Consider the following 108,736-nt stretch of genomic DNA (forward strand, 5'->3'; position numbering starts at 1 on the left):
GTGTTTGGTACCAAGCGCTCTGTAGCCGCCAATGCCTGTCAGGTATTCCTGAACTACTTGTTGCTTGAATCTCTCGTCATATCTCGCCATGAAAAACACCCCAAAGGTTGGACTGGTGTCCAGCTTTTGGGGTGCAGTTCATTCGGCGGGCTTTTTTGTGGGTGCCGCAAAAGGCTTGTTTTGAGGGGGTGGTCAGCAGGGACGGGGCTTGTAGCAGTTTTTATGACACATAAATTCAAAGTTTTGCCGTTTTTTTGTATCACGCGCTCAAACAATTGGTAATTGGGGTCAGATTCCAATGGTAATTGGGGTCAGATTCCAATTGTTTTGGCGAAATGGGGGTCAGATTCCAAGAAATGGAAATGGGGGTCAGATTCCAATTAATTTCTTCCCTGAAAGTCACGCTTGAGCCGCCCGCCATGGGGACTCATTTTTCTGGTCTTTCGCTCAAAAAATGGTCCCCAGGCCGTGCGGCTCTGAATTAATTGGAATCTGACCCCAATTTGCCAGATTGATCAGACAGGGCACAATGGCGGGATGTCAGAACGCGTTATTTCCCTTTTCGACCTGCGCAACCGCCCCGCCGTCGTTCCCACCACGCCCATCCCCGCCACCGGCCTGCTGGGCGACAAACGCGGCCGCCCGCTGCGCGACCTGCGCATCAGCGTGACCGACCGCTGCAACTTCCGCTGCAACTACTGCATGCCCAAGGAAGTCTTCAACGCTGATTACAAATACCTGCCGCAAACCGCGCTGTTGAGCTTTGAGGAAATCACCCGCATCGCCCGCCTGTTCGTGTCGCACGGCGTGCAAAAGCTGCGCCTGACCGGCGGCGAGCCGCTGCTGCGCAAAAACCTGGAAGTACTGATCGAGCAACTGGCCGCGCTGCGCACCCCCGAGGGCCTGCCGCTGGACCTGACACTCACCACCAATGGCTCCTTGCTGCGCCGCAAAGCCGCCGGTTTGAAAGCCGCGGGTTTGCAACGCGTGACGGTCAGTTTGGACGGCTTGAACGACCCCATCTTTCGCGCCATGAACGACGTTGATTTCCCGGTGGCCGATGTGCTGGATGGCATCGAAGCCGCCAAAGAAGTGGGTCTGGGGCGTGACGCCAAGGGCGGTTTCAGCGGCCTGAAGATCAACATGGTGGTGAAGAAAAGCACCAACCTGAGCGAAATCATCCCGATGGCGCGGCATTTCCGGGGCAGCGGCCTCACCTTGCGCTTCATCGAGTACATGGATGTCGGCGAAACCAACGGCTGGCAAATGGACGAGGTGCTGCCTTCAGCAGAACTCATCAAGCTGCTGCAAACCGAGTTCCCCTTGGTGCCGCTGGAAGCCAGCGCACCGGGCGAGACCGCGCAGCGCTGGGGCTACGCCAACGCGCAAGGCGTGTTCGACCCGCGCTTGGGCGAGGTGGGCGTCATCAGCAGCGTGACGCAAGCGTTTTGCAGTGACTGCAATCGCGCCCGCTTGTCTACTGAAGGCCAGCTGTATTTGTGTTTGTTCGCCGCACAAGGGTTTGACTTGCGCACCTTGTTGCGCAACAGCAGTTCGGACGCGGACATCGCCTCAGCGATTGGCCTGATTTGGAACGAGCGCGAGGACCGCTACTCGGAGTTGCGCGGCCAAAACCTGCAACCGCCGCCAGTGCCCGGCCAAAAACGCGTCGAGATGAGTTACATCGGCGGCTAGGCTGGCGATGGCGTCGTGTCCTCAAAAGCTGCGGTGTTGGGGCCGGGCGTGGCTTGGCGGGCAAACAAGGTGTACATGGTGGGCACCACGAAGATGGTGAGCAAGGTGCCCAAGCTCATGCCACCCACAATCACCCAACCAATTTGCTGACGGCTTTCTGAGCCTGCGCCGGTGGCCAGCGCCAGCGGAATCGCGCCCAGCACCATGGCGCCGGTGGTCATCAAGATGGGGCGCAGCCGCAAAGTGGCGGCGCGGTGCACCGCTTCGACGGCGCTCAGGCCGGTGGCCCGCAACTGGTTGGCAAATTCGACAATCAAAATGCCGTGCTTGGTGATCAAGCCCACCAACGTAATGAGCCCAATTTGGCTGTACACGTTCAAGGTGCTGCCGGTCCATTTCAGCGCCAACAAAGCGCCCACCATGGACAGCGGCACCGACAACAAGATGACAAACGGGTCGACAAAGCTTTCAAACTGCGCGGCCAACACCAAGAAGATGAACACCAAGGCCAGCACAAACACGCCGGTGAGCGAGCCCGAGGACTGCACAAACTCGCGTGAACTGCCGTTCACATCGGTGCTGTAGCCCGGCTTCAAGACTTTGGCGCTGACGACCTTCATGAAGTCCAGCGCTTGGCCCAAGGAATAGGTGGGGGCCAGGTTGGCGGTGAAGCTGACGCTGCGGCGTTGCGAGAAATGGTTCAGCTCGCGCGGCACCACGACCTCTTTCAAGATCACCAAAGACGACAGCGGCACCATGGCGTCGCCCTTGCCGCGCACGAAAATTTTCTCGATGTCCAAGGGCGAATTGCGGTCCTTGGCGTCGGTTTGCACCACCACGTCGTACTGCTCGCCATCGCGCTTGAACTTGGTCACCATGCGCCCGCCCATGGCGGTTTCCACGGCCCGCGCAATCGCGTCCACCGGCACGCCCACATCGGCGGCACGCTCGCGGTCCACTTCCATGCTGATCTCGGGTTTGTTCAAACGCAGGTCCACGTCCACGCTCAAGATGCCCGGGTTCTTGGCCATTTCATCTTGCATGGTTTTGGTGACCTGGGCCAGGTTTTCGTAACTGTCGTTGGTCAGCACCACGAAATTCAAAGGACGCTCGCGAAACGCTTGGCCGAGGGACGGCGGCGTGATGGGAAAGGCCATGACGCCTGGCAAACCGGCCACGCTGGGCATCATTTCACGCGCCATGTCGAGGGTGGTTTTTTTGCGCTGGTCCCAAGGCAAAGCGCCCAAGAACACCGCGCCCTGCGCCACCGTGGGGTTGCCCACCACGGCAAAGAACTTGTCGAACTCGCTGTATTTGCGGCCGATTTTTTCCAGCATGTTCACGTACTTCGAGGTGTACTCCAGGGTGGCACCGTCAGGGCCGTTGATGACGATCAAAATCACGCCCCGGTCTTCCATTGGCGAAAGCTCACTCTTGGCCGCTTTGAGCAATTGCCACGATCCACCAGCCGCGGCCAACATGATGACCACCACCAACCAACGCCTGGAAAACTGCACCCGGCCGAACTGCCACGCGGTCAAGGTCCAAAGCAGGAAACGGCTGTAACCATTGGTCATGGCATCCAAACCTTTGCCGATGAAACGGTCGAACCAACTGGGCTTGTGGTTGTGCTTGAGCAGCAGCGAGGACATCATGGGCGTGAGCGACAAAGCGACGACGCCCGAGATGAGCACGGCACCGGCCAAGGCCAGCGCGAACTCGGCGAACAAGCGCCCGGTGCGCCCCGGCGTGAAGGCCAAGGGCGCAAACACCGCCACCAAAGTGAGCGTCATCGCCACCACCGCAAAACCAATTTCGCGCGAGCCTTTGATGGCCGCCGCAAACGGTGTCATGCCCTCTTCGATGTAGCGGTAAATGTTCTCCAGCACCACGATCGAGTCATCCACCACCAGCCCAATGGCCAGCACCAGCGCCAGCAGCGTGAGCGAGTTGATGGAAAAACCAAACAAGGCCATCAAGGCAAAGCTGCCCACCAGCGCCACCGGAATGGTGACCAAGGGAATGATGGAAGCTCGCAAGGTGCGCAAGAAAATAAAGATGACCAAAGACACCAGCGCAGCGGCTTCCAAAATGGTTTGGAACACGGCTTCGATGGATTTCTCAATGAACACCGAGGAGTCGTTGGCCACCTCGATGCGCACACCCGGGGGCAGGTTTTCTTTGATGCGCGGCAGCATGGCGGTGATGGCCTTGCTGAGCTCCAAAGGATTGGCCGTGGCGTTACGCAGCACGCCCAGTGCAATCGATTCGTTGCTGTTGTAGCGCACCGAGAAACGTTCGGCCAAGGGGCCTTGCTCAATCCGCGCCACATCGCCAATGCGAACCGGCATGCCGTTGACGGTGCGCACCACGATGTCCTCGAACTCGGTGGTGGTGCGCAAATCGGTGGCGGTGGTGACGTTGAATTCACGCGCTTGGCTTTCCACCCGGCCCGCAGGCACTTCCACATTGGCGCGGCGCAGTGCGTCTTCCACGTCTTGCGGCGTCAGCTTGTAAGAAGCCAAACGGTCGGTGTCGAGCCAAATCCGCATGGCGTATTTGCGCTCACCGAACACCCGCACATCGGCCACGCCGGGCGCGGTTTGCATCATCGGCTTGGCCAAGCGGTTGGCCAAGTCGCTCAGTTGCAAGGTGTTGAGCGTGTCCGAATTGAACGAAATCCAAATGACCGGAAAAGCATCGGCCTCCACTTTGGAAATAACCGGTTCATCAATGCCGGTGGGCAGGCGTTGCCGCACCCGCGAGACTTTGTCGCGCACATCAGCGGCTGCGGCATCCGGGTCGCGGGAGAGTAAAAACTTGACCGTGATTTGGCTTTGCTCTTGGCGGCTGATGGACGAGATGACATCCAAACCTTCGACACCTGAGAGCGAGTCTTCCAACACCTTGGTGACCTGTGACTCCATGACCGCGCTGGACGCACCGACATAACGGGTTTCAACCGTGACCGTGGGGTTGTCGATCTTCGGGTACTCGCGAATCACGAGTCGGTTGAAGGAGACCACGCCCACCAAAACGATGAGCAAGGACAAAACGGTCGCAAAGACCGGACGGCGGATGGACAGCTCGGGCAGTTGCATCTCAGTTCCTGGTCTCGACCACGCGCAGGGCGGTGCCGTCTTTTTGCAGACGGTGCTGACCAGCCACCACCACGGTGTCGGTGGCGCTCAGGCCCGACAAAATTTCCACCTTGCCGGGGCGACGCGCCCCCAGCTTGACTTCCGTGCGCAGCGACACGAGTTTGGTGTCTGGCGGCAGCGGTCCCGCATTGGGCACGGCCTCGGGCGGCACGGCTTTGATGACGAATTGCTTGCCGCCCATGGGCACGATGGCTTCCTCGGGCACCGACAAAGCAGCTTGTTTCAACGCAAACAAAGCATTCACACGGGCGAACATGCCGGGGCGCAGCGGGCCCGGGGCCACCGGTTTGTCAGCCGACATGGTGGGTCCTGCGGGACACACGGCTTCGGCCGAGCCAGCAGCAGCGTTGGCTTTGCTGGCGGAATTCACCACGGCTGGTTTGGCGGCACCACCGCCATTGGGCAACACGGCGCGAACGCTGATGGCGCGGCCATTGGCATCAATCAAGGGATCGATGGCTTCGATGCGGGCAAAGAAGGTGCGACCGGGCAAGGCATCAATCACCACTTCCACGGTTTGCTTCAAGCCCACCTTGCCTTGGTAGCGCTCGGGCAAGCGGAAGTCGACGTACAAGGCGCCCAGGTCTTCCAAGTTCACCAAGTCGGCGCCGTCTTTCACATAGTCGCCCACGTTCACCGTGCGAATGCCCACCGTGCCTGCATAAGGGGCGACGATGCGCATGCGCTGCCAGCGGGCGCAGGTGAGAGACAACTGGGCTTGCGCCACGGCCAAACTGGCTTGGCTTTCGTCCAAGGCGCGTTGCGCAATGAAGCCTTGCGCCACCAAGTCTTGGTTGCGTTTGTGGTTGGACTGGGCGATGCCCACTTGCGCTTGCGCTTGCTGAACTTCAGCGCGTTGCAAGCTGTCGTCCAGTTGCACCAAGGTTTGACCGGCTCGCACCTGGCTGCCATCACTGAAACCCAATGCCGTGACCCGACCGGCCACTTCGGGGCGCACCATGGTGTTTTGTTTCGATTTCAAGGTGCCCACGGTTTGGGCATCGTCACGCAGGGGGGCACTTTCAACCAAGGCCACTTCCACACCCATGGCACGCGGTGGTCCCGCAGGGGGACCCCCAGGCGCAGCACCCGGTGCACCCGGTTTGGCAGCAGGGCCACCCGCCGCAGGCGTTCCAGCCGATGCAGGCGCACCCGAAGCGGGGCCACCAGCCATGGCAGGCGCACCGGCTGGGCTGGTTGTTTGCACCGGTTTGTTTTGGATGTACCAACCGCCAACAGCGGCGGCAGCAAGGGCTAAAAGGGCGATGGCAGTTCTGGTGTTCTTAGAGGACATGAGGGTGTGTATGAGGGTGAGCCGGATCAATTCATTATCAACTTGTTTGCACCATGCGCACACCTTCGTTGGCCAGCGCATCAGCGCGTTCATTGCCAGGGTCACCCGAATGGCCCTTGACCCAATGCCAAGCGATGCTGTGTCCGCTTTGTGACAGCAACTCATCCATGACACGCCACAAGTCTTCGTTTTTCACCGGCTGCTTGGCGGCCGTGCGCCAGCCGCGTGCTTTCCAACCACTCATCCATTCGGTGATGCCTTTGCGCACGTACTCGCTGTCCATGTAGAAGTCCACTTGGCAAGGGCGTGTCAAGGCCCGCAAGGCTTCAATCACAGCCGTGAGTTCCATGCGGTTGTTGGTGGTTTGGGCTTCGCCGCCGTACAAATCTTTTTCCACCGTGCCGTAGCGCAAAAACACGCCCCAGCCGCCAGGCCCAGGGTTGCCCTTGCAAGCCCCATCGGTGTAGATGATGACGCGGCTCATGCTTGCGGCTCTTGAGGTGTTTTGTTGACCGTGGGCACAGCATGGTTGGCACTGGCCTTGGCACGGTTCCACACCGGCCCCATCAAGCGCATGCCGCGCACCCGTTTGATGCCCACCAAAAAATACGCTGCGCCAAAGATCGGCCACCAACGCGCACCGGCCTTCTCCATCCAAGCAAAGCGCTTGAGCCATTGGGGCGATTGCACCGAGGGTCGGTAACAACCAAAGCGCCCGGCTTCCACCTCAAAGCTGAGCAAGCGCAGCCAATCGCGCAGCCGCCAATAGCCGATGAAGTCCACGTCATCAGGCAAGAAATGGGTTTGCACCCCCAAGCGGGCGACAAAACGGGCACGTTGCTGGCGTTGGCCCCACAGGCTCATGGGGTTGAAACCGCTGATGATCACCCTGCCCTCGGGCACCAAGACACGCTCGACCTCGCGCAAGCTGGCATGCGGGTCGTGGCTCAACTCCAAGGTGTGGGGCAAGACCACCAAGTCCAGGCTCTGGTCGGGGAAAGGCAAGGCCACCGGGTCGGTGAATAAAGAAGCTTGGGTGTGGGCCTGCAGCTGGTTGTCGCCAACCCAGCAATGGCGTATGCGGCTGTTGCGCAAGCTTGGCAGGTCTGGCTGACCGAGTTGCAATCCGTGGTAGCCAAACACATCGGCCACGGCTTGGTCAAACTGCGCGGTTTCCCATTCGGCCAAGTACAGCCCAGCAGGCGTTTGCAGCCAATCGGCCCATGAAACGGAGCTTCCTATAATTTGTGGGTTCATCAGAATGTCCTTGCGGCATTCTATTCACCCGCTTTCACCTGCCAATGACCCAACACACTTGCAAGAAACTGACCTGGGCGCTTGCCCTGGTCATCTGTAGTCCCTTGGCCGCACTGGCGCAAACCGACACCATCGCCACCACGGCTGAGATGGACAGTTTGTCGCCGATAGAGACCCTGCCGCTGAACACTGCCCCGGTTGCCGAGGTGGATGTTCCAGCGGATTTGTGGGAGCGGATCCGCCGTGGTTTTGCCATGCCCGATTTGGCGGTTGATCAAGTGCAAGACCGCGAGCGCTGGTATGCCGATCGGCCCGATTACATCCAGCGCATGACGGCAAGGTCTAGCAAATACCTCTACCACATCGTTGAAGAACTTGAGCAGCGCAACATGCCGACCGAACTGGCTTTGCTGCCGTTCATTGAAAGTGCTTTCAACCCGCAAGCCGTGTCTTCTGCAAGGGCCAGCGGCATGTGGCAATTCATGCCGCGCACCGGCAAGCACTTTGACTTGAAACAAAACGCGTTCCGGGATGACCGGCGCGATGTGTTGGCCTCCACCCGCGCCGCGCTGGATTATTTGCAACGCCTGCACGGCATGTTTGGCGACTGGCACCTGGCCCTGGCCGCTTACAACTGGGGCGAAGGCAATGTGGGCAAAGCCTTGGCCCGCAACAAACGCTTGGGCGAGCCGCTGAATTACACCGAGTTGCGCATGCCTGCCGAAACCCGCATGTACGTGCCCAAGTTGCAAGCCATGGAAAACCTGGTGGCCAACCCCGATGCCTTGGGCGTGACCTTGCCAACCATCCCCAACCACCCTTACTTTCAAACGGTGCCGCTGCCGCGCGACGCCGATGTGGCGGTGATTGCCAAGTTGGCTGAAGTGTCCATGGATGACTTCAAAGCCTTGAACCCGTCCGCCCATCGCCCTGTCATGTTGGCCAGTGGCACGCCGCACATCCTGCTGCCCTGGGACAACGCCGAAATCTTCCAACGCAACTTGGAAAGCCACGACGGTCAACTGGCCAGCTGGACCGCCTGGGTGGCACCGAAAAACATGAAGGTGGCCGATGCCGCCAAGCGTGTCGGCATGAGCGAAGAAGAATTGCGCACGGTCAACAAAATCCCGCCGCGCATGCTCATCAAAGCGGGCTCTGCCCTGTTGGTTCCGCGCAGCATCAGTCACCAAAAAGATGTGTCTGAAAAGTTGGCTGACAACGGGCAACTGAACTTGGCACCCGAACAAGTGCTGCGCAAACAAGTGGTGAAAGCACGCAAGGGCGACACCATGGCCTCAGTGGCCAAACGCTACAAAGTCAGTGTGGATCAATTGGCAGACTGGAACAAACTGGCACTCAACAGCAGCTTGAAGCCCGGGCAGAAAGTCATGCTGATGTTGCCCGGCAAGGCCAAAAAATCCAAGGCCGCCGCTGGCAAGAAGCGGCGACAAACCGCCAACAAGCCGGGCTAAACCTTGAAGCGCTTCCGCGCTTGCATGGCAAATTCGTTGGTGTAGGTCAACCCCAATTCGCGGCGCAAATTCTTGGCTTGGGGTTCGAGCACATTGCGCAAGCGCAGTGCTGTTTGAGCGGCCTCATTGGTCATCACGCCATCAAGCGAATAGCTTTCGCGCATGTTGTCAATGGCATTCAAATAAATCGCACGGTCCAACAAAATAGGGTTGTCCAGCATGTTGCTCAGCAAATCTGAAGGCCCTGCCGTGCGCAACCATTTCAGCGCCCGCACCACCCCAAACACCAAGGCCTGACAAGCCTGGGGATGCTTGCGCACCATGTCCTGTGTGGTCATCAAGCTGTGCCCCGGCATGGGACCCGCAAACAAGCGCTGGCTTTCTCTGGCCGAGCGAAAGTTGCGCACAATGTCCAGATCACCCTTTCTTTCCAGCAAGGTCATGACCGGATCGGGCATGCACAAAGCATCCACCTGACCGTTGCGCAATGCCAAGATGGCTTGGCTGGCATGGCCCACCGCCACGTGATTCAGTTCATTGGGGCTGTCGCCAGACAACACCATGGCGTAGTCGACACAGCGTCTGGCTTGCGAGTCCAGGGCGGACACCCCCATTCGGCGACCATGCAAGTCTTGCAGGCGTTTGAAATGGGACATGGTTTTGCGTGACACGCCCAGCGCCAACTGTGGTGTGCGACCGGTTTGCATGATGGCAACCCAAGGCTCTTTGCGGGGCACATGCAACAACTGATCGTAGGGGGCAGACCAAACAAACAACCCCTCGCCTTGCATGGTTTCCATGCTCATCGCGGTGCTGGCTTGCTCCAAGACTTCAACCACCAAGCCCTCGGCCTTGAAATAACCCAATTGTTCGGCCAGCAACACGGGCAAATGGGTCATGGACGAGGTGTCATCCAACAACAAGGTGAGTTTGATGGGTGCGTCCTTGGCCCAGGCGCCTGACAGTTGGCTCATGCCAATGGCCCCGGCCAACAAGCATTGGCCCCATTGCCGCCGGTTCAAAGCGCTGGTCATCGTAGAAACTTCCCTCATGATGGCTGTCAGCTTATCAAGTTGAAAAGCCTAGCGCATCGGTAGCTTCCCGCTTGGTAAAACCCCCTGCTGTCAGGTGCTGCGCCGGTCCACCAAAGCGTGGGCGATGGTGCCCAAGTCCACATACTCGAGTTCACTGCCCACCGGCACCCCACGCGCCAAACGGGTCACGGCCAAGCCTTTGCGCTTGAACACGTCGCTCAGCACATGGGCCGTGGCCTCGCCCTCGGCAGTGAAGTTGGTGGCCAAGATAATTTCTTGCACCACGCCATCGCTGGCCCGCTCGATGAGCTTTTGCATGCCAATGTCTTTGGGCCCAATGCCTTCAATGGGGTTGAGCTTGCCCATCAACACAAAGTACAAGCCCTTGTAGGCTTGGGTGCGCTCCATGGCCGATTGGTCTGAGGGCGTTTCCACCACACACAAACGCGTCATGTCCCGAGTGCTATCTTGGCAGGTGCCGCAAACATCAAACTCGGTCAGGGTGTGGCAGCGTTGGCAGTGCTTGACCGCCGCCACCGCTTGGGTCAGGGCTTGCGACAACAGCTGCGCACCTTGACGGTCGTGCTGCAACAGGTGGTAGGCCATGCGCGAGGCCGAACGTTCACCCACGCCCGGCAAGCGCTTCAAGGCTTGCACCAGGGCTTGCAGCGCGGTGTGGTCTTGCATCAGAAAGGCAGCTTCATGCCGCCGGGCAAGCCGGGCATGCCGCCGGTCAGCTTGCCCATCTTGGCTTCGCTGGTTTCTTCGGCTTTGCGGGCCGCGTCGTTGAAGGCCGCGGCAATCAGGTCTTCCAACATGTCTTTGTCGTCACTCAGCAAGCTGGGGTCGATGGTGACGCGTTTGACCTGGTGTTTGCAGGTCATGAGGATTTGCACCATGCCCGAGCCTGATTCGCCCGTGACCTCGATGTGGCCGAGTTCCTCTTGCGCTTTCTTCAGGTTGTCTTGCATGGCTTGGGCTTGTTTCATCAAGCCGGCGAGTTGTCCTTTGTTGAACATGGTGGTCTTTCAATGAGCTAAGGGTTTGATGGAACCGGGGACGATTGTCGCGTCGAAGTCCCGGATGAGTTGTTGCACCAAGGGGTCGTTCATGATCTCGGCCTCGGCGGCTTGTTGGCGTTCGTGTTGCTGGGTGGTGATGCGCTTGGCGGGGGTGTCTTGCACCGGCCCAAGTTGCACGCTGATGCTGACCGCGTGGCCCAGGGCTTGCAAGGCCAGTTGCAAACGTTCGCGGTTGCTGGGCGAGTTCAATGATTCGCGCTCGACTTGCAAGACCCAAGCGGTGGCGTCTTGTTGCACCAGTTGCGATTGCATGGCGAGCTCACGCGTCATGGCTTGAATCAATTGCGCTTTCACCAGTTGTTGCACCACCTCGAACCAGTCGTTGCCCAAGGTTGTTGGTTGAAGTGTGGCGGTAGAAGTAGCGGATGGGTTGGCAGGTGCTGGAAGCTTGGCGGGTGGCTCCGCAGCGACTGCGGGTTTGGAGATGGGCGCTGTCGCTTTGGCAGCTTCTATTTCACGGGCTTGAGGCGCTGCGGGCTTGGAGATGGGCGCTGCCGCTCTGGCAGCAGGTGCAGCAAAGGACTGCGCCTCAGCTGTTTTCAGTGTTTTTTTTTCAGCCGCGCCCTCTGGCTTGAAGGCCAGCAAACGCAGCAACACCATGCATAAGGCGGCATATTCATCGGGCGCCAAACCCAGCTCGGTGCGGCCATGCAAACAGATGCTGTAGAGCAACTGGGTTTCATCGGCGGGCATGAGTTCAGCCAAGGCCAAGATGCGCTGTGCATCTGGGTCGGGGTCGGAGGCAGCTTCTGCGGCGTTCGTCACCGACTGGTAGACCGCCATGCGTTGCAACACCATGCTCATGTCTTCCAGCAAGGAACTGGCTGACAACCCCAATTGGCGCAAGGCCTCGCAAGTGTTGACGATGGTCAAACCATCGCCATGGGCCAAAGCTTCAATGAAGGTGAACACATGGCTGCGGTCCACGCTGCCCAGCATGTCGCGCACCGTGGGCTCTTGCAGTTCGCCATTGCCAAACGCGATGGCTTGATCGGTCAGGGACAGCGCGTCGCGCATCGAGCCACGCGCGGCGCGGGCAATCAGGCGCAGGGCTTGCACATCGGCGCTGATGTGTTCGTCGCCCAACACCTGACCCAAGTGCTCTACGATGGTTTCGGGCGGCATGGGGCGCAAATTGAATTGCAAACAGCGCGACAACACGGTGACCGGCACCTTGTGCGGGTCGGTGGTGGCCAAGACAAATTTCAAATACTCGGGCGGTTCTTCCAAGGTTTTGAGCATGGCGTTGAACGCCGTGTTGCTCAGCATGTGCACCTCGTCGATCATGAAGACCTTGAAGCGGCCTTGCACCGGTTTGTAAACCGCTTGCTCCAGCAGCTGCTGCACCTCATCCACGCCCCGATTGGAGGCGGCGTCCAGCTCGGTGTAGTCCACAAACCGGCCAGCATCGATCTCGGTGCAGGCCGAACACACACCACAAGGTTCGGCGGTGATACCGGTTTCGCAATTCAGGGATTTGGCCAAGATGCGCGACACCGTGGTCTTGCCCACACCACGCGTACCGGTGAACAAATAGGCATGGTGCAGGCGTTGCGAGCGCAGCGCATTGGTGAGCGCCTGCACGACGTGCGATTGCCCCACCAACTGTTCGAAAGTTTTGGGACGGTATTTGCGGGCCAGTACCAGATAGGACATCCGGTCATTCTACGGGGCGTACAATTTCGCTCGACGGGCCTTCCCGCATGGTGAAGCGGCCAACCGGGTCAGGTGGGGAACCAAGCAGCCCTAACTGTGGAGCCAGTGCCGGGGTCAAGGCTCGTCAACTTCCCCTTTATCTCTGTTCAACGGTATCTTTTAAAGCCGAGCAAATAACGTATTCGCGCTACTGATCGTGTCATACCACCACAGCTTCAATTCCTTTTTTCTCAATGATTTGAAGCAACTTCGCAGCCGCACCGCCAGGATGTTTGCCTGAAGCAGGCGATTCCCATTTTTGGATGGTGGATGGTTTGACATTCAAAAAACCAGCAAACACCGCCTGACTCATTTTGGCCTTTTTCATGCGAATGGCCGCCACACGCTCAGCGGTGTAGGTGGGTGGCGCAGTGCCGAGCGCTTTGATTTGTGACAAATGCTTCATGGACACCAAGCCTTTTTGGGAAAGCAAGGTTGCCATTTCAATCATTTCATCAGCAACGCGGTCTTTTGGTTTTTTAGTTGTCATGGTAAATCTCCTCAATGTATCCATCGTTGATGGCCTCTTCAATTTGCTGCAGAGAGGCTTTTTGTAGATCTTCGGCAATCAGCAGCGCCTGGGCCACCGACACGGCTGAAAAATCTGTTCCGGGTTCATTTTTTGAACGTCCTGCCATGAAAAAAATCCCGAGCGGACTTTGTTTGGCCACAAGGGTTCGCGTTGAACCTCTCTTGCCTTGTCCGGCCATGGCGATGCGTTTTTTGCATACACCACCACCAAGATCTGCTTCATATTGTCCAAGCCCAATTTCTTTTGCTGCCGCGAGCAACTGCGCGTCGGTCAAGATCTTCTTGGCCCAGCGAGAAAAGGTTTTTAGCTTGAACACGCGCTTGTCTTTCATGGATTAAACCATAGCACTTTATGCAATAGCCTGCAAGCTGACACTCCAAGGGTTGAGTTGCTATAGTTTTGCTTCAACTCTTTCAGGCACCCCATGCTGCGTTTCGCTGCCAACCTCTCCATGCTTTACCCCGAACACGGTTTCCTTGACCGGTTTGCGGCGGCCGCGCAAGACGGCTTCAGGGCGGTGGAGTTCATGTTTGGCTATGACTTCCCCGCCCAAGACATTGCCCGCGCCGCCCAAGACGCGGGTGTGGAAGTGGTGTTGCTGAACGCCCCGCCCGGCGGGCAAGACAGCAACAGCATTTCAAACGCTTGGACAAACGGTTCACGCGGCACGGCTTGTTTGCCGGGGCGCGAGGCCGAGTTTCAAAACGGCGTGCTGCTGGCGCTTGAATACGCGCAAGCCTTGAACTGCCCGCACATCCATGTGCTGGCCGGTGTGGTGCCGCCAGAGCACCAAGCAGGCTCTGCCCTGCCCCTGGCTTTGCAAACCAGCCATGCTTATGCCAGCACGCAAAGCGCCCTGCGCGACAAGTTGTTAAGCAACCTGCGCTGGGCCGCAGCACAAGCCGCGCAAGCTGACAAAACCATCCTCATCGAGCCAATCAATGGCCGCGATATTCCGCACTACTTCTTGAACCGCCAAGCCGATGCCCATGCCATCGTGCAAGCCATCGGCGTGGACAACTTGAAAGTGCAATTCGACCTCTACCACTGCCAAATTGTGGAAGGCGATGTGCTGAACAAACTGCGCCACTACCTGCCCAGCGGCAAGGTGGGGCACATTCAAATAGCGGGTGCGCCGCAGCGCCACGAACCCGACCAGAGCGAGCTGCACTACCCCACGGTGTTCGACAGCTTGCGCGAACTGCAATGGCCCGGCTGGATTGGCTGCGAGTACCGCCCGGTGCGCGGCAGCGAGCCCGGCGGCACCACTGCTGGTTTGGCTTGGATGCCTTCATGAGCAGCTTGCCGGTGCTGAATATTTCAGCGTATTTGTTCACACCGCTCAACGACCTGCCCGACCTGCAACAAGCGTGTTTGGCGCAAGCGCAAGCGCGGCAACTCTTGGGCACCATCTTGCTGGCCGAAGAAGGCATCAACTTGTTTTTGGCCGGGCCACCAGAGGATGTGCGCACATGGGTGCGCTGGCTCCAACAAGACGCTCGGTTTGCGGGGCTGGCGCCCAAAGACAGTTGGTCGGCCAAGCAGCCTTTCAAGAAGCTGCTGGTGAAGGTGAAAAATGAAATCATCCGCATGAACCACCCCACGATTCAGCCGCAGCATGGCCGCGCACCTGCTGTGCCACCGGCCACGCTGAAACGCTGGCTGGACCAGGGCCATGATGACCGCGGCCGTCCGGTGGTCACGCTGGATACGCGCAATGATTTCGAGGTGGACGCTGGGGCTTTCCAAGCTGCCCTTGATTGGCGGCTGACCAAATTCAGTGAATTTCCAGAGGCGGCCAAAGCTCACCTGGACGCAATGAAAGACAAAACCATCGTCAGCTATTGCACCGGCGGCATCCGCTGCGAAAAAGCCGCCATCTATTTGCGCGAACTGGGCGTGGAAGATGTGTATCAACTCGATGGCGGCATCTTGAAATATTTTGAAGAAGTGGGCAGCGACCATTTCACAGGGGACTGCTTTGTGTTTGACGAGCGGCGGGGGGTGCACCCGGATTTATCGGCGCTGAAAGACGAAGCCTGACGAGGCACTCGCCGTGAAAGCGCCGTGCTTGGGCAGTAGGCCTAGTTGCCGTCGTTCAGCACTTCCAGCACATCCGAGCGGAATTCGCGGTTGTACAAAATGCCCACGATCAACACCGTGGTCAGCACAAAAGCCATGGGCGAGAAAAACCAGCCCATCACGGCAAACGCAAAATAGTAGGCACGCAAGCCGTCGTTGAAGGTTTCAGCAGCCAAGCCGGTCATGGCGGCCACCCGCTCGGCATAGTCCATTTGCTCTTGCGGGTGCGCGATGAAATGCTCGTGGGATGGCAACGCGCCAATCATCAAAGACACAAAGGTGTATTGCCGCATCGACCATGAAAAGCGGAAAAACGCATACACAAAAATCGAGATCAGCACCAAGATTTTGAACTCGAACACCAAGATGGGCGTGGCCTGCGAGAACGGGATTTCGCGCACAAACTCGGCCGCCTTGTCGGTGGTGCCCATGAGGGCGAGCAAACCACCCATGATCAGGATGGTGGTGCTGGAGAAAAACGCGGGGGTGTTGGACAGGGTCTGGGTGATGATGCCGTCGAGCACACGCGGGTCACGGGTGAGGGACACCTGGATCCAGCGCAAGCGGAACCGGTTGGTGGCTGCCAAGATGGACGGGCGCTTGAGCGACCAGCGGGTGGCGAACTGGGCGTAGCCAATCCAAGCCGCCATGAAAAACAGCAGCACCAGCCAATCGGACCAGGGCAAGAGGCTTAGGATTTTCATGGAGGCATGCTAACGCACGGACTTTTAAAAAAATCGCTTGGCACTTATCGCACCAAGCGGTTCTGGGTTTGGCTGTGAAGTCAGACTTCTACAGAACGTTCAAGCATGTAACTTCGCCGCCATCTTGGCCACGCGCTCGCCATAGGCTTTGCCGGTGTCCAAATCGCCTTGGGGAATGTCGGCGGCGGGGCTGGTGGGGCCCACCTGCGCCATCACGCCCGAGGACGAGCCCAGGCGGTTGACGCTGCCGTCGTTGGGCTGGGCTTGGCCGACCCAAACCATGCCCAATTGCATGGACAAAGTAATGAAGTACTGCAAGGTGGACAGCTTGTCGCCGCTCAGGTTCGAGGAAATGGTGAAGCCGCCAGCCACTTTGTCTTTCCATGCGCCGCTCATCCAGTATTTGGAGGTGGCGTCGGCAAACTTTTTGAACTGCCAAGACGCCATGCCCATGTAGGTGGGCGAGCCAAAGATGATGGCGTCGGCGGCGTTGATGGCGGCCCAGTCGGCCTCGCTCACGTTGCCTTCGGCGTCAATCGCCACCAGCGTGGCTTTGGCGCCTTCGGCCACAGACTGGGCCAGGCGTTGGGTGTGGCCGTAGCCAGAGTGGTAAACAACAACGGTTTTGCTCATGATTTCTCCTTGGATAAGCAATAAAAAATTCAGGGGGCCAGGTCAAACACCAACACTTCGGCGTCTTGGCCTTGACTCAAATTCAATTCAGATTCATCGGCCACCAGCAAGGCGTCACCGGCTTGCAGGCTCTGGCCATTCACGTTCAATCCACCGCGCACCAGAAACACATAGGCACGGCGTTTCGGGTTCAAAGCCAATTGCGCTTGCTCGGCGCCATCGAACAAACCTGCATACAAGGCGGCATCCGCATGGATCTTCACGGCATCCGTTGTGGGCGTGTGGCTGGCAATCAAGGCCAAAGCGCCGCGTTTGCTGGCAGGTGGCACGGTTTTTTGTTCATAGCTGGGTGGGATGCCGCGCACATTCGGTTGAATCCAAATTTGCAAGAAATGCGTTTCCTCGCCTTGCGCATGGTTGAACTCGCTGTGCTTGACGCCGCTGCCCGCGCTCATGCGCTGCACGTCGCCGGGCGGGATGCCTTTGACATTGCCCATGCTGTCTTGGTGCGCCAGGTTGCCCGACAGCACATAGCTGATGATTTCCATGTCCTGGTGGCCATGCGTGCCAAAACCGGTTTCGGGGGCGATGCGGTCTTCGTTGATGACGCGCAAATTGCCCCAGCCCATGTGGGCCGGGTCGTGGTAGCCGGCAAATGAAAAGCTGTGAAAGGATTTGAGCCAGCCGTGGTCGGCATAGCCTCGATGTTTGGCGGGTCTGAGGGTCAGCATGGTGTGTTCTTCCTTGGCCTGAATTCTCAGTCCACCGTGCAGCTCAGAAGGTGCATCGGTTTGATGGCATCATTCAAATCGTTTGAACGATAAACCCCTGACCATGTCTTCTGCCCGCGATGTCCTGACCCCTGACGCCCTGACCATGCTGCAAACCATTGCCCGCCATGGCAGCTTTGCCGCCGCTGCCCGCGACATGGGCGTGGTGCCCAGCGCCCTAAGTTACCGGGTGCGGCAAATGGAAGAGGCGCTGGATGTGCTGCTGTTCAACCGGGCGTCGCGCCAAGCCAAACTCACCGCCGCAGGCCATGAGCTGTTGAGCGAAGGCATGCGTTTGTTGAGCGACATGGACAACATTGCGCACCGGGTCAAGCGTGTGGCCACCGGCTGGGAGAGCCAATTCACCTTGGTGTTTGACACCATCATCGATCAAAGCGTGGTGATGGATTTGTGCCAAGCCTTCTACGCGGCCAACCCGCCCACGCGGCTGCGACTGCGCCACGAAACCCTGAGCGGCACCTTGTACAGCCTCACCTCCGGCCAAGCGGATTTGGCCATCGGTGTGCCGATGACCAGCACCACCACGCCGGGCTTGCGCTTTGCCGAAATGGGCACCGTGGTGGGCTTTGTGTTCGCCGTGGCCCCGCAGCATCCCTTGGCCAGACACCCGCAACCCTTGAGCGACGAGGTGTTGCAAGCACACCGGGCAGTGGCGGTGGCCGACTCCATCCCCCAGGGCACGGGCATGACCATCGGTTTGTTGGCCGGGCAAGATGTGTTCACCGTGCCCACCATGGTGGCCAAACTGGACGCCCAGTTGCGTGGCCTGGGCGCGGGGTTTTTGCCGGAACCGATGGCGCGGCCGTTCATTGCCTCGGGGGCGCTGGTGGCCTTGCAAGTCAAGCGACAACAACGCAGCGGCCAACTGGGCTATGCCTGGCGCGAGAACACCCAGACCAAGGGCCAACCTGCGGGCGACCGCGCTTTGCAGTGGTGGCTAGAGCAACTGAGCAAGCCGCACACCCGCTTGGCCTTGTTGGGGCAATCCAGCAAGCCCAAGGGTCGCGCATCGGTGTAGAGTGCAGCCATGAAAAACACTGCTGTCATCGGGGCCGGTATGGCCGGTATCACCGCCGCACGCACCTTGCTCAAGGCTGGGCATCGCGTCACCGTCTTCGAGAAAAGCCACGGCGCTGGCGGGCGCATGTCCAGCCGCAACACTCCCTACGGCAGCTTTGACCACGGCACCCAGTACTTCACGGTGCGCAATCCCGACTTCTTGCAAGCCCTGACCGAGGTGCCCGGCACCCAAGCCGTGTGCCGCGCATGGAGCGCCAACGCCGTGCGGGTGCTCGACCCACTGGGCCGCGTCATCGAAGCCGCCTTGCCCACGCGCGAACCACACTTTGTGGCCAGCCCCGGCATGAACGCCTTGGTGCGGCATTGGGCACTGCCCTTGGAAGACGCCAAATGCGTGCACTACCAAACGCAGGTGCAGTTTTTGAAACGCAATCGCCAAGGGTGGGAGCTGGTGTGCGCCGATGGCACCACGCATGGCGGTTTTGACAACCTGGTGTTGGCCATACCGCATGTGCAGGCCGATTTTTTATTGCGCCAATCGGGCGCACCTGCTGCCAGTTTCAAAGGCCTCAAAGCCCTGTCTGAAGTGCAAGTGGCCCCTTGCTGGACCTTGATGCTGGCCTACCCCTTGGTGAACCAATCGGGCCTGAGCCATTTGGGGCCACAGTGGAACGCGGCCCGCAGCGTGCACCACCGCATCGCCTGGTTGTGTCGGGAGTCATCCAAACCGGGTCGTGCCTCGGTGGAACGCTGGACGGTGCAAGCCAGCGCCGATTGGTCGCAAGAACATTTGGAAGACGATGAAGAACGGGTGCAGGCCAAGCTGTTGAAAGCTTTTGCCGAACTCACCGGCATCCGCGCCGAACCCGGCTACGCGCAGGTGCACCGTTGGCGCTATGCCAAGACCTTGCAACCGCTGGGCCAAAACCACCTGTGGGACGCCTCGCTGAAGCTGGGCTTGTGCGGCGATTGGCTGCTAGGCCACCGAGTGGAAGACGCGTTTGTCAGTGGCTTGGGGCTGTCCTTGGCCATGCTCGACTGAAGCTCGCGGGCTGGGTCTTGAGCACAACGCCAGTCCCATACCGGGGTCGTTTCGCCCCCTCCCCCACGGGTTTGTTGCATGCGGGCTCGCTGGTGGCCGCACTGGCCAGTTGGCTGGATGCGCGGGCCCACGGCGGCGCATGGTTGGTGCGCATGGAAGACGTGGACACACCGCGCTGTGTGCCAGGTGCCGACCAAGCTTTGTTGGCGCAATTGGCCGCTTGCGGCTTGGTGTCCGATGAACCCGTGCTCTGGCAATCCACGCGGCATGACGCTTACCAAACGGCTTTGGACCGCTTGGTATCCAAAGGCTGGGCCTACCCCTGCGGCTGTTCGCGCAAAGAGATTGAAGACGCGCAACAACAGCAACGCACCCGCCACACGGCTGCGGTGTATCCGGGCACGTGTCGAAACGGTTTGCAGGGCAAACCTGCGCGGGCTTGGCGCTTGAATCTGCAAAGCGTCATCAACGACTTGCAGTTGAGCCATCCAACCCATTGGCATGACCGACGCTTGGGTGCGCAACAACAAGACGTGCTGCAAGAAGTGGGCGACTTTGTGCTGCGCCGCGCCGACGGTTGGTGGGCCTATCAACTGGCGGTGGTGGTGGATGATGCGGCGCAAGGCATCACGCATGTGGTGCGTGGCCAAGACCTGGCCGACAACACCGCGCGGCAAATCCTGTTGCAACAGGCTTTGGGTTTGCCCACACCGCGCTACCTGCACACGCCCTTGGTGCTGGGCGCCGATGGTGAAAAACTCAGCAAGCAAAACGGCGCACAGGCTTTGAACTTGAACAATCCTTTGGCGGCGTTGAATGCGGCGGCGCAGGTGTTGGGGCTTGAAGCCAGTGCAAGTTCAGTTCACCAAGCCTTGCTTGCTTGGACAACCGCTGTTGCCAACGAAGCTGTTGCGCAGAGCCGCTTGGCCTGGCCGCGATAATCGCCAGCTCTTTCTGCAAGCGCACCCCATGACCGCCACCGACACAAGCCAAGCCCCCAGCACAGACGCCCCCTTCATGCGCGTCATCAAAACCTATGTGCTGCGAGCAGGCCGCATGGGATCGGGCCAGGTGCGAGCCTTTGAGCAATTTGGTCCGCAGTTTTTGTTGAACTACACGCCCGACAAACTGGATGTCACCCAAGCCTTTGGCAGAGCCGCGCCTTTGATTTTGGAAATTGGGTTTGGCATGGGCGACGCCACCGCCAAGATCGCGCACACCCGACCCGAGGACAATTTTTTGTGCTGCGAAGTGCACATGCCCGGCGTGGGTGCACTGCTCAAGCGTTGCGGCGAAGAAGGCATTGGCAACATCCGCATCCTGCAACACGACGCCATCGAGGTGATGGACCACATGTTGGGCCACAACAGCCTAGACGGTGTGCACATTTTCTTTCCCGACCCGTGGCACAAAAGCCGCCACCACAAACGCCGCCTGATTCAAAGCCCGTTTGTGCAGCGCTTGGCGCAACACATCAAGCCCGGCGGCTACCTGCACCTGGCCACCGACTGGCAGCCTTACGCCGAGCAAATGTTGCAGGTGCTGTCCGCCGAACCGCTGTTGCACAACACCGCCACCGATGCCAGTGGTTATGCCGAGAAGCCCAGCTACCGCCCGCTCACCAAGTTTGAAAACCGCGGCTTGAAACTCGGTCATGGGGTGTGGGACTTGGTGTTTCACAAACGCTGAACCTGTTCGTCTGCGATGGGCCGCGCCAGCCAACTCCCCAAGCTGCCCATGCACGACGGCGTGAGCCCCAGCCGGGTGGGCGTGCCCTTGGGGCACTGGCCCAACGTGATGGCGTTTTTGTGTGAACGCTTTGACAACATCAGCGCCGAAGAATGGGCACGACGGTTTTCACAAGGCTTGGTGTTGAACGCAGAGGGTCATGCGCTGTCTGCGCACGACCCTTGCCCCTTGGGTGGCCATGTGTTTTATTACCGGCAGTTGCCCCTTGAAGCTGAACTGCCAGAGCCAGCCTGCATCTTGTTTGAAGACGAGTTGCTGGTGGTGGCCGACAAACCGCACTTCATGCCTGTGACACCTTCAGGCCCTTATGTGCACAACAGTTTGTTGGTGCAAATGAAGCAACAAACCCAGTGTGAAACATTAACGCCCTTGCACCGCATCGACCGCGAAACCGCGGGCTTGGTGGTGTTTTGCAAACGGCCGCCAGACCGCGACGCCTACCACGCGTTGTTTCGCCAACAGCAAGTGAACAAGCTGTATGAAGCCGTGGCCCCGCATCTTGAAACGCTTGAATTACCAAGCAGCTTGCGTTGTCGCTTGGCGAAAGACGAGCGGTTTTTCTTGTCGAAAGTTGTGAATGGTGAACCTAACAGCGAAACCCGCATCAGCCTGCGCCAACATCGCAATGGCTTGGGGATGTACGACTTGGAACCTTTGACAGGCCAACGCCATCAACTCCGTTTGCACATGTGGCATTTGGGGGTGCCGATCTTGGGCGATCAGTTTTACCCCGAGGTGCTGCGCGGCCCGCAAGAGCCGGATGACTTCAGCCAAGCCTTGCAACTGTTGGCTCGGCAGATCGCGTTCACCGACCCGGTGAACGGCGAACAACGACGCTGGGTCAGCCAGCGACGTCTGCAAATGGCGTGGTGAGATTTACAAGCGTTCTGTCACCCAAGCCTGCACACTGGCCAAGGCTTGGTCCAGGCCCGCAGGGTTGGTCCCGCCCGCCATCGCCATGTCGGGCTTGCCGCCGCCTTTGCCACCCACTTGCTGAGCCACAAAATTCACCAACTCACCGGCCTTGACCTTGGCCAAGCTGTCGGCCGTGACACCAGCTGCGATTTGCACCTTGTCGCCCTCCACGCTGGCCAACACCACCACCGCGGTTTTGAGTTTGTTTTTCAATTGGTCCAGGGTGTCACGCAAAGCTTTGGCATCGGCCCCGGGCAACTTGGCGGCGAGCAATTTCACACCCTTGATGTCGATGGCCTGCGCCAGCAAATCGTCGCCTTGTGAGGCGGCCAATTTGCCCTTGAGCGCAGTCATTTCTTTTTCCAACCCGCGCATCTGTTCTAACAGCTGGTTCAAGCGGGTGTTGAGCTCTTGCGGCGTGGCTTTCAAGGCACCAGCCGCTTGCGCCACGGTGTGTTCCAGGTCTTGCAAATAGGCCAAGGCGTGGGTGCCGGTCACGGCTTCGATGCGGCGCACACCAGCAGCGACACCGCCTTCAGACACCACCTTGAACAAACCAATGTCGCCCGTGGCCTGCACATGCGTGCCACCACAGAGTTCGCGGCTGGCCCCGATGTCCAGCACCCGCACGGTGTCGCCGTACTTCTCGCCAAACAACATCATGGCGCCGGTTTTTTGCGCGGCTTCCAAATCCATGACCCGGGCTTGGGTGGCGGCGTTGGCCAAAATCTCGGCGTTCACACGGGTTTCAATCTCGCGGATTTCAGCGTCGGTGACGGGTGCGTTGTGGGCGAAGTCGAAGCGGGTGCGCTCGTCGTTCACCAAGGAGCCTTTTTGCAGCACATGCGCCCCCAGCACATCGCGCAAGGCCTTGTGCATCAGGTGCGTGGCACTGTGGTTGCGCACCGTGGCGGCACGCAAGTCGGCGTCAACGCGAGCGGTGAGCACGTCGCCCACTTTCAGGCTGCCTTGCGCCATGTGGCCATGGTGGCCAAACACATCGGCCTTGATTTTCAAGGTGTCTTCCACCACAAACTTGGCGGCCTTGGAAGATTCACCAGCCAGCAACCAACCTTGGTCGCCCACTTGACCGCCGCTCTCGGCGTAAAAAGGTGTGGTGTCCAGCACCACCACACCCACTTGCTCTGAGCGAAGTTCCGTCACGGCCACGCCATCCACATACAGCGCGGTCACGGTGGACTGCGCTTGCAAGTGCTCGTAACCCACGAATGCATTGCCCACACCGGTGTATTCCAAAGCGCGGTCCATCTTGAATTTGCCGGCTGCACGGGCCTGTGCTTTTTGCTTGTCCATGGCGGCGGCAAAACCGGTTTCGTCCACCGACAAACCACGTTCACGGCAGACATCGCCCGACAAATCGAGTGGGAAACCATAGGTGTCGTGCAGCTTGAAGGCCACTTCGCCGGGCAACACTTTCACACCACCAGCCAAGGCGGCATCCAAAATCTCCATGCCGTTTTCCAGCGTTTCGTAAAAGCGTTCTTCTTCGGTTTTCAGCACCGCCATGATGCGATCCGCTTGCTGCGCCAAGCTGGGGTAGGCCTCGCCCATCAGGGCCACGAGGTCGGGCACCAGTTTGTGGAAAAACGGTGTTTTTTGACCCAGCTTGTAACCGTGGCGAATGGCGCGGCGGATGATGCGCCGTTGCACATAGCCGCGGCCTTCATTCGAAGGAATGACGCCGTCGCTGACCAAAAACGCGGTGGCGCGGATGTGGTCGGCAATCACCCGCAATGAGCTGTTGTGCACATCGGTGCAGCCGGTTTCACGCGCAGCCGCCTTGATGAGCGTGTCGAACAAATCAATTTCGTAATTGCTGTGCACGTGCTGCAAGATGGCCGCCAGGCGTTCCAAGCCCATGCCGGTGTCCACGCAGGGTGCGGGCAGTTTTTTCAGGGAACCATCGGGCTGCATGTCGAACTGCATGAACACGTGGTTCCAAATTTCAATGTAGCGGTCCCCGTCTTCGTCGGGGCTGCCGGGGGGGCCGCCCGCCACTTCGGGGCCGTGGTCGTAAAAAATTTCCGAGCACGGACCGCAAGGGCCGGTATCGGCCATCATCCAAAAATTGTCCGAGGCGTACTTGGCACCTTTGTTGTCGCCGATGCGCACGATGCGCTCGGCGGGAATGCCAATCTCTTTGTGCCAAATGTCGTAGGCCTCGTCGTCGTCGATGTAGACCGTGACCCAAAGTTTCTCGGCGGGCAGTTTGTAAATTTGCGTCAGCAGCTCCCAACCCCATGTCAGGCTGTCGCGCTTGAAGTAGTCGCCAAACGACCAGTTGCCCAGCATTTCGAAAAAGGTGTGGTGGCGGGCGGTGTAGCCCACATTTTCCAAGTCGTTGTGCTTGCCGCCAGCACGCAAACAGGCTTGCACCGAAGCGGCCCGCACGTACGAGCGTTTGTCTTCGCCCAAGAACACGTCTTTGAACTGGACCATGCCCGAGTTGGTGAACATCAGCGTGGGGTCGTTGCCGGGCACCAGGGGGCTGGAGGCCACCACGGTGTGGGCGCGGGCGGCGTAAAAGTCGAGGAAGGTTTGACGGATGTCGGCAACGGAAAAGCGGGGCGTGGTCATGAGCGGGGCTGCAATCGAGGTGGGCGGCACAGGAGCGAATGCCCTGCGAACTGCGTGCGAAATTATAGGTTTGCCCCTTTGGCGTATTTGGGGCGACCAAGGCTGCTGGTTTTTGATTTGTGCCATCATCGCCGCTGCCCGTTTCGGCACCCCCCTCAAAGCACCCTAGACACCATGACAAACGCCACCACCACCCCCTCGCCCCTGTTGCAATTGAAAGACCCCAGCCTGCTGAAAACCGATGCCTTGGTCAACGGCCAATGGATCAAAGGCGCATCCCGCTTTGCGGTGCATGACCCGAGCAACGGCCAGTGGCTGGCCGATGTGGCCAACCTCGGCGCGGCTGAGGCGGCCCTGGCCATTGACGCCGCCAACGCCGCTTGGGGCCCTTGGAAAACCAAGACCGCCAAAGAACGCAGCATCATCTTGCGCCAATGGTTTGAATTGCTGATGGCGAATGTGGACGACTTGGCCCGCATCCTCACCGCCGAGCAGGGCAAGCCCTACGCCGAAGCCAAAGGCGAAATCGCCTATGGCGCGAGTTTTGTCGAGTGGTACGCCGAAGAGGCCAAGCGGGTGAACGGCGAAACCCTGCCCCAGTTTGACAACAACCGCCGTTTGATGGTGCTGCAACAGCCCATCGGCGTGTGCGCTGCCATCACACCATGGAATTTCCCGCTGGCCATGATCACCCGCAAGGTGGCCCCAGCCTTGGCCGCCGGTTGCCCGGTGCTGATCAAACCCGCCGAGCTGACGCCGCTCACCGCCTTGGCCGCCGCTGAACTGGCCGTACGCGCCGGTTTGCCCGCCGGTGTGTTGAACGTGCTGAGCGCTGACGGCGACAACAGCATCGCCATTGGCAAGGTGATTTGCGACAGCGATGTGGTGCGCCACCTGAGCTTCACCGGCTCCACTGAAGTGGGCCGCATCCTGATGGCGCAGTCGGCGCCCACCGTGAAAAAACTCTCCTTGGAATTGGGCGGCAACGCGCCCTTCATCGTGTTTGACGATGCCGACATCGACTCGGCGGTAGACGGCGCGATGGCCAGCAAATTCCGCAATGCCGGCCAAACCTGCGTGTGCGCCAACCGCATCTATGTGCAAGAAGGCGTTTATGAAGCCTTCGTGACCAAGTTCGCCGCCAAAGTGAAGGCGCTGAAAGTGGGCAATGGCTTTGAAGAGGGTGTGACGCAAGGCCCCCTGATTGAGCCCGCCGCTTTGGACAAAGTGAGCCACCACGTGGCCGATGCGCTGAGCAAAGGCGGTCGCGCCCTGACCGGCGGCAAGGCCTTGCAAGGACAGTTTTTTGAACCCACGGTCATGGCCGACGCCAGCGCCGACATGCTCTGCGCCAAGGAAGAAACCTTTGGTCCGTTTGCACCGGTGTTCAAGTTCAAAACCGAACAAGAGGCCATTCACGCCGCCAACAACACCGAATTTGGCCTGGCCAGCTACTTCTACAGCCGCGACATTGGCCGCATTTACCGGGTCAGCGAGGCGCTGGAATACGGCATGGTCGGCATCAATGTGGGCATCATCGCCACCGAACACGTGCCTTTTGGCGGCGTCAAGCAGTCCGGGCTGGGCCGCGAGGGTTCACGCCACGGCATGGCCGAATACTTGGAAATGAAGTACCTGTGCATCGGTGACATAATGTCGAATGGTAATTAACAAATTTGACAATAAAGACCAAACTATCATGCAAAATCAAAGTATTTACCTGCGTTTTCTCAGTTTGCTGCATGCCATCGAAGGCAAGGGCGAATTGCCCAACCTGGACCTGGACGCCAAGCGTTTGTTGGAAGTGATTGCGGTGCAACACAGCCAAGGCAAGCCCCTGACCGTGAGCGACGCCATGGCCATGACCCACATCGCCTCACCCGCCACCATCCACCGCAAGCTTGATGTGTTGCGCGAGATTGGCATGATCGACACCTACTTCGAAGGCAAAAACCGCCGCACCAAGTACCTGTGCCCCACCCCCCAGGCTGAAAAATACTTCAGCCAAGTGGGCGCAGTGATGCAACAAGCAGGCCTGAAAACAGCCTGAAGCACCGCTTCTGACGGGCGCTTGAAGCCCCATGAAAAAAGCACCCCGAGGGGTGCTTTTTTTTGCTTCAAATGCCTTGGAAGGCCTGAATTGATGGGGCTTACAGCCCCCGCTTAAAGCAAGTTGACGCCGGTTTTGCTTTGCAAAAACTCACGCGTCACGCCGGGTGCAAGCTCCACCACTTTCAAGCCTTCAGGCACCACGTCCATGATGGCCAGGTCGGTGATGATGCGGTCCACCACGCCCAAGCCCGTCAAGGGCAAAGTGCATGTTTTCAAGATCTTCAGGTCTTCGGTGCCGTCTTTCTTCTTGGCCACGTGCTCCATCAGGATGATGACGCGCTTGACACCTGCCACCAAGTCCATGGCCCCGCCCATGCCTTTGATCATCTTGCCGGGGATCATCCAGTTGGCCAGATCGCCCTTTTCGCTCACTTGCATGGCACCCAAAATGGACAGGTTGATCTTGCCGCCACGGATCATGGCGAAGGATTGATCGCTGCCAAAAATGGCCGTGCCCTTGATGGTGGTGACGGTTTGTTTGCCCGCATTGATCAGGTCGGCGTTCACTTCTGATTCCTCGGGAAACGGGCCAATGCCCATCATGCCGTTTTCGCTTTGCAGCCAGACCTCCAAATGGTCGGGCACATGGTTGGCCACCAGCGTGGGCAGGCCAATGCCCAGGTTCACATAAAAGCCGTCTTGCAGTTCCTTGGCCGCGCAGGCGGCCATTTCGTCGTGGGTCCAAGCCATATTTGCCTTTCAACGGGATGGGGCGCGATGCCCAGCCCTGGGTTCATTAAATGATGCTGCCGCGGGTGGTGCGTTTTTCGATGCGTTTTTCGGGCGTGGGGTTGTGCACGATGCGGTGCACATAAATGCCTGGCAAGTGGATGTCGTCTGGGGCCAGTTCGCCGTTGACCACAATGCGCTCCACTTCCACCACGCAAATTCGACCGGCGGTCGCGGCTGCGGGGTTGAAATTGCGGGCGGTGAGGTTGAAGCGCAGATTGCCCGCATGGTCGGCCACATCTGCTTTGATGAGCGAAATATGAGGCACCAAGGCACGCTCCATCACATAGGTTTCGCCATCAAACTCGCGCAGTTCTTTGCCCTCGGCCACCTGGGTGCCGACACCGGTTTTGGTGAAGAAGGCCGGGATGCCTGCGCCACCGGCACGCAGCTTCTCGGCCAAGGTGCCTTGCGGCGTGAAGTCCAGTTCCAATTCGCCCGCCAAGAATTGGCGCTCAAACTCTTTGTTCTCGCCCACATAGCTGGAAATCATTTTTTTGATTTGCCGCGTTTCCAGCAGCTTGCCCAGGCCAAAGCCATCGACCCCGGCGTTGTTGGAAATGACGGTGAGGTCTTTCACGCCGCTGTCGCGCAAGGCGTCAATCAGCGCTTCGGGAATGCCGCACAGGCCAAACCCGCCAACGGCCATCAACTGGCCGTCAGCCACGATGTCTTGGAGGGCTTCTTTCGCAGATGGGAAAACTTTGTTCAATCGAATCTCCTGATTAGCTTGAATTCATTCTACGGGGGGTGTCTTGCATAAGACTGAATACCGCTGGGCATAATCAGCGCAAACAGGAGACAACATGTCACGCTACCCCGCCCCCGAATTGAAAGACCTGCCCGAAGACATCCGCGCCAAGGTGCTGGAAGTGCAAGAAAAATCTGGCTTTGTGCCCAATGTGTTTTTGGCCTTGGCCCGGCGTCCGGCCGAATGGCGGGCGTTCTTCGCCTACCACGATGCCTTGATGGTGCCCGAGTCGGTGGGGCGCACCAGCCACCTGAGCAAAGGCGACCGCGAGATGATCGTCACCACCACCAGCGCCGCAAACCACTGCTTGTACTGCGTGGTGGCGCACGGCGCCATCTTGCGCATCTACGAGAAAAAACCGCTGGTGGCCGACCAAGTGGCGGTGAACCACCGCAAAGCCGACATCACGCCGCGCCAACGCGCCATGCTGGATTTCGCCATGAAGGTGTGCAAAAACAGCCACGAGGTGGAAGACGCCGACTTTGAAGCCCTGCATGCCCATGGCTTTGACGACGAGGATATTTGGGACATTGCGGCCATCACCGCCTTCTTTGGCCTGAGCAACCGGGTGGCCAACATTTCCAGCATGATGCCCAACCCCGAGTTTTATTTGATGGGCCGGGTGCCGAAAAGCAAGGCTTGAGGGGTTTGCGGCTGGGAAGCCGAAAAGCAAGGCTTGAGGGTTTGCTGCAAGGGTACCGAAAACCCCGTTTTCAAGTCTGTTTGCCCATCCCATGTGGCGGATGTCAGACAGTAAGCCTATCAGGACTGACTTTGACTGCATGCCTCAGCCAATGATAAAGTAGGTACGTTTCCATATATACATTTCAGGGAGGCTTCCATGCTCGCTACCGCCAAAGTTTTTACCAACGGCAACAGCCAAGCCATTCGCTTGCCCAAGGCATTTCGCGTGGATGTCGATGAAATGTGGATTGCTCGCAACGAGGTGACGGGCGAGATCACGCTCAAGCCCAAAGACACTGAAACATTGCGCAAGCGCAGGCTCGATGCGCTGATGGCCGCGATTGCGGAAAACCCATTGCCCGACAACTTTTTGTCGGATGCCAATCGGCTGAATGATCCTCCGAAAAATCCGTTTGCAGACTGGGAAACGCCAACAGCCCCCAAAGCCGCTGCAAAAGCAAGCGCCAAAACCAAGGGTCGCAAGTGATCAAGTTTTTGGTGGATACCAACATCTTGGGCTACTTTGCACGCAACAGCTCTGCCGCGCTGCAAAAGCGCATGTTGGCGGCGCTCAAAAAGCAGGAGGTCGCCATCTCCGCCATCACCCGCGCCGAAGCACGGTTTGGGCTGGCACTGCTGCAACCAGATGACAAACGCCGCCGAACCATTGATTTGCTGCTCAATGAGTTTCCAGTTTTCCCATGGACGCTGGAGGCAGCAGACCAGTCCGGAGAAATTGCTGCACACCTGCAGCAAACCGGACAGCCCATTGGCAACATGGACACCCAAATCGCCGCGCATGCATTGGCGCTGGGCCTGCCCTTGGTGACCCACAACACTCGGCACTTCAAGCGGGTGCCGGGTTTGAAGTTGGAAGACTGGATGTGAGTGGACCCTGATCTTGTCCGGCTTATGCCGCCGTCAAAGGCTCCATGCGCACCACGGCACGCGCTCCCACGGCACTGGCAAAACGTTGGACCGTGCGCATTGATGGCGAACCCCTGCCACTTTCGATCCGTGCCACCACGCTTTGGGTTGTGCCCATGCGTGCGGCCACATCGCCTTGCGTCAGGCCCGCTCTCATACGTGCTGCAATCAGTTCACGGGCCAGCTCAAACTCGGGCGCTTGTGCGTCATAGGCTTGGCGAACGGCGGGGTTGGCCAGCAGTTGGGCTTTTACGTCTTTCAGGCTTTTCACGTCGATTCCTCCAGGCGTTTCAATGCGGTTTCAATCGCGCTTCGTGGTGTGGTCTGCGTCTTTTTCACAAACACGTGCAGCACCAGCAAAGTGCGCCCCTGAACGGCGGCGTAAATGGCACGGGCAATACCATCGCGGCCCGTCATGCGCATTTCCCACAGCTTGCTTTCCAGCGGCCGTATGTGCGGCAAGCCCACACGCTGAGGTCCTAGCTCTTCCAGCATTTCACCGATGTGCAAAAACCGAGCTTGCATATCGGCGGGGATGGTCTTCAATTCACGCTCCGCCAGTGGATACAGGGTCACAGTCCACTGGTTTTCAAGTATAGCCTTTTTGCTATCTTTTGGGTTTTTCATGCGACTCCCCTAGGTTGAGTGCGCATCGACGGCGGCCCAACGAACCGGGCGCGGCCAAACCTCAGTGCGTCTCAGGCATCAAGCGCATTTGACCGAGCACCATTTCAACCAAATCGTCTTCAAAAGCATTGGAATCGATTTGGTTGAAGCGCTCTAGGGAGGCGCTGCGCAAACAACCCATGAGTGCGCGACTCAGCACGAACCAGCGGGTTTCATTCAATTCAGTCATTTGGGGATGTTCGACATAGCGCAAACAGGCAACGAGGCGTTGGACCATCCTTTGCACCGCCTCTGCTGTTTCGTCGGGTTGCTCGAGCAGCCAGCACAACCGGTTCATGGCTTTGCGATAACTTAAACCGAGTGAGAACCCATTGATGCAAATGCGCACGTACTGGCGCACAAACTGTTCGGGTTCAATATCGGCGGGGTCTTGCGAGCATTCGATGGAAAACAAATAGCTTTCAAGTTCACGCAAGGCCAATGAACGGGCATGCTGCGACATGGCACGAAAGATCGCTTCTTTGCTTGAAAAATACTGGTAGAGCGTCCCGACAGAAAAACCCGCTTTGGCTGCAATTTTGTTGGTGGTCAAACCACCCACGCCTTCACGGTCAACGATTTGGGAGGTGGCCTCAAAAATGGCATCAATGGTCAGCTGGGCTCTTTTTTGTACAGGTTGCTTTCGCATGATTTTGGCGGACAACTCATCGGGAAGTGTCACAGGCAATGTCTCCAGGAAGCCAACAAAAGTTGGAAACCCTGATATTACCTATTAATCATTAGTAATTAGCAATAAGTCTTTCATTTAAAACATAAATGAAGATTTTTACAAATGATAGTGAGCCCTTTAGACAACAGACATCAGGACACCAAATCCAGCAACCAGTCGGGCAGGGGTTTGGATTTTTGTGCGGGGAAATCGACCCACACCGTGGTGGCACCACCTTCGGCATGCACCACGCCGGGCATGTCCACGCGCTCTAACGTGGCCCAAGATTCAAAGGTGCTTCGCTTGGGATCGCTGACGTACATCTTCACCAGCACATCGCCGGGGTATTCGATTTGTTTGTAGAAGTTGCAAAACGCATTGACGATGACCGGGCCTTCACCGGTGGGCTCGGGTTGGCAACCAATGCTGGTCATCCAATCGATGCGCACGGTTTCAAGGTAACGAAAGTAACTGCCGTTGTTCAAATGCCCCATCGCATCCATGTCACCCCAACGGATAGCGATGACTTTTTCAAACACCAGTTTTTTGTGTTCAGGAACCAGAATCCTCATACGCCAAATCCATCGTCAGCCGCAATGATGGCGCCGTTGATGAAATCACTTTGCGGGCTGGCCAACATCACCAACACGGCATCCAGGTTGTCAATTTTGCCCAAGCGTTTGCGGGGCAGCATCTGAACCAATTTTTGGCCCTGCGGTGTTTCCCAATGGTGCTGGTTGATTTCTGTTTCGATGTAGCCTGGGCAAATGGCGTTGACATTGATGCCATGCTTGCCCCACTCTGCCGCCATGGCCTTGGTCATGTGCACCACCGCCGCTTTGCTCATGCAGTACACGCCAATTTGCGGCAACACCCGCAAGCCCGCCATGGAGGCAATGTTGATGATGCGCCCGGCGTCAAAACCCTCGATACCCGCTTCTTGCGCATCTTTGGCGCGAGCCAACATGCGCTTACCCACAGCCTGCGCCACGAAAAAGGCGCCACGCGTGTTGGTGTTGAAAATGAAATCAAAATCTTCTTCGCGCACATCTTGCAAGCGCTGGGTGTTGCTGACACCGGAGTTGTTGATCAAGATATCGATGGGCCCCACTTCGCGCTCGGCAAAATTCAACGCCGCCTCGATGCTGATCACATTCGTCACATCCAAGGCCACCACATGCGCGTCACCCCCTTCGGCTTCAATTTCAGCCCGCAAGGCTTTGAGCATCTCCACGCGGCGACTGGCCAACACCACGGCCGCACCCGCAGCCGCCAAGGTTTTTGCAAATTGCGCACCCAAGCCACTGGAAGCGCCCGTGATGAAGGCGACGCGGCCTGATAAGTCGAGTGTGTATGCCATGTTGAACTCCTGTTGGTGCTTGCATTATGACCAGCCCTTGCGAGTGGCCAGCGCATAGAATCTCACCCTCTGTCAACATCCTCGACCAGCCCTATGACCGCCCCACACTTGCTTGAACAATTCGGCCCACGCGAAGCCATGGAGTACGACGTGGTCGTGGTCGGCGGCGGTCCCGGTGGTCTGGCCACGGCCATCCGCATCAAGCAACTGGCCGCGCAAAAAGGCCAAGACGTGTCGGTGGTGGTGCTTGAAAAAGGCTCAGAGCCCGGCGCACACATTTTGTCGGGCGCGGTGATGGACCCCAAGGCCTTCACCGAACTCATCCCCAACTGGCAAGCACTGGGTGCACCCCTGAACCAAGCGGTGACCGGCGACGACTTGCTCACCCTCACCGAAACTGGCGTCAGCAAAGTACCTGGCTGGCTCATGCCGCGCAACTTCCACAACGATGGTTGCTATGTGGTGTCGCTCAGCAATGTGGTGAAGTGGATGGCCGCTCACGCTGAATCGATAGGCGTTGAAATCTTCCCCGGCTTCACCGCGGCTGAAGTGCTTTACAACGACGACGGCAGCGTCAAAGGCGTGGCCACTGGCAATTTGGGCCTGGGCAAAGACGGCGAGCCCACCGACCACTTCCAACTCGGCATGGAACTGCACGCCAAGTACACCATCTTTGCCGAAGGCGCCCGCGGCCATTTGGGCAAGCAACTGATGGCCAAGTACAAATTGAACGAGGGACGTGATCCACAAACCTATGCCATTGGCATCAAAGAACTGTGGGAAGTAGAGCCCTCCAAAGCCAAGCCTGGCCTGGTGGTGCACACCTCCGGTTGGCCCATGACGGGCAGCACCTTTGGCGGTGGTTTTTTGTACCACCTGGAAGACAACAAAGTCACCTTGGGCTTCGTGTTGGGCCTCGACTACAAAAACCCTTGGCTCAGCCCGTTTGAAGAAATGCAGCGCTGGAAAACCCATCCTGCCATTCGCGCCCACCTGGAGGGCGGCAAACGCATTGGCTATGGTGCCCGCGCCATCAACAATGGCACACCGCAAGCGCTCCCCAAAACAGTGTTCCCTGGCGGCGCCCTCATCGGCTGCGATGCAGGCTTCTTGAATGCGGCCCGCATCAAGGGCAGCCATGCCGCCATCAAGAGTGGCATGTTGGCAGCGGATGCGGCCTACGCCGCCGTCACGTCGGGCCGCGCCCACGACGAGCTGAGCGCTTACCCATCCACCTATGCCAACAGCTGGTTGGCCAAAGAACTCGACCAATACCGCAACTTCAAGCTGTGGTTCAAAAAAGGCATGCTGGTGGGCACCGTGATGACCGGCATCGAGCAATGGTTGTTGCCCAAGCTCGGCATTCAAACACCGCCTTGGACACTGCACGGCCACCAGCCCGATCACGTGGGCCTTGAGCCTGCTGCGCAACACGCGCCCATCCTTTACCCCAAGCCTGACGGTGAAATCACTTTCGATCGCTTGAGCAGCGTCTTCATCAGCAACACCAACCACGAAGAAAACCAGCCTGCGCACCTCACCTTGAAGGATACGTCGGTGCCGGTCAACATCAACTTGGCCACCTATGCAGGCCCTGAAAGCCGCTACTGCCCCGCCGGTGTTTACGAGTACGTGAAGAACGACGACAACTCAGACCGCTTGCAAATCAATGCGCAAAACTGTGTGCATTGCAAAACCTGCGACATCAAAGACCCCACGCAAAACATCGTCTGGGTCACGCCCGAAGGCGGCGGTGGCCCCAACTACAGCGGAATGTAAACATGAACCAATACCATGCAGAACACACCTGGGTGCGGGTGGATGCCGACGCCACTTTTGTGGGCATCACCAAACATGCGCAAGACACTTTGGGTGACATCGTGTTTGTGGAGTTGGCCGAGATTGGCAAGACCTTTGCACAAGGCAGCGTGGCCGGTGTGGTCGAGTCGGTGAAAGCAGCTGCCGATGTGCACATGCCTGCCGCCGCCACCGTGCTGGAAGTGAATGAAGCCTTGCGGGCCGACCCCTCTTTGGCCAACAGCGACCCCGAAGGCGCGGGTTGGTTTTACAAGGTGTCTCTCAGCAACCCCACCGAGCTTGAAAACTTGATGAACGCAGCCGCTTATCAGGCGTTCACGGGCTAAACCTTCTTTTTCGCGGGCACAGCGCTATGGTTTTTACAAAGACTGACCCAAGCGCGAAATGCCTTCTTTGATTTTGTCCACATCCGCCGTGGCAAAACTCAAGCGAATCGCCGTGATGTCAGGGTTGTTGGCATAAAACGGAGCACCCGGCACAAAAGCCACGCCCTTCTCAATAGCCCGCTTGGCCAAGGCACTGCCATCGGTTTCTTGGCCGTTGGCGCCTGTGAGGTTGGCCCAAAAAAACAAACCGCCCAAAGGTTGCGTGAAACGCAAGGCACTGCCCAGCTCTTTGCTCAAGGCTTCGCCCATGGTGCGGGCACGTTCTGCATAAACACGGCGCACCGTGTTCAAGGTGTCGGGCATCCGACCCGCTTTCAAATACTGCGCGGCTGTGGCTTGTGCAAAAGTGGAGGTGTGCGCATCGCTGAACTGCTTGCACATGGTGGCGCGGGCCAACAGCGCAGGCGGTGCAATCATCCAGCCCACGCGCAAACCAGGTGACAAGACCTTGCTGAGTGAGCCGCAATACACCAGCCAATCGCGGCTGCCTGGCACTTGATCAGTCAAGGCCAACAAGGAAGGCGGTGGCGCATCGCCGAAATACAAGTCGCCATAGGGGTCGTCTTCCACCACCACGGTTTGGTATTTGACTGCGAGCTTGAGCACTTGCAAGCGCCGCTCCAAGCTCAACATGGCACCACTGGGGTTGCCAAAGGTGGGCACCAAATACACCAGCTTGGGGCGGTGCTGCACCATCATGGCTTCGAGTTGATCAACTTGCACACCGTGTTCATCAATCGGTACGCCAAGTACTTGCGGGCCATACAAACGAAAACATTGGATGGTGGCCAAAAATGTAGGCGCTTCCACCAAGGCCACATCACCGGGATTGAGCAAGGTTTTGGCCACCAAGTCGAGGGCTTGTTGGCTGCCGGTGGTGACGATCAAACCCTCGGGGTTCAAGCCCTTGACGCCTTTGCTGGCCATGAAAGCGGCCAGTTGTTCACGCAAGGGGTTGTAGCCTTCGGTGGCACCGTATTGAAGGGCTGCACCAGGCTCTTCGCTGAGGGCACGGGCACTGGCCTCGCGGATGCCTTCCACGTCAAACATGGCGCTGTCAGGAAAGCCGCCCGCAAAACTGATGATGCCGGGCTTGCCCAGCAGTTTGAAGAGTTCGCGGATGGCAGAGGTTTCGACGTTGTTCAGGCGATCGGCAAATTGCATAAGCTGATAATTGGGGTCAGACCCCGATTTTTAGAAGATGAAAAAAGAGCACATTGAGCCATTTTTTGCGACGCTGAAAGCAGCCAATCCGCAGCCCAATACCGAGCTGGAATATACCAGCGTGTTCGAGTTGTTGGCCGCTGTTTTGCTGAGTGCACAAGCCACCGATGTGGGCGTGAACAAAGCCACGCGCCGCTTGTTTGTGGTGGCCAACACGCCGCAGCAAATTCTGGGTTTGGGTTTGGACGGCTTGGAACAACACATCAAAACCATTGGCTTGTTTCGCAGCAAAGCACGGCACCTCATGCAAACCTGTCAGATGCTGGTGGATTTGCATGGCGGTGAAGTGCCGCGCACCCGAGAAGCTTTGGAGGCCCTGCCCGGTGTGGGCCGCAAAACAGCGAATGTGGTGTTGAACGTGGCCTTTGGCGAGCCCACCATGGCGGTGGACACGCATATCTTCAGGGTGGGCAACCGCACCGGCTTGGCCCCTGGCAAAACACCTTTGGATGTGGAGATGGGCTTGCTCAAGCGCATCCCACCCGAGTATTTGGTGGATGCCCACCATTGGCTGATCTTGCATGGCCGTTATGTGTGCCAGGCCCGCAAACCTTTGTGCTGGCAATGCGCGGTGTCAGCCCACTGCGACTTCAAACCGAAAACCAAACAAACGCTTTAAGTTCATTCCACATGCTCACGCGCTAAGTGGATGGCTTCTTTCAGCACGTCCAAGTCGCCCACATGGTTGGCCAACACCAAGATGAGTCGGGCATTGAGCAAATGGCTTTGTGATTCGGTCAAACCCGTGTGTGCGTCCATCAAGGCTTCATAGAAAGCGTCGCCTGGTTCGAAGTCGCCACGTACTTTGGAACCGCTGTCATGGAAGTTGGCTTGGGTTTGAAGTTTGGACATAAAACACCTCGGTCTGCGAATGAGCACAAGCTTAACAAAGCCAGTTCAGACCAACAGCGCCACCCAATGCTGCTGCACTTGGTGAAAACTCAAACGGTGGTCAAACACTTGTTGCAAGCACGCATGCAAGGCGGGGTCGCTGGGGGCAGCTTGCAACACCACCCTGCCCGCTTGCATCACCAGCACTTGGTCGGCTCGCAAGGCCAGGTTCAGGTCGTGCAAGACACTGACCACGGTGGTGCCGGTTTGGGTGAGTTGTTGCACCGTGGCCAACCAATCGGCTTGGTGCGGCGCATCCACGTTGGCAATCGGTTCGTCCATCAACAACACCGGGGCTTGCACCGCCAAGGCGCGGGCCAACAAGACCCGTTGACGCTCGCCACCTGACAAAGTACCCAGACTGCGATGTCGCCATTCGGTCAGTTGCATCGACGCCAACAAATTTTCCACAACAGCGCGGTCTTCGTCAGTGGCACCGGTCCACCATGTTTGGTGCGGCAAGCGACCCAACATGACCACATCGAACACACTCAAATCGTCACTGCCACTGGCTTGTTGACCCAACCATGCCAACTGCGTGGCGCGTTGTTTGCTGGACAAGGATTGCAGTTTCTGGCCGTGCAGCAGCACCTCGCCTTGGGCAGGCATCAAGCCCGCCAAGACTTTGAGCAAACTGGTTTTGCCCGCGCCATTGGGGCCGACGATGCAGGTCCATTGGCCTTGTGCAAAGTCTGCATGGGCATCCAACAACACAGGCACCTTGTCCCAGGCCGCATGAATGCCAATGGCTTGCAAGATGGTGCTCATGCGGCCTCCGCTTGCTTGGTGGGCGACTGCAAACGCCACAACAAATAACCACCACCCAAGACACCGGTGAGCACACCCACAGGCAGTTCTTGCGGAGCCAACAGCAAGCGGGCCAAGATGTCTGCGCCACACAGCAACACACCACCCATGAGGGCGGCCAACATGGAACTTTTGGCAAACGTGGTGCGCACACGGGCCCGCACCAAGTGCGGTGCCACCAAACCGACGAAGGCAATCAGGCCGGTTTGCGCCACTGCTGTGGCGGTGGCCAAGGCCATCACGCCCAGCAAAACAAAGCGCAAGGGCGCGACGCGCAAGCCCAAACTTTGTGCCGTTGATTCACCCAAGCTCAGACCATCCAACAAAGGGCTGAGTCGCCACGCCAACAGCCAACACAGCAACAAGGACACGGCCATCAGGCTGCAAGAAGCGCCGCTCAACATCGCGGTGGACCCCAATGTGAACGATTGCATGGCCGGGTAAATTTGCGGACGCAACACCAACATCAGGGATGTGATGGCCCCCAGCACCACACCCACCACCACACCCGCCAACAGCAAGCGCAGCGTGTGCTGCACACCTTTGGCCAACAACAGCGTCAGCAACACGGCCAACCACGCACCCACAAACGCACAGCCCGTGAGGCCCAAACGCCAAGCCCATTGCACAGCCATGGAAGCCTCTGCGGGCAATTGCAAACCACCCCACAAACCCAGCATCAAGGCCACCGTGACGCCCAAAGTAGCCCCCGATGCACTGCCGAGCAAATACGGATCAGCCAAGGGATTGCGAAACAGTCCTTGCGCCAAGGCGCCTGCCAAGCCAAGTAAGGCACCCGCCAACCAAGCACCCAAGGTGCGCGGCAATCGGATGTCTTGCACGATGCTGTCCTGCCATTGAATAGGCCACTCCAAGCCTTGGCTGCCCGCGAACAAGCCAACGGAGATCAACAGCAGGCTGAGCAAACTCAAACCCATGGCCATGCGAGTGGTTGGCTGTGAAGGTTTGTTCATGGATAGTGCCGCTTCAAACATTGGGCGATGATGTCTGCAGCCTCCCCCAAGCGTGGGCCCGGGCGCACCAACACATCGCCTTGAGCAGGCGTGAACGCACAAATGCGTTTGTGCTTCACGGCTTGCATGGCAGACCAACCAGGCCGCTTGTGCAAATCAATCGCCATGGGCTCGGCCAACAAAATCAAGTCTGGATTGGCCCGCACCACAAACTCGGGGTTGAGTTGGGGAAAGGCCCCCATCGAGGAAGGCACCACATTGTGCAAACCCATGTGCAGCATCACCTCGCCAATGAACGAGGCTTCGCCAGCCGCATAGCCGCCGGTGCTGGCTTCGAAGTAGACGCTGGTGCCTTTGGCTTTGGCAGGCATGCTGCGCTTGGCTTGCGCCATGCCATCCAGGGCTTGATGCCACACAAGGTCGGCGGCGCTATCGGCTTGGTTGATCTGGAGCGCTTGCGCCACGATAAGCAAGACGCGCTTCACGTCGGCTTGGTTTTGTGGCTCCAAGGCCAAGACCTTGAGACCCAAGGATTCCAAGCGGTTGATGAGCCGGGTGGAACGCGCCGCCAACACCAAGTCGGGCTTCAAGCGCACCAAGGCTTCCAAGGAGGTGTCATCCAATCCGCCCAGCTTGGGCAGCTTCTTCACCTCATCGGGCCAGTTGGCAAAGTTGTCGGTGCCCACCAAACGATTGCAAGCCCCCAAGACGCAAACCGTTTCAGCCAATGAAGGCAGCAAGGTGATGATGCGTTGCGGTGCCTGTGTGAATGTGACTTGCACGCCGCGGTCGTCGGTGAGTGTGACCGCTGATGCAGGGGTCAACATCACGCAGATCAACAAGGCGATGAACTTAAGCACGCTGCTGCACCCACTGCTGAATGATGCGGTGCATTTGATCCACGCCATCCGTCAAGGCGGCTGGGCCGGGTTGCAAGATGTCGGCGGATTTGATCTCGAACACTTGATGGTTCAACACAGCAGGCACGTCTTGCCAACCGGGGCGCTGGGCCACTTTTTCAGGACGGAATTTTTTGCCGCACCACGAGCCCAAGATGATGTCGGGTTGTTTGGCTGCAATGCTCAAGGGGTCGGCGATGATGCGGTCCTTGCCCATGGCTTGCAGGGCCAAATCGGGAAAGCAATCATCCCCTCCGGCGATTTGAATCAACTCGGAGACCCAACGAATGGCGCTGATGGGCGGCTCGTCCCATTCTTCAAAGTACACCTTGGGCCTGCGGGTAAAAGCCTTGGCGTTGTTTTGAATATCCTGCAAATGGGCTTGCATGGCCTGAATGCGTTGCAAACCTTGCTCGGCCTCACCCACCATCGCCGCCACTTGGTAGAGCATGGCAAAGATGTCTTGCACACTTCGTTGGTTGAACACGGTGACTTGCACCCCATGGCGAATCAAGGCTGCTGCAATGTCGGCTTGCAGGTCTGAAAACCCAAACACACAGTCGGGCTTCAAGGCCAAGATCTTGTCGATCTTGGCGCTGGTGAAGGCGCTCACACGCGGCTTTTCAGCACGTGCAATTTTGGGCCGAACCGTGAACCCCGAGATGCCCACAATCCGCGCAGACTGCCCCAAGAGGTAGAGCCACTCGGTGGTTTCCTCGGTGAGGCAGATGATGCGTTGGGGGAGGTGGATCATGGGTTTATTTAGGCTGCCATTGAATGGCGGTGAAGAAGGTCACGCTAGGCATAGCGTAGTTGCAAGTGTTGACACCGCCGCTGGTGCATCCTAATTGCTGGTATTTTTCACCCAAAAGATTGTCGATCCTGTTGAGCCATGACCACTCCGGTGTTAATCTGGATTTAGTCCAAACATGAACCAGGTTGTGTGCAGGAAACTCCACTGAATTGGCCGCATCATCAAACCTTTTACCAATGTATTGATACTCGATGCCAACGCGTGAGTCTGAAATCGATGTGTCTGCGGTTAATTTGAAGTTTTCTTTGCTGCGCAAGCTGAGTTGTTTTCCCGTGGCCACATCAACAGGGTCGAGCCAATCCAGACTCGACTGCAAATTTATTTGCTTCAATGTGGTTTGTCCAGACAAGCTAATGCCTTGGATGTTGGCCATGCCGACGTTGTAATAACAGAAACGACATGCGACAAAGCCAAATGGTCTGCTACTGATCAAATTTTGAATGCTGTTTTCAAAAATTGTCATCCTTACTTTTGATGTGGCACTTCCATATTGAATTGCAAGTTCCGTAGATGCATTTGTTTCTGGTAATAAATTTTCACTGCCATACTGGCCATACATTTGTTCCAAGCTGGGCGCTTTGAAACCCGTAGATTTAATGGCGCTGACAACCCAATCATCAACCAGCTCAAAACCGTAGCCTAAGGAATAGGTGTTATGCCTTAAAAAATGACTGTAATCGTCGCTGCGAATGGATGCATTGACCCGGTGTCGGTCTAGCTTCAAAGAATAGGCCGCACCAACGGCTAGTTGCGCTCGACTGCCTTCGATGATGGCGTTGTATGCATTCTTGTCTGCGTGAAAAAAATCGCTTTTCTTCTCCAGCAATCCCGTTAAAACACCTTTGGAAGTGATGTATTCGTGATCAATTGACAAGGTTGTTGTCGTGGTTTTGAACTTAGAAGCGAGATCATCTGCGTTGGGCGCATCCGATTCAGCAGCAACCTCCGAAGAGTTCAGTTTGATTCGACTCAGGTGATCCTCATTCCAAATGCGTTGCCACTGCATGCCGTTGGCTGTCAACTTGTTCAGATGGTTGATATTTAAACTTCCACCACTGTAATTTGAAGGTGCAGATTGATAGGACTGACTTGAATCTAGGTATACCCACTCCAGTCTGTTCGATCTATTCAAGTCAATGCCCAGCTTGACCATTCCGGCGTCTTTACTGCTTCGCTCACGAGATGGTGTGTGTAACAAATCTGGTCTGGTGTCATACCCATCGCTGTTGCTGGTACTCAAGCTCAACGCATAGTCAAAGTCCTGCTTTTTGCCAGACAACTTTCCAGCTGTTTGTTTCAATCCAAAGCTGCCGAAGGATTGAGTCAATGCGGGTCGATCATCGGGTGAGACTTTTTTCCCAAACAACTGAACAACCCCACCCATGGCGTCTGAGCCATACATGGCACTCACTGGTCCCTTGACCACTTCTAAACGATCCACCATTTCCAAGGGCAACATCTCCCACGGTGCACCACCTCCCAACTGCAATCCGTCGTGGGATTCAATCCGAATTCCTTCAACATAAACCGCAGTCATGCGTGATTCACTACCGCGCAAATAAACGGCGTTTCGTCCATAACTGATGCCTTGAAAACCAGGCAATTTGCTTAACGCTTGCGTCAGATTGGCATTGCCCATATTTTCCAAATCGGTTTTTTTCAAAACATCGACCTCACTCAGTACCGAATCAAGCTCTTGCCCCATCCGGTTTGCTGTGACAAATATTTCAGGCAACGCCTCGGTTTGCGCATGCGCATTTGCAAAAGAAACAAGAACAGCCACGCAAGCCATGCGCAGACATGATCCAAAAGATCGAGAAATTTTCATGATGATGACCAGCCAAAGTGCTCTCACCGCCTTCCCCGACAGTGCTTGAGCGTTCAGAAGCCGCGACGTGCGCGACTCCACCTTGTTGGCCGGTATCCGGGCTGGCGAAAACAACCTTGTCCGCCTTCCCAAATGCTTGTTCAAGGCACTCAGTGGCTGGGTTGGACAGGGCGGAAATGCGTGGGCATTTCGTTCGCTTGACCGTTGCGGGGGCAGCGCAGGCTGGTCATCAACTCGGGCCATGTACAAAAAAGAAGTACTTGGTAGAGCGAAAACTTCTGCTTCCCGTTGAACTGCGGCATGTGAACCACACCGCGAGCACCAACCGACACATTCTAGCCACAAGCGCGACATCGCCCCCTAAAATGCACACCATGTCCGAAAACACCCCCCTCGATCCTGTGCTCGAACGCGTTGAGCGTTTGATTGTTCGTTACGAAGAACTCAAACGCACCAACGACTTGTTGACCTCACAAGTAGAAGCCTTGACGCAAGAGCGTGATTCGCTCAAATCCCGTTTACAAGCTGCCCGCAGTCGCATTGATGGCCTGCTCGATCGGCTGCCCGTGGAAGTCAAGGATGGCGCATGAGCCAGGTTGAAGTACAAATCATGGGGCAAAGCTACATCCTGGGCTGCCCCGAAGGTGCTGAAGATCGGTTTCAAACAGCGGTTCGCAAAGTCGATGAAGCCATGTGCAAAATCCGTGACGCGGGCAAAATCAAAGCGCGTGACCGCATCGCTGTGTTGGCCGCCCTGAACCTGGCTTTCGAGCTCAGCGATTTTTCTGCCGCTCCCAACGAGCCCAGCACCTCTCACCACAACCTGCACAATTTGCTGCACCGCTTAGACAACGCCCTCGGTCATGATGGCCATTTGATTTAGGCTCCTACAATGCAAGCGTCTGCAAGACCGCTGGGTTTTATATTTCTTGAACCAATGCTCTCTGGAGCCCCGGGCTTGGAACATCGTTTGGTGAGCGTGATCATCTCGCGTTAGATGAACCCAACACCTTACTGACCTCGCCCACCTGAACCTTTCGTTCAGGATGACGACTCGGTGGACCCTTGCAGACACCCTCCCCCTCAGATTGGACGCATTTTGATTTGGATATTGTTGGACCTGGCCATCCTCGGCATCTTCACGGGTTTCTTGGCGGGTTTGTTGGGTGTGGGCGGTGGCTTGGTGCTGATCCCCATCCTCACCTACATGTTCCACAACGCACTGGGTCTTGAAACCCCTTTGGCGGTCAAGATGGCGATTGCCACCGGCATGTCCACCATCGTCGTCACCTCCTTGGCCAGCACCCGCATGCACCACCAAATCGGTGCAGTGCGCTGGGACCTGGTCAAAGGCCTGACCCCTGGTTTGATTGTGGGTAGTTTGATTTCCAGCTTGTGGCTGTTCGCGTTCATCAATGGCGCTGTGCTGGCCTTGGTGTTTGCGGGCTTTGCAGCTTTTTCAGCCACGCAAATGCTGCTCGACCGCAAACCCAAACCCTCGCGTGACATGCCCGGCCCGGTGGGTCAAACCGCTGCTGGCGGCTTGATTGGTGTGGTGTCGGGCTTGGTGGGCGCAGGCGGCGCTTTCATGAGCGTGCCCTTCATGGTCTGGTGCAACGTGCCCATGCGCCAAGTGGTGGCCACCAGTGCCGCACTGGGTTTTCCTATCGCTTTGTTCAATGCCGTGGGCTATGTGGTCAGCGGCTGGCATGTCACGGGTACACCTGTTTATTCATTTGGCTATGTGTGGCTGCCCGCCTTGTTGATGGTGTGCCTGAGCACCGTGTTCACCGCACCCATCGGCGCCCGCATGGCGCACCGATGGCCGGTGAAACAACTCAAACGTGCCTTTGCGGTGTTGCTTTATGCCTTGGCCACATCCATGTTCTACCGCGGCTTCACGGCTTGAGACAACGCGACAACGCTGCCCCAGCCAAGCGCCTCAGCGCAACACCAGCACAGGGATGTTGGCATGCGTCAGCACACCCGTGGTCTCACTGCCCAGCAACAAGCGTTTGATGCCTTTGCGGCCATGCGAGGCCATCACGATCAACTCTGAATTGAGTTGCTTGGCGGTATCGATCAAGCCTTGCGCAATATCGTCAGACTTGACGACGCGGGTGTGAATATGCAAACCCTTGGCCAGTGCCAAGGCTTGCACCTCATCCAAGGTTTTCTGGGCAGCTGTTTCCCACTGTGATTCGATGTTTTTCACATCCACATCGTTGATGGCAAACGAGCCTTCGAAATAGGTTTGAATGTAGTGCGGCACCACTTTCACCACCACCAAATCAGCGCTGAAAATTTGCGTCAATTCCATGGCCGTTTGCACAGCTTTGTCAGACAATTTAGAGCCATCGGTGGCCAACAAAATACGTTTGTACATGATGCTTCTCCTTCAAAATCGCTGAACATCGCAAATGCATTCAGCGTGAAGAACAGCTTAGGTCAGTGCCACCAAAAAGTATTGACCAACATCAAGAAAACCAAGGGTGCTGGCACGGGTTGGGGGCTGCACACACCAAGGTGCTTGCTCGTGCACCAGACCCATCAACAAGCCCCATGCAGCGGTGCCACTCAGCGTCAAACCAGCCAAGCGGGTACCCCATGCAGACCAGCGAGAAGGCACGGGCCGAGTGGCTTGCAACCTGTCCCACAGCAGCGGCAGCACCGTCAGCATGACGCCCCCACCCAAGGCGAACATCAGCATCACCAAGGCTCCTTGCCCTGGGCCACCGCTGAACAAGGCCACCATCAAGGCTGAATACAGCAAACCACAAGGCAAAAAAGCCCAGGCCATGCCCAACAAGAGCGGCCCATAGGCGCGTTGTTGCATGGCTTCACGTTTTGCTGGACTGGCGACACGCTGCCAAAGTTGTTGTGCGCTTCGCGTGAGCCACACGGGTTGCTCACCACGCCACAGCAACAACAGACCAAACAACACCGCCGCCACATGCACCATGCTCCAGATGGGGCGAAAGCCTGCGCTTTGCAGCGTCAGCCAACCGAGGGCGTCCATGGAGATGGCAGCCACCGCACCCAAGCTGGCGTAGCCAAGGACACGCCCGAATTGAAACAACAGCAGGTTGTGCAAGGCACTGCGGGCAGGCCAACGTGAAATGCCCAAGCAAGCCGCGCCGCACATGGCCAAGCAATGGGGGCCGCCCACCAACCCCATCAAGCCAGCCGTGATCAGCAAGGATGACAACATCAAAGGATTCTAGAAAAGTGGGATCGTTGTTGGTCCGATTGCACATAACGATCGAACACCATGGCAATGGCTCGCACAAAGTACCAACCCAATTCCGTCACTTCAATCGCTTGATCGGTGAGTCGCACCAAGCCTTGCTCGGTCATGGGCTGCAACTGCGCCAATTCCTTGGCAAAGCTTTCTTTGAAATTCAACAAGTGCGCCGATTCAATCGATTCGAAATCCACCTGCCCTTGGCACATCAAGGCCATGATGATGCTGCGCCGGGTCAAGTCGTCCCGCGACAAAGCGATACCGCGCACCACCGGCAATCGACCTTGGTTGAGCAGGTCTTCGTACTCATCCAGGTTCTTGGCGTTTTGCACATAGTTGGCCCCAATGCTGCCAATGGCGGAAACGCCCAAGGACACCAGGTCGCAATCGGGTTGCGTGCTGTAGCCCTGAAAATTGCAGTGCAAGCGTCCTTGTCGTTTGGCGATGCTCAATGCGTCCTGGGGCAAGGCAAAGTGGTCCATGCCAATGTAGACATAGCCTGCAGCTTGCATGGCATCCAAGGCCATGGCGAGCATCGCCGTTTTTTGAGTGGCGTTGGGCAAGGTGCTGGCGTCAATGTGGCGCTGCGGTTTGAAACGCGCAGGCAAATGCGCATAACCATACAAAGCCACACGGTCGGGCTTCAAGTCCACCACCGTGGCCAAGGTACGGGCCCAGGATGTTTCGGTTTGCAACGGCAAACCGTAAATCAAATCCAAATTGATCGACTCAAAACCCAGCCACCGGGCTTCGTGCATCAAGGCTTTCACCTGTTCAACCGATTGCTCGCGGTGCACAGCCTTTTGCACGTGGGGGTCAAAGTCTTGCACACCCAAACTCAGGCGGTTGAAGCCCACATCAAACAAGGTTTGCAACCGAGCAGCGTTCACCGTGCGCGGATCGACTTCGATGGCGTACTCGCCGCCTGGTTGAAACTGAAAGGCGCTTTTCAGCGTCTGCATCAAGTCGATGATGTCGGTGTCTTTGAAATAGGTGGGCGTGCCGCCACCCAAGTGCAGCTGTGACACGCTTTGCCCTTGGCCCAGGTGCGGCAGCAGCAAACTGATTTCTTGCTTGAGATGGTGCAGATAAGACACAGCCTTGCCGTAGTTGCCGGTGATGACTTTGTTGCAAGCACAGTAATAGCACAAAGATGCACAAAAGGGGATGTGCACGTAGATTGAAAGCGGTACGGCGTGGGCCCGTGCACCCAATCGGCGTTGGTCCAAGGCTTGGATGTATTGGGCCTCGCCGTAAGCATCGACAAAACGATCTGCTGTGGGGTACGAGGTGTACCTGGGTCCCGGAACATCAAAGCGTTGTAAGAGTTCTGTAGAGATATGCATGATTGTCAGTGTTAGAGTGCATACTGTGCTCTTTTGACAAGCATTCGTGTTTGAGCTAAATCAAACTTTTGTTGTTCCTCCAAGTCAAACAAGGTCAGCAGACCGCCATGAATCCAGAAAGTTTCAAAGTCGCTTGCTCCAACTGCAATTTGCGCGAATTGTGCATGCCGGTCGATTTGAGCGCCGCCGACCTGGACCGCATTGATGACCTGGTGGGCACACGGCGCAAAGTCAAACGCGGCGATTCCCTCTACCACCACGGTGCCGGTTTCACCTCGCTGTATGCAATTCGCTCCGGCTTTTTCAAAACCAGCGTCACCTTGGAAGACGGCCGCGAACAGGTCACGGGCTTTCAAATGGCGGGTGAAATCATGGGTTTGGATGGCATCGTCAGCGACTTGCACACCTGCGACGCCGTGGCCTTGGAAAACGCCGAGGTCTGTGTCATGCCGTTTGACAAGATTGAAGAGTTGTCCCGCGAGGTGAGTGCCTTGCAACACCATGTGCACAAAATCATGAGCCGCGAAATCGTGCGCGAGCACAGCGTGATGATGATGCTGGGCAGCATGCGGGCTGAAGAACGCTTGGCGGCTTTTCTGCTGAACCTCACGCACCGCTTGCATGCACGGGGCTTTTCACGCTCCGAGTTGGTGTTGCGCATGACCCGCGAAGAAATCGGCAGCTACTTGGGTTTGAAAATCGAAACCGTCAGCCGTACCTTCTCCAAGTTTGTGGATGACGGCGTGCTGGAAGTGAAGCAAAAAAACCTGCGTATTTTGCGCCCCGACACCTTGCAACAATTGGTGAACGCCCCCGTCAACTGCTGAGCGCCTCGGTTCAGGGTTTGCTGGGCACCACAGGCGTGGCCGCGTGGTTGCGGGCTTGCATGGCGGGTGCCATGCCTCTGTCTTTGTTCAATTGCATGTTGTGGGCTGCGCGAATGGCCGCAGGGTCGTCTTGCAAGGCGGTGTCATTGCCCTGAAACGCCACAAACGCTGAAATGAAACTGGCTACCACCACCATGAGGGGGCCGGAAATCACCAGCCATACATGGCCAAAAGACCACCATGCTGGCTGAGCTTGGGTGGGTTGAGTGTTCATATTGTGTCCTTTGTTCATCATTTCGGCACCAAAAACACCGAGGGCTCAGTGATCTTGAAAGGCTTGTCTGCATCGTTGCTGATGTCAAACCAAATTTTGTGAGAGCCAGGCTTCAAGGCATCATGGGGGATTTCCACCCGCAACGGCACCCAGCGTGACTGAGCGGGTTCGACCAGGATATCGTCATCCACTTCAATTTCCAAACCGTCCATGCCATGCACATGAATCGTCAAGCGTTGCTGTGTTTCGGTGGCGTTCATGAGTTGCAAACGGTAGACGTTTTCAATTTCACCTTTGCCACTGATGCGCGGCAAGTTTCTGTCACGCACCACATCCACCCTGAAGGGTGTGCGTGAATACAGACTGACGCCCAGCAGAATAATCAGTGTCCACAAAATGCCGGTGTAGACCAACACCCGAGGGCGAAAAATACGCCGCACCATTTCTGAGGTGGTCCAGCCTTGCTTCAATGCGTTTTGGGTGGCATAGCGCACCAAGCCCTTGGGGTATCCCATTTTGTCCATCACGCCATCGCAGACATCGGCGCAGGCACCGCAGCCAATGCATTCGTATTGCAAGCCGTGGCGAATATCAATGCCTGTCGGACACACCTGAACACACAGGTTGCAGTCGATGCAAGCACCCAAGCCTGATTCGGACAAGCTGGCGCTGTGCGGCCGATGACCCCGTGGCTCGCCGCGCTGTTCGTCATAGGTGACGATCAAGGTGTCGCGATCAAACATGGCACTTTGAAAACGTGCGTAGGGGCACATGTATTTGCACACTTGCTCGCGCATGAATCCGGCATTGCCATAGGTGGCCAAGCCATAGAAAAACACCCAAAACACTTCCCAAGAACCCATGCGGGTTTGAAAAAATGCCATGCCCAACTCGTGGATGGGCGTGAAGTAGCCCACAAACGTGAAGCCGGTCGAAATGGAAAAACCCAGCCAAACGATGTGCTTGTAGGTTTTCTTGACGCCTTTTTCCAAACTGTAGCCTGCGGCATCGAGCTTCATGCGAGCGCTGCGGTCGCCTTCAATTTTGCGCTCGATGTACATGAAGATTTCGCTGTACACGGTTTGCGGACAGGCGTAACCGCACCACAAACGACCAGCCACCGCCGTGAACAAAAACAAAGACAAGGCACTGACCACCAACAAGCCGGTCAGGTAAATGAAGTCTTGCGGGTAAAGCACCAAACCAAACACATAAAAACGCCGTGCACCCAGGTCAAACAACACCGCCTGGCGTTGCCCCCACTCTAGCCAAGGCAGGCCGTAAAACACCAGTTGGGTGATGAACACCCCCAACCAACGCCATTGGGCAAACACACCTTGAACCGTGCGCGGGTAAATCTTGGGTGTCGCCGCATACAAAAAAGCCGACGAGGCGGCCTCGTCTGCAGGCAGGATGGGGATGACCTTTTTGTCGTTGGAATGAGAACTCAAGGTTTCGCTGCGTCAGTGTTGTTGGAAAAGGACCAGACATAGCTGGTGAGCACATGAATTTGCGAAGCGCTCAGACGGTCTTGCTGCGGCGGCATGATGTTTTGCTTGCCTTTGTTGACCATGGCCACAATGCCTGCTTCGCCCCAACCGTGCAACCAGACTTTGTCGGTCAGATTAGGCGCACCCACAGCATGCATGCCTTTGCCATCCACACCATGGCAAGCAGCGCAAGCACTGAACTTGGGTTTGCCAAAGCCCGCTTTCAAAGAATCGTGCGGGCTGCCGGACAAACTCATGACGTACTGGGCCACGTTGCGAATATCGTCGGGCGTGCCCACGGCCGAAGCCATGGGCGGCATGTTGCCCACCCGACCCAAGCTGATACTTTCCTTGATCTTCTCTGGGGAACCACCATGCAACCAATCACTGTCGGTCAGGTTGGGATAGCCCTTGGAACCTTGGGCATCCGAGCCATGGCACTGGGCGCAGTTGTTCATGAACAAGCGCTCGCCGATGGCATGGGCTTGGGGGTCTTTGGCCACGTCTTGCACCGTCATGGCGTCAAAGCGGGCATACAAGGGTTGCAATGCGACGTTGGCCTCCCGCATTTCGGTGTCGTACTCGGCTTGGGACGACCAGGCTTTGCTGCCGGTGTAAGCGCCCAAACCAGGGTACAAAAACAAATAGGACAAACCAAAGATGATGGTGATGACGAACAAACCCACCCACCACAAAGGCAAGGGATTGTTCATCTCACGCAAATCTTCATCCCACACATGGCCGGTGGTGTTGTCGGCATGGCCCCCCGATTTTTTGCGGGCTGTGACCCACAACAAAACCAAGCAAGCCAAGATACCGGCGAGGGAAATGATGGCCACATAGCTGGACCAAAACGAACCAGTGAAGTCACTCATGGCAATCCTTACTCATCCAAAAAGGGCAATTGGGACGCTTCTTCAAAGCGGCGATCTTTTTTACGATCCAAGACCCACACCAAGATGCCCATGAAACACAAGAAGCTCAAAACAGTGGCGGCGGCCCGCAACGTGGTGATGTCGTCCATGACTTCTCCTTATTTGAGCGCGAGGCCCATGCCTTGCAAATAGGCAATCAAAGCTGCCAACTCGGACTTGCCGCGCACCGCATCAGACGATTGCGCAATGTCTTCATCGGTGTAGGGCACACCGGTCACGCGCAAAGCTTTCATGTGCGCTGGCAAGGCGTTCGCATCCACCAGGTCTTTTTCCAACCAAGGGTAGGCTGGCATGTTGGACTCGGGGACCAGGTCACGCGGATTGATCAAATGCACAAGGTGCCATTCATCGCTGTACTTGCCGCCGACGCGGTGCAAATCGGGACCTGTGCGCTTGCTGCCCCACTGAAAGGGGTGGTCGTATACAAACTCGCCCGCTACCGAGTAGTGGCCGTAGCGCAATGTTTCCGAGCGGAAGGGGCGAATCATTTGCGAATGGCAGTTGTAGCAACCCTCGCGCAAATACACATCGCGTCCCGCCAATTGCAAGGCGGTGTAGGGTTTCACGCCCTCAATCGGCTGGGTGGTGGATTTTTGAAAGAACAAAGGCACGATTTCAATCAAGCCGCCGATGGCGATGACCAGAACGATCAGGACCACCATCAGCAAACTGTTGGTTTCGATTTTTTCGTGGCTGAAACCTTGAGTGGATTTGTTGTCAGACATGGTTGCTCTCCTCAAGCGTAGGCCGCCAAAACGGCTGGGATCGGCACCGGTTCCACCCGACCTTTGAGCGCGGTCATGATGACGTTCCACAACATGACCAACATGCCAAACAAGTAGAGGGCACCGCCGACCACACGGACCACGTAATAGGGGTAAGTGGCTTTCACACTTTCGACAAAGGTGTAGGTAAGCGTGCCGTCTTCATTGATCGAGCGCCACATCAAGCCCTGCATGACCCCGGCAATCCACATGGCGGCGATGTAGAGCACGATGCCAATGGTGGCGGTCCAGAAATGCAATTCGATGGCAGGCACGCTGTGCATTTTTTTCTGGCCATACAAACGGGGAATCAGGAAGTAAATGGTGCCCATTGAGATGAGGCCCACCCAACCCAAAGCGCCCGAGTGCACATGGCCCACGGTCCAATCGGTGTAGTGGCTCAAGGCATTGACCGTCTTGATGGACATCATGGGACCTTCGAAGGTGCTCATGCCATAAAAGGACAAGGACACGATCATGAAGCGCAACACCGGGTCGTCGCGCAATTTGTGCCATGCGCCCGACAAGGTCATGACGCCATTGATCATGCCGCCCCAACTGGGTGCCAACAAAATGAGCGAGAACACCATGCCCAAAGACTGGGTCCAATCGGGCAAAGCGGTGTAGTGCAAATGGTGCGGGCCCGCCCACATGTAGGTGAAGATGAGCGCCCAGAAGTGAACGATGGACAAGCGGTAGGAGTACACCGGGCGCTCGGCTTGCTTGGGCACGAAGTAATACATCATGCCGAGGAAACCAGCGGTGAGGAAAAAGCCCACCGCATTGTGGCCGTACCACCATTGCACCATGGCGTCTTGCACCCCGGCATAGACCGAGTAAGACTTCATCCAACCGGCGGGAATTTCAGCGCTGTTGACCAAGTGCAGCACCGCCACCGTGAGGATGAAGGCACCGAAGAACCAGTTGGCCACATAGATGTGTTTCACCTTGCGTTTGGCGATGGTGCCGAAAAACACAATGGCAAACGACACCCAAACCAAGGTGATCAGGATGTCGATCGGCCACTCGAGTTCGGCATACTCTTTGCCGGTGGTGTAGCCCATGGGCAAGCTGATGGCAGCAGCCAAGATGACCAAGGTCCAACCCCAAAACGTGAAGGCCGCCAAGCCGGGTGCAAACAAACGTGTTTGACCGGTGCGCTGAACCACGTAATAGGTGGAGGCAAACAAGGCCGAGCCACCAAACGCAAATATCACCGCATTGGTGTGCAAAGGACGCAAGCGACCGTAGCTCAGCCAAGAGATGCCAAAGTTCAACTCGGGCCAAGCGAGTTGCGCGGCGATGATCAATCCGACCAACATGCCCACCACGCCCCAGACCACGGTCATGATGGCGAATTGCCGCACCACCGTGTCGCTGTAATTGTTTTGCAATGAAGAACTCATGAGCTGCCTTTCACGTATCTATCCTCAGTATCAAATGGGGTCTTGTTGTTTGGTTTGACCTAAGTCAATCGTTGCGAAGAATTCGTTCGCCTTCGGCTTCAATCGCCTCGAATTGCCCTTGGTGAATCGCCCACCACAGACCGATCAACACAAACAAGACCAAGACCACCGACAAAGGAATGAGCAAATACAAAATGTCCATGTCAGGCCTCTTGTGGGTCAAAAGGGTTGGTTCGAGGTGGCACAGCCAGTTGCAGGGAATACAAAACGACGATGAGTGAGCTGAGCGCCATGCCCAAGCCCGCCAACCAAGGTGGCAAGTAGCCCATGAAGGCCAAAGGCACGCACAAGGCGTTGTAAGTCGCCGCCCAAATGAGGTTGTGGCGCACCACGGTTTGGGTGCGTTGGGCCAAGGCCAATGTGTTGGCAATCAACATCAGGTGTTGACCTTGCACCACCACATCCGAGCGGGCCTGCGCCAAGGGCACGGCCTGACCAAAGGCGAAGGACACATGGGCACCGGCCAACACGGGCATGTCGTTGAAACCATCCCCCACCATGGCCACTTGCAGACCCTGGGCTTGCAGGTTCTGGACAAACTGCAGCTTGGCTTCGGGTGAACAACGGGCTTGCACCTGGGCTTGGGGCAGTTGCAAACGCTTTGCAATCCGATCCACCGCCGCCGATGTATCGCCCGACAAAATAAACAGTTTCAGGCCTTGCTGTTGCAAGGCTTGCAGGCTTGGCACCGCGTCGTCGCGCAATTGCTCTTGGAATTCAAAGGAAGCCAGCCAACCGTTTTCATCGCACAAATGCACTTGCGCGGTCAGCGCTTTCGGCGGCATGCCACAGTTGCCACGCCAGCTTTGACAAAACGAAGCAGACCCCAAACGCAGTTCGCGCACCACTTGGCCTTGGTCGCTCAGGATGCGACCCGACACGCCATGCCCCACTTCTTCTTGCACCGCTTGCATCGGCCAATCATCTTGACGATGCGGCCACAACTGCGCCACAGCGCGTGAAAAAGGATGGGCCGAATGACGCGCCACACTCGCGGCCAAGCGCAAAACCGCTGACGGCAAGGATTGATCTTCATCGTTCAGATGCCAATCACCCTGTGGCGTGAACAAGCTTTGCAAACCCATGCGGTCTTCGGTGAGCGTGCCGGTTTTGTCAAACACCACCGCGTCCACTTGCGCCAAACTTTCCAAGGACTGGACATTGCGCAACAACACGCCTTGTCGCGCCAATTGCCCGGCAGCCGCCAACATGGCGGCCGGTGTGGCCAAAGACAAAGCACACGGACAGGTGACGATGAGCACCGACACCGCCACCATCAGCGCATGGCCTGGTGAAGTGGACCATACCAAGGCCGCACTCAAAGCGGCGGCCAACAACACTGCCCACAAAAAAGGTTTGGCCACGCTGTCGGCCAAAGCGGCCAAGCGGGGCTTGTGCAGCGAGGCACTTTGCATCAGGCTCACAATTTCTGCATAGCGTGTGTGTTCACCCAAACGCAGCACTTTCATTTGGATGGTTTCGCGCAGATTGTGTGAACCGGCCATCAAGCTGTCGCCTGCTTGGCGCTCCAGCGGTTCAGACTCTCCAGTGAGCAAGGCTTCTTCCACCCAAGTGTGGCCTTGCAACAGCAAGCCATCGGCGGCAAACACCTCGCCAGGATGCACCTGCAAGACATCGCCCACACGCAGTTGATGCAGGGCCACGGTTTCTAATCCACCCGACTGGGTTTGACGTTGCACGCTTTGCGGCAAGCGGTTGATCAGCGCCTCCAAGGCACCCGCTGTGCGTTCACGCAAACGGGTTTCCAACCAGCGACCCGTGAGCAAGAAAAACACAAACATGGTGAGCGAGTCGAAATACACCTCGCTGCCCAACAGGCCTTCGGGGTCGAACACCGCCGCCGAACTGACGATGAAAGTGACCCATATGCCCAAGGCCACCGGCAAGTCCATGCTGATGCGACCGTGTTTCAAATCGCGCCAAGCGGCCATGGTGAAAACGTCGGTGGCGAAAAACATCACCGGCAAGGTAAGCACCCACGAGGCCCATTTCAAGAGCGACAACATGTTGGGCGCGATGTCGCCAGGTGCTGCCACATACACCGGCCACGCGTACATCATGACTTGCATCATGCACAGACCCGCCACCAACCAACGCCAGAGTTGTTGCCGCACTTGGGCTTGTCCGGCTTGGCGTGACACGAAATCGTTGGCGGGCACGGCTTGGTAGCCCGCCCGCGATAAAGCATCAAGCCATTGCGAAGGACGCACTTCTTGCGCCGACCAGGTGATTTGGGCGCGGTGCGTGGCACCGTTGACCGTGGCTTGTTTGACGCCCGGCACCGAACACAAGGCGGCTTCCACATTCAAGGCACAGGCGGCGCAATGCATGCCTTGCACCACCACTTGCGATTCCCAGGTGGCCGAGGAAACCGCGTCTGGGCTGGGCAGGCTGTTGAAGGGTTTGCTGAAAGCCGCCCAGCTCTTGGGATCGTCGAGCAAGGCATAGGCGGCATTCATACCCGCCAGCTTAGGGAAATGCGCAGAAACGAAGTTTGATCTAGATCAAGTCATGCTGGATGGTTTGCAGAATGCAGCGTTTTGGCTTAAGGCCCAATCGATGTGTTCACGCACGATGGGGTTGTCATGGCTTTGCCAAGCTTGCAAGGCCTGCAACAAAGGGATCACCCAAGCTTCTTTGTCAGCGTGGCGCAAGGCATTGCCCGCGGCCACCGCCAAATTGCGCAACCAACGCACATGGCCAATGCGGCGAATCGCACTGCCCTCGGTGAAATGCAAAAAATCTTGCGCAGTCCATGCCAACAGCGAAACCAAAGAAGCCGCTCCCAAGCCATGGCGCTCCTCGAAATCGGGCAGCACGCTGCGCTTTGCAAATTTGTTCCAAGGACAGACCAACTGGCAATCGTCACAGCCGTAAATGCGGTTGCCTATCAGGGCGCGCAATTCAAGTGGGATGCTGCCTGCGTGTTCAATCGTGAGGTAAGAAATGCACCGACGGGCATCGAGTTGATAAGGCGCGACGATGGCTTGGGTTGGGCAGGCGGTGATGCAAGAGGTGCAACTGCCGCAATGCTCACTCACGGGAGGTGTAGGTTCAAGTGCGATATCGACAAAGATTTCGCCCAAGAAGAAAAACGAGCCAGCATCGCGTTGCAACACCAAGGTGTGTTTGCCGCGCCAGCCTTGGCCGCTGCGCACCGCCAACTCGGCTTCCAACACCGGCGCGGAATCGGTGAAGACACGGTGACCCACGGGTCCCAGTTTGCTTTGCAATTTGTCGGCGAGTTGTTGCAAGCGTTGACGCATCACCTTGTGATAGTCCCGCCCTCGTGCATACACCGACACCACCGCTTGCGCGGGTGCTTGCAAGCGCTGGAGTTCATGGTCCAACCATTCAGGTGAGGCTTGCGGCAGGTAGTCCATGCGGGCGGTGATGACGCTCAGGGTGCCGGGTTGCAACTCGGCGGGCCGGGCGCGGGTGAGGCCATGCCGCGCCATGTAGGCCATGTCACCGTGAAAGTTTTGCGCCAACCAAGCCAGCAAACCGGGCTCGGCCTCGTGCAGGTCCACCGGGGCCACGCCAATTTGGGAGAATCCCAATTGCTGGCCCCAAGTTTGCAAATCCGCCAACAAACTTTGCTGATCGATGGACACGTTTTCCTTTGAATGAAATGCCGATTGTAAAAACACTGCACTGGACCGATGAAGCGGCTTGCCAAGCCTTTGCGCAAGCCTTGGTGCAGCGCCCCCATTGGGGCGAGGCCTTGGTGTGTTTGCACGGCGAGTTGGGTGCGGGCAAAACCACCTTGGTGCGGTTTTTATTGCAAGCCATGGGCGTCACCGGGCGCATCAAAAGCCCCACGTATGCGGTGGTGGAACCCTATGAGCTTTCCATGGCCAAGGGTGTGCAAGCCATTTTGCATTTCGATTTCTACCGCTTCTCGGACCCGCGTGAATGGGAAGACGCAGGCTTCAGAGACATTTTTGCGAGCCCGGGTTTGAAGCTGTGTGAATGGCCCGAAAAGGCCAGCGCCTTTTTGCCCACACCCGATATGGACATCTTCATCGATGTGGTGAATGAGCATGAACGCGATGTGCGTTTGCAAGCCCACACGGCCTTGGGCGAAGGCTTGCTGGCATGAAGACTGCACTCAACAGACGCGACTTGCTCAAGGCCAGCAGCCTGGTGTTGTTGCTGGGTCAAGCCGAGTTGGCACGAGGCGCCAGCATCTTGGCGGTGCGTGTTTGGCCCGCCGCCGACTACACGCGGGTGACCATCGAATCCGACACCGCCTTGCGCACCCAACAAACCTTTGTCGAGCAACCACCCCGTTTGGCGGTGGACATTGAAGGCATTGAATTGAACGCGGCGCTGCGCGAGTTGGTGGGTAAGGTGCGCAGTGACGACCCCTACATCGTCGGGGTGCGCGTGGGCCAGTTTAATGCCACCACGGTGCGCTTGGTGCTCGATCTGCGCCAAGCGGTCAAACCGCAAGTGTTCAATTTGGCCCCGGTGCTCAGCGGTCAATCGCAGTTTCAACACCGCTTGGTCTTGGACTTGTACCCAGTGGCGCAAATCGATCCCTTGGAAGCCTTGATTGCCGAGCATGTGCAAAGCGACAAGAAAAGCAAAGATGCGTTGGAAGAGTTGATTGCCCGTCAGCAACAAAAAACCACCACGCCCGCAAGTACCGCTGCCACGCCTTCACCCCCACCGGCTGGAATCACAGCCCCTTCAAGCGCTCCACCCACCGACCCGGTGTTGGCCACTGCGCCTGCCACCACATCCAGCAGCAAGCCCATCACGCCATTGGTCAAACCAAGCACGCCCGAGCCCAACTATGACCGCTTTGTGGTGGTCGCCCTTGATCCAGGCCATGGCGGTGAAGACCCCGGTGCCATTGGCCCCAAAGGTACGAAAGAAAAAGACGTGGTGTTGCAAATGGCGCACCGTTTGAAAGAGCGGATCAACAACACGGTTTTGAAAACCAAGAACGGCCAGTTGCCGTTGCGGGCTTTCCTCACCCGGGATGCCGATTTCTTTTTGCCGCTGCATGTGCGGGTGCAAAAAGCGCAAAAAGTCAAAGCCGATTTGTTCATCAGCTTGCATGCGGATGCGTTTTTCACGCCGCAAGCCCGGGGTGCCAGCGTGTTTGCACTGAGTCAAGGCGCGGCTTCGAGTGCCGCCGCCCGTTGGATGGCCAACAAAGAAAACGGCGCAGATGCGATTGGCGGCTTGAACCTCAAAGTGCAAGACAAAACCGTGCAACGCGCTTTGTTGGACATGAGCACCACCGCCCAAATCAACGACAGCATGAAACTGGGCAACGAGATGCTGGGTCAAATTCGGCGCATCGGCAAATTGCACAAGCCACAGGTGGAGCAAGCGGGGTTTGCAGTCTTGAAAGCCCCAGACATTCCCAGTCTGTTGGTAGAAACCGCCTTCATCAGCAACCCGGAAGAAGAAGCGCTGCTGATCAGCGAGGCTTATCAAATCAAGCTGACCGAGGCCTTGATGCGCGGCATTGAAAATTATTTCTTGCGCAACCCGCCCTTGGCACGCAACCGATCAACCTGATGTTTTGGCTCGCCAAATGCCCAATAAAGCGATCAGGCCAGGCACCAAGATCAAGGCCCAAATGACCTTCTCAAAATTGGCCTGAACCCATTCGTTGTTGCCGAACCAGTAACCAGCCATGCCAATGCCCACCACCCACAGCACCGCGCCCACCACGTTGTAAACGCTGAAGCGACGACGGTCCATGTGGCTGACACCCGCCACAAAGGGCGCGAAGGTGCGCACAAAGGGCATGAAGCGGGCGATGATGATGGTGATGCCGCCATAGCGCTCGTAAAAGGCATGGGATCGGTCGTAGGCGTCGCGGTTGAACCAACGCGAATGACTTTGCAACAAGCGTGTCCCAAAGTGGCGACCAATCAGGTAGTTGCATTGGTCGCCCAAGATCGCGGCAATCAACATCAAGGTCAACACCAAGGGCAGGTTCAAAAAACCCGCACCGGCCATCGCGCCCACCACAAACAGCAGCGAGTCGCCTGGCAAAAATGGCATGAAGACCACCCCAGTTTCGACAAAAATGATGAGGAACAAAAGAACATAGATCCAAACGCCATAAGCTTGTACAAAGGCTTCAAGGTAGCGGTCAATGTTGAGAATGAAATCAATGAGGAATGCAACGGTGTCCATGGCTGCATTATCAACGACCCCTATGACAGCAACGGCTCTTGTGCTGCGGGCACTCCCCTAGAATGACACGCGTGAATCTCTCTCCCTTGGCACGACGCCCCATCCGTGAACTCCCCGACGAACTGATCAGCCAAATCGCTGCTGGCGAAGTGGTTGAACGCCCCGCATCGGTGGTGCGCGAACTGGTGGACAACGCCTTGGACGCAGGCGCCACCCAAGTGGTGGTGCGTTTGCAAGAAGGCGGTGTGCGGCTCATCAGCGTGGAAGACGATGGCGCGGGTTTGGAAGCCGCCGACATGCCCCTCGCGCTGCGACGCCACGCCACCAGCAAGATCAGCAACCTGCACGACCTTGAATCGGTGGCCACCATGGGCTTTCGTGGTGAGGCCTTGGCCGCCATTGCCGCTGTGTCTGAACTCAGCATGTTGTCGCGCACCGCGCAACAAGACCACGCCATGCAACTCGATGCCCGCAGTGGCGAGTTGCGCCCCGTGGCGCGGACGGTGGGCACCACGGTGGAAGTCAAAGAACTGTTTTTCAGCACACCAGCGCGGCGCAAATTTTTGAAGTCCACCGCCACCGAGTTGGCGCATTGCCTGGAGTCTTTGCGGCGTCATGCACTCGCCCGTCCCGATGTGGGCTTTGCCTTGTGGCATGACGGCAAGCTCAGCGCCCAGTGGCGTGCCCACAGCCATGCCGAAGGTTTGAACCTGCGCTTGGCCGATGTGTTGGGCGAAGACTTTGTGCAAACCTCGATCGCCATCGACCACCAGCACGGCGGTGTGCGTGTCGTGGGTCGCGCGGGTTTACCGGATGCAGCGCGGGCGCGGGCTGATCATCAATTTGCCTATGTGAATGGCCGCTATGTGCGCGACCGGGTTGTCAGCCACGCGGCCCGCAGTGCTTATGAAGATGTGTTGCACGGTCAACGCCAACCGGTGTATGCCCTGTACATCAGCATGGACCCGACCCGTGTGGATGTGAACGTGCATCCCACCAAAATCGAACTGCGTTTTCGCGACAGCCGCGAAGTGCACCAAGCCGTGCAACACGCGTTGTCGCAAGCTTTGTCGGTGTCTCGCGCAGGCCTGAGCCATGCGGCAACCAACCCCAGCCCTTTTCAAGAGCGCCAACAAGCCATTGCATCCTTGCAATCATTTGGGCAGGCTTCAGCGTTTCAAACTGGCTTGCCTTGGAGCGGCGCAGGTCATGTGGTGAATGATTTGAGCGCACTTTGGCCTTCCAGCAAACCAACGCCAAGCCAAGATGCTGCATCCACCCAGAACACCGAAGCACAACCCCTGCCTGCTGGCGAATGGCCTTTGGGCAAGGCCTTGGCGCAGTTGCAAGGCGTTTACATCTTGGCTGAAAACAAGCAGGGCTTGGTGGTGGTGGACATGCATGCTGCGCACGAACGCATCGTCTATGAACGCCTGAAAACACAACTCACGCAACACAACTTGCAAAGCCAAGCGCTGTTGATTCCCGCGTCTTTTGCCGCCACGCCCGAAGAGATGGCCACAGCTGAAAGCCATGCAAACGTGCTGTCCGAGTTGGGCTTGGAGTTGGCCGCCTTGTCGGCGCAGTCTTTGGTGGTGCGGCGCGTACCCGCCTCGTTGGCGCAAGGCGACGCGGTGGCTTTGACCCGCAGCGTCTTGGCCGAGTTGGCGCAGCACGAAGCGCACACCGTGTTGCAACGCGCACGGGACGATGTGCTGGCCGCGATGGCTTGTCATGGCGCGGTGCGGGCCAACCGTCAACTCAGCTTGGAAGAGATGAACGCCTTGCTGCGACAAATGGAAGTCACCGAGCGTGCCGACCAATGCAATCACGGTCGCCCCACCTGGCGACAACTGGGTATGCGCGATTTAGACAGCTTGTTTTTGCGGGGCCGTTGATGCAAGCTGGCTTGTTGATTTTGTTGCTGTCCTTGTCCATTGGCTTGCAACCCGTGTCCACCGATTTGTACCTGCCCGCCCTGCCCGGCTTGGCACTGGATTTGAACGCCAGTGTGGGCATGGTGCAGTTCACGCTCAGTGGTTTGTTGCTGGCCTTTGGCATTTCGCAATTGCTGTGGGGGCCGTTTTCTGACAAGGTGGGGCGGCGTCCCATCATGTTGTTTGGTTTGGGTTTGTACCTGGTGGCCGCCATCGGTTGCGTGCTCAGCAGCTCGATTGGCGTGCTGATTTTTTGGCGGGTGTTGCAAGGCATTGGCATGGGCGCGGTCATCACCAGTGCTCGGGCTGTGGTGCGTGATTTGTACCAGCCGCTGGAAGGCGCTCGCGTCATGTCGAAAACCATGACGGGCTTGGGTGTGTTGGCCTGCACCAGCCCACCCTTGGGTGGTTTCTTGAGCCAACACTGGGGCTGGCAAGTGGCCTTGATGTCGGTGGCCCTGTATGGCGCGGTCACGCTGTGCATGGTGGCTTGGTTTTTCCAAGAAAGCATTGAAACCCGCAATCCGCAAGCCCTGCATCTGCCCACCATGGTGAAGATTTGGTGGCAGGTGTTGCAACACCCCACCTTCCGCGCGTTTGCCTTGTTGTCGTTGGCGGCTTATGGCGCATTGTTCACCTACTTGGCCACGTCGTCCTTTGTGTTCATCGAGGTGCTGCACCTGAGCGGCTTGCAACTGGGTTGGATTTTGTCGTCCATGTCTTTGGTTTACATCGCTGGCACGCTGGTGTGCCGTTACCTGCTGCGCCACGTGGGCATGCGCCACACCATCGCTTTGGCCGGCGCCTCCAGCGCCTTGAGCGGCCTGAGTTTGTGCGTCTTGGTTTACAACGACTGGGCCAGCGCCACCGGCTTGGTGTTGGCCATGTACCCGATGATCTTGGCGCACGGCATCCACCAGCCGATTGGTCAAAGCGGTGCGGTGGGGCCGTTTCCCTTGTCGGCCGGTGCGGCCTCGGCCTTGAATGGTTTTTTGATGATGTTGGCCGCGTTCATCACCAGCGGTTGGCTCAGCCACAGCATCGACGGCACGCTGTTTCCTTTGGCGCACGGCGTGGCGTTTTGGGCTGCCATTCTGGCGCTGACCGCTTGGACTTTGGTGCAATGGCATGGCGAACCCCGCACCTCCGATTGACTTGAACCCCGTGTGGCAAGGGCTGGCCATCGCTGGCCCGACCGCCAGCGGCAAAACCGCGTTGGCCCTCTCCTTGGCGCAACGCTTCGCGGTGGAAATCATCAGCGTCGATTCCGCGCTGGTTTACAAAGGCATGGACATTGGCACGGCCAAACCCAGCGCTGCTGAATTGGCGCAGGTGCCGCACCATTTGATCGACATCCGCGAGCCCGCTGACAGCTACAGCGCCGCCGAATTTGCGCGGGACGCCACCCGCCTGATGGGCGAGATTCGCGCACGCGGCAAGCTGCCTTTGTTGGTTGGCGGCACCATGCTGTATTTCAAAGCGCTGATGGACGGCTTGGACGATTTGCCGCTGGCCCAACCAGAAGTGCGTGCTGAGATCGAAGCGCAAGCCGCGCAACACGGCTGGCCCGCGCTGCATGCCGAGTTGGCGACAGTCGATCCGGTCACGGCCAATCGTTTGCCGCCCAACGATGCGCAACGCATTTCACGCGCTTTGGAAGTGTGGCGCGTCAGCGGTCAAGCCCTGTCCTCGTTTTTTGGCGCCAGCAAAGTGGCAGGCCCAAGCATCGCCATGCTGTCCTTGGAACCCACCGACCGCAAGTGGTTGCACGAGCGCATCGCCCTGCGGTTTGACCAGATGCTGCAAGCCGGTTTGGTGGCCGAGGTGCAGGCGCTGCGACAGCGCCCCGGGCTGCACCCCAACCTGCCGTCGATGCGCTGTGTCGGTTATCGGCAGACCTGGGAGGCGTTGGATGAAGCGCAAGGGCTGAATGACAAAGCCATCACGCAATTGCGCGAGAAAGGCGTGGCCGCCAGCCGCCAACTCGCCAAGCGCCAGCTCACTTGGCTGCGCAGCATGCCGGAGAGGCACGTCATCGCCTGCGAACAAGATGATGTGCTGGCCGCCGCGTTGGACATCATCCGGCAACTGCGGGGCTGAGTGGTGGAACTTTTGACCGTCCACCGCCAATCGTGAACATGGACGTGCTCTACAACGACCATGACCTGCTGGTGGTGAACAAGCCCAGCGGCCTGCTGAGCGTGCCCGGCAAAGGGCCGGACAAACAAGACTGCCTGTGGACGCGTTTGCAGGCCCAACACCCCGGCGTTTTGGTGGTGCACCGTCTCGACCAAGCCACCTCGGGGTTGATGGTGTTCGCCCTGAACCCGGCCACCCAACGCGCCCTCAGCATGGCGTTCGAGGTGCGGCAGGTGGACAAGCAGTACCTCGCTTGGGTGGAAGGCGTGTTGCCGGTGTCTGGCGACTGGCAAACCATTGATTTGCCGATTTTGTTGGATTGGCCAAATCGACCGGTGCACATCATTGATGCCAGCGGCAAGCCCAGTGTCACGCGGTGGCGCTGTGTGCAGCAGCACGCCACCCTGCCCGGCTCCTTGCTGGAACTGCAGCCGCAGACTGGCCGCACGCACCAACTGCGGGTTCACCTGAAGGCGATCGGCCACCCCATTTGGGGCGATGCCCTGTATGCGCCGCCCGAGGTGCTGGCCCGTGCACCGCGTTTGCTGCTGCACGCCCAAAGTTTGGCTTTGCAGCACCCGTTGACCCACCAGGCCCTGCGTTGGACTTGTGCCCCGGATTGGTAATTGGGGTCAGATTCCAATTATTGGAATCTGACCCCAATGTGCCAGGGCCAAAACACATCCACTATGATGCCCGCACCACGAGCCAACCCGAGTTCAACATGACCGACGCCACCACCTTGGACCTGCAACCCACCCTCACCTGGTCGGACGACCTGGTGTTGAACATGGACAAAATGGACCAAACCCACCGCGAGTTTGTCGACATGCTGGCCGCCACTGAAACCGCCCCTGATGACAAGCTGATCGACAGCTTCATTGCTCTGATCGCCCACACCGAAGAACACTTCAGCGGCGAAAACCAGTGGATGGAAGACGTGGACTTTGGCCCCGGTGGCTGCCATGCTGACGAACACGAGATGATCTTGAAGGTGATGCGCGAAGCCCTGCGCCGTGGCCAGGTGGACGGCAATTTGCCATTGGTACGCCAACTCACCGGTGAAATTGGCGTCTGGTTTGACGGCCACGCCAAGAGCATGGACGCGGTGCTGGCCATGTACTTGAAAGAAGTGCAGTACGACCCGATCACCCGCATCGTGCACAAGCCCCAAGAGCGACCCGAGGGTGCCGCGCCACCCGAATGCGGCGTGCCGTTGGACGAAACCCAGGCTTCCTAAGCCGCCCGCCTCAAACCCTGCTGCGCGGTCATCTCGAACGCCTGCGCCAGCAGCTCAAACGAGCGCAATTGCACCGCCGGGTCGTGGGTCCAGGTGCACACCACCAATTCCTCCGGCGACAAACTGGTGGCCAGCGCCTGCAGCTTGGCACGTGCCTGCGCGGGCGTGCCGATCAGCGCCTGCTCGCGCATGTCGTCCATCTCGTGCAACTGCGCCGCACTCAAACCCAGCACCGCCTCCTCAGGCGACAGCAAGGGACCGGCCAAGCCCTTGTTGCGGTCCATGCGCCAGCGGGCCCGGGTTTGGAACTGCCGCGCGGCCTCGGCTTCGCTGTCGCACACCAGGGCGGACACGCAAATCGTGGCCTGCGGTTGGCTTAAATAGGGGCTGGGCCGAAACTGGCTGCGGTACATGTCCAGCGCTTGTTCCACGCCCACACCATCGCTGAAAAAATAAGCAAAGGCATAAGGCAAACCGAGGTGCGCGGCCAATTGCGCACCGTAATTTGAACTCCCCAAAATCCACAAACTCGGCGCGGTGCGGCCCATCGGGTAAGCCCACACGCCCTGCCCGGGGTGGCCGCTGGGCATGGTCTGGCCAGTCACCCAGGCCTGCAGTTCCATCACTTGTTGCGGGAACCGCTCTGCGGCGTGGCGATCGGGGTTCAAAAGTTGCGAGGTGCGGCCATCGCTGCCGGGCGCACGGCCCAAACCAAGGTCGATGCGCCCCGGTGCCAAGGCGTCCAGCACCCGAAATTGCTCGGCCACTTTCAGCGCCGAATAGTGCGGCAGCATGACGCCCGCACTGCCCAATCGAATCCGCTGGGTGCGAGCCGCGATGGCTGCCAACAAGACCTCGGGCGCGGTGCCAGCGATGCTGGCCAAGCTGTGGTGCTCGCTCACCCAAAAACGCTCGTAGCCCCAGTCTTCGCAGCGTTGCGCCAGCGTCAGCGTGTTGCGAATGGATTCATCTTGCGGGCGTCCTTTGGACACCACGGACTGGTCGAGTACCGAGAGTTTGAGCATGCAACCATCATAGGCGTTCACACTTGGAAAGCCAGCTTGGGCCTCGCTGACTTTTCATACAAGGACCGGCATGGTGCGCACTGGCCAAACAACCGCCATGAAAAAAGCCGCTGGGGGCAGCGGCTTGTGTAGACCCAAACCTGAGCTTCTTCAAGCCGGGTCGGGGGTGGGCACCACGGGTCGGCGTTTGGGGCCCAAGCGGATGGTCAACATGGCTTGGAAATAGCCGCGCAACCATCCCATGTCCACCGGTTTGCGCAGCACATGCGTGCCTTCGGGCAAGTCACCGAGCTCGGCGATTTCTTCGGCGTTCAAACCGGTGATGACGATGACCGCCACTTGCGCGAACTGCGGGTGGCCATGCAATTGGCGCAGCATCTCAACGCCGTCGATGCCGGGCATGTGCAAGTCGGCCACCAAGACCTGCGGCTTGAGCGCTGGCAAATCGAGCAAGGCTTCAATGGCCGAGGCTGAAATCGTGGCGTCGATGGGCAGGTCCCACTGGTCGAAATGGGCGCGGTACATGGCGCGGGTGGCGGGATCGTCCTCGACCACCAAGACCCGCAGGTACTTGCCGTCTGGCACACCCGCGGTGGGGGCCAAGGCGGCGCGGTTTTGGTAGTTGTAAATGGATTGGATGGAAATGCGGCGGTGGCCGCCCTGGGTTTTCCAGGCTTGCAGCTCGTTTTTTTCGACCAAGGTTTGGACGGAACCCACCGACAGGTTGAGCAATTTGGCGGCGTAACTGGTGCCGCAGTATTCGTCGTTGGAATCCGGGGTGGCTTTGTGGCTCATGGGTTTCTCCGTGGCAAGTGCGCCTACAAATGAATCAAAACTAACTAAAGTTTATGGCACATTCAAGCAATTCGAGCTGAATTGCACCCCAATTTAGTGATTTTTTGGGATTAAATGATTCATATTGTATAAATAAACAACACTGGCAACGGAGAAAATCAATACCTGAGCGTTACTTCAAGGCTTTGAAACGCACCCGCTTGGGCTTGGCACCCTCTTCGCCCAAACGCTTCTTCTTGTCGGCTTCGTACTCTTGGTAGTTGCCGTTGTAGAAAACCCACTGGCTGTCGCCCTCGGCGGCCAAGATGTGCGTGGCGATGCGGTCCAGGAACCAGCGGTCATGGCTGATGACCATCACCGAGCCCGCAAACTCCAGCAAAGCGTCTTCCAAGGCCCGCAAGGTTTCCACGTCCAAATCGTTCGAGGGTTCGTCAAGGAGCAACACGTTGCCGCCTTCGATGAGGGTTTTGGCCAGGTGCAAACGGCCGCGTTCACCACCGGAGAGCGTGCCGACTTTTTTCTGCTGGTCGCCGCCGTTGAAGTTGAAGCGGCCACAGTAGGCGCGGCTGGGCATTTGAAACTTGCCCACGGTGAGGATGTCCAAGCCGCCCGACACGTCTTCCCAAACGGTTTTTTCGTTCGCCAAATCGTCGCGGTTTTGATCGACAAAGGCCATCTTCACGGTTTGGCCAATCTTCACTTCGCCACTGTCGGGTTTTTCTTTGCCCGCAATGAGTTTGAACAGCGTGGACTTGCCCGCGCCGTTGGGGCCGATGATGCCGACGATGGCACCCGCTGGCACTTGGAAGCTCAGGTTGTCAATGAGGACGCGGTCGCCAAAAGATTTGCTGACGCCTTTGAACTCGAACACCTCGTTGCCCAAACGCTCGGCCACGGGGATGAAAATTTCTTGCGTCTCGTTGCGCTTTTGGTATTCGTAATCGGACAGCTCTTCAAAGCGGGCCAAACGCGCCTTGCTTTTCGCTTGACGGCCTTTGGGGTTTTGACGCGCCCACTCCAGCTCTTTCTTCATGGCCTTGCTGCGGGCATCTTCGGTGCGCTGTTCTTGCTCGAGGCGGGCTTCTTTTTGCTCCAGCCAAGAGGAGTAATTGCCTTTGTACGGAATGCCGTGGCCACGGTCGAGTTCCAAAATCCATTCGGCGGCGTTGTCCAGGAAGTAGCGGTCGTGGGTGATGGCCACCACGGTGCCGGAGAAGCGGGACAAAAATTGCTCGAGCCAATCGACCGATTCGGCGTCCAAGTGGTTGGTCGGTTCATCGAGCAACAACATATCGGGGCGCGACAACAACAAACGGCACAAGGCCACGCGGCGTTTTTCACCACCGGAGAGCTTGCCAATGACGGCGTCCCAAGGCGGCAAGCGCAGCGCGTCAGCCGCGATTTCAAGTTGGTGCTCGGAGGCGTCACCGGCGGTGGCGATGATGGCCTCAAGCTTGGCTTGCTCGGCGGCCAGTGCGTCAAAGTCGGCGTCTTCTTCGGCGTAAGCGGCATACACCTCTTCCAAACGGGTTTGCGCGGCCTTCACCTCGCCCATGCCGTTTTCCACCGACTGACGCACGGTTTCATTCGGGTCGAGGTGCGGCTCTTGCGGCAAATACCCGATCTTCAAACCGGCCATGGGGATCGCTTCGCCTTCGATTTCCTTGTCGATGCCCGCCATGATTTTCAGCAGCGTGGACTTGCCCGAACCGTTGGTGCCCAGCACGCCGATCTTGGCACCGGGAAAAAAGCTGAGGGAAATGTCTTTCAGGATTTGGCGTTTGGGCGGCACGATTTTGCCGACCCGGTTCATGGAGAAAACGTATTGGGACATGGAGTGACTCTCTGGACGTGCGCCACACAGCGTGGCGGGGGTAACAACTGATTATCTCTGCTTCATCAAGCGCTATTTGCGAATAGCGAATAAGGCGTTGCTCAAAAAATCTTCTAAGGACCACATGGGGCAACCGGTGGCACGTTCGAACTCGACGGCGATGGCCAACAAATCTTGGTCGCCAGACACCAAGGCCTCCGCTTGTCCGGCTGCTGCCAATTGCATGAAGGGCTGGTCTTGCGGATCACGGCATGCAGGAACCGGCGGCGGCGGGTGCGGTATGCGCACAATCTCGGCACAGGGCAGGTAGTCGGCCAGCAACTCGACTTGCTCACTTTGAGTCAAGCCAAACTTGGGATAGGCCAAAACCCTCAGCAGTTCGTTCACCGTTTCTGTGCTGGCCAAAGGGACCAAGTCACGGTGCTGCCAAGCCTGTCGCACTCGTCCTGCCGATCGACCGCGAAACACCAGCGCCGACAGCACCACATTGGTGTCGAGCACCACGCGCAAGGCTCCACTCATGTTTTGCCAGAAGGCCTTGTGGAGCTGCGGCTCCAGGCGACAGCAGCAGCGACATCTGCTTCTGTGATGTCCAAGGCTTCGAGTTTGGCCCGCACTGCGTCGCCACGCTGAATCCGCACGGGGGTGAGGATGAGTTGGCCGCCCCGCGCTTCGACATCAAAGTAGTCGGTCGCTCCCACGGCTTGAACAAGGCTTTTGGGCAAGGTGAGTTGGTTTTTGGAGGTGATTTTGGCGAGCATGGCTGATTTCAAGGGATCAAGGATTCCTTACTTTACGCCAGATCTTTCAAAAAATCCAACTGTTTTTTCGAACCAGCACCCACCCCATGGTTTGATCTTGAATCACCCTTTAAAAAAGGGAAACGCAAGCCGCTCAAGGCTTGGGCTTAAACCATGCGAGAATGCGTCCAGTTGTTGCCACCAGTTGCCACAACATCAGCGCTTCTGCTGGGGCCGGATTCAAACAAGCTGTTTGTCCATTACCTGCCCACCTGTGTTTCCTCGGTCTTTCACTGGCTGCCCCTTTTTGGGCAGAACGGGCCGAACACCAAGCGTCGCTCAAAAGCACGCTCCACTATGAACTTTGACGAACTGAACTTGGCTCCGGCCATCTTGAAAGCTGTGCGCGAGCAAGGCTACGAAACCCCCACCCCCATTCAACAGCAAGCCATTCCAGCTGTCTTAGCGGGCCACGATTTGCTGGCAGGCGCACAAACCGGCACCGGCAAAACCGCCGCCTTCACCCTGCCCATGCTGCACAAACTCACGATGAGCCGCAGTGCCACCAACCGCTTTGGCGTGTTTGGCATCCGCGCCTTGGTGCTCACGCCCACACGCGAATTGGCCGCCCAAGTGGAAGAGTCGGTGCGCCACTACGGCAAATACCTGCAACTCCAATCCGCTGTCATCTTTGGCGGCGTTGGCATGAACCCGCAAATCAGCCAGCTGAAAAAAGGCGTGGACATCTTGGTGGCCACACCCGGGCGCTTGCTCGACTTGCAACAACAAGGCTTTCTCGATTTGTCCACCGTGCAAATGCTGGTGCTAGACGAAGCCGACCGCATGCTCGACATGGGCTTCATCCATGACGTGAAAAAAGTACTGGCCTTGGTGCCCAAAGAAAAGCAAAGCCTGCTGTTCTCGGCCACCTTCAGCAGCGAGATCCGCGAGCTGGCTGCACAGTTGCTGCACAGCCCGCAAAGCATCCAGGTGACGCCCGAAAACACCACGGTGCAACTCATCAAACAGGTGGTTCACCCGGTCGGTCGCCAGCAAAAGAAAGCGCTGTTGGCGCACATCATCGAAACCAAACAATGGAGCCAGGTGCTGGTGTTTTGCCGCACCAAATTTGGCGCCAACCATGTGGCCGATTTCTTGAACAAACAAGGCATCACCGCCATGGCGCTGCACGGCAACAAAAGCCAAACCGCCCGCACCCAGGCGCTCTCCGGCTTCAAGACCGGCGACATCCGCGTCTTGGTGGCCACAGACATTGCCGCGCGTGGCATCGACATTGACGAATTGCCGCACGTGGTGAACTACGAAATCCCCAACATCAGCGAAGACTATGTGCACCGCATTGGCCGCACTGGCCGCGCCGGTGCCAGCGGCGAAGCGATCAGCTTGGTGTCTTTGGACGAGGAAGGCTTCATGCAAGAAATTGAGAAATTCACCAGACAAAGCATTGAAGTTGAAAAAGTCGAGGGCTTTGGCCCCGGGCCCGACGAACGCGCCGAGCCCATCGCCATGGGCCGTCAAACCCTGTGGGGTGGCTTGGGCAAGCCGCCCAGCCGCGACGTGATGGCCGCGGCGGCCCGTGCCGCTCGCCAAGACATGATGGAACGCATTCGCGAGAAAAAACCCGCTGGCGGCCAAGGCGGTGGACGCGGCGATGGCGCCCGTGCACCTGCGGGCCCCCGGGCTGAACCGCGTGGCGACCGCCCGCCTCGTGCGGCCCACCCCGGTGGTGGCGGTCAAGGTTTCAACGGCGGCGGCGCAGGCCGCAACCAACCGCGCCGTGATCGGCCCGAGCGCGGTCCGCGCCCGGCGGCAGCCCAAGGCATGCCGCATGACCATGACGCGCAACCGCCTAAGCATTTTGAAGATGATTTCCAGCCCCGCGCCAACGCGCATTTGGGCACCCAAAGCGGCGTCAACGCCTTTGGCCACAAGTCGGGCGGCGGCGCAGGCCGGCAGCCTGATCCGACCATGACCTCGGTGGACCTGCTCAGCCGCGGCAACCGTGGCGGCGGTGGCGGCAACCGCCGTGGCGGCGGTGGCGGCGGTGGTGGCAAACCAGGCGGTTTTGGCGGCAAGCCCGGCGGCTTTGGCGGCGGCGGTGGCCGTCGTGGGGGCGGCGGCGGAGGCGGTTTTTCCCGCTGAGTTTTTGCCCCTGTTTTAGACCCCCCGTCATACTGGACGGGGCTTTACGCCGTTTTTATGATACATAGAAACGGCGTTTTGCTGAAATCTTGTATCACGTTTTAAAGACTAATTGGGGTCAGATTCCAATTATTTTGGCTTGGGCTAATTGGGGTCAGATTCCAATTGTTTGTCGACCAATGAACCCCTCTCCGCTTGACCGACGTGCTGGGTCAAACGCGTAGCGAACGTTGCAGCTCCGCTGCGGTGAGCGGCGTTTGAGCCCAGCGCGGCGGGCAAGCAGGCGTGACTTCTTGATACGTCAGCCAGAACAATTGGAATCTGACCCCAATTACTCCGCCAGATCGGCGGCAAAGTGCTCGGCCAACTGCCGCAAAGCCTGGTCGCCCATGGCCTGCCGCGCCTCAGCCGTGGCACTCCCAACATGCGGGGTCAACACCACGTTGTTCAGCGCCCGCAATTCGGCGGAGACGCGCGGCTCCTCGGGAAACACATCCAGCGCCGCGCCCGCAATGGTTTTCTTTTGCAACGCCTCGGTCAGCGCCGCCATGTCCACAGCGCCAGCATTCGCCAAATTCACCAAATACCCTTTGAGTGCCAGCGCCTGCAACACCTCGGCATTCACCACATGGGGTGGGGCATCAGGACCCATTTCTGGCAAGACCAAGAAATCAACACCCGCCGCCAAGTCCTTCACGCTGGGGTTGAACGCCCAAGCGACTTCGGGCTCGGCTTGAGCAGCCGTGTAGCTCACCTCCATGTCAAAGGCCGAGGCCAGCCCGGCGATGGCCTGGGCTACCGGCCCCATGCCCACCAGCCCCAACCGCGCACCGCTCATGCGGCGGGTCAGGGTGTACGGGCCATCAACCCAATCGCTGTTGCGCACAAAGCGGTCGCCGTGGGCGATGCGGCGACTCGCCGCCAGCATCAGGCCGATGGCGTACTCGGCCTGGTCCGGCACATGGGCATAGGCGGCATGGCAGACCTTGATGTTGCGTTGCTCGGCGGCGGCGTGATCCACGTTGTGACTCGAGCTCCCGCAAATGCAAATGATTTCGACGGCGGGAAACAGCATCATGAGTTTCTTGTCGATCACCGCGTCACTCATGGCCACCATCGCCCGAATGCGCCCCAGCGCCCCAGGGTCGGTGATGTGGTCACGGTCATGCATGATGTAGGTGGTCTGCAGCACCGTGAGCATGTCATGGGGCAAGTTGGACACACGCAGGATATTGATCATGTAGGTACTCCTCGGTCGGTTTCATGCTAACGCAATCGCTCCCACCATAATCGGCAGCAAGCGCCCTAAGATGACCCCTTTCACCCTGCGAACCCCATGAGCAACTCCAAACTGGCCGACATGCGCAAAAGCTACCAGCAAGCCGAACTGCTGGAGGCGCAAGCGCTGGCCGAGCCGCTGAAGCAATTCGAGCTCTGGCTCAACCAAGCCCTGCAAGCCGAGGTGCCCGAGGCCAACGCCATGACCTTGGCCACGGTGTCGTCGCAGCTGCGCCCCAGCACCCGCGTGGTGCTGATCAAGGGCTTTGACGAACGCGGCCTGGTCTGGTTCACCAACTACGACAGCCGCAAGGGCCAAGAGTTGGCGGGCAACCCGTTTGCCGCGCTGCAATTCCATTGGGTGGAGCTCGAGCGCGTGGTGCGCATCGAGGGCCGCGTGGACAAAATCAGCGAGGAAGAAAGCGATGCGTATTTCCACAGCCGTCCGCTGGACTCGCGCATTGGGGCCTGGGCCAGCCCGCAAAGCCAGGTCATCTCTTCACGCGCCGAGTTGCTGACCAACGCCGCCGGTTATGCCGCCAAGTTTTTGCTGCAGCCGCCGCGCCCACCGCATTGGGGCGGCTACCGCTTGGTGCCAGACAGATGGGAGTTTTGGCAAGGCGGTGTGGCGCGTTTGCACGACCGCTTGGTGTACCGCTCAGAGCACGGCCACTGGGTGAAAGAGCGCTTGGCCCCCTAAGCCTTCAACCACTGGCTGAAATGCTGTTCCAGCTTGCCCACTTTGGGTGCCACCACAAAGGCGCAATAGCCTTGGTGGGGGTTGTTTAAAAAATAATCTTGGTGGTAGGCCTCGGCGGGCCAATAGTGCTGCAAAGCTTCCACTTCGGTGACGATGGGCTGGCCATAACTGGCCTGCAACTCGGTGAGTTTTTGCACAATCACCGCTTCGTCGGCAGGCTCGCTGAAATACACGCCGCTGCGGTATTGCGTGCCTTGGTCGTTGCCTTGGCGGTTCAAGCTGGTCGGGTCGTGGATGCCGCAAAAAATCGTCAGCAAGTCCGACAGGCTGATGATGGCCGGGTCGTATTGCAGGCGCACAACTTCGTTGTAGCCGGTGTCGCCGCGGCAGACGTCTTCATAGCTGGGTTGACGCGCTTGGAGGCCATTGCAATAGCCCGATTCGACGTCGAGCACGCCGCGAACGCGCACGAACACCGCCTCGGTGCACCAGAAGCAGCCGCCGCCCAATGTGATGGTGTGGATGGTCATGAAACGATCTTACCCAGTGTGCGAAACTGCCTCTCCTATGTCCTTCATTGGCCCTTTGAAACCCCTGCTCACCACCCTGCTGTTACCACCCGCAGGCCCCTTGTTGTTGGTGTTTCTGGGTTTGCTGTTGGCCAAGTTCAAACGCCGCTGGGCCTGGGGGCTGGTGTTCACCGGCACGCTCATCATGTGGCTGGCCTGTTGCAACGCCACGGCTTACGGCCTGAACCGGCTGCTGTTGACAACCTATCCCGCGGTCACCGCCACGCAACTTCAAGAAAACCAAGCCATCGTGGTACTCGGTGGTGGCGTGGACTTGTACGCGCCCGAGTACGGCGAGCCCATCCTGGGTGAAACCGCGCACAAGCGTTTGCTGTTTGGCGCTCACCTGGCCAGGCAGTCGAAGTTGCCGCTGATTTATTCGGGCGGCATTGGTTGGGCCGCCCCCGGAGCCCAGCAGCGCAGCGAGGCCGAGGTGGCCGCCGAGGCATTAAAACGCGAACTCGGCATGTCCTTCACCTGGGTGGACGATCAATCCCGCGACACCCGCGAAAACGCCCAGCGCAGTTTCGAGCAACTCTCCAAGCAAGGCATCACCCGCATCTTGCTGGTCACGAATGACTGGCACATGCAGCGCAGTGTGCGCAATTTCGAGCAAGCAGGCTTTGTGGTGCAGCCCGCGCCCATGGGCTACACCCAACCGCCCCTGCGCTTTGACACGGATTTCCTGCCCTCAGGCGGCGGTTTGCGCGACACCCGACGGGTGCTGCATGAAGCACTGGGTCGCTTGATGACCTGACTCGGGTTGAATGCACGTTCTTGTCGGCGCTGGGTTACATTACTAACCAGCCAGTCATTAACATGCAAGCCCTTAAAAACATCTCTGCCAACGACGAAACCGCACACAAACGCGAGCGGCGCAAAGAGGCACGTCCGCAAGAGTTGATTGAGGCGGCGCTCACCTTGTTTGTCGACAAAGGTTATGCCGCCACCAAGGTGGATGAAGTGGCCGCGCTGGCCGGTGTTTCCAAGGGCACCCTCTTTTTGTATTTCGACACCAAAGAAGACCTGTTCAAAGCGGTGATTCGCGCCAATTTGTCCGAGCATTTCCCGGTATGGAACCAAGAGTTCGATGAATTCGAGGGCAGCACTGCCGACATGCTGGCCTATGCCATGCAGTCTTGGTGGGAACGCATTGGCAACACCCGCGCCAGCGGCATCACCAAGCTGGTGACGAGCGAGGCCAGCAATTTCCCCGATGTGGTGCAGTTTTACGAAGCCGAGGTGATGCGCCCAGGCCACGCCTTGTTCAAGGCCATCTTGCAGCGCGGCGTGTCACTTGGCGAGTTCCGCCCCATGGACACCGACACCGCAGTGTTCAGCTTGGTGTCCACCATTTTCTTTTTGACCATGTGGAAGCATTCGCTGTCTGCCTGCGTCAGCCAAACCCACTTCCACCCCGAGCAGTTCTTGCGTGACCATGTGGCCACCTTGATTCGCGGTTGGCAAATTGCATGATGCGCGGAGATTGAAGCGATGAAATGGCGTTCCAAACTGTGGTGGGCTGTGGCCCTGTTGGCGGTGGCCGCTGCGCTGGGCTACTACCTGCGTCAACCAGCCCCTGCGAGCAACACCAAGCCCACCCCTGCGGCCCCTGCGGCTGCCCCTGCCCCTGCTGGCACTGCACCTGCGGCGGTGATGGACATCCAAGCCAGCGATTTGCTCTTGGTTGAGCCGCAAATGCTGGTCAACAGCTTGCCCATCTCGGGCAATTTGAAAGCCATCAACACGGTGGCCGTGAAAGCGCGTGTGCCCGGCGAACTCATCGAAATCAAAGGCCGTGAAGGCGACAGCGTGAAAGCCGGTGAGGTGGTGGCCCGCCTGGACCCCACCGAATTCCAGCGCCGCTTGCGCCAAGCCGAGCAGCAAGCCGACGCCGCCAAAACCCAAATCGACATTGCCAAACGCCAATACGACAACAACAAGGCTTTGGTCGAGCAAGGCTTCATTTCCAAAACCGCTTTGGACACCTCACAAGCCTCCTTGGCCGGTGCCCAAGCCACGTACAACGCCGCCTTGGCCGGTGCAGATGTCGCCCGCAAAACCTTGGAAGACACCGTCATGCGTTCGCCCATCACCGGGCAAATTGCTTCGCGCTTGGCCCAGCCTGGCGAACACGTTGGCATGGACATGCGCTTGATGGACATCGTCGACTTGGGCAGCTTGGAACTGGAAGCCACCTTGAGCCCTGCCGATTCGGTGGATGTGCGCATCGGTCAAGAAGCGGCGCTGAGTTTGGAAGGCCGCGCCCAAACCATCAACGCCAAGGTGCTGCGCATCAACCCCAGTGTGCAAGCCAACAGCCGCAGTGTGTTGGTGTATTTGCGATTGCAGTCCACCACCGGCCTGAAGCAAGGCATGTACGCCCAAGGCGACTTGCAACTGAGCCTGAGCAAAACCGTGGCCCTGCCCTTGAGTGCGGTGCGCACCGACAAGCCTCAGCCTTATGTGCAAATGCTGGTGAACAACAAAGTGGCGCACCAAACCGTGAGCTTGGGCGAGCGCGGTCGATTGGCCAATCAAAACAATGGCGAACAGTGGGTGGCCATCCGCGATTTGCCGCCCAACAGCCAAGTGCTCCCTGCATCCGTGGGCGCATTGCGTGAAGGCAGCCCTGTGCGCCTCATCTCGGCTGCGGCACCTGCAAGCACTGCGAAGCCCTGAGCATGTGGTTCACCCAAGTCAGTTTGCGCAACCCGGTGTTTGCCACCATGGTGATGCTTGCCCTGGTGGTGCTGGGCCTGTTCTCCTTCCAACGTTTGAAGATCGACCAGTTCCCCAACATCGACTTGCCGGTGGTGGTGGTGACCACCGAATACCCCGGTGCCTCGCCCGAAATTGTCGAGAGCGAGGTGAGCAAGAAAATTGAAGAAGCGGTGAATTCCACGGCGGGCATCAGCGCCCTCACCTCACGCAGCTACGAGGGCATGTCGGTGGTCATCGTCGAGTTTCAACTCAGCGTGAATGGCCGCAAAGCGGCTGACGATGTGCGTGAAAAAGTCTCGAATGTGCATCCGTTTTTGCGCCCCGAAGTGAAAGAGTCGCGCATCCTGCGCTTTGACCCTGCCAGCCGCCCGATTTGGAATGTGGCCGTGGTGGCCGATCCGAAAAACCTGCCCGAGGGCGTCAACGCCCCCAGCCATGTCGAGATGACCAACTGGGCCGACCAGGTGTTGAAAAAACGCTTGGAAAACGTGCGAGGTGTCGGCTCGGTGGTGGTGGTGGGCGGCACCAAACGCGAACTCAATATTTATTTGAACCCGCAGGCCATGGAGTCTTTGGGCATCAGCGCCGACCAGGTGGTGAGTGCGGTGTCGAATGAAAACCAAGACCTGCCGGTAGGCTCGGTGCGCTCCATCCAGCAAGACCGCGTGGTGCAAGTGCAAGGTCGCATGGAACGCCCCGAAGATTTCGGCGAGATCATCATTGCGCGTAAAGCGGGCAGCATCGTGCGCCTGAAGCAAGTGGCGCGGGTGAATGATGGTGCCCAGGAACTTGAAAACTTAGCGCTTTACAACGGCGGGCGCACCCTGCTTTTGTCGGTGCAAAAGTCACAGGATGAAAACACCATCGAGGTGGTCGATGGCTTGGCCGCCACCGTTGAAACCATGCGCACACAGCTGCCACCGGGCATGCGCTTGGAGACGATTTACGACGGCTCGCGGCAAATTCGCGTGGCGGTGAACAACGTGCGCAAGACCTTGGTCGAAGGTGCGCTGCTGACCGTGTTGATTGTGTTTTTGTTTTTGAATTCTTGGCGTTCGACCATCATCACGGGCCTGACCCTCCCCATCGCTGTCATCAGCACGTTTTGGATCATGTCGCTGATGGGCTTCACCATCAACATGATGACGCTGATGGCACTCTCACTGTGCATTGGCTTGCTGATTGACGACGCCATTGTGGTGCGCGAGAACATCGTGCGCCATGTGCAAATGGGCCAGTCCGCCTTCAACGCGGCGATGGACGGCACCCGCGAAATTGGTTTGGCGGTGTTGGCTACCACCTTCTCCATCGTGGCGGTGTTTTTGCCCATCGGTTTCATGGACGGTGTGATTGGCAAGTTCTTCCACGAGTTCGGCTTGACGATTGTTGCTGCGGTGATGATTTCCATGTTCGTGAGCTTCACCCTCGACCCCATGCTCTCCAGCGTCTGGCACGACCCCAGCATTCATATTGACGGTAAAGCCAAAAGCAAGCCGAGTTTTTATGACCGCAGCTTGGGTCGGGTCACCGCGTGGTTCGAGCACAGCACCCATCGGCTGGGAGATATCTACCAAGGCCTGTTGAGCCAAGCTTTGCATCATCGTTTGGTGACCGTGCTGGTGGCCCTGGCCGTGTTTGTGGGTAGCATTTTCATGGTGCCCATGCTGGGCACCGAGTTCGTGCCCAAAGCCGACTACTCGGAAGCCTCGGTGACCTTCTATGTCCCCGTGGGTTCGTCCATCGAAGTCACTGAAGCCAAAGCCAAAGAAGTCGAGGCCATGCTGCGCAGCTTCCCCGAGGTGCGCTACACCCTCAGCACCATCAACACGGGCAACGCCAACGGCAAGATTTACGCGAACGTGTATTTCCGCATGCTCGATCGGCATTTGCGCAACTTCAACATCAACGACTTCACACCGAAAATCCGCGAGCGTTTGCGCAACATGCCAGGCATCACCGTCACCCATGTGGGCTTGCTCGACTCGGTGGGCGGCTCCAAGCAAATCGAGTTCTATTTGCTCGGCCCCGATCAAGCCGAGTTGGAACGCTTGGCTGGCTTGGTCATGGCCAAGATCCAAAACGTGCCCGGTTTGGTGGATGTGGACTCCAGCGTCAAACCCAACAAGCCCACGGTGGACATCAACATCAAGCGCGAAGCCGCCGCTGATTTTGGTTTGGGTGTGGGGCCGATTGCCAACCAATTGCGCACCTTGGTGGCTGGCCAAAGCGTGGGCGTTTGGCATGCCAGCGACGACCAAACCTACGATGTCTTGGTGCGTTTAGACCCCCTCATGCGCACTGCCCCACAAGACTTGGAACGCCTGCCTTTCAATGTCGGCCAAGGACCGGATGGCAGTGCCCGCATCGTGCGCCTGAACCAAGTGGCACAGGTGAAAGAAGGCGTGGGCCCGAACCAAGTGAACCGGCGTGAACTCTCCCGCGAAGTGGCCTTCAGTGGCAACACCTATGGCCGCGCCGGTGGCGATGTATCCAAAGACATTCAAGCCATCATGGCCGAGATTCCCCTGCCCGATGGTTACCGTTACCAATTCGGTGGTTCGACCAAAAACATGAAAGAGTCTTTTCAATACGCCGTCATCGCCATGGCCATGGCCATCATCTTCATCTACATGATTTTGGCCAGCCAGTTCAAAAGCTTTTTGCAACCCCTGGCCCTGATGACCTCACTGCCCCTGACGCTGATTGGGGTGGTGCTGGCACTGATGATGTTTGGCTCCACGTTGTCCATGTTCTCGGTGATTGGCGTCATCATGCTGATGGGCTTGGTCACGAAAAACGCTATTTTGTTGCTCGACTTCGCCATCCGTGCCCGCGAAGGCTTGTTGCGCCACGACGGCACCCGCGAACCCGCCCTGCCGCGCAACGAAGCCCTGCTGATGGCCGCGAAAGTGCGCTTGCGCCCCATCCTGATGACCACACTGGCCATGGTGTTTGGCATGCTGCCTTTGGCGTTGTCGGTCAGCGAAGGCTCGGAACAACGCGCACCCATGGGCCAGGCCGTGATTGGCGGCGTCATCACCTCGTCTCTGCTCACCCTGGTGGTGGTGCCCGTGGTCTACTGCTACCTCGACGATCTGAGTCAATGGCTCAAGCGCAAGTGGAATGGCCATGGTGCTCACAGCCTTTAGTGGCTGGCTAAAATTGACGACTGGAAAAAGAATCACATGAACACTGAACTTGCCCGCTTCAACATGGTCGAACAGCAAATCCGCACTTGGCATGTGTTGGACATGCGCGTTTTGGGTCTGCTCGCGCAACTGGACCGCAGCCTGTTTGTCCCCAGCAGCTTTGCCGCCCTGGCCTACAGCGACACCGAAATTCCGCTGTCACATGGCGAGCACATGATGGTGCCGCGAGTGGACGCTCGTTTGCTGCAAGACCTGCAATTGCAACCGCATGAAACCGTGCTGGAAGTGGGCACCGGCAGCGGCTACCTCACCGCTTTGTTGGCCCAGTCTGTCGCCCAAGTCACCAGTTTGGAGTGCCATGCCGACTTGGTGGCCAGCGCCCAGCAACACTTGGCCCAAGCGGGTGTTGGCAACGCACAAGTGCGCCACAGCACCGGTGTGCCGCAACTGACCGAGAAGTTTGACGCCATTGTGTTGGGCGGCTCGGTGGCCGAGGTGCCTGAAGACATGTTCAACATGCTCCAACCCGGTGGCCGTTTGTTGGCCGTGGTGGGCAACGAGCCCATGATGCATGTCACCCGCTTTTCTCGCTTGCTCGATGGCAGCGTGCACAGCCAGATTTTGTGGGACGTGGTGACACCACGTCTGCATGGCTTTGCCGAAACACCCGCCTTCCAGTTTTAACCAACGTAGTCACAACGAAAGAAGTTCATGAAATTGTTTCGCACCCTGCCCTTGATCGCGGCCATGAGCATGGCCTTTGTAGGCGCAGCCCAAGCGCAAAGCCTGGTTGAGATGTTTGACGCGGCCTTCAAGTCGGTGCAATTGCAAGCCGAAGCCACCAAGCGCAAAGTGGAACAAGCCCAGGCCAAGCTGGGTCCCATGGTCAACCTGAATTTGAATGGCAGCACCAACCTCATCGATAACAATCTTGAAGCTTCGCGTGGCTACAGCAGCGGCACCGCCACCATCGCTGGCAGCCAGCCTTTGTACCGCCCGGCAGACAACGCCGAAGTCTCGCAAGCCAATTTGCTGTTGAAACTGGCCAACGAACAACTGCGTGCCGCCGAGCAAGACCTGATGGTGCGCCTGAGCCAAGCCTATTTCGATGTCTTGGCCAGCCAAGACAGCCTCACCTTCGTACAGGCCCAGCTCAAGGCGGTGTCCGAGCAACTCGCGTTTGCCAAACGCAATTTCGAGGTCGGCACCAGCACCATCACCGACACCCGCGAAGCCCAGGCCAGCTACGACCTGGTGGTGGCACAAGAAATCGCTGCAGCCAATGACTTGCGCGTGAAAAAAATGGCCCTGGATCAACTCGTGGGCAAGTCAGACTTGAACCCCAAAGCCGTGGCCCTGACGGCCATGCCACAAGCGCCCCAACCCGCCAATGTGGACGAGTGGGTGAGCCTGAGCGCCCAACAAAATGCGTCGGTGCAACAAGCCCGCATTGGTGTGGACGTGGCCAAGTTCGACATCGAAAAAGCCAATGCGGGTTTGAAACCCACGGTGGATTTGCAACTCAGCTACACCCTGCAAACCAACATCAAGGGCACGGTGGCACAGGCTTTACCGAAGGACTACAACCTTGGTTTGGCCACCGGCGCCGTGGTTTTGAGCTACCCCTTGTTCAATGGCAATGCGCTCAGCAACCGTGTGCGTGAAACCATGTCCTTGGCCGGCAAAGCCAGCGCCGATTTGGACAACGCCACCCGCAACATCGCCCAAGCCACCCGCGCCGCCTACTTCGGTGTGGTGTCGGGCGTGGGTCAGGCCAAGGCCTTGAAAGCCGCCGAAGAATCCAGCCAAGTGGCCTTGGAAGCCAACCAGCTTGGTTACTCGGTGGGTGTGCGCATCAACATCAATGTGTTGGATGCGCAAAGCAAACTGTTTGACACGAAAGCCAAATTGGCCAAGGCCCGTTACGACGTGTTGGTGGGCCACCTGAAGCTGCGTCAACTCAGCGGCAGTTTGCAATTGCAAGACCTGCAAGACATCAACAAATTATTGGCACCCTGAACATCGCTTGGAAACATCTAAAGGCTTGTGCAACCCACAAGCCTTTTTTTTGTCAACTCAATGCGCCGCCTCTTGCACCTGGGCGTCAGGTTTGACTTCCCTCAGCAAAGCCATCATGTCGTGTTGAATGCGGTGCAAGGCCTGGGTGGTTTGGCCTTCAAAACGCAGCACCAACACGGGCGTGGTGTTGGAGGCCCGCACCAAGCCAAAGCCGTCGGCCCAGTCGATGCGCACACCGTCGATGTCGCACAACACAGGTTGGTGTTGGGGCGATGGCATGCCTTGGGTTTGCGCACGTTTGAGCAGTTCAGCAGTGACGCGATGCGGCTCGCCTTCTGCACACGCCACGTTCAACTCGGGGGTTGATTGGCTGGTGGGCAAGGCATGCAACACCGCGTTGGCGTCGGGCGAGCGGCTCAAGATTTCCAACAAACGGCAACCGGCATAGGTGCCATCGTCAAAGCCATACCAACGCTCTTTGAAAAACACATGGCCGCTCATCTCGCCGCCCAGCGGTGAATCGATGGCTTTCATCTGCGCTTTGATGAGCGAGTGGCCGGTTTTGAACATCACCGGCACGCCGCCTGCGGCGCGAATCGCAGGTGCGAGTTGCTGCGAACATTTCACATCGAAGACGATAGTGCCACCGGGCACACGGCTCAAAACATCTTGGGCAAACAACATCATTTGCCGATCGGGGTAAATGGTTTGACCGTCGCTCGTGACAATGCCCAAGCGGTCGCCGTCACCATCAAAGGCCAAGCCCAATTCGGCTCCTGTGGTTTGCAAAGCGGCAATCAGGTCTTTCAAGTTTTCGGGTTTGCTGGGGTCGGGATGGTGGTTGGGAAACTCACCATCGACGTCGCTGAAAAGTTCAATCACTTCACAACCTATGGCCCGCAAGATGGCCGGGGCTGATGCGCCTGCAATGCCATTGCCACTGTCGACCACGATGCGCAGGGGGCGGCTCAGGTGTATGTCTTGCACGATGCGTTCTTCATACGCTTGGTTCACGCTGACCTGTTTGACGCTGCCACCGGCTTTCAACACCCAGCTTTCGTCTTGCATCATTTGGCGCAAGCCTTGAATTTCTTCGCCGTGAATGGCGCGGCCTGCCATCACCATCTTGAAGCCGTTGTAGTCCTTGGGGTTGTGGCTGCCGGTGATTTGAATGCCGCTGGTACACAAGGTGTTGGCGGCGAAATAAAGTTGCGGTGTGGTCACCATGCCAACGTCAATGACATGCACACCAGCGTCCATCAAACCTTGCACCAAGGCGGTTGCAAGCGCGGGGCCACTGAGGCGACCATCACGTCCCACAGCCACGGTGGTTTCACCCTGGGCCAAAGCTTGGGTGCCAAAGGCTTTGCCCAGCGCTGTGGCCACCTCGGGGTTGAGCGCGGTGGGCACCACACCGCGGATGTCATAGGCCTTGAAAACATGAGCTGAAATTTGCATGGTCGCGCATTGTAGGCGTGGCTTCTGACAAGTTTCGTCGACCGCGCGGCTTATGATGACCCTCCATTATTGAAAACTTTTTTCACCCCCTCATGCCTTTTGCACAAGCCGCCCACACCAGCCCATTCAAGCTGTGGCAGATGCCCATCAACACGCCGTTGGGGCGCATGCGTTTGGTCGCGGGTGAAGCCGGTTTGGCCGGTGCTTGGTTTGACCACCAGCAACACCGCCCCGACATCGATCAGCTGCCTTGGGGCCCGAGCCTGCATTGGTTGCGCGAGGCCAAGCAACAGATCGGCGAGTACTTTGCAGGCCAACGCCATCAATTTGAATTGCAACTTGAAGCCGTGCATGGCAGTCGCTTTCAGCAACAGGTGTGGCAGGCCTTGCGCGTTATTCCTTATGGTCGCTTCACGTCCTATGGTGAATTGGCCGCCCACTTGAACCACCCCAAGGGCGCCCGTGCGGTGGGCATGGCGATCGGGCGCAACCCTTGGAGCGTCATCGTCCCCTGTCACCGCGTGGTGGGCGCCAATGGCGCACTCACCGGTTACGCAGGCGGCATCGAACGCAAACTCGCTTTGCTCAAACACGAGGGCATGCTCTTGTGACCTCTGGTTTGCGACGGCGGGATTGGCTGCCAGAGTTTGTGTTGTTGGGCATGATTTGGGGATCTTCTTTTTTCTTCACGCGCATGGCCACGCAAGAATTCGGACCTTGGTCCACCGCCTGGATGCGGGTATCGGTGGCTGCCATCACTTTGTTGCCTCTGGTTTTTTGGCAACACCAAGCCCAAGCCATCAAAGATGAATGGCGCCCCTTGTTCGGCATGGGTTTGTTCAACTCGGCGGTTCCGTTCTTCTGTTTTGCGTTTGCATTGCAATCGCTCAGCACTGGCTTGTCGTCCATCTTGAATGCCACGACACCCTTGTTTGGCGCTTTGATCGCTTGGTTGTGGTTGAAAGACCGCCCCACGCGTTGGCGTGGATTGGGCTTGCTGCTGGGTTTTGCCGGATCAGCCTGGTTGGCCGTCCATGCGCCAGGCGGTGTGTCCTTCAAAACCGGTGGTTCGGGCTGGGCCATCTTGGCCTGTTTGCTGGCCACTTGTTGCTACAGTTTCAGCTCCCTGTATTCACAGCGCAACCTTCAGCATGTGTCGCCGATGGTGATTGCAACCGGCAGCCAATTGGGAGCGTTTGTGGTGTTGGCGGTGCCGGGCTATTGGTATTGGCCCAGCGTGTTGCCCAGCATGAATGCTTGGTTGAGCCTGTTGGCCGTGGGCATGATGAGCACCGGCTTGGCCTATGTGCTGTACTTTCGCTTGATCGTGAAAACCGGTGCCGCACGCACCATGACGCTCACCTATTTGATTCCCTTGTTCGCCAACCTGATTGGTGTTTTTGTGCTGGATGAAATCGTCACCGGCACCATGTTGTTGGCGGGTGTGGTTATTTTGCTGGGCACGGCCATGGCGAGCGGTTTGTTTCCGCGTCAGGGCTTGCCCTGACAAAGCGCCAGCAGCTGCTGGTTCAAGGGGTGGCCAGGCGTTGCAAACGCCTTCATCATGCTGAAGTGGTGCAAGCCAGGCAACACCTGCGCGGTTGGCACACGTTCACGTCCCCATGCGTTTTGAATCAGTTGGTTGTGCGCCAAAAACGCTTCGCTCTCCAAGCCACCCACCACGCTGTGCAACACGCCACGCTTGGGCGCGGGCAACCATGCAGGGCTGGCCTTCAAGACCTGTTCTTCGTCCAAACGCAGCGCCTCTTGCAGCATGGGCGAGCGGCGCAAGGAATCGAGCTCGTACAAGCCCGACACTGACAACGCAGACTTCACCAAGTCGGGCGGCAAGTCGGGCGCGTAAGCCCGCCAATCGCAGGCCAGCATCATGGCCGCCAAATGCCCGCCTGCCGAATGTCCAGCCACTTGGATGCGGCTGGCGTCGCCCCCCCAGGTGTCGATGTGCCGCCAAACCCAGGCCAGCGCTTTGACCATTTGCATGACGATCTCGGGAATCGTCACTGCGGGGCACAGCGCGTAATTCGGCACCACCACGGTGACGCCTTGTTGCGTCAGTGACGGCGCCACAAAAGAATGGTCGGACTTGTCCAAGGCCCGCCAGTAACCGCCGTGAAAAAACACCAAAACTGGTGAATTTGAGGAACTTGCTTTGTTTGGGCGATGGTTTTGCTGCGCTTGGCTTGGGGTGCTGAGGGCGGAATTGGTGGCCGTGAAGATGTCCAGCGTCTCGCTGGGGCCGCTGCCGTAGCTGATGTCGGTCAAGCAGGGCTGGCTGTCGCGCACGGCTTGCGAATCCCGCGTCCATTGCTGCAGGTGGTTGGCGAAATCCGGGACCAGCGCACGGTTGTTGTACATCCGGTCGTACCAGTCGGGGCTGTGGTGTGGGGTCATGGCGCCAGTCTAACTGCCGCCGTTAATTGGAATCTGACCCCAATTTTGGAGGCTTACTTGGACGTCTGCGCCTGCCGAATGGCCGAGTTGGCCGCATCTCCGGCGTTGTTGCCGCCCGACGGGTTTTGAATCACCAGCCCGAGCAAACGCGCACCGTGCTCGACAGCGATGGAGCCATAAGAAATATCGCCGTGCACCACCGAGTCTTTGTGGAACTCGACACGCTCGGTGGCGTAAATATTGCCTTCCACCTTGCCCGCCACCATCACGCGGTGCGCCGTCACGTCACCCGACACCTCGCCGCTGGCACCAATGGCCACGGTGACCTTGTTTTCTTTGGAGGTTTCGATGTTGCCAACCACCTTGCCATCGATGCGCACACTGTCGACCAAGACCAAGCGCCCATAGATTTGCGTGGTGCGGCCAATCAGGGTTTCAAAACGCTCTTGGGAACTGGCCAAGGGCTTGTCACGCAGTTTTTCAAACATGGGAACTCCGGTGCGGGATCAGCTGGATCCCAAGGGGAAAACAAGCGCTGGGTTGATGACCCGGTCTTTGATGAAAACTTCATAGTGCAGATGGGGGCCGGTGGAGCGACCGGTACTGCCCACCTCGCCCAAAAGGCCGCCGCGCTCAACCGTGTCACCCACTTGCACCAAGCGTTTGCTCAGGTGCGCATAGCGGGTGGCGAAGCCTTCGGCATGCTGGACTTCCACCACATTGCCATAACCGAAATCCCAGCCAGAACGGGTGACCGTGCCTTTGGCCGTGGCCACCACGGTGGTGCCGGACATGGCCGTGAAGTCCAAACCTTCATGCATGGCCAAACCGCCAGTGAACGGGTCATTGCGGATGCCAAAACCACTGCTGACGCGGTAGTCCCCTTGGATGGGCACACCGGTGGGCAAGGTTTGCAGCCAGTCCAGTTGTTTTTCCCAACGACCATGCAATTCGGACACCGCTGTTTGGGTTTGCACAAATTCTTGCAGGGTTTGGTCGAATTCCACGCCCAAGGGCTGGCGGAACAAGGTGGAGAAAGGACGGGGCGCCACCAAGGGGCCGCCTTTGTTGTCGTCTTTGCGGTTGATTTTGTCGCGCACCACGCTGGGGGTGGCCATTTCCATGAACCGGTTTTTCATGGTTTCCAGCTGACGGATTTCATTCACCGTGGTTTGCATGGATTCGCGCAGTTGGGACAGGTGATCGCGGTAGACCGACTCCATGCGCCGTTGCTCGGCCTCGGTGGTGACACCACCGATGCTGCGGGCCAGGTCGGGGTTGTATTCGACAGCGATTTTGAAACCGATGAAATGCAGTAAAAAACCAGCCGTGACCAGGAACATCCCCACCGCCACTGCCGCCGTGAGCACGGTGCGGGTGGTGATGGAAATGGTCTTGACATTACCGGTAGGCCCTGAGAGCCACATCAACTGCATGCACGAATCCTGTGTTTCTGTGAGCCTTGGGTGGCTCGTCTTGAATAGGGATCGTCATTCTATGCACAGACCTGAAGGGCTCCAAGCAAAAAAACCTGTGCAAAACCCTTGAATGAATACAAAAAGTTTGCTTTTTCCAAATAAATAGCTTTAGTACTTACTTATAAAGTTGCTTAAAAAGAAAATACTGCTTAAGTTAACGGTCCATGCCCAAAAAAAGCGGTTCAGACCAAAGAACCAAAACACCAAAAAGTGAAAAATCAGGGCCACGCCAGCGAACAGCCAGACCCAATCAGGGTTGAACAAGACCAGCGGGAAAATTCCTTCCCACACCATGAAGGCCCAACTGCAGGCCAATGCCAGCCACGGTTTTCTGAACACGCTGTCTGGCGGCAAGGGCCCGAACAAGCCACTGTTCAAGAAAACCGTCAGGGCTTGCCCGCTTCGCCACTCCGCGCGTTTGAGTTTCACCCAGCCCGATACAAAGTAGGAACTCAGGGTGTGGATGGCGATATAGCCCAAACCCGCCCCCCAAGCCATGCTGGCGTCCATGAACAACATCAACACTTGTGCCAACAAGATACCGCTCAAACTGACCAAGGTCATGAAGTCACTGCCGCCATTGAACGCGCCCCGCCATCGCACCAACAACAACAATTGACTCAGGAACAACCAGCACGCCAGCCCAAGGCTGGCCCCTGACCAAGCCAGCAGCACAGCACCCAAGCCGCGTAACACCAGCATGGCGCGGTAGTTCATTGGCAAAAACGCCCCATCCAAAAAGCGCTTGGTCCAGACTGCTGAATCGGGAATGTCGGCGCGTTGCACCGGCCAAGACCAAACACCCTCGGGGTCGGTGCTGTCGGCAATGCGCCAGTACTCCAGGGTTTGCAGCAGCAAGCTGCAAGCGCACAACAGCTCCAGGCAGCGAATGACCGTGTCGCCGTTCATAAAGCCATCTCCGGGCTGCGCAGCACCGTGTCACTGCTGGCGAAGCCACTGGGCACCGGGCGTTCCAAACGGATTTCCAATTGATACAGGCCTTGGTTCAAGCCGGGGTGTTGGCGGCGCAAGGCTTGCGCGGCCAAGCGACACACCAATTGGTAGGTGACCAAGCCACTGGCGTCCTGCCCCTCACCCAGGTCTTTGATGTCGCTGGACAAATGATCCACCAGGTTTTGTTCGGCCAACGCCAAATTGCCCCATGGGTTGTGAAACAGGTTCCACACACTGCGCGGGCGGCGCGGATAGACCCACCACCAATCACTCCAAGCGGCACCCGGTGTTTGATGGCGCACATACAAATGCGGCACAGGACCGACCTGGTGATAGAACTGCCAGTTCGGAAAAAAAGCCCGAAACAAGAAAAACCATGGGCCGCGCACGGTGCGGCTGCGCCACACCAAGCCCAACGTCAACAAGCCAAAATAAATCAACAACAACCATGTGATGGTTTGCATCCACTGCTCCAAACCTTTGCGCCGATTGTCACGAATTTAAAGCGCCCTCTGCCGCCTGGCCCGAGCGTGTAAAGTCTGGTGCTGATGTTTCAGGCGCACCGCCCGAACGACCCGGATCCTTTATGAGCTCTCGTTCCTCACCCCTGTCATTCGAAATCAAGAGCGCCACCCTGCCCCTGGTGTCGGTGCTCATCAAGTCCTTGGACTTGGCCACGCTGTCGGCCGACATGGACAGCCGATTTGGCGACAACCCCGACTTCTTCGACAACGACGCGGTGCTGATTGATTTACACGGCGCCGAAGGCAGTTTGGACTTGAACGGCTTGTTGCAACTGTTGCGCCGTTACCGCTTGAATCCGGTGGCCTTGCGGGCTGGCAACCCCTCGCATGAAGCGGCGGCGGCCTTGGCGGGTTTGTTTGTCAGCAGCGAAGCACGGGTTTTGCCTTCATTGAACGACACGCCCACCGAGGTGGTGCGTGAAATCGTGCGCGAAGTCGAAGTGGTGCGTGAAGTCGCGGGTGCAGGCCAAAGCGCTTTGGTGGTGGACAAGCCCTTGCGGTCAGGCCAACAGGTGTATGCGCGTGGACGCGATTTGGTGGTGCTGGCCATGGTCAACCCCGGCGCTGAAGTGATGGCCGATGGGCATATCCATGTGTATGCACCGCTGCGTGGCAAAGCGATTGCAGGGGCCAAAGGCGACACCTCGGCGCGTATTTTTGCGGCGAGTTTGGAAGCCGAATTGGTGTCGATTGCAGGCGTATACCGCACCAGTGACACACCCCTGCCCAAAGAGGTGGCAGGCAAAGCCGCACAGGTTTGGTTGGCCGACGACAAGCTGTCCATGCGGGCCTTGTAAACTCTTTGGCTGTAGTGCCAAGCCCCTCGCGCTGGCCAAGCTGCTTACTCATTCAACAAGGATTTTTTTCGATGACCAAAATAGTCGTGGTGACCTCGGGCAAAGGCGGCGTGGGCAAGACCACCACCAGCGCCAGTTTTGCATCTGGCCTGGCCTTGCGTGGCCACAAAACCGTGGTGATCGACTTTGACGTCGGCTTGCGCAATTTGGACTTGATCATGGGCTGCGAACGCCGCGTGGTCTACGACTTCGTCAACGTCATCAACGGCGAAGCCACCCTCAACCAAGCACTCATCAAAGACAAGCATTCCGACAACCTGTTTGTGTTGGCCGCTTCGCAAACCCGCGACAAAGAAGCTTTGACCATCGACGGTGTGGAACGCGTGTTGCGCGATCTGGCCGGCATGGATTTCGAATTCATCGTGTGCGACTCTCCCGCTGGCATTGAAACCGGCGCTCTGATGGCCATGCACTTTGCCGATGAAGCCCTGATCGTCACCAACCCCGAGGTGTCTTCGGTGCGTGACTCGGACCGCATCTTGGGCATGTTGGGCAGCAAAACACTGCGCGCCATTCAAGGCGCAGACCCGATCAAAGAACACTTGCTGATCACCCGCTACAACCCCACGCGGGTACAAGAGGGTCACATGTTGTCCTTGGAAGACATCCAAGACATCCTGCGCATTCCCCTCATTGGCGTGATTCCCGAATCCGAAGACGTGCTGCAAGCCTCCAACCAAGGCGTGCCCGCTGTTCTGTTGGAAAAAAGCGATGTCGCCGAAGCCTACAAAGACGTGGTCGATCGTTTCTTGGGCAAAGAAGTGCCGTTGCGCTTCACCGAGGCCGTCAAGCAGGGCTTGTTGCAACGCGTGTTTGGCCGGAGATAAGCAGCATGTCCTTTCTGTCTTTCCTGATTGGCGAAAAGAAAAAAACCGCCAGCGTGGCCAAAGAGCGGCTGCAAATCATTTTGGCGCACGAGCGCTCCGGCAAAAATGCCCACCAACCCGACTACCTGCCCGACTTGCAGCGCGACCTGATTGCGGTGCTGTCCAAGTACGTCAACATCAACCCGAATGACATCAAAGTCAACCTCGAGCGCCAAGACAACTTGGAAGTGCTGGAAGTGAAAATCGAATTGCCTGACGCGCGTTGAACAGACAGCTTGCAGTGCCTTGCGCAGGCTGCCAAATAGGCGGCACGGTTGACCCCGATGCCGCCCCCTCAAGCCTTCTCAAAACCCAGGACAAATGCTTCAAGCCTTGGTCAATGAAGCAGACCAAAAAATAGTCACTTGGGTGCCTGGGGTTAGTTGTTCAAAAGCGATGGACGCACCCAGTTCACGCACCCGCTGATGGATGTTTTGCAGTCCACGCCCGTGATGTTTCAACTCGCCCAAGCCCACACCATCATCGGTACAGCTGACCAACAACACCTGCTGACTGGCATCAAACTGAGCGGAAATTTGAATGCGGGTGGCTTGGGCATGACGCAAACTGTTGCTCAAAAGCTCTTGCACGATGCGCAGCAAATGCAGAATGAGCCTGGGCGGCATGGGGCCCATGTGGTCTAAGTTCAAGTCCCAGTCAATTTGCACCGGTTGAGCACTCAGGCGCTTTTGCACCCGATAGCGGTAATCCACAAACGCATTGGCCAACAAGGCTTCTTCGTCGCTGAAGGTATCAACCACCAAATACAAATCAACCACACATTCTTGCAAGAGTTGCTGAATTTGCGACGGGCTGAGTTGCCCCTTCTCCATCATCATGAGTGCTTGGCTGAGCTGCGAGCCAAAGCCATCGTGCACATCGCGCATCAAGGCGGTACGTTCGTGGTGTCGGGCAGCTTGCACCGCCGCTTCTCTCAATTGTTCTTGGGCTTGCAGCAACTCGGCCTGAAGCATCTTGTTTTTGGAGATGTCCAAGTAATAGCCCGACCACACTGCTGCACCATCAACGGTTTTGCGTGTCGGCATGGACGAAATTTGAATCCACTTCATAGTGCCGCTTTTGGTGACGATGCGGGTTTCCACGAAAAACAACTGACCGGAGGTGTTGGCATCAATATCTACCTGGGCCACCCTTTCCCGGTCATCAGGATGAAACAAGGCCCAAACAATGGAACCATCTTGCGCCAATTCCTCGCGGGTGATTTCCAAGAGATCCAAAAATTGTTGATTGAAATAGGGGAAATGGCTGACACCTTGCGCATCCAAGTAGTAGTCATACAGACCGCAAGGCACGGCATCCATGATCCTGAGTAAATGGTCTTTGTCAAATTGTTCAGGCATGGTTATGCAATCACCCCTGAAGCCCTGGCTTTGTTGATGGCCTGTGTTTGATTTGAGACATTCAGCTTGCGGTAGACATTGCGAATATGCGATTGCACCGTGTTCAAACTGATGCCCATGGCTTTTGCGCATTGGGCATAGCTCAATCCTTTGGCCAAGGCGCAGAGCAAATCCGCCTCACGAGGGGAAATTGAAATCGCCGTGTTGGATTCTTTCAACACCGGTGAGCCCGACAAGCGAAATAAATAACGTGCCAACGAGGGGCTGACTGGGTAGTGGCCTTGCAACACCTGTTGAATGCCTTGCACCAAAGTTTCGGCTTGTTCGGATTTCAGCAAATAGCCGCTGGCACCTGCACGGATTGCCGAGAGGAACGACTCTTCGGAGGAGAAGGTGGTCATCACGATGATGGGGGTTTGGCTGAATTGTTGGTAGACCCGCTTGATGACTTCCAAGCCCGTGGTGTCGGGCAAACCCAAGTCCACCAAGACCAAATCCAATGGGGTCTTGCAATGGCGCAAGTAGTTGTCTGCCGCCGCTCCCGTGTTTGCAAAATCCAAACGCCACTGCGGCCCCAAGCTTGAAAAAACATCCAAAAAATAGTCTTGGTAGAAAGGCTCGTCCTCCACCATCAAAGCGTGTTGAATGGGCATGTTCGGGTTGTTCATCGCTATAAATTAAAAGCGTTTCGAGTGTTGGTGAATGGGTCTTCACATGATCATGTGATGGTTTTTCTAGGTATTTTGACGAAAATTCCAAGAATGACTTTAGCAACAAGAACATGAAATGGAATTCAATTTAAGTGTGCTACTGATCAGCAACCAGCCCGCGCTGGTTGACCAGATCAGGGCTGTCATGGCGGAGCTGGGGCAAGACATGGATGTGCTCCATTCCATGGATGCCTTTGAAGACGAGTTCAGCACCCACCTGCACCTTTGCCTGTTGGACGCGACCGAATCCAGCGAGGCTGCATTTGAATTGACGGCCCGTCTGCGGCAAGTGCACCCTTTGGCGGGCTTGGTGTGCATCACCAATCCCCATTGCATGCCCAAGCGGGTGCAAGCATGGAAAAGCGGTGCCGATTTGGTGATTGGCCCCAACTTTGACGCCGAGGAATGGCTACCCATGATGGCCAACCTGTTACAGCGCTTGCGCATGACCCAGCAGACCTTCGTGCCATCCGCCAAAACATCGTCGAGGACACTCGAACTCCACAGCCAGCAACGCAGTCTTTCTGGCCACGATGCAGAGGTGCCGCTGACCAGCACCGAGTACCTGCTGCTCCAATCTCTGGCCCGCGCCAAAGAACGAACCCTGGCCTTGTGGCAAATTTATGACCTGCTGGGAAAAACTGAGCAAACTTTAAAAAAACCTGCACTCGAAGCCCAGTTGTACAGGTTGCGCAAAAAATTACGCGACTGTGGTGCCGGTAATCAGGCCTTGAAAGCCGTCCGACTCAAGGGCTACCAGCTGTGTGTGTCTATTTATATAAGGTGAATATTTCCCTGTCTTCATGTTTTACTTGAAGTTTATAAACAACAAATATCAGCTTTCATCAGTTTTAAAGAAACTGCTTTTTTAAGATCCGCCTCCGACCCATTCTTGGACCAGCGTCATGCGCCACGACAACGATCAACTGCTCAGCACCAAATTTTTACAAGTCATTTGCCAATTGCACGAGTGGGAAAACCAACACCTTGGGCTGACACACACCCAAGCGGGTCGCTACCTTTATTTGAATATTGCCAAACAGCTGCAAGACGACAAAGGCGGGCCCAGCGCCTTGTTGAAAGGCATTTACTACAACAAAGAACTGAGCGAGAGAGCCCTGCGCTACAAAATCCGCGAATTTGAAAGCGATGGCCTGATCGAGTTTGAATCCAGCAATATCGACAAACGCTCCAAAAAAATACTGCCCACCGACACCCTCCTGAAAACCCTGGATGCCCACGCGGCCGAATTTGGTCGGATGCTGGGCAATGAATTCTTGATCTTCCCCAAGAAATAAAGCGGGCCTTTCAACACCATGTCGACCGGCCTCGTGGTCAGCCTTTTGCTGTTGCTGGCATTGCTGGTGCTGAGCTACATGCTGTGGGTGGCGCAAAAACGCAATCAATGGCTGCAGTTGCAGGCCAACCAAGCGCAAGACAGCAAGCAGCGCTTGCAAGATTTTTTGGCGTCCATGTCGCACCACTTGCGCACCCCCCTGAATGGCGTCATGGGCTATGCCGAGTACATCTACAGCAGCACCCGAGAACCGATGGTTCAGTTCACCTCCAAAATTATTTTGGAGAACAGCTTGCAAATGCTGCATTTGGTCAATGGTTTGTTGGACCTCACCAAAATTCAAGAAGGCAGCTTGGACTTGTCCAACTCCGAATTTGAGATCCAAGATTTGGTGGAGTCGGTACGTGCACTGCACCAAGCCCGCGCCAACGAATTGGGCATCAGCTTGAAAGTGAACACTTCTCAAGATGCACCTGTGCGCATGCGGGCCGACCCCTACCGCGTTCGCCAAGTGCTGAACAACTTGGTGGACAACGCCATCAACTACAACAAACCTCAAGGCAGTGTGATGCTGACCGTGTCATCCAGCGCCAACGGGCAGTTTGTCACCTTCTCGGTGGAAGACTCGGGCAAAGGCGTGCCCGAGGACGTTCAAAAAACACTTTTCAAACGATTGCATGAGAAACAAGTGCCATTTGTGCTGCGCCCCAACGAGGGCTCTGGTTTGGGCTTGCTGCTCAGCCATCAACTGGTGCACCTGATGGGTGGGTTTCTGGATTTCAGCAGTCAGGTCGGCAAAGGCAGTTTGTTCTTTTTCACCCTGCCCGTTCGTGAAGAAAGCACCGCCTGAACCATGACCTCTTTGAAAGTGATCGTGGTGGATGACAACCACACCAACCGTTTGTTGCCTGGTTTGTTTTTGCGACCCTTGGGCCATGAGGTGCAAGAGTGCGACAGCGCTGAACAAGCGATGGCTTGGTTGGCGCACAACCATTGCGACGTGGTGTTGTTGGATATTTCCATGCCCACGGTGAGTGGTCTGCAGCTGTGTCAGCAGTTGCGTCAAGAACCGCAACTTCGACATATGAAAATCGTCGCATACACCGCCCACGCCATGCCAGCGGATGTGCAACTGCTGGAAGCTGCAGGCTTTGACAAGATCTTGATCAAGCCGATTCGCAGCCACGAGCTGTTGTCGGTGCTTGCCGCCTGAATCCCTCAGCCAAAAGCAAAGCCAGACAAGGTGGTGGCGAGCACCCACATAATGGTGGAATGACTAAAAAACACATGAGGGGCTTGTTGGCCTTGGTTTTGGCCAGCGTGGTGGCAAGCATGGCTTGGGCTGAAGCTCTGCCTTCGCGCAACTGTGAAGCTTGGAACACAGCCCGCAAAGCCAATCTCAGCACCGCGGTTCAGCGCGAATGGTTGTTTGGTTATGTGAACGGTTGGCGGGATGCGCAACTGGCCCAGACTGGCCAAGACATTTACCAAACCATGCCGTCGGTGGAGGTGTTGTTGGAAAAAACCAATGCCTATTGCGAAGCGCAACCGCAAGCCAATGTGGGGCAGTCGGTCACCAAGTTGCTGAAAAACCAGCCCTGACCACTAAAGGGCTTCAACCAATTTGCAGAAATCTTGCGGGCTGATGCCTGCATAACTGCCCTTCACATGGTGAACCACGGACGCATCCAGGTCTGCACCAATGGTCAAGGTGAACGTGAATTTGGCATGGTGAGAAGGCCCGGCGTTTTTGAATTCCAAGGGAATCGACACCTCGTTCAATTCGCAGTCGCGGCGCACGATGCTCACCTCGATGTGCCCGCCCTTGGCCAAGCCCAGCAAATACGCCTTTTGCGCCTGCGTTAACCCGGCCTCCAATTCAGGCGACCAGACACGGCCATTCAGGGCGCGGTACACCACGTAAAGATTGCCTTGGTCGGTCAATTCATCTTCGGTGTATTGCGTGGCTAAATCCTCTTCCACCGCATAAAAGATTTCAGGCAATTGCGCCATCAGGTTGGTTTGCTGTAAAACCATGTCGATCATCTTTTGAATCGACCGCTTCTCCACGTCTGGGGGCACAACGCTCATGGCAAACTTTCAGATTAGGAAGGGGTCGTTTGTAACAAATCTTTGAAACATTTCAGCCATGGTAGAAGAAAATGGAAGTCGCTATGTCGCAGAATCATGAATGAAAACCAAACTTGTTGCCCTTTTCCTTTGGATGTTGTGCCTATCCGCCTCCGCTGAATGGGTTCGCGGGGAGCCAGACTGTGCGATGTGGGTGAAACCAGATACCCATGCACGTGAACTAGAAAACAAGGCGTGGTTGATTGGGTTTTTGAGTGGCGCCAACATGACCTTGACCTTGGACGCAGACCACAAGCCCTTCAATTATTTGGGGGGCATAACAACTGGGCAAATTTACCTTTGGATGGATAACTATTGCCGTGCAAATCCACTTTCCTCCGCAATGTATGGCGTGGGTGAGTTCATGCTGGAGAGAAACAACAAATGAACGTCTTCAGCATCGCCAGCAAGGACACCCTGGGTTTGGTCTTTTGAATGACAGGGAAACCTTGAGAAGCGTCAGCGGGCTTGGGTGGCTTGGCGCAACACAGCTGCATAGCTGGGGGATATTTCCATCTGCGGAGCCAGTCCGCGCTGCACCAATAAACGGTGGGCGGCAGGCAATTTCCAGCACGGCACGAACACATACAAATGGTGTTCGAGGTGGTAGTTGACCCAATAGGGCGCGACCAGTGCACGCTCCAGCATGTTTGCCAACGTGGTTCGGGTGTTGCGCAACCGGTCATTTCTGTCGCTGGTCACCGCGTGCTCAGCGATGTTGCGCACGCGGCTGAAGAGTTGAAACCATGTCAGCAGCGGCAGCACCCACATCCACACAAACAGCATGGGTTGGTCCAGCCCCCACAACACCAGAAACAAACTCAGGTTGCTTAGGAAAAACGCACGTTCATGGCGCAGCAAGCGCCATAGGCGTTGCCAAATCGTGCCGTCTTGGCCCATGCCCGATCGAATTTGGGCTAGGCGTTGTTTGATGCCTGTTTGGCCGCTGAGGTCTCGCCAAACCTTGCGACGCAGTCCAGCCGAGGAGATCGGAAAAGGGGCAGACAGCACCAGATCCGGGTCCTTGTCTTGCTGGGTGTGGCGATGGTGTGTCAGGTGATAGGGACGGTAGTCGTGCATGTGCGAGCCCACCGCGCCACCTGCAAGCCAGTGTCCAACGCTATCGTTCCATGCGGGATGACGCATCAACACACGGTGCGCGGCATCGTGCATCAAAATGCTCAGGCCCAACTGCCGCCCGCCGATCAAAGCGCTGCACACCAAAAAAGTGAAGGGATTGGGCCAAGCGGCAAACACGGCCATGCAGACAGCCACCATGGCCCAGGCGTGTACCACCAACCCCATGCCCCACAAGTTGGAGCGTTGCCGCAACCCTTGGTCTTCTTGGGCGCTCAATGCGCAGTCTTCGCGACGATCCACATCATCTTGAAGCAAGGGATCAACGAGGATCGGTGTCGGGTTCATGGATCAGAGGGAACTATTCTTGGTGTTGGCTCTTGCCTAATTGTCCCTGACATCGGCTACAGGGTTGCTGCCGAAATCCGCTCTTTGCACATAAGCCAGTAATTGCCTGGCGGCCTGATCGGGTGAGGTGAGTGCGCCGTTGTTTTTCAATTGCACAAACATGTTTTGATCCGGAAAGCTCGCACCTTTGGCGCTGCGCAAATCGGTTTGCATGTCTGTGTCGATCACGCCCGGGGCCAGTGACACCACTTTCGCCGGATTGCTGTGCAAAGCCTCATCCAGCGCCAAACAGCGGGTGAAATGATCCAACCCGGCTTTGCCGGCGCAATACAAAGCGCTGGCAGCCATGGGGCGGCGACCCAAACCGGAAGAAATATTCAAGATCTTGCGCGGCATCTGCCATTGGCGCGTGTGCTTTAAAAACACCGCGCTCAACAAAACAGGCGCTTGCAAGTTGATAGCCAGACCTTGCAGCAAACTGTCAAGAGGTGCCTCATCCACCGGACCCAAATGACCGATTGCGCCAGCGTTATTGATCAAGGTGGCCGATGCAAATTCTTTGGAATTCAGTGCGTCTAACCAATGCGACAGCTTCTCAGCCACAGCCGCGGGTTGCGCCAAGTCAGCTTGCCATTGCACCAAGTGTGCGCCTTGTTTGCTTGCAATGGCAGTCAACTCCTCGGATTGGCCACGTGAAATGCACAACACCCATTGGTCGGCATGACAAAGTTGCTTGGCCATGGCCAAACCCATGCCGCGTGACGCGCCGGTCAAGATGGTGATATTTTTTTTCATGCAGATGCTCCGGAAATTAAGCAGATTGTGGATGAAATTTGTCAACCGAAAAAATCACAGCATCGGCTCGTTACCGCGGCCTAGAAATAAAAACGCCCCTTTCGGGGCGTTTTATTTGTAGCTGGCGGAAACGAAGGGATTCGAACCCTTGATGAGGCTCAACACCCCATACTCCCTTAGCAGGGGAGCACCTTCGGCCACTCGGTCACGTTTCCAGCTGGTTCAAATTATGCCTGATTCTGCTCCAAGTCAAAGGCTTTGTGCAGGGCGCGTACCGCCAGCTCCAAATACTTCTCGTCAATCACCACCGAGGTTTTGATTTCGCTGGTGGAAATCATCTGGATATTGATGCCCTCGCCGCTCAGGGATTCGAACATTTTGCTGGCCACGCCCACATGGCTGCGCATACCGATGCCGACGATGGACACCTTGCAAATCTTGGCGTCGCCCAGCACCTCGGGTGCGCCCAGCTCGGGCAGCACTTTGGTTTTCAGCAGGTCCATGGCGCGGGCATGGTCGTTGCGGTTCACGGTGAAGCTGAAATCGGTCAAACCACCTTTGCTGATGTTTTGAATGATCATGTCCACTTCAATATTGGCCTCGGCCACGGTGCCCAAAATTTTGTAGGCGATGCCGGGCTTGTCGGGCACGCCCAGCACAGAAATTTTGGCTTCGTCGCGGGTGAAGGCAATGCCAGATACGATGGCTTGTTCCATTTGTTCGTCTTCCTCAAAAGTGATCAAGGTGCCGGATTTGGCTTCCTCTTGGATGTCGATGTCCCAGGGCGTGAAGCTGGACAGCACGCGCAGCGGCACTTTGTACTTGCCGGCAAATTCCACCGAACGGATTTGCAACACCTTGCTGCCCAAGGACGCCATTTCCAGCATCTCTTCAAAGCTGACGGTGTGCAGCCTGCGGGCTTCGGGCACCACGCGCGGGTCGGTGGTGTAGACACCATCGACGTCTGTGTAAATCAAGCATTCAGCGGCTTTCATGGCGGCGGCCACGGCCACGGCCGAGGTGTCAGAGCCGCCTCGACCCAAGGTGGTGATGTGCCCGTTGGGGTCCACGCCCTGAAAGCCGGTGATGATGACCACTTTGCCTGCGTTCAAATCGGCACGCACACGCTGGTCGTCAATCGATTCGATGCGGGCTTTGGTGAAGGCGCTGTTGGTGTGAATCGGCACTTGCCAACCAGCGTAGCTGACGGCGGGCACGCCTTCGGCTTGCAAAGCAATGGCCAACAAGGCGGAAGACGCTTGTTCACCGGTGGCGGCCAGGGCATCGAGTTCGCGCAGATGGGCGTCGGTGTGGGCGTTGCCAGCCAGTTCTTTGGCCAACCCCAGCAAGCGGTTGGTTTCGCCGCTCATGGCCGAGGGCACCACCACCATTTGGTGACCGGCTTTGGCCCATTTGGCCACGCGCTTGGCCACGTTTTGGATGCGTTCGGTCGAGCCCATGGAGGTGCCGCCGTATTTGTGAACGATGAGAGCCATCTTGTAGAGGTTTGCGTCTGGAAAAGCTAGAAATTGTACCAACCGAGCACGGGCCCATCGCGCCTGACAAAGCCCTCGCCCACTTTGATGTCGATCTGATGGCCACGGGTGCGACACGCTTCGATTTGCACCAACAACGCGTCCAGTTGTTTGGTGCTGACCTGTGCCCCGCTTTGCCGCAGCCAATGGCGCAACACATTGGCTTGACGGGCCGGGCTGAGCGTTTGCAAGTCTTTGATGCGCGGCGGGTGACCGGTGTGCTGCAGATCTTGCTGGGCCAATTCCTTCAACAAGCTTTGCGCTTGCGCCGCATGCCTTGCACTGCGGGCAAAGGTTTGGCGAAACGCGGGAAAGGCTTCCTGCAACGCAGGCAACAACTGGTGCCGAATTTTGTTGCGGGTGAAGCGGGTATCGGCGTTGCTGGGGTCTTCCACCCAGCTCACGCCCACGCTTTGCAACCATTCACGCAAAGCTGCACCGGGCACGGCCAACCAAGGCCGGTGCAACACCAAACCCTGACGCTCAATCCGCTCGGGCATGGCCGACAGCCCCGGCAAACCGGCTCCACGCGACAAGGCCAACAACATGGTTTCCACTTGGTCATCCGCATGCTGGGCCAAGGCCACGTCACGCAATGTGCCGCCCCAGTGCTTTTGCAAGGCCTCTGATAAAGCCGCATAGCGGGCCAAGCGGGCCGCGTCTTCCGGGCTTTCGCCGGGGGCGTGTTGGGCGTTCACATGCTGCACCACCAAGGGCACGTGCAGTTGATCGCAAAGTTGTTGGCAGTGGCTTGCAAACAGGTCGGCGGCGTTTTGCAAACCGTGGTGAACATGCACCGCCCTCACCTGCCCGGGCCATTGCTTGGCGCAGGCTAACAGCAGCGCACACGAATCCGCACCGCCGCTCAAGGCCACAGCGAAAGGCAACGGGGGATGGAAATGGTCTAGTGACAAGGCCGCAGGCAATGCGGCTTGTCTTAAAGCATCAACGAGCGTCAGCTTTGGTGTCGTTGAATCGGCCATAGCTTTGCAGCCGTTCATAACGCCGCTCGAGCAACTCTTTGACTTTCAAGTCGCTGAGTTGTCGCCAAGCGTCGTTCAAACCGCGCTTGAGTTGGGCGCACATTTGTTTGGTGTCGCGGTGGGCGCCGCCCACCGGTTCGTTGACGATTTTGTCCACCAAGCCCAAGGCTTTCAAACGGTGCGCAGTGATGCCCAAGGCTTCAGCTGCATCGGATGCGCGGTCCGAGGTTTTCCACAAAATGGAGGCGCAACCTTCGGGACTGATGACGGAATAAATGGAGTACTGCAACATCAGCAACTGGTCGGCCACGCTGATGGCCAACGCGCCGCCCGAGCCACCTTCACCAATGATGGTGGTGATGATGGGCACTTGCAGTTGGGCCATCTCGAAAATATTGCGGCCAATCGCCTCAGACTGGCTGCGCTCTTCGGCATCGATGCCGGGAAACGCACCGGGGGTGTCGACAAAGGTGAACACCGGTAACTTGAATTTCTCGGCAGTCTTCATCAATCGCAGAGCTTTGCGGTAACCCTCGGGGCGGGTCATGCCGAAATTGCGGGCGGTGCGCTCTTTGGTGTCACGGCCTTTTTGCTGGCCAATCACCATGCAGGCATTGCCATTGAAACGGGCCAAGCCACCGACGATGCTCAGGTCGTCGGCGAAGTGGCGGTCACCGTGCATCTCCACGAAGTCGGTGAAGATGTCGCCGATGTAATCCAGGGTGTAGGGGCGCTCGGGGTGGCGGGCAATCTTGGTGATTTGCCAAGGCGTCAAGTCAGCGTAAATGTCTTTGGTGAGTTGCAAACTCTTTTTAGAGAGTTGGTCAATCTCTTCCGAGATGTCCACCGCAGACTCCACTTGCACGTAGCGCAGTTCTTCGATCTTGGTTTCGAGTTCGGCAATCGGTTGCTCAAAGTCGAGAAAAGTTTTTTTCGCCAATCGGGTCTCCTTGTTCGCCAGCCCTGCGTCGTGTCAATAAGCCACGGGTTGGGGGTCCAGCGAGCGCCAAATATACCAAGTTGCCACACTGCAATAAGGGGCCCAGGCCGAGGCCACTTCACGGGCATCGCTGCGGCTCACGGCTTCGCCTGAAAAATAGTTGTGGCTGATGCCATTGATGAGGCCCACATCATCCAGCGGCAACACATTGGGTCGCAACAAATAAAAGATGAGAAACATCTCGGCGGTCCAACGGCCAATGCCACGGATGGCCACCAATTCGTCGATGATGGCCTCGTCATCCATGTCGGCCCATTGGCGGGTGTGCACCGTGCCATTGGAGAAATGCAGGGCCAAGTCCACGAGGTATTCCACCTTGCGAGCCGACAAACCAGAAGCCCGCATGTCGTCCACCTTCAGCTTGAGCACATTGGCAGGTGTCAGGCTTTTGCTCAGGGCCGCAAAACGGTCCCACACCGACTGCGCGGCCTTCACCGAAATTTGCTGGCCCACGATGCTGCGGGCCAAAGTAACGAAGGCGTCGCCTCTGGACTCTAAACAAACATCACCAAACTGCGGAATGAGGCGGCGCATGACCCGGTCTTTTTTGGCCAGGTGTTTGCAAGCCTCTTCCCAATAGGCGGGCTTGATCAACTTGACTTGCAAAGGGCGCGTTGCCATCAAGCGCGCTCCCATTGAGTGCCTTGCGGCGAGTCCTTCAACACAATGCCTTGGGCCAACAAATCTTGGCGAATGCGGTCCGCTTCGGCAAAGTTTTTGGCGGCTTTGGCCTGGGCGCGTTGGGCGATCAGTGCTTCAATGCCGCTGGCTTCGTCATCGGCAGATGAGCCTTCAGCGGTGTCTGTGTGACGGGCCTTGCCTTGCAAAAAATCTTGCGGCGACTGCTGCAACAAGCCCAACACCGCACCCAAGCTTTTCAGCAAGCCACTGAGGGCCGTGGATGCGCTGCGATTGACTTCAGCCGCCAACTCAAACAACACGGCCACGGCTTCGGGCGTGCCAAAGTCTTCGTCCATGGCGGCTTTGAAACGCGCGGCATGGGGCTGCGTCCAGTCGATGGCCAAGGCATCGGGCGGCACGGCGTGCAATGCGGTGTAGAGACGCTTCAAGGAAGCACGGGCATCATCGAGGTGCACGTCACTGAAATTCAAGGGGCTGCGGTAATGGCTGCGCACCACAAAGAAACGCACCACCTCGGGCTCGTAGTTTTTGAACACATCACGGATGGTGAAGAAATTGCCCAGGCTTTTGGACATCTTCACGTTGTCCACATTGATGAAACCGTTATGCATCCAAAACGAGGCCATGGCCACACCGTGGGCGCCTTCGCTTTGCGCAATTTCGTTTTCATGGTGCGGAAACTGCAAATCCGCACCGCCACCGTGGATGTCAAACGACTCGCCCAACAATTCGCAGGCCATGGCCGAGCACTCGATGTGCCAACCGGGGCGGCCAGCGCCGTAGACGCTGTCCCATTTCACATCGGCGGGTTCGTCGGCTTTGGCAGACTTCCACAGCACAAAGTCCAGCGGGTCTTCTTTGCCATCCAGCACAGCCACCCGCTCGCCTGCATGCAATTCATCAAGGGACTTGCCAGACAACTTGCCATAGCCGACAAACTTGCGCACCGCGTAATTCACGTCGCCACTGGCGACACGGTAGGCCAAGCCTTTGTCTTCCAACTTCGCGATGATGGACAACATGCCGGGCACATGGTCGGTGGCACGGGGTTCGGCGCTGGGGCGCTCAATGCCCAAGGCATCCGCGTCTTCATGCAGCGCCGCAATCATGCGGTCGGTGAGTGCGCGGATGGTCTCGCCGTTCTCGGTGGCGCGGCGGATGATTTTGTCGTCGATGTCGGTGATGTTGCGCACATAGGTGACTTGGTAGCCAGACTGCTTGAGCCAACGTTGCACCACATCAAAGGCCACCATGGAACGTGCGTGGCCAATGTGGCAAAAGTCGTAAACCGTCATGCCGCAGACGTACATCCGCACATGGCCTTTTTTCAGAGGCGCAAAAGCTTGCAAATCACGCGTGAGCGTGTTGTGAATGCGAAGGGACATGTCGTGAGCTTAGGCGTGAAATGCGCGACAGGGCGCGTAAGGTCTCTCTACTACAATGCGCGCAGTATATCGAGACAGACTTATTTTGCATTTCTATCGCTTGCCCTTTACTTTTGTTCTGAACAAACGCTGGTTGACATGCGTCCTGCTGTCAGCATGTTTGGGGCTTGTCGGTTGGGACGTGCAAGCACAAACATCGAGCTTGCAAACCTTCAAGGGCACGCCGCACGACGAAGTGCAAAAAAGCATGATCCAGCGCAATTGGTCCGAGGCCTTGAAACAAGTAGATGCTTACTTGGTGAACCAACCCCGCGATCCGCAAATGCGTTTTTGGCGAGCACGCTTGATGCAGCAAATGCAACGCAACGATGAAGCGCTGGATGTGTATGTGCAGTTGGCCCAAGACTACCCCGAACTGCCCGAAGTGCAAAACAACCTGGGGGTGATGCTGGCCTCCATGGGGAAAATCGACGAAGCCAAAGCGGCTTTTGAGCATGCCTTGATGAACAACCCGAATTACGCCACCGCCCATGAAAACCTGGGCGATGTGCAACTGCACTTGGCCATGCGTTCGCTGCAAAAAGCCCAAAGCTTGGGTGGTGGCTCTCGAGCCTTGAACACCAAACTGCAAGCCCTTCAACCTGTTTTACAAACCACACTGAGCCCACCATGATCTCTTCACGCCGCATTCTTTTGGCCGCCCTGTTGGCCTTCTCCAGCGTTCTGGGTGTCCACGCCCAAACAGCCAACCCCCAAGTGAAATTTGTCACCAGCGCCGGTGAATTTGTGGTGGAGCTTGCGGCTGACAAAGCGCCAGCCACCGTAGAGAATTTTCTGGGCTATGTGCGCGATGGCCATTACAACGGCACCATTTTTCACCGGGTCATCAACAACTTCATGATCCAAGGCGGCGGTTACGACACCAAGTACCGGGAGAAATCCACCAAAGCACCCATCAAGCACGAAGGTGCTGAAGTCAAAGCCAAAGGCGGCCCGCGCAACACCGTGGGCACACTGGCCATGGCCCGCACCAACAACCCGCATTCCGCATCGGCACAGTTTTTCATCAATGTGAAAGACAACGATTTCCTCGACCACCAAGCGCCGCAAGGTCAAGCTTGGGGCTATGTGGCCTTTGGCAAAGTGGTCTCGGGCATGGACGTCATCACCAAAATCAAACAACTGCCCACCGGTCACGGTGGCCCCTTCCCCACCGATGTGCCGCAAACACAGGTGGTCATTCAATCTGCAACTTTGGTGAAGTAACCATGTCCAACCCTCAAGTCGAACTGCATGTTCAAGACCTGGGCGTCATCACGCTCGAACTCGATGCTGACAAAGCGCCCAATACCGTCGCCAATTTTTTGCGCTATGTGGAAAACGGCCACTACGACGACACGATTTTTCACCGTGTGATTCCCGGCTTCATGGTGCAAGGTGGCGGCATGAGCCCCGGCATGAAAGAGAAAAAAGTCGACAGCAAAATCGACAATGAAGCCAACAACGGTTTGAAAAACGACTGCTACACCGTGGCCATGGCCCGCACCAACGACCCGCATTCCGCAACGGCACAGTTCTTCATCAACGTCAAAGACAACGGCTTCTTGAACCACACCGCGCCCACCGCTTCGGGTTGGGGTTATGCGGTGTTTGGCAAAGTGGTGTCGGGTACCGACGTGGTCGACCAAATTTGCAAAGTAGACACGGGCCGCAAAGGTTTCCACGACGATGTACCCAAAGACGATGTGTTGATCAGCAAAGCCGTCTTGCTGTAAACACGTTCATGGCTGCGCCTTCACAGCCCATTCATGCCAGCGAGGTGGACGGGCGTGCTTGGTCGCACATCGGGTTCATCTCGGATGTGCACCTGCAACGCAGCGAAGACGCCACCTTCCAAGCTTGGCGTCATTACATGCAAAGCGTCCAAGCGGACGCTTTGTTCATCTTGGGCGACTTGTTTGAGGTTTGGGTGGGTGACGACTTGCTTTTTCACCCCGAAGGCGCGTTCGAGCGCGACTGCCTGCAGATCATTCAAGCCACGTCGCAACGCCTGCCTGTGTTTGGCTTGGTCGGCAACCGAGATTTTTTAATGGGCGCGCAAGCTTGGTCTGACAGCGGCATGCAGCCCTTGCAAGACCCGTGTGTGCTGCACACGGCGCAGCAAAGCATCTTGCTCAGCCACGGCGATGAACTTTGCGTGGACGATGTGGACTACCAAGTATTTCGCCGCCAAGTGCGCTCTGCTGATTGGCAAGCATCGTTCTTAAAGCAATCCCTGCCCGAGCGCTTGAGCATGGCGCGTGGATTGCGCCAGCAAAGCGAAGCCCGCAAAGCCCAGCAAACCACTTGGGTGGACGTGGACAACAGCTTGGCCCAAGCTTGGCTCACGCAACACGCATGCAGCGTGCTGGTGCATGGCCACACCCACCAAGCTGCTAAGCATATGTTGCCAGCCGGTGAACGATGGGTCCTGAGTGATTGGGAGGCCACGGCTCAACCGCCGCGATTGCAGGCCTTGCGATGGCGCGAAAACTCTGGCTTTGGGGCTGAGCAGCTCTCACTCAGCGTTTGAGCAGCACCTTCAGCGCAGCTTGCACACGCCGAGCAGCTTCGGCATCAAAAGGCGCAGCCAACACCGAGGCCACATCTTGCGCCCAAGTTTGCAAAGGCGGTGCGTCATGGCGCTTGGTCAGCAACTGAAGTTGCAAGGCACGTCGTGCATCCACATGGGCTGCAGGTGTGGGTACTTCAGCGGCCATTTCCAAACGAAGCAAGGCCGTGTCGGCGGCACCTTGGGGGGCTGTTTGCAAGGCTTGGCCCCAAGCTTGACGCTGCGCAGCCGACACCCGGCTACCCAACTCTTTGGCGGCCGGTAGTTGTTCAGCTTGGCGCTGCTCCCAGGCAGACATCAGGTGCACCAGAGTTTCGCCGTGGGCTTGCATGGCCATGCGGCGCAAGGCGTTGTCAGCTTGCTCGAGGGCATGGCGTTGGGCGCGGAAAGCGGCGTCACCCAAGCGCGGGCCACGCGGTTCAAACGCATCTCGGCCGCGCGGGGCATCGGTGCCACGGCGCGGTCCGGCAGCGTCTGCGCCTCGGCGCCCGGGCGGTCCATCGTTGCGACGGGCTCCGGGTTTGTCACCAAAACGCCCGGCGGGTGCAGGCTCGGTTTTTTTCTGGCCCGGACGGTCATCGCCACGCACCGCCACCACTTTTTTGGTTGGCACAGGGGCTTTGACCACGGGGGCTGGTTCAGCTGCAACTTCGGCTGGGGTTTCTGTCGCGACATCAGCAGACGCTTCTGCTACCTCATCTGTGATGGCTTCAACATTGGCTTCGGCTGGAGCTTCAGTGGGGCTTGTTTCAGCGGCAGCTGCATGAGGCGCAGGTGCTGCTTGAGGCGCAGGTGCTGCTTGAGGGCCTGAGGCTGCTGCGGGCGCCCGTCCCAAAGACACATCATTCAAGTGCTGCATGGCTTGGCGAATCGCGCTGGCGTCGCCTGCAGCAATGGCTTTTTCCAAAGCTTGTGAGGCATTCAGCACGGCTTGGTCGTGGGCCGACAAGGGTTGCTGAATTTGGCTGCCGCGGTCGGCGGTTTTGCGTTGGAATGCTTCGTCCAGCGGTTGCCTGAAGGCATCCCACAGTTTTTGCGCCAGCTTGCGGTCCACCGGCACAGCTTGCGATTCGAGTTGCCAACGTTGTTGCAAAGCCTTCACCGCGTCAATGCGCAAACTGGCCGCAGCGCCCAATTGTTTGGCTTCTTCAATCATGGCGCGGCGCAGCGCCACGCTGTCAGCCTGGGCTTTGTCGATGGCTGCGTGGGCGGCTTGCATCGCGGTCTTCCATTGCGCTTGCATGTCGGCAAAGAGTTTTTCACTCAGGTGACCACTGTTGCGCCAGCGCTCGGTGAAGGCGTGCAATTCACGCGCTTGTTTTTTCCAATCGGTGTTGCCCGCGTGTTCTTGCGTCCAAGCAGCCACCTCGGCCAACAAGGCCACGCGTTGTTCACGGTGGGCCGCGGACTCGGCCTTGGCTTTTTCAAGCCAAGCCTGCACAAAGGGATAGGCCCGGTTGCATGCTTGATCAAAACGCTTCCACAAGCCGTGGTTGGGCTGTCCGCCTTGGTCGGCTTTTTTCCAGGCCTCGCGCAACTGGCGCAGGCTGTCTTGCAACTTGCGACCGGTGATGACGGGTTGCCATTCGGTGACTTCCTGGCCTTCCACCACGGATTCGCCTTCGGGCTTGACCGGTTTCATCAGGGCTTCGGCTTTCGCCACCAACTCGGTGCGCACCGCATCGGTTTGTTGTTTTTGCAAAGAGGCGGCGGCTTTGCTGGCGGCCTGCGCTTTTTGGGTTTCGACTTGTACCGCAAGGTCTGCGACAGGCTTGGGGGCAGCCACCGTGCTGGCTTCACCACGCAACACGCGCAATTGGTCGGCCCAAGCGGGCACCGCAGGCAGCGGCAAGCTGGCGTCTTGCGCGGCCGCTTGGGTTTGCGCCAGGGCCGCTGAAAACGCATCCCACACCAGCTGAATGTGTTGGGTGCTTTCCAACACGCTGCTGGGGTATTTGGCGTCCACGCTGACCCAATGCGGGTCTTGGCTGAGTGCGGCCAATTCGGCTTGCAAACGCTGCAAATCGGTGGACAAACTGGTTTGCAATTCCACCGCTTCGGTCCAGGCTTTGGTTGACAGCACCTCGATGCGTTGCACCATCAACACCGCCGACTCGCGCAACACCTGGGCACGGTGCTCCAAGTCTTCAATGTGCTTGACCCGATCCGCCAGCGCCAGCCGCATGCTGGCCAGGGGTTCGCGTGACAGCGGCGCACCAGCTTTGGCGGCGTCGCGTGGCCAAGCCATGGCGTCAGCCAAATTCAATCGAGGGATGTCGAGCAAATGCTTGGCCTTCTCGGCCCATTCATCGGCCAAGGCGTCTTGGCTTTTCAAACGGCGCAGTTCATCGAGTTTCTCGCGCAGCGGTTTGGCAGCACCCTTGTCGCGCGTGCTCATTTCTTTGAAAACCTGTTGCAACAGATCGGCGCTGGGCTCGGTGGCCATCCATTCACGCAAACGCGCGGCTCGTTCGCCAGAAGTGGGGGCGGTCAGGGCGCCGCCAGTCAGGGTATCCAAGGAGGCCAAATCAAGTGCGCTGGAAGAAGGGGTGTTCACGTCGTCTCAAATCAGTAAGTGGGCCCGTCTCAGGGGCAAAGATGGCTATTGTGACAGGGCGATGGGGTGGGCGGTTTAAAATAGCTGTATGAAAGTTTTACAAACCATCTTGCAAAGTCTGCGGGTTTTTGCAGCCGATGTGGCCCAAGGTTTTTTCCTCATCACGCACAGCGGTCTGGCTTTGCTGGGACTGGGTGTTTTTTGCCTGGCCATCATCTTCAGCAACAAGCCCGACTTGCGTTCAAACGCTGAAGTCCATTTGATCGACTGGTTGCAAACCCGTCATGGTTTGGATTTCAGCTTCAGCAGCAACAGCAGCGATGCGCTGGAACGCGCCACCGCTGCCAGTCCTGACGATCTTCCCAAGGACCAAGCCAGCATCGCTTTGTGGCTCAGTCGCAAATACCGTGTGGCGCCCGAGCCGCTCAGTGCTTTGGTGGCCGAGGCCTACGTGATTGGGCCCAAGTACAAATTGGAACCCACCTTGCTGCTGGCGGTCATGGCCATCGAATCCAGCTTCAACCCGTTTGCCCAAAGCTCCATGGGCGCACAAGGTCTGATGCAGGTGCGCACCAGCATTCACACGGACAAATACGAAGACTTTGGGGGTGACTTC

General features: G+C 57.6%; 117 protein-coding genes, 1 tRNA gene, 1 other RNA gene and 1 riboswitch (1 of these 120 cut by a window edge). Of the genes, 53 read left to right on the forward strand and 66 right to left on the reverse strand.

The features are described 5' to 3' along the window. The first annotated feature begins 537 nt into the window (after positions 1-537). Positions 538-1,695: a GTP 3',8-cyclase MoaA gene (gene moaA, locus AC8GFP_RS10575; RefSeq protein WP_506612989.1), complete on the forward strand. Its 1,158-nt coding sequence runs from the start codon at positions 538-540 to the stop codon at positions 1,693-1,695. Here the strand turns inward: moaA and AC8GFP_RS10580 are convergent. Genes AC8GFP_RS10580 through AC8GFP_RS10595 form a run of 4 tightly spaced genes read right to left on the reverse strand, consistent with a single transcriptional unit; the run spans position 1,692 to position 7,407 of the window. Then, positions 1,692-4,796, reverse strand: coding sequence for an efflux RND transporter permease subunit (locus AC8GFP_RS10580; protein WP_506612991.1), 3,105 nt, complete (start codon positions 4,794-4,796; stop codon positions 1,692-1,694). The two genes, moaA and AC8GFP_RS10580, sit on opposite strands and share 4 nt — an antisense overlap. Position 4,797: 1 nt before the next feature. Continuing rightward, the gene (locus AC8GFP_RS10585; protein ID WP_506612993.1) at positions 4,798-6,150 is read right to left on the reverse strand and encodes an efflux RND transporter periplasmic adaptor subunit; all 1,353 of its coding nucleotides are present in this window, start codon (positions 6,148-6,150) and stop codon (positions 4,798-4,800) included. Positions 6,151-6,187: 37 nt separating this feature from the next. Beyond that, on the reverse strand, positions 6,188-6,634 hold the full coding sequence (gene rnhA / locus AC8GFP_RS10590) for a ribonuclease HI (protein ID WP_506612995.1): 447 nt from the start codon (positions 6,632-6,634) through the stop codon (positions 6,188-6,190). Next, positions 6,631-7,407 carry a class I SAM-dependent methyltransferase gene (locus tag AC8GFP_RS10595; protein WP_506612996.1) on the reverse strand — a complete coding sequence of 259 codons (777 nt, stop codon included), beginning with the start codon at positions 7,405-7,407 and terminating at the stop codon, positions 6,631-6,633. The genes rnhA and AC8GFP_RS10595 overlap by 4 nt, the downstream gene beginning before the upstream one ends. A gap of 44 nt (positions 7,408-7,451) precedes the next feature. On the opposite strand from AC8GFP_RS10595, the gene AC8GFP_RS10600 reads away from it, so the two are divergent. Continuing rightward, complete coding sequence (locus AC8GFP_RS10600; protein ID WP_506612998.1) at positions 7,452-8,879, forward strand: transglycosylase SLT domain-containing protein; 1,428 nt, start codon at positions 7,452-7,454, stop codon at positions 8,877-8,879. On the opposite strand, the gene AC8GFP_RS10605 is transcribed toward AC8GFP_RS10600, so the two are convergent. From AC8GFP_RS10605 to dnaX, 4 genes are all read right to left on the reverse strand, one after another. Further along, positions 8,876-9,931: an ABC transporter substrate-binding protein gene (locus AC8GFP_RS10605; RefSeq protein ID WP_506613000.1), complete on the reverse strand. Its 1,056-nt coding sequence runs from the start codon at positions 9,929-9,931 to the stop codon at positions 8,876-8,878. The two genes, AC8GFP_RS10600 and AC8GFP_RS10605, sit on opposite strands and share 4 nt — an antisense overlap. Before the next feature lie 72 nt (positions 9,932-10,003). Continuing rightward, positions 10,004-10,600 carry a recombination mediator RecR gene (gene recR, locus AC8GFP_RS10610; protein WP_506613001.1) on the reverse strand — a complete coding sequence of 199 codons (597 nt, stop codon included), beginning with the start codon at positions 10,598-10,600 and terminating at the stop codon, positions 10,004-10,006. Next, positions 10,600-10,932, reverse strand: coding sequence for a YbaB/EbfC family nucleoid-associated protein (locus AC8GFP_RS10615; RefSeq protein ID WP_506613003.1), 333 nt, complete (start codon positions 10,930-10,932; stop codon positions 10,600-10,602). Before AC8GFP_RS10615 ends, recR begins: the two co-directional genes overlap by 1 nt. 9 nt (positions 10,933-10,941) lie before the next feature. Then, a complete protein-coding gene (gene dnaX / locus AC8GFP_RS10620) occupies positions 10,942-12,651 on the reverse strand; it encodes a DNA polymerase III subunit gamma/tau (protein ID WP_506613005.1) in 1,710 nt (569 codons plus the stop codon). Between the two features lie 32 nt (positions 12,652-12,683). Here dnaX and ffs point away from each other — a divergent pair. Next, positions 12,684-12,780, forward strand: an RNA gene (gene ffs / locus AC8GFP_RS10625) — signal recognition particle sRNA small type. Positions 12,781-12,850: 70 nt separating this feature from the next. Here the strand turns inward: ffs and AC8GFP_RS10630 are convergent. Together AC8GFP_RS10630 and AC8GFP_RS10635 are read right to left on the reverse strand one after the other, a co-directional pair. After that, positions 12,851-13,258, reverse strand: coding sequence for a helix-turn-helix domain-containing protein (locus tag AC8GFP_RS10630; RefSeq protein WP_506613007.1), 408 nt, complete (start codon positions 13,256-13,258; stop codon positions 12,851-12,853). Further along, the gene (locus AC8GFP_RS10635) at positions 13,170-13,553 is read right to left on the reverse strand and encodes a type II toxin-antitoxin system RelE/ParE family toxin (protein ID WP_506613009.1); all 384 of its coding nucleotides are present in this window, start codon (positions 13,551-13,553) and stop codon (positions 13,170-13,172) included. Before AC8GFP_RS10635 ends, AC8GFP_RS10630 begins: the two co-directional genes overlap by 89 nt. A gap of 93 nt (positions 13,554-13,646) precedes the next feature. On the opposite strand from AC8GFP_RS10635, the gene AC8GFP_RS10640 reads away from it, so the two are divergent. Together AC8GFP_RS10640 and AC8GFP_RS10645 are read left to right on the forward strand one after the other, a co-directional pair. After that, a complete protein-coding gene (locus tag AC8GFP_RS10640; RefSeq protein WP_506613011.1) occupies positions 13,647-14,519 on the forward strand; it encodes a hydroxypyruvate isomerase family protein in 873 nt (290 codons plus the stop codon). Further along, a complete protein-coding gene (locus AC8GFP_RS10645) occupies positions 14,516-15,265 on the forward strand; it encodes a sulfurtransferase (protein ID WP_506613013.1) in 750 nt (249 codons plus the stop codon). Before AC8GFP_RS10640 ends, AC8GFP_RS10645 begins: the two co-directional genes overlap by 4 nt. A gap of 41 nt (positions 15,266-15,306) precedes the next feature. Here the strand turns inward: AC8GFP_RS10645 and AC8GFP_RS10650 are convergent, their stop codons facing one another. The 3 genes from AC8GFP_RS10650 to AC8GFP_RS10660 form a co-directional block, all read right to left on the reverse strand. Next, positions 15,307-16,008, reverse strand: coding sequence for a DUF599 domain-containing protein (locus AC8GFP_RS10650; protein WP_506613015.1), 702 nt, complete (start codon positions 16,006-16,008; stop codon positions 15,307-15,309). A gap of 99 nt (positions 16,009-16,107) precedes the next feature. Continuing rightward, positions 16,108-16,641 carry a flavodoxin family protein gene (locus AC8GFP_RS10655; protein WP_506613016.1) on the reverse strand — a complete coding sequence of 178 codons (534 nt, stop codon included), beginning with the start codon at positions 16,639-16,641 and terminating at the stop codon, positions 16,108-16,110. A 29-nt stretch (positions 16,642-16,670) separates the two neighbouring features. Then, a complete protein-coding gene (locus AC8GFP_RS10660; protein WP_506613018.1) occupies positions 16,671-17,372 on the reverse strand; it encodes a pirin family protein in 702 nt (233 codons plus the stop codon). 103 nt (positions 17,373-17,475) lie between these two features. Between AC8GFP_RS10660 and AC8GFP_RS10665 the strand changes: the two genes are divergently transcribed. Genes AC8GFP_RS10665 through AC8GFP_RS10685 form a run of 5 tightly spaced genes read left to right on the forward strand, consistent with a single transcriptional unit; the run spans position 17,476 to position 22,116 of the window. Beyond that, on the forward strand, positions 17,476-18,450 hold the full coding sequence (locus tag AC8GFP_RS10665; protein WP_506613020.1) for a LysR family transcriptional regulator: 975 nt from the start codon (positions 17,476-17,478) through the stop codon (positions 18,448-18,450). A 9-nt stretch (positions 18,451-18,459) separates the two neighbouring features. Further along, on the forward strand, positions 18,460-19,494 hold the full coding sequence (locus AC8GFP_RS10670; RefSeq protein ID WP_506613021.1) for an NAD(P)/FAD-dependent oxidoreductase: 1,035 nt from the start codon (positions 18,460-18,462) through the stop codon (positions 19,492-19,494). A gap of 17 nt (positions 19,495-19,511) precedes the next feature. Then, positions 19,512-20,435: a tRNA glutamyl-Q(34) synthetase GluQRS gene (gene gluQRS, locus AC8GFP_RS10675; protein WP_506613023.1), complete on the forward strand. Its 924-nt coding sequence runs from the start codon at positions 19,512-19,514 to the stop codon at positions 20,433-20,435. A 28-nt stretch (positions 20,436-20,463) separates the two neighbouring features. Next, positions 20,464-21,183: a tRNA (guanosine(46)-N7)-methyltransferase TrmB gene (gene trmB / locus AC8GFP_RS10680; protein WP_506613025.1), complete on the forward strand. Its 720-nt coding sequence runs from the start codon at positions 20,464-20,466 to the stop codon at positions 21,181-21,183. A 15-nt stretch (positions 21,184-21,198) separates the two neighbouring features. Beyond that, positions 21,199-22,116, forward strand: coding sequence for a pseudouridine synthase (locus tag AC8GFP_RS10685; RefSeq protein ID WP_506613026.1), 918 nt, complete (start codon positions 21,199-21,201; stop codon positions 22,114-22,116). Between the two features lie 3 nt (positions 22,117-22,119). Here the strand turns inward: AC8GFP_RS10685 and alaS are convergent, their stop codons facing one another. After that, positions 22,120-24,756 carry an alanine--tRNA ligase gene (alaS, locus tag AC8GFP_RS10690; protein WP_506613028.1) on the reverse strand — a complete coding sequence of 879 codons (2,637 nt, stop codon included), beginning with the start codon at positions 24,754-24,756 and terminating at the stop codon, positions 22,120-22,122. A gap of 174 nt (positions 24,757-24,930) precedes the next feature. Between alaS and AC8GFP_RS10695 the strand changes: the two genes are divergently transcribed. Further along, the gene (locus AC8GFP_RS10695) at positions 24,931-26,427 is read left to right on the forward strand and encodes an NAD-dependent succinate-semialdehyde dehydrogenase (protein WP_506613029.1); all 1,497 of its coding nucleotides are present in this window, start codon (positions 24,931-24,933) and stop codon (positions 26,425-26,427) included. Between the two features lie 28 nt (positions 26,428-26,455). Beyond that, entirely contained in the window at positions 26,456-26,806 is a 351-nt protein-coding gene (locus AC8GFP_RS10700; RefSeq protein WP_506613031.1) for a hypothetical protein, read from the forward strand. A 113-nt stretch (positions 26,807-26,919) separates the two neighbouring features. On the opposite strand, the gene AC8GFP_RS10705 is transcribed toward AC8GFP_RS10700, so the two are convergent. Both AC8GFP_RS10705 and AC8GFP_RS10710 read right to left on the reverse strand, forming a co-directional pair. Beyond that, on the reverse strand, positions 26,920-27,558 hold the full coding sequence (locus AC8GFP_RS10705; RefSeq protein WP_506613033.1) for a 3-oxoacid CoA-transferase subunit B: 639 nt from the start codon (positions 27,556-27,558) through the stop codon (positions 26,920-26,922). 46 nt (positions 27,559-27,604) lie between these two features. After that, positions 27,605-28,309, reverse strand: a complete 705-nt coding sequence (locus AC8GFP_RS10710; RefSeq protein ID WP_506613035.1) for a CoA transferase subunit A — start codon at positions 28,307-28,309, stop codon at positions 27,605-27,607. A gap of 94 nt (positions 28,310-28,403) precedes the next feature. Between AC8GFP_RS10710 and AC8GFP_RS10715 the strand changes: the two genes are divergently transcribed. The 3 genes from AC8GFP_RS10715 (at position 28,404) to AC8GFP_RS10725 (ending at position 29,920) form a co-directional block, all read left to right on the forward strand. Further along, entirely contained in the window at positions 28,404-28,991 is a 588-nt protein-coding gene (locus AC8GFP_RS10715) for a peroxidase-related enzyme (protein WP_506613037.1), read from the forward strand. Positions 28,992-29,189: 198 nt separating this feature from the next. Beyond that, the gene (locus AC8GFP_RS10720; RefSeq protein WP_506613039.1) at positions 29,190-29,519 is read left to right on the forward strand and encodes an antitoxin; all 330 of its coding nucleotides are present in this window, start codon (positions 29,190-29,192) and stop codon (positions 29,517-29,519) included. Continuing rightward, positions 29,516-29,920 (forward strand): type II toxin-antitoxin system VapC family toxin, encoded by a 405-nt coding sequence (locus AC8GFP_RS10725; protein ID WP_506613041.1) that lies wholly within the window; start codon positions 29,516-29,518, stop codon positions 29,918-29,920. Before AC8GFP_RS10720 ends, AC8GFP_RS10725 begins: the two co-directional genes overlap by 4 nt. Before the next feature lie 22 nt (positions 29,921-29,942). On the opposite strand, the gene AC8GFP_RS10730 is transcribed toward AC8GFP_RS10725, so the two are convergent. From AC8GFP_RS10730 to AC8GFP_RS10750, 5 genes are all read right to left on the reverse strand, one after another. Further along, a complete protein-coding gene (locus tag AC8GFP_RS10730) occupies positions 29,943-30,230 on the reverse strand; it encodes a helix-turn-helix domain-containing protein (RefSeq protein ID WP_506613043.1) in 288 nt (95 codons plus the stop codon). Continuing rightward, on the reverse strand, positions 30,227-30,586 hold the full coding sequence (locus AC8GFP_RS10735) for a type II toxin-antitoxin system RelE/ParE family toxin (RefSeq protein WP_506613045.1): 360 nt from the start codon (positions 30,584-30,586) through the stop codon (positions 30,227-30,229). The genes AC8GFP_RS10730 and AC8GFP_RS10735 overlap by 4 nt, the downstream gene beginning before the upstream one ends. A gap of 61 nt (positions 30,587-30,647) precedes the next feature. Continuing rightward, entirely contained in the window at positions 30,648-31,307 is a 660-nt protein-coding gene (locus AC8GFP_RS10740; RefSeq protein WP_506613047.1) for a TetR/AcrR family transcriptional regulator, read from the reverse strand. A gap of 140 nt (positions 31,308-31,447) precedes the next feature. Then, positions 31,448-31,867, reverse strand: a complete 420-nt coding sequence (locus tag AC8GFP_RS10745; protein ID WP_506613048.1) for an acyl-CoA thioesterase — start codon at positions 31,865-31,867, stop codon at positions 31,448-31,450. Next, the gene (locus AC8GFP_RS10750; RefSeq protein ID WP_506613049.1) at positions 31,864-32,655 is read right to left on the reverse strand and encodes an SDR family oxidoreductase; all 792 of its coding nucleotides are present in this window, start codon (positions 32,653-32,655) and stop codon (positions 31,864-31,866) included. The genes AC8GFP_RS10745 and AC8GFP_RS10750 overlap by 4 nt, the downstream gene beginning before the upstream one ends. 93 nt (positions 32,656-32,748) lie before the next feature. On the opposite strand from AC8GFP_RS10750, the gene AC8GFP_RS10755 reads away from it, so the two are divergent. Then, positions 32,749-34,434, forward strand: a complete 1,686-nt coding sequence (locus AC8GFP_RS10755) for an electron transfer flavoprotein-ubiquinone oxidoreductase (protein ID WP_506613051.1) — start codon at positions 32,749-32,751, stop codon at positions 34,432-34,434. A 2-nt stretch (positions 34,435-34,436) separates the two neighbouring features. After that, positions 34,437-34,799: a glycine cleavage system protein GcvH gene (gene gcvH, locus AC8GFP_RS10760; protein ID WP_506613052.1), complete on the forward strand. Its 363-nt coding sequence runs from the start codon at positions 34,437-34,439 to the stop codon at positions 34,797-34,799. A 33-nt stretch (positions 34,800-34,832) separates the two neighbouring features. Here the strand turns inward: gcvH and AC8GFP_RS10765 are convergent, their stop codons facing one another. Beyond that, positions 34,833-36,023, reverse strand: coding sequence for an aminotransferase-like domain-containing protein (locus AC8GFP_RS10765; protein ID WP_506613054.1), 1,191 nt, complete (start codon positions 36,021-36,023; stop codon positions 34,833-34,835). A 37-nt stretch (positions 36,024-36,060) separates the two neighbouring features. Between AC8GFP_RS10765 and nth the strand changes: the two genes are divergently transcribed. Further along, positions 36,061-36,702 (forward strand): endonuclease III, encoded by a 642-nt coding sequence (nth, locus tag AC8GFP_RS10770; RefSeq protein ID WP_506613055.1) that lies wholly within the window; start codon positions 36,061-36,063, stop codon positions 36,700-36,702. A gap of 2 nt (positions 36,703-36,704) precedes the next feature. Here the strand turns inward: nth and AC8GFP_RS10775 are convergent, their stop codons facing one another. The 6 genes from AC8GFP_RS10775 to AC8GFP_RS10800 are packed head-to-tail and all read right to left on the reverse strand — an operon-like array spanning position 36,705 to position 42,296. Next, positions 36,705-36,935, reverse strand: coding sequence for a DUF2783 domain-containing protein (locus AC8GFP_RS10775; protein ID WP_506613057.1), 231 nt, complete (start codon positions 36,933-36,935; stop codon positions 36,705-36,707). Positions 36,936-36,980: 45 nt separating this feature from the next. Continuing rightward, positions 36,981-37,742 carry an ABC transporter ATP-binding protein gene (locus tag AC8GFP_RS10780; RefSeq protein ID WP_506613059.1) on the reverse strand — a complete coding sequence of 254 codons (762 nt, stop codon included), beginning with the start codon at positions 37,740-37,742 and terminating at the stop codon, positions 36,981-36,983. After that, on the reverse strand, positions 37,739-38,755 hold the full coding sequence (locus AC8GFP_RS10785; RefSeq protein ID WP_506613060.1) for a FecCD family ABC transporter permease: 1,017 nt from the start codon (positions 38,753-38,755) through the stop codon (positions 37,739-37,741). The genes AC8GFP_RS10780 and AC8GFP_RS10785 overlap by 4 nt, the downstream gene beginning before the upstream one ends. Next, on the reverse strand, positions 38,752-39,615 hold the full coding sequence (locus AC8GFP_RS10790; protein WP_506613061.1) for an ABC transporter substrate-binding protein: 864 nt from the start codon (positions 39,613-39,615) through the stop codon (positions 38,752-38,754). The genes AC8GFP_RS10785 and AC8GFP_RS10790 overlap by 4 nt, the downstream gene beginning before the upstream one ends. After that, positions 39,608-40,408 carry an ABC transporter substrate-binding protein gene (locus AC8GFP_RS10795; protein ID WP_506613062.1) on the reverse strand — a complete coding sequence of 267 codons (801 nt, stop codon included), beginning with the start codon at positions 40,406-40,408 and terminating at the stop codon, positions 39,608-39,610. Before AC8GFP_RS10795 ends, AC8GFP_RS10790 begins: the two co-directional genes overlap by 8 nt. 4 nt (positions 40,409-40,412) lie before the next feature. Further along, entirely contained in the window at positions 40,413-42,296 is a 1,884-nt protein-coding gene (locus AC8GFP_RS10800; RefSeq protein WP_506613063.1) for a TonB-dependent receptor plug domain-containing protein, read from the reverse strand. A 70-nt stretch (positions 42,297-42,366) separates the two neighbouring features. Then, positions 42,367-42,635, reverse strand: a riboswitch (cobalamin riboswitch). 35 nt (positions 42,636-42,670) lie between these two features. On the opposite strand from AC8GFP_RS10800, the gene zapB reads away from it, so the two are divergent. The 3 genes from zapB to AC8GFP_RS10815 all read left to right on the forward strand — a co-directional run bounded on the left by zapB (position 42,671) and on the right by AC8GFP_RS10815 (position 44,205). Continuing rightward, on the forward strand, positions 42,671-42,886 hold the full coding sequence (gene zapB, locus AC8GFP_RS10805) for a cell division protein ZapB (RefSeq protein ID WP_506613065.1): 216 nt from the start codon (positions 42,671-42,673) through the stop codon (positions 42,884-42,886). Then, the gene (locus AC8GFP_RS10810) at positions 42,883-43,179 is read left to right on the forward strand and encodes a cell division protein ZapA (protein ID WP_506613067.1); all 297 of its coding nucleotides are present in this window, start codon (positions 42,883-42,885) and stop codon (positions 43,177-43,179) included. The genes zapB and AC8GFP_RS10810 overlap by 4 nt, the downstream gene beginning before the upstream one ends. Before the next feature lie 216 nt (positions 43,180-43,395). After that, positions 43,396-44,205: a sulfite exporter TauE/SafE family protein gene (locus AC8GFP_RS10815; protein ID WP_506613069.1), complete on the forward strand. Its 810-nt coding sequence runs from the start codon at positions 43,396-43,398 to the stop codon at positions 44,203-44,205. Between the two features lie 33 nt (positions 44,206-44,238). On the opposite strand, the gene AC8GFP_RS10820 is transcribed toward AC8GFP_RS10815, so the two are convergent. From AC8GFP_RS10820 to hemN, 3 genes are read right to left on the reverse strand one after another with little or no spacing between them, the layout of a single operon-like run. Then, positions 44,239-44,682 carry a universal stress protein gene (locus AC8GFP_RS10820; protein WP_506613071.1) on the reverse strand — a complete coding sequence of 148 codons (444 nt, stop codon included), beginning with the start codon at positions 44,680-44,682 and terminating at the stop codon, positions 44,239-44,241. Positions 44,683-44,739: 57 nt separating this feature from the next. Next, on the reverse strand, positions 44,740-45,507 hold the full coding sequence (locus AC8GFP_RS10825) for a sulfite exporter TauE/SafE family protein (RefSeq protein WP_506613072.1): 768 nt from the start codon (positions 45,505-45,507) through the stop codon (positions 44,740-44,742). Next, positions 45,507-46,889, reverse strand: a complete 1,383-nt coding sequence (hemN, locus tag AC8GFP_RS10830; protein WP_506613467.1) for an oxygen-independent coproporphyrinogen III oxidase — start codon at positions 46,887-46,889, stop codon at positions 45,507-45,509. The genes AC8GFP_RS10825 and hemN overlap by 1 nt, the downstream gene beginning before the upstream one ends. A 104-nt stretch (positions 46,890-46,993) precedes the next feature. On the opposite strand from hemN, the gene fnr reads away from it, so the two are divergent. After that, positions 46,994-47,713, forward strand: coding sequence for a fumarate/nitrate reduction transcriptional regulator Fnr (gene fnr, locus AC8GFP_RS10835; RefSeq protein ID WP_506613073.1), 720 nt, complete (start codon positions 46,994-46,996; stop codon positions 47,711-47,713). 10 nt (positions 47,714-47,723) lie between these two features. On the opposite strand, the gene AC8GFP_RS10840 is transcribed toward fnr, so the two are convergent. The 9 genes from AC8GFP_RS10840 to queG all read right to left on the reverse strand — a co-directional run bounded on the left by AC8GFP_RS10840 (position 47,724) and on the right by queG (position 56,256). Then, entirely contained in the window at positions 47,724-47,987 is a 264-nt protein-coding gene (locus AC8GFP_RS10840; protein WP_506613074.1) for a nitrogen fixation protein FixH, read from the reverse strand. A 17-nt stretch (positions 47,988-48,004) separates the two neighbouring features. Continuing rightward, entirely contained in the window at positions 48,005-49,438 is a 1,434-nt protein-coding gene (gene ccoG / locus AC8GFP_RS10845; protein ID WP_506613075.1) for a cytochrome c oxidase accessory protein CcoG, read from the reverse strand. Beyond that, entirely contained in the window at positions 49,435-50,352 is a 918-nt protein-coding gene (gene ccoP, locus AC8GFP_RS10850; RefSeq protein WP_506613077.1) for a cytochrome-c oxidase, cbb3-type subunit III, read from the reverse strand. The genes ccoG and ccoP overlap by 4 nt, the downstream gene beginning before the upstream one ends. An 8-nt stretch (positions 50,353-50,360) precedes the next feature. Then, a complete protein-coding gene (locus AC8GFP_RS10855; protein ID WP_506613078.1) occupies positions 50,361-50,501 on the reverse strand; it encodes a cbb3-type cytochrome oxidase subunit 3 in 141 nt (46 codons plus the stop codon). 9 nt (positions 50,502-50,510) lie between these two features. After that, entirely contained in the window at positions 50,511-51,137 is a 627-nt protein-coding gene (gene ccoO / locus AC8GFP_RS10860; protein WP_506613079.1) for a cytochrome-c oxidase, cbb3-type subunit II, read from the reverse strand. Positions 51,138-51,148: 11 nt separating this feature from the next. Then, the gene (ccoN, locus tag AC8GFP_RS10865; protein WP_506613081.1) at positions 51,149-52,582 is read right to left on the reverse strand and encodes a cytochrome-c oxidase, cbb3-type subunit I; all 1,434 of its coding nucleotides are present in this window, start codon (positions 52,580-52,582) and stop codon (positions 51,149-51,151) included. Between the two features lie 64 nt (positions 52,583-52,646). After that, positions 52,647-52,784, reverse strand: a complete 138-nt coding sequence (gene ccoS, locus AC8GFP_RS10870; RefSeq protein WP_506613082.1) for a cbb3-type cytochrome oxidase assembly protein CcoS — start codon at positions 52,782-52,784, stop codon at positions 52,647-52,649. Position 52,785: 1 nt separating this feature from the next. Then, positions 52,786-55,122, reverse strand: coding sequence for a heavy metal translocating P-type ATPase (locus AC8GFP_RS10875; RefSeq protein WP_506613084.1), 2,337 nt, complete (start codon positions 55,120-55,122; stop codon positions 52,786-52,788). A gap of 45 nt (positions 55,123-55,167) precedes the next feature. Then, positions 55,168-56,256 carry a tRNA epoxyqueuosine(34) reductase QueG gene (gene queG, locus AC8GFP_RS10880; protein WP_506613469.1) on the reverse strand — a complete coding sequence of 363 codons (1,089 nt, stop codon included), beginning with the start codon at positions 56,254-56,256 and terminating at the stop codon, positions 55,168-55,170. Between the two features lie 38 nt (positions 56,257-56,294). Here queG and tsaE point away from each other — a divergent pair, with 38 nt between their 5' ends. After that, positions 56,295-56,765, forward strand: coding sequence for a tRNA (adenosine(37)-N6)-threonylcarbamoyltransferase complex ATPase subunit type 1 TsaE (gene tsaE, locus AC8GFP_RS10885; RefSeq protein ID WP_506613085.1), 471 nt, complete (start codon positions 56,295-56,297; stop codon positions 56,763-56,765). Beyond that, positions 56,762-58,201 (forward strand): N-acetylmuramoyl-L-alanine amidase, encoded by a 1,440-nt coding sequence (locus AC8GFP_RS10890; RefSeq protein WP_506613087.1) that lies wholly within the window; start codon positions 56,762-56,764, stop codon positions 58,199-58,201. The genes tsaE and AC8GFP_RS10890 overlap by 4 nt, the downstream gene beginning before the upstream one ends. Here AC8GFP_RS10890 and AC8GFP_RS10895 read toward each other — a convergent pair. Further along, entirely contained in the window at positions 58,193-58,828 is a 636-nt protein-coding gene (locus AC8GFP_RS10895) for a DedA family protein (protein ID WP_506613088.1), read from the reverse strand. The genes AC8GFP_RS10890 and AC8GFP_RS10895 overlap by 9 nt on opposite strands. A gap of 62 nt (positions 58,829-58,890) precedes the next feature. Here AC8GFP_RS10895 and mutL point away from each other — a divergent pair, with 62 nt between their 5' ends. The 5 genes from mutL (at position 58,891) to AC8GFP_RS10920 (ending at position 64,144) form a co-directional block, all read left to right on the forward strand. Then, positions 58,891-60,726: a DNA mismatch repair endonuclease MutL gene (mutL, locus tag AC8GFP_RS10900; RefSeq protein ID WP_506613090.1), complete on the forward strand. Its 1,836-nt coding sequence runs from the start codon at positions 58,891-58,893 to the stop codon at positions 60,724-60,726. Beyond that, complete coding sequence (locus AC8GFP_RS10905; RefSeq protein ID WP_506613092.1) at positions 60,726-61,919, forward strand: multidrug effflux MFS transporter; 1,194 nt, start codon at positions 60,726-60,728, stop codon at positions 61,917-61,919. The genes mutL and AC8GFP_RS10905 overlap by 1 nt, the downstream gene beginning before the upstream one ends. Continuing rightward, on the forward strand, positions 61,894-62,865 hold the full coding sequence (gene miaA, locus AC8GFP_RS10910; RefSeq protein WP_506613094.1) for a tRNA (adenosine(37)-N6)-dimethylallyltransferase MiaA: 972 nt from the start codon (positions 61,894-61,896) through the stop codon (positions 62,863-62,865). The genes AC8GFP_RS10905 and miaA overlap by 26 nt, the downstream gene beginning before the upstream one ends. A gap of 38 nt (positions 62,866-62,903) precedes the next feature. After that, positions 62,904-63,530: an RluA family pseudouridine synthase gene (locus AC8GFP_RS10915; protein WP_506613096.1), complete on the forward strand. Its 627-nt coding sequence runs from the start codon at positions 62,904-62,906 to the stop codon at positions 63,528-63,530. 98 nt (positions 63,531-63,628) lie between these two features. Further along, on the forward strand, positions 63,629-64,144 hold the full coding sequence (locus tag AC8GFP_RS10920) for a hemerythrin domain-containing protein (protein ID WP_506613098.1): 516 nt from the start codon (positions 63,629-63,631) through the stop codon (positions 64,142-64,144). Here the strand turns inward: AC8GFP_RS10920 and AC8GFP_RS10925 are convergent. The 5 genes from AC8GFP_RS10925 to AC8GFP_RS10945 form a co-directional block, all read right to left on the reverse strand. Further along, entirely contained in the window at positions 64,141-65,169 is a 1,029-nt protein-coding gene (locus AC8GFP_RS10925) for an LLM class flavin-dependent oxidoreductase (protein ID WP_506613471.1), read from the reverse strand. The genes AC8GFP_RS10920 and AC8GFP_RS10925 overlap by 4 nt on opposite strands. Positions 65,170-65,319: 150 nt before the next feature. Beyond that, positions 65,320-65,964, reverse strand: a complete 645-nt coding sequence (locus AC8GFP_RS10930; protein WP_506613100.1) for a response regulator — start codon at positions 65,962-65,964, stop codon at positions 65,320-65,322. 172 nt (positions 65,965-66,136) lie between these two features. Beyond that, on the reverse strand, positions 66,137-67,798 hold the full coding sequence (gene ettA / locus AC8GFP_RS10935; protein ID WP_506613102.1) for an energy-dependent translational throttle protein EttA: 1,662 nt from the start codon (positions 67,796-67,798) through the stop codon (positions 66,137-66,139). 72 nt (positions 67,799-67,870) lie between these two features. Beyond that, on the reverse strand, positions 67,871-68,320 hold the full coding sequence (locus tag AC8GFP_RS10940) for a putative toxin-antitoxin system toxin component, PIN family (protein WP_506613104.1): 450 nt from the start codon (positions 68,318-68,320) through the stop codon (positions 67,871-67,873). Continuing rightward, complete coding sequence (locus AC8GFP_RS10945) at positions 68,317-68,559, reverse strand: AbrB/MazE/SpoVT family DNA-binding domain-containing protein (protein WP_506613106.1); 243 nt, start codon at positions 68,557-68,559, stop codon at positions 68,317-68,319. The genes AC8GFP_RS10940 and AC8GFP_RS10945 overlap by 4 nt, the downstream gene beginning before the upstream one ends. 336 nt (positions 68,560-68,895) lie before the next feature. On the opposite strand from AC8GFP_RS10945, the gene AC8GFP_RS10950 reads away from it, so the two are divergent. Then, entirely contained in the window at positions 68,896-70,701 is a 1,806-nt protein-coding gene (locus AC8GFP_RS10950) for a DEAD/DEAH box helicase (protein WP_506613108.1), read from the forward strand. Positions 70,702-71,032: 331 nt separating this feature from the next. On the opposite strand, the gene AC8GFP_RS10955 is transcribed toward AC8GFP_RS10950, so the two are convergent. Further along, on the reverse strand, positions 71,033-71,941 hold the full coding sequence (locus AC8GFP_RS10955) for an NAD(P)-dependent oxidoreductase (RefSeq protein WP_506613110.1): 909 nt from the start codon (positions 71,939-71,941) through the stop codon (positions 71,033-71,035). 96 nt (positions 71,942-72,037) lie between these two features. On the opposite strand from AC8GFP_RS10955, the gene pdxH reads away from it, so the two are divergent. Beyond that, the gene (gene pdxH / locus AC8GFP_RS10960; protein WP_506613112.1) at positions 72,038-72,679 is read left to right on the forward strand and encodes a pyridoxamine 5'-phosphate oxidase; all 642 of its coding nucleotides are present in this window, start codon (positions 72,038-72,040) and stop codon (positions 72,677-72,679) included. Here the strand turns inward: pdxH and msrA are convergent. Beyond that, on the reverse strand, positions 72,676-73,209 hold the full coding sequence (gene msrA, locus AC8GFP_RS10965) for a peptide-methionine (S)-S-oxide reductase MsrA (RefSeq protein ID WP_506613114.1): 534 nt from the start codon (positions 73,207-73,209) through the stop codon (positions 72,676-72,678). The genes pdxH and msrA overlap by 4 nt on opposite strands. Here msrA and AC8GFP_RS10970 point away from each other — a divergent pair. The 6 genes from AC8GFP_RS10970 to AC8GFP_RS10995 all read left to right on the forward strand — a co-directional run bounded on the left by AC8GFP_RS10970 (position 73,208) and on the right by AC8GFP_RS10995 (position 81,140). Then, entirely contained in the window at positions 73,208-74,005 is a 798-nt protein-coding gene (locus AC8GFP_RS10970) for a YdcF family protein (protein WP_506613116.1), read from the forward strand. The genes msrA and AC8GFP_RS10970 overlap by 2 nt on opposite strands. 62 nt (positions 74,006-74,067) lie before the next feature. Beyond that, positions 74,068-74,724: a TetR/AcrR family transcriptional regulator gene (locus AC8GFP_RS10975; RefSeq protein WP_506613118.1), complete on the forward strand. Its 657-nt coding sequence runs from the start codon at positions 74,068-74,070 to the stop codon at positions 74,722-74,724. Positions 74,725-74,742: 18 nt separating this feature from the next. After that, complete coding sequence (locus AC8GFP_RS10980; RefSeq protein WP_506613120.1) at positions 74,743-75,930, forward strand: efflux RND transporter periplasmic adaptor subunit; 1,188 nt, start codon at positions 74,743-74,745, stop codon at positions 75,928-75,930. 2 nt (positions 75,931-75,932) lie between these two features. After that, positions 75,933-79,121, forward strand: coding sequence for an efflux RND transporter permease subunit (locus AC8GFP_RS10985; protein ID WP_506613122.1), 3,189 nt, complete (start codon positions 75,933-75,935; stop codon positions 79,119-79,121). 36 nt (positions 79,122-79,157) lie between these two features. Further along, on the forward strand, positions 79,158-79,805 hold the full coding sequence (locus AC8GFP_RS10990; protein ID WP_506613124.1) for a protein-L-isoaspartate O-methyltransferase family protein: 648 nt from the start codon (positions 79,158-79,160) through the stop codon (positions 79,803-79,805). Positions 79,806-79,832: 27 nt separating this feature from the next. After that, positions 79,833-81,140, forward strand: a complete 1,308-nt coding sequence (locus tag AC8GFP_RS10995; protein WP_506613125.1) for a TolC family outer membrane protein — start codon at positions 79,833-79,835, stop codon at positions 81,138-81,140. 57 nt (positions 81,141-81,197) lie between these two features. Here the strand turns inward: AC8GFP_RS10995 and AC8GFP_RS11000 are convergent, their stop codons facing one another. Further along, positions 81,198-82,598, reverse strand: a complete 1,401-nt coding sequence (locus AC8GFP_RS11000) for a phosphomannomutase/phosphoglucomutase (protein WP_506613126.1) — start codon at positions 82,596-82,598, stop codon at positions 81,198-81,200. 92 nt (positions 82,599-82,690) lie between these two features. Here AC8GFP_RS11000 and AC8GFP_RS11005 point away from each other — a divergent pair, with 92 nt between their 5' ends. Continuing rightward, a complete protein-coding gene (locus AC8GFP_RS11005) occupies positions 82,691-83,209 on the forward strand; it encodes a methylated-DNA--[protein]-cysteine S-methyltransferase (protein ID WP_506613127.1) in 519 nt (172 codons plus the stop codon). After that, positions 83,206-84,105, forward strand: a complete 900-nt coding sequence (locus AC8GFP_RS11010) for a DMT family transporter (protein WP_506613128.1) — start codon at positions 83,206-83,208, stop codon at positions 84,103-84,105. The genes AC8GFP_RS11005 and AC8GFP_RS11010 overlap by 4 nt, the downstream gene beginning before the upstream one ends. Here the strand turns inward: AC8GFP_RS11010 and AC8GFP_RS11015 are convergent. The 5 genes from AC8GFP_RS11015 to AC8GFP_RS11035 form a co-directional block, all read right to left on the reverse strand. Further along, positions 84,090-85,010: an alpha/beta hydrolase gene (locus AC8GFP_RS11015; protein ID WP_506613130.1), complete on the reverse strand. Its 921-nt coding sequence runs from the start codon at positions 85,008-85,010 to the stop codon at positions 84,090-84,092. The two genes, AC8GFP_RS11010 and AC8GFP_RS11015, sit on opposite strands and share 16 nt — an antisense overlap. A 53-nt stretch (positions 85,011-85,063) precedes the next feature. Beyond that, positions 85,064-85,498 (reverse strand): bactofilin family protein, encoded by a 435-nt coding sequence (locus AC8GFP_RS11020; RefSeq protein WP_506613132.1) that lies wholly within the window; start codon positions 85,496-85,498, stop codon positions 85,064-85,066. A gap of 18 nt (positions 85,499-85,516) precedes the next feature. After that, on the reverse strand, positions 85,517-86,446 hold the full coding sequence (locus tag AC8GFP_RS11025) for a M23 family metallopeptidase (RefSeq protein ID WP_506613134.1): 930 nt from the start codon (positions 86,444-86,446) through the stop codon (positions 85,517-85,519). A 150-nt stretch (positions 86,447-86,596) separates the two neighbouring features. After that, positions 86,597-87,397, reverse strand: coding sequence for an HTTM domain-containing protein (locus AC8GFP_RS11030; protein WP_506613136.1), 801 nt, complete (start codon positions 87,395-87,397; stop codon positions 86,597-86,599). After that, positions 87,394-87,906, reverse strand: a complete 513-nt coding sequence (locus AC8GFP_RS11035; RefSeq protein ID WP_506613138.1) for a hypothetical protein — start codon at positions 87,904-87,906, stop codon at positions 87,394-87,396. Before AC8GFP_RS11035 ends, AC8GFP_RS11030 begins: the two co-directional genes overlap by 4 nt. Positions 87,907-88,028: 122 nt before the next feature. Between AC8GFP_RS11035 and minC the strand changes: the two genes are divergently transcribed. The 3 genes from minC to minE all read left to right on the forward strand — a co-directional run bounded on the left by minC (position 88,029) and on the right by minE (position 89,916). Then, positions 88,029-88,763 (forward strand): septum site-determining protein MinC, encoded by a 735-nt coding sequence (gene minC, locus AC8GFP_RS11040; protein ID WP_506613139.1) that lies wholly within the window; start codon positions 88,029-88,031, stop codon positions 88,761-88,763. 71 nt (positions 88,764-88,834) lie between these two features. Then, positions 88,835-89,650, forward strand: coding sequence for a septum site-determining protein MinD (minD, locus tag AC8GFP_RS11045; protein ID WP_506613141.1), 816 nt, complete (start codon positions 88,835-88,837; stop codon positions 89,648-89,650). A 5-nt stretch (positions 89,651-89,655) separates the two neighbouring features. Continuing rightward, complete coding sequence (gene minE / locus AC8GFP_RS11050; RefSeq protein WP_506613142.1) at positions 89,656-89,916, forward strand: cell division topological specificity factor MinE; 261 nt, start codon at positions 89,656-89,658, stop codon at positions 89,914-89,916. A gap of 99 nt (positions 89,917-90,015) precedes the next feature. Here minE and AC8GFP_RS11055 read toward each other — a convergent pair whose 3' ends face one another. Together AC8GFP_RS11055 and AC8GFP_RS11060 are read right to left on the reverse strand one after the other, a co-directional pair. Further along, complete coding sequence (locus tag AC8GFP_RS11055; RefSeq protein ID WP_506613144.1) at positions 90,016-91,050, reverse strand: PAS domain-containing sensor histidine kinase; 1,035 nt, start codon at positions 91,048-91,050, stop codon at positions 90,016-90,018. 2 nt (positions 91,051-91,052) lie between these two features. Further along, positions 91,053-91,718, reverse strand: a complete 666-nt coding sequence (locus AC8GFP_RS11060) for a response regulator (RefSeq protein WP_506613146.1) — start codon at positions 91,716-91,718, stop codon at positions 91,053-91,055. 118 nt (positions 91,719-91,836) lie between these two features. Here AC8GFP_RS11060 and AC8GFP_RS11065 point away from each other — a divergent pair, with 118 nt between their 5' ends. The 5 genes from AC8GFP_RS11065 to AC8GFP_RS11085 all read left to right on the forward strand — a co-directional run bounded on the left by AC8GFP_RS11065 (position 91,837) and on the right by AC8GFP_RS11085 (position 94,659). Then, positions 91,837-92,547, forward strand: coding sequence for a winged helix-turn-helix domain-containing protein (locus AC8GFP_RS11065; RefSeq protein ID WP_506613147.1), 711 nt, complete (start codon positions 91,837-91,839; stop codon positions 92,545-92,547). 118 nt (positions 92,548-92,665) lie between these two features. Continuing rightward, on the forward strand, positions 92,666-93,058 hold the full coding sequence (locus AC8GFP_RS11070) for a hypothetical protein (protein WP_506613149.1): 393 nt from the start codon (positions 92,666-92,668) through the stop codon (positions 93,056-93,058). 18 nt (positions 93,059-93,076) lie between these two features. Further along, a complete protein-coding gene (locus AC8GFP_RS11075; protein ID WP_506613150.1) occupies positions 93,077-93,907 on the forward strand; it encodes a sensor histidine kinase in 831 nt (276 codons plus the stop codon). A gap of 3 nt (positions 93,908-93,910) precedes the next feature. Next, the gene (locus AC8GFP_RS11080) at positions 93,911-94,270 is read left to right on the forward strand and encodes a response regulator (protein ID WP_506613151.1); all 360 of its coding nucleotides are present in this window, start codon (positions 93,911-93,913) and stop codon (positions 94,268-94,270) included. 74 nt (positions 94,271-94,344) lie between these two features. Then, positions 94,345-94,659 (forward strand): hypothetical protein, encoded by a 315-nt coding sequence (locus tag AC8GFP_RS11085; protein WP_506613153.1) that lies wholly within the window; start codon positions 94,345-94,347, stop codon positions 94,657-94,659. A gap of 3 nt (positions 94,660-94,662) precedes the next feature. Here AC8GFP_RS11085 and AC8GFP_RS11090 read toward each other — a convergent pair whose 3' ends face one another. Then, complete coding sequence (locus AC8GFP_RS11090) at positions 94,663-95,148, reverse strand: hypothetical protein (protein ID WP_506613155.1); 486 nt, start codon at positions 95,146-95,148, stop codon at positions 94,663-94,665. A gap of 100 nt (positions 95,149-95,248) precedes the next feature. Here AC8GFP_RS11090 and AC8GFP_RS11095 point away from each other — a divergent pair, with 100 nt between their 5' ends. Then, complete coding sequence (locus AC8GFP_RS11095) at positions 95,249-95,575, forward strand: hypothetical protein (protein WP_506613157.1); 327 nt, start codon at positions 95,249-95,251, stop codon at positions 95,573-95,575. Between the two features lie 71 nt (positions 95,576-95,646). Here the strand turns inward: AC8GFP_RS11095 and AC8GFP_RS11100 are convergent, their stop codons facing one another. The 8 genes from AC8GFP_RS11100 to cysS all read right to left on the reverse strand — a co-directional run bounded on the left by AC8GFP_RS11100 (position 95,647) and on the right by cysS (position 102,952). Beyond that, entirely contained in the window at positions 95,647-96,612 is a 966-nt protein-coding gene (locus AC8GFP_RS11100) for a fatty acid desaturase family protein (RefSeq protein ID WP_506613158.1), read from the reverse strand. Between the two features lie 36 nt (positions 96,613-96,648). Further along, positions 96,649-97,407 carry an SDR family NAD(P)-dependent oxidoreductase gene (locus tag AC8GFP_RS11105; protein ID WP_506613159.1) on the reverse strand — a complete coding sequence of 253 codons (759 nt, stop codon included), beginning with the start codon at positions 97,405-97,407 and terminating at the stop codon, positions 96,649-96,651. Between the two features lie 122 nt (positions 97,408-97,529). Further along, positions 97,530-97,622, reverse strand: a tRNA-Ser gene (locus AC8GFP_RS11110). A 12-nt stretch (positions 97,623-97,634) separates the two neighbouring features. Continuing rightward, positions 97,635-98,903 carry an aspartate kinase gene (locus AC8GFP_RS11115; protein WP_506613160.1) on the reverse strand — a complete coding sequence of 423 codons (1,269 nt, stop codon included), beginning with the start codon at positions 98,901-98,903 and terminating at the stop codon, positions 97,635-97,637. 26 nt (positions 98,904-98,929) lie between these two features. Then, entirely contained in the window at positions 98,930-99,925 is a 996-nt protein-coding gene (gene tilS, locus AC8GFP_RS11120) for a tRNA lysidine(34) synthetase TilS (protein ID WP_506613162.1), read from the reverse strand. Continuing rightward, a complete protein-coding gene (locus AC8GFP_RS11125) occupies positions 99,888-100,865 on the reverse strand; it encodes an acetyl-CoA carboxylase carboxyltransferase subunit alpha (RefSeq protein ID WP_506613164.1) in 978 nt (325 codons plus the stop codon). Before AC8GFP_RS11125 ends, tilS begins: the two co-directional genes overlap by 38 nt. Positions 100,866-100,898: 33 nt before the next feature. After that, entirely contained in the window at positions 100,899-101,546 is a 648-nt protein-coding gene (locus AC8GFP_RS11130) for a DNA-3-methyladenine glycosylase family protein (protein ID WP_506613166.1), read from the reverse strand. Further along, positions 101,546-102,952, reverse strand: coding sequence for a cysteine--tRNA ligase (gene cysS, locus AC8GFP_RS11135; protein WP_506613168.1), 1,407 nt, complete (start codon positions 102,950-102,952; stop codon positions 101,546-101,548). Before cysS ends, AC8GFP_RS11130 begins: the two co-directional genes overlap by 1 nt. A gap of 202 nt (positions 102,953-103,154) precedes the next feature. Between cysS and AC8GFP_RS11140 the strand changes: the two genes are divergently transcribed. The 4 genes from AC8GFP_RS11140 to AC8GFP_RS11155 are packed head-to-tail and all read left to right on the forward strand — an operon-like array spanning position 103,155 to position 105,524. Further along, positions 103,155-103,625 carry a tetratricopeptide repeat protein gene (locus AC8GFP_RS11140; protein ID WP_506613170.1) on the forward strand — a complete coding sequence of 157 codons (471 nt, stop codon included), beginning with the start codon at positions 103,155-103,157 and terminating at the stop codon, positions 103,623-103,625. After that, positions 103,622-104,218 (forward strand): peptidylprolyl isomerase, encoded by a 597-nt coding sequence (locus AC8GFP_RS11145; RefSeq protein WP_506613172.1) that lies wholly within the window; start codon positions 103,622-103,624, stop codon positions 104,216-104,218. Before AC8GFP_RS11140 ends, AC8GFP_RS11145 begins: the two co-directional genes overlap by 4 nt. A gap of 2 nt (positions 104,219-104,220) precedes the next feature. Continuing rightward, entirely contained in the window at positions 104,221-104,727 is a 507-nt protein-coding gene (locus AC8GFP_RS11150; protein ID WP_506613174.1) for a peptidylprolyl isomerase, read from the forward strand. Between the two features lie 8 nt (positions 104,728-104,735). Next, positions 104,736-105,524: a UDP-2,3-diacylglucosamine diphosphatase gene (locus AC8GFP_RS11155; RefSeq protein WP_506613176.1), complete on the forward strand. Its 789-nt coding sequence runs from the start codon at positions 104,736-104,738 to the stop codon at positions 105,522-105,524. Here AC8GFP_RS11155 and AC8GFP_RS11160 read toward each other — a convergent pair. Continuing rightward, the gene (locus AC8GFP_RS11160; RefSeq protein WP_506613178.1) at positions 105,514-108,120 is read right to left on the reverse strand and encodes a DUF349 domain-containing protein; all 2,607 of its coding nucleotides are present in this window, start codon (positions 108,118-108,120) and stop codon (positions 105,514-105,516) included. The genes AC8GFP_RS11155 and AC8GFP_RS11160 overlap by 11 nt on opposite strands. 88 nt (positions 108,121-108,208) lie before the next feature. Between AC8GFP_RS11160 and AC8GFP_RS11165 the strand changes: the two genes are divergently transcribed. Further along, positions 108,209-108,736, forward strand: partial view of a lytic transglycosylase domain-containing protein gene (locus AC8GFP_RS11165; RefSeq protein WP_506613179.1) — the 5' portion only. Its footprint extends 225 nt past the window's final position; 528 of the gene's 753 nt are visible here — the first part of the coding sequence; it begins with the start codon at positions 108,209-108,211; its stop codon lies off the right edge, out of view.

Origin of the sequence: Limnohabitans simekii (SeqCode) (assembly GCF_965234735.1) — a bacterium.
GTDB lineage: Bacteria > Pseudomonadota > Gammaproteobacteria > Burkholderiales > Burkholderiaceae_C > Limnohabitans > Limnohabitans simekii.

What these genes read in the sequence shown, in the direction of transcription:
- moaA (WP_506612989.1), top strand. Translation starts at nt 538, where the DNA reads ATGTCAGAACGCGTTATTTCCCTTTTCGACCTGCGCAACCGCCCCGCC.
- AC8GFP_RS10580 (WP_506612991.1), bottom strand. Translation starts at nt 4,796, where the DNA reads ATGCAACTGCCCGAGCTGTCCATCCGCCGTCCGGTCTTTGCGACCGTT.
- AC8GFP_RS10585 (WP_506612993.1), bottom strand. Translation starts at nt 6,150, where the DNA reads ATGTCCTCTAAGAACACCAGAACTGCCATCGCCCTTTTAGCCCTTGCT.
- rnhA (WP_506612995.1), bottom strand. Translation starts at nt 6,634, where the DNA reads ATGAGCCGCGTCATCATCTACACCGATGGGGCTTGCAAGGGCAACCCT.
- AC8GFP_RS10595 (WP_506612996.1), bottom strand. Translation starts at nt 7,407, where the DNA reads ATGAACCCACAAATTATAGGAAGCTCCGTTTCATGGGCCGATTGGCTG.
- AC8GFP_RS10600 (WP_506612998.1), top strand. Translation starts at nt 7,452, where the DNA reads ATGACCCAACACACTTGCAAGAAACTGACCTGGGCGCTTGCCCTGGTC.
- AC8GFP_RS10605 (WP_506613000.1), bottom strand. Translation starts at nt 9,931, where the DNA reads ATGAGGGAAGTTTCTACGATGACCAGCGCTTTGAACCGGCGGCAATGG.
- recR (WP_506613001.1), bottom strand. Translation starts at nt 10,600, where the DNA reads ATGCAAGACCACACCGCGCTGCAAGCCCTGGTGCAAGCCTTGAAGCGC.
- AC8GFP_RS10615 (WP_506613003.1), bottom strand. Translation starts at nt 10,932, where the DNA reads ATGTTCAACAAAGGACAACTCGCCGGCTTGATGAAACAAGCCCAAGCC.
- dnaX (WP_506613005.1), bottom strand. Translation starts at nt 12,651, where the DNA reads ATGTCCTATCTGGTACTGGCCCGCAAATACCGTCCCAAAACTTTCGAA.
- AC8GFP_RS10635 (WP_506613009.1), bottom strand. Translation starts at nt 13,553, where the DNA reads ATGAAAGACAAGCGCGTGTTCAAGCTAAAAACCTTTTCTCGCTGGGCC.
- AC8GFP_RS10640 (WP_506613011.1), top strand. Translation starts at nt 13,647, where the DNA reads ATGCTGCGTTTCGCTGCCAACCTCTCCATGCTTTACCCCGAACACGGT.
- AC8GFP_RS10645 (WP_506613013.1), top strand. Translation starts at nt 14,516, where the DNA reads ATGAGCAGCTTGCCGGTGCTGAATATTTCAGCGTATTTGTTCACACCG.
- AC8GFP_RS10650 (WP_506613015.1), bottom strand. Translation starts at nt 16,008, where the DNA reads ATGAAAATCCTAAGCCTCTTGCCCTGGTCCGATTGGCTGGTGCTGCTG.
- AC8GFP_RS10655 (WP_506613016.1), bottom strand. Translation starts at nt 16,641, where the DNA reads ATGAGCAAAACCGTTGTTGTTTACCACTCTGGCTACGGCCACACCCAA.
- AC8GFP_RS10660 (WP_506613018.1), bottom strand. Translation starts at nt 17,372, where the DNA reads ATGCTGACCCTCAGACCCGCCAAACATCGAGGCTATGCCGACCACGGC.
- AC8GFP_RS10665 (WP_506613020.1), top strand. Translation starts at nt 17,476, where the DNA reads ATGTCTTCTGCCCGCGATGTCCTGACCCCTGACGCCCTGACCATGCTG.
- AC8GFP_RS10670 (WP_506613021.1), top strand. Translation starts at nt 18,460, where the DNA reads ATGAAAAACACTGCTGTCATCGGGGCCGGTATGGCCGGTATCACCGCC.
- trmB (WP_506613025.1), top strand. Translation starts at nt 20,464, where the DNA reads ATGACCGCCACCGACACAAGCCAAGCCCCCAGCACAGACGCCCCCTTC.
- AC8GFP_RS10685 (WP_506613026.1), top strand. Translation starts at nt 21,199, where the DNA reads ATGGGCCGCGCCAGCCAACTCCCCAAGCTGCCCATGCACGACGGCGTG.
- alaS (WP_506613028.1), bottom strand. Translation starts at nt 24,756, where the DNA reads ATGACCACGCCCCGCTTTTCCGTTGCCGACATCCGTCAAACCTTCCTC.
- AC8GFP_RS10695 (WP_506613029.1), top strand. Translation starts at nt 24,931, where the DNA reads ATGACAAACGCCACCACCACCCCCTCGCCCCTGTTGCAATTGAAAGAC.
- AC8GFP_RS10700 (WP_506613031.1), top strand. Translation starts at nt 26,456, where the DNA reads ATGCAAAATCAAAGTATTTACCTGCGTTTTCTCAGTTTGCTGCATGCC.
- AC8GFP_RS10705 (WP_506613033.1), bottom strand. Translation starts at nt 27,558, where the DNA reads ATGGCTTGGACCCACGACGAAATGGCCGCCTGCGCGGCCAAGGAACTG.
- AC8GFP_RS10715 (WP_506613037.1), top strand. Translation starts at nt 28,404, where the DNA reads ATGTCACGCTACCCCGCCCCCGAATTGAAAGACCTGCCCGAAGACATC.
- AC8GFP_RS10720 (WP_506613039.1), top strand. Translation starts at nt 29,190, where the DNA reads ATGCTCGCTACCGCCAAAGTTTTTACCAACGGCAACAGCCAAGCCATT.
- AC8GFP_RS10735 (WP_506613045.1), bottom strand. Translation starts at nt 30,586, where the DNA reads ATGAAAAACCCAAAAGATAGCAAAAAGGCTATACTTGAAAACCAGTGG.
- AC8GFP_RS10745 (WP_506613048.1), bottom strand. Translation starts at nt 31,867, where the DNA reads ATGAGGATTCTGGTTCCTGAACACAAAAAACTGGTGTTTGAAAAAGTC.
- AC8GFP_RS10750 (WP_506613049.1), bottom strand. Translation starts at nt 32,655, where the DNA reads ATGGCATACACACTCGACTTATCAGGCCGCGTCGCCTTCATCACGGGC.
- AC8GFP_RS10755 (WP_506613051.1), top strand. Translation starts at nt 32,749, where the DNA reads ATGACCGCCCCACACTTGCTTGAACAATTCGGCCCACGCGAAGCCATG.
- gcvH (WP_506613052.1), top strand. Translation starts at nt 34,437, where the DNA reads ATGAACCAATACCATGCAGAACACACCTGGGTGCGGGTGGATGCCGAC.
- AC8GFP_RS10765 (WP_506613054.1), bottom strand. Translation starts at nt 36,023, where the DNA reads ATGCAATTTGCCGATCGCCTGAACAACGTCGAAACCTCTGCCATCCGC.
- nth (WP_506613055.1), top strand. Translation starts at nt 36,061, where the DNA reads ATGAAAAAAGAGCACATTGAGCCATTTTTTGCGACGCTGAAAGCAGCC.
- AC8GFP_RS10775 (WP_506613057.1), bottom strand. Translation starts at nt 36,935, where the DNA reads ATGTCCAAACTTCAAACCCAAGCCAACTTCCATGACAGCGGTTCCAAA.
- AC8GFP_RS10780 (WP_506613059.1), bottom strand. Translation starts at nt 37,742, where the DNA reads ATGAGCACCATCTTGCAAGCCATTGGCATTCATGCGGCCTGGGACAAG.
- AC8GFP_RS10785 (WP_506613060.1), bottom strand. Translation starts at nt 38,755, where the DNA reads ATGAACAAACCTTCACAGCCAACCACTCGCATGGCCATGGGTTTGAGT.
- AC8GFP_RS10795 (WP_506613062.1), bottom strand. Translation starts at nt 40,408, where the DNA reads ATGATCCACCTCCCCCAACGCATCATCTGCCTCACCGAGGAAACCACC.
- AC8GFP_RS10800 (WP_506613063.1), bottom strand. Translation starts at nt 42,296, where the DNA reads ATGAAAATTTCTCGATCTTTTGGATCATGTCTGCGCATGGCTTGCGTG.
- zapB (WP_506613065.1), top strand. Translation starts at nt 42,671, where the DNA reads ATGTCCGAAAACACCCCCCTCGATCCTGTGCTCGAACGCGTTGAGCGT.
- AC8GFP_RS10810 (WP_506613067.1), top strand. Translation starts at nt 42,883, where the DNA reads ATGAGCCAGGTTGAAGTACAAATCATGGGGCAAAGCTACATCCTGGGC.
- AC8GFP_RS10820 (WP_506613071.1), bottom strand. Translation starts at nt 44,682, where the DNA reads ATGTACAAACGTATTTTGTTGGCCACCGATGGCTCTAAATTGTCTGAC.
- AC8GFP_RS10825 (WP_506613072.1), bottom strand. Translation starts at nt 45,507, where the DNA reads ATGTTGTCATCCTTGCTGATCACGGCTGGCTTGATGGGGTTGGTGGGC.
- fnr (WP_506613073.1), top strand. Translation starts at nt 46,994, where the DNA reads ATGAATCCAGAAAGTTTCAAAGTCGCTTGCTCCAACTGCAATTTGCGC.
- AC8GFP_RS10840 (WP_506613074.1), bottom strand. Translation starts at nt 47,987, where the DNA reads ATGAACACTCAACCCACCCAAGCTCAGCCAGCATGGTGGTCTTTTGGC.
- ccoP (WP_506613077.1), bottom strand. Translation starts at nt 50,352, where the DNA reads ATGAGTGACTTCACTGGTTCGTTTTGGTCCAGCTATGTGGCCATCATT.
- AC8GFP_RS10855 (WP_506613078.1), bottom strand. Translation starts at nt 50,501, where the DNA reads ATGGACGACATCACCACGTTGCGGGCCGCCGCCACTGTTTTGAGCTTC.
- ccoO (WP_506613079.1), bottom strand. Translation starts at nt 51,137, where the DNA reads ATGTCTGACAACAAATCCACTCAAGGTTTCAGCCACGAAAAAATCGAA.
- ccoN (WP_506613081.1), bottom strand. Translation starts at nt 52,582, where the DNA reads ATGAGTTCTTCATTGCAAAACAATTACAGCGACACGGTGGTGCGGCAA.
- ccoS (WP_506613082.1), bottom strand. Translation starts at nt 52,784, where the DNA reads ATGGACATTTTGTATTTGCTCATTCCTTTGTCGGTGGTCTTGGTCTTG.
- AC8GFP_RS10875 (WP_506613084.1), bottom strand. Translation starts at nt 55,122, where the DNA reads ATGAATGCCGCCTATGCCTTGCTCGACGATCCCAAGAGCTGGGCGGCT.
- tsaE (WP_506613085.1), top strand. Translation starts at nt 56,295, where the DNA reads ATGCCGATTGTAAAAACACTGCACTGGACCGATGAAGCGGCTTGCCAA.
- AC8GFP_RS10890 (WP_506613087.1), top strand. Translation starts at nt 56,762, where the DNA reads ATGAAGACTGCACTCAACAGACGCGACTTGCTCAAGGCCAGCAGCCTG.
- AC8GFP_RS10895 (WP_506613088.1), bottom strand. Translation starts at nt 58,828, where the DNA reads ATGGACACCGTTGCATTCCTCATTGATTTCATTCTCAACATTGACCGC.
- mutL (WP_506613090.1), top strand. Translation starts at nt 58,891, where the DNA reads ATGACACGCGTGAATCTCTCTCCCTTGGCACGACGCCCCATCCGTGAA.
- AC8GFP_RS10905 (WP_506613092.1), top strand. Translation starts at nt 60,726, where the DNA reads ATGCAAGCTGGCTTGTTGATTTTGTTGCTGTCCTTGTCCATTGGCTTG.
- miaA (WP_506613094.1), top strand. Translation starts at nt 61,894, where the DNA reads ATGGCGAACCCCGCACCTCCGATTGACTTGAACCCCGTGTGGCAAGGG.
- AC8GFP_RS10915 (WP_506613096.1), top strand. Translation starts at nt 62,904, where the DNA reads ATGGACGTGCTCTACAACGACCATGACCTGCTGGTGGTGAACAAGCCC.
- AC8GFP_RS10920 (WP_506613098.1), top strand. Translation starts at nt 63,629, where the DNA reads ATGACCGACGCCACCACCTTGGACCTGCAACCCACCCTCACCTGGTCG.
- AC8GFP_RS10925 (WP_506613471.1), bottom strand. Translation starts at nt 65,169, where the DNA reads ATGCTCAAACTCTCGGTACTCGACCAGTCCGTGGTGTCCAAAGGACGC.
- AC8GFP_RS10930 (WP_506613100.1), bottom strand. Translation starts at nt 65,964, where the DNA reads ATGAGCCACAAAGCCACCCCGGATTCCAACGACGAATACTGCGGCACC.
- ettA (WP_506613102.1), bottom strand. Translation starts at nt 67,798, where the DNA reads ATGTCCCAATACGTTTTCTCCATGAACCGGGTCGGCAAAATCGTGCCG.
- AC8GFP_RS10940 (WP_506613104.1), bottom strand. Translation starts at nt 68,320, where the DNA reads ATGAGTGGAGCCTTGCGCGTGGTGCTCGACACCAATGTGGTGCTGTCG.
- AC8GFP_RS10945 (WP_506613106.1), bottom strand. Translation starts at nt 68,559, where the DNA reads ATGCTCGCCAAAATCACCTCCAAAAACCAACTCACCTTGCCCAAAAGC.
- AC8GFP_RS10950 (WP_506613108.1), top strand. Translation starts at nt 68,896, where the DNA reads ATGAACTTTGACGAACTGAACTTGGCTCCGGCCATCTTGAAAGCTGTG.
- AC8GFP_RS10955 (WP_506613110.1), bottom strand. Translation starts at nt 71,941, where the DNA reads ATGATCAATATCCTGCGTGTGTCCAACTTGCCCCATGACATGCTCACG.
- pdxH (WP_506613112.1), top strand. Translation starts at nt 72,038, where the DNA reads ATGAGCAACTCCAAACTGGCCGACATGCGCAAAAGCTACCAGCAAGCC.
- AC8GFP_RS10970 (WP_506613116.1), top strand. Translation starts at nt 73,208, where the DNA reads ATGAAACGATCTTACCCAGTGTGCGAAACTGCCTCTCCTATGTCCTTC.
- msrA (WP_506613114.1), bottom strand. Translation starts at nt 73,209, where the DNA reads ATGACCATCCACACCATCACATTGGGCGGCGGCTGCTTCTGGTGCACC.
- AC8GFP_RS10975 (WP_506613118.1), top strand. Translation starts at nt 74,068, where the DNA reads ATGCAAGCCCTTAAAAACATCTCTGCCAACGACGAAACCGCACACAAA.
- AC8GFP_RS10980 (WP_506613120.1), top strand. Translation starts at nt 74,743, where the DNA reads ATGAAATGGCGTTCCAAACTGTGGTGGGCTGTGGCCCTGTTGGCGGTG.
- AC8GFP_RS10985 (WP_506613122.1), top strand. Translation starts at nt 75,933, where the DNA reads ATGTGGTTCACCCAAGTCAGTTTGCGCAACCCGGTGTTTGCCACCATG.
- AC8GFP_RS10990 (WP_506613124.1), top strand. Translation starts at nt 79,158, where the DNA reads ATGAACACTGAACTTGCCCGCTTCAACATGGTCGAACAGCAAATCCGC.
- AC8GFP_RS10995 (WP_506613125.1), top strand. Translation starts at nt 79,833, where the DNA reads ATGAAATTGTTTCGCACCCTGCCCTTGATCGCGGCCATGAGCATGGCC.
- AC8GFP_RS11000 (WP_506613126.1), bottom strand. Translation starts at nt 82,598, where the DNA reads ATGCAAATTTCAGCTCATGTTTTCAAGGCCTATGACATCCGCGGTGTG.
- AC8GFP_RS11005 (WP_506613127.1), top strand. Translation starts at nt 82,691, where the DNA reads ATGCCTTTTGCACAAGCCGCCCACACCAGCCCATTCAAGCTGTGGCAG.
- AC8GFP_RS11015 (WP_506613130.1), bottom strand. Translation starts at nt 85,010, where the DNA reads ATGACCCCACACCACAGCCCCGACTGGTACGACCGGATGTACAACAAC.
- AC8GFP_RS11020 (WP_506613132.1), bottom strand. Translation starts at nt 85,498, where the DNA reads ATGTTTGAAAAACTGCGTGACAAGCCCTTGGCCAGTTCCCAAGAGCGT.
- AC8GFP_RS11025 (WP_506613134.1), bottom strand. Translation starts at nt 86,446, where the DNA reads ATGCAGTTGATGTGGCTCTCAGGGCCTACCGGTAATGTCAAGACCATT.
- AC8GFP_RS11030 (WP_506613136.1), bottom strand. Translation starts at nt 87,397, where the DNA reads ATGAACGGCGACACGGTCATTCGCTGCCTGGAGCTGTTGTGCGCTTGC.
- AC8GFP_RS11035 (WP_506613138.1), bottom strand. Translation starts at nt 87,906, where the DNA reads ATGCAAACCATCACATGGTTGTTGTTGATTTATTTTGGCTTGTTGACG.
- minC (WP_506613139.1), top strand. Translation starts at nt 88,029, where the DNA reads ATGAGCTCTCGTTCCTCACCCCTGTCATTCGAAATCAAGAGCGCCACC.
- minD (WP_506613141.1), top strand. Translation starts at nt 88,835, where the DNA reads ATGACCAAAATAGTCGTGGTGACCTCGGGCAAAGGCGGCGTGGGCAAG.
- minE (WP_506613142.1), top strand. Translation starts at nt 89,656, where the DNA reads ATGTCCTTTCTGTCTTTCCTGATTGGCGAAAAGAAAAAAACCGCCAGC.
- AC8GFP_RS11055 (WP_506613144.1), bottom strand. Translation starts at nt 91,050, where the DNA reads ATGCCTGAACAATTTGACAAAGACCATTTACTCAGGATCATGGATGCC.
- AC8GFP_RS11060 (WP_506613146.1), bottom strand. Translation starts at nt 91,718, where the DNA reads ATGAACAACCCGAACATGCCCATTCAACACGCTTTGATGGTGGAGGAC.
- AC8GFP_RS11065 (WP_506613147.1), top strand. Translation starts at nt 91,837, where the DNA reads ATGGAATTCAATTTAAGTGTGCTACTGATCAGCAACCAGCCCGCGCTG.
- AC8GFP_RS11070 (WP_506613149.1), top strand. Translation starts at nt 92,666, where the DNA reads ATGCGCCACGACAACGATCAACTGCTCAGCACCAAATTTTTACAAGTC.
- AC8GFP_RS11075 (WP_506613150.1), top strand. Translation starts at nt 93,077, where the DNA reads ATGTCGACCGGCCTCGTGGTCAGCCTTTTGCTGTTGCTGGCATTGCTG.
- AC8GFP_RS11080 (WP_506613151.1), top strand. Translation starts at nt 93,911, where the DNA reads ATGACCTCTTTGAAAGTGATCGTGGTGGATGACAACCACACCAACCGT.
- AC8GFP_RS11085 (WP_506613153.1), top strand. Translation starts at nt 94,345, where the DNA reads ATGAGGGGCTTGTTGGCCTTGGTTTTGGCCAGCGTGGTGGCAAGCATG.
- AC8GFP_RS11090 (WP_506613155.1), bottom strand. Translation starts at nt 95,148, where the DNA reads ATGAGCGTTGTGCCCCCAGACGTGGAGAAGCGGTCGATTCAAAAGATG.
- AC8GFP_RS11095 (WP_506613157.1), top strand. Translation starts at nt 95,249, where the DNA reads ATGAAAACCAAACTTGTTGCCCTTTTCCTTTGGATGTTGTGCCTATCC.
- AC8GFP_RS11100 (WP_506613158.1), bottom strand. Translation starts at nt 96,612, where the DNA reads ATGAACCCGACACCGATCCTCGTTGATCCCTTGCTTCAAGATGATGTG.
- AC8GFP_RS11105 (WP_506613159.1), bottom strand. Translation starts at nt 97,407, where the DNA reads ATGAAAAAAAATATCACCATCTTGACCGGCGCGTCACGCGGCATGGGT.
- AC8GFP_RS11115 (WP_506613160.1), bottom strand. Translation starts at nt 98,903, where the DNA reads ATGGCTCTCATCGTTCACAAATACGGCGGCACCTCCATGGGCTCGACC.
- tilS (WP_506613162.1), bottom strand. Translation starts at nt 99,925, where the DNA reads ATGGCCGATTCAACGACACCAAAGCTGACGCTCGTTGATGCTTTAAGA.
- AC8GFP_RS11130 (WP_506613166.1), bottom strand. Translation starts at nt 101,546, where the DNA reads ATGGCAACGCGCCCTTTGCAAGTCAAGTTGATCAAGCCCGCCTATTGG.
- cysS (WP_506613168.1), bottom strand. Translation starts at nt 102,952, where the DNA reads ATGTCCCTTCGCATTCACAACACGCTCACGCGTGATTTGCAAGCTTTT.
- AC8GFP_RS11145 (WP_506613172.1), top strand. Translation starts at nt 103,622, where the DNA reads ATGATCTCTTCACGCCGCATTCTTTTGGCCGCCCTGTTGGCCTTCTCC.
- AC8GFP_RS11150 (WP_506613174.1), top strand. Translation starts at nt 104,221, where the DNA reads ATGTCCAACCCTCAAGTCGAACTGCATGTTCAAGACCTGGGCGTCATC.
- AC8GFP_RS11155 (WP_506613176.1), top strand. Translation starts at nt 104,736, where the DNA reads ATGGCTGCGCCTTCACAGCCCATTCATGCCAGCGAGGTGGACGGGCGT.